The sequence below is a fragment of the Teredinibacter sp. KSP-S5-2 genome, assembly GCF_032773895.1.
Classification (GTDB): Bacteria; Pseudomonadota; Gammaproteobacteria; order Pseudomonadales; family Cellvibrionaceae.
This window is the reverse complement of record NZ_CP120416.1, coordinates 4,180,074-4,295,416: the sequence shown is the minus strand read 5'-3', so window position 1 is coordinate 4,295,416 and position 115,343 is coordinate 4,180,074. Positions and strand designations below refer to the sequence as shown.

Sequence of the window (115,343 nt, the reverse complement as noted above, 5' to 3'; positions counted from 1 at the left end):
GGTTACACAATCAGGCTTGATTAGTGAAAAATCCGTTTTTTCTGCATTAATTATCTTTACTTTAATGGCCTTTTTCAGTGGCGTGTATCTTTCGTTTCTCAGTGGTTGGGAAATATTTGCATTGGGTATGTTGTCCATTGCGGGCGTATACGCCTACAGTGGCGGCCCCTGGCCGTTGGCCTCTCACGGTTTGGGTGAAGTGACAGTGTTAATCTTCTTCGGTTGGGTTGCCGTAGGTGGGTGCTATTACGTTCACACGGGAGAGCTTACAGTGCTTGTGATGTCCTACGGGACTATCGCTGGCTTGTTAAGCGCCCTTATTATGTTGGTCAATAATTTGCGCGATATAGAAACAGACCAGAGAGCCAATAAGTGCACGCTTGCCGTCAGATTCGGTGATAAAAATACACGAATTTTATTTAAGTTGATATTGATTGTAGTTGTGATATGGCATGCTTGGCTTACACATAATGATATCTATGCCCTGGTTATTCCTCTGGCTTTGTCATCTTGGTTTGTAGCCATTTTGTGGCGAGATATCGCAGTTTTGCATGGAAAAGAACTCAATCAGCTAATTCCAAAAACCGCTTTGCTACTAACAGTATATTGTTTTAGTCTGAGTGGTGTTTTGTTTTTTCTGGCTTCGGGAATTGTTTTTTAGTCAGTTTTTGTTCGTGTTTTTTATGACATAACGCCATTGTTTCAATACAAATAGCGTTATGCCATAGCCTAGATTGGTCTATTTTCTATATAGGGTAGTATTGCTCTACGTTTTTATGGCCTTTTTTAGACTTCTTTGCTACTGACGATGAATATTTTCGAAGCTTTTTGTTAGTGCTTTTCAGTACGCTCATTCGTTTCATTAGCTTGTAATATCGAGGGTTTTTCTCTCTCTTTAATATCACGCAAAAATGTGCAAGGGCATCAGCCATGTATCCAGGAGCTTTTCGTCCGACCCATACGCGATAAGCAAGAGCATCCAGCATGTCTTGATCTAGATCCTTTCTTGATAAATTACGATAGCTATTCTTGATTCCTATGTAATCCCAGTTCCAAATACTTTGTATATCTGCAATATACTCTATGTGTTTTGGTGCAATCCCTTCTAAGTGTATATCCTGATATTTCTTGGGGTAGAGAAGAATTTCATTGGCATTCCAGCGGTTGGCATTGGGGTCATAAGTGATTTGGACCTTTCCTGCTCCTTCGTAGTCGAATATTAGGTGTGTGACAGTAAGTGTTCCGACGTATATATCGGTATATCCCGTTTGTGTATAAATTTTATCGGGCAAGCCAATTTCTTTTATTAATTCCTCATCAGATACTGTGGCAGGTAATGATGACATTTTTTTTATTTTATTCTTTAAGTCTAACTTGTTTGCGTATGTGTTCTTATTTTCTGCTATATGTTTTTTTGACTGCTCTAAACTCGCCTCGTATTGACTTTGGCTTTGAGTGTTTAATTTTTTTTCCGTCGATTTTAGGGTAGATAAAAGTCTGCTTTTTTCCGTTTTGTAGTATTTTTCAGCTTTTGCGTTGTCACGAATAAATTGCAGTACTGATTTGTAGTATTCATCTTTCGAATTAGATAGTGCTTTTAATAACCACGAAATTGTGTCGGCGGGACAGCCATTGTCGGTTGTTAGAACTAATGCATCCGCAACAGCATCGTAAACTGATCTGCTGCTGGTTTTCTTCGTGTTAGTATATTTTCCCGCCATTTTAAGGCTGTCGCAGTCTGGGGCGAGTAGCATTCTTATGCTTAACTTATCTCCATAACTGTCTGCTTGTACAAATGAAGAAAAGATGAAAAAAAATGTTCCAAAAAAAATTGCTTTCATCAAAAATGACTCCTTTTTTTATATTTTACGTCTGAAATTGATACTAAAGAAAAACCTCAATTATTGAAAGTGTTAATGATTAGAAAAAATTATTGCTGATACGAAATGCTTGTTCCCGCATATTGGCAATACGCGATACCCAATTTTTTGGCCACTTTACAGTCTTTTGGGATTTTGGTGCGATAGGTAGGAATCATTGTATCTTGAGTCTTTCCCAATTAGCCGGAATCTAATGCGGTGACGCTGATCTGTTTGATGTTTACGCGTAGTGTATACTTGTTGGAACTAATGGGGGTCTCGGAAGGTTTAATCATAGAATAAATTTTGTCTATGGATCGATAAACAATTAACTGGAGTGCATTATCATGATCACATCCCGCGCCGCTGTGGCTTTTGAAGCAGGAAAGCCGCTACAAATAGAAAATGTTCAGGTTGCTCCGCCAAAAGCCGGCGAAGTGTTGGTTAAGATTGTTGCCACCGGTGTGTGTCATACCGATGCCTATACCCTTTCCGGTGCGGATTCTGAAGGCGTGTTCCCCAGTATTTTGGGCCATGAAGGTGGCGGTATTGTGGTCGAAGTTGGTGAAGGGGTGACTAGTGTAAAAGAAGGTGATCATGTGATCCCGCTATATACGCCTGAGTGTGGTGAGTGTAAGTTTTGCAAAAGTGGGAAAACCAATTTGTGCCAGGCTATACGTGCGACTCAGGGCCAGGGGTTAATGCCGGATGGGTCATCACGATTTTCGTTAAATGGCCAAACTATTTATCACTATATGGGCACTTCCACGTTCTCTGAATATACTGTTCTGCCAGAAATTGCCGTGGCAAAAATTAATAAAGATGCGCCGTTAGACAAGGTGTGCCTGCTTGGCTGCGGTGTTACCACGGGTATTGGTGCGGTAAGAAATACGGCAAAGGTAGAGCCGGGGTCGACCGTGGCTATTTTTGGCTTGGGTGGGATTGGATTATCTGCGGTAATTGGTGCGGTACAAGCTAAGGCTGAGCGAATTATTGGCGTCGATTTGAATGAAAGTAAATTCGAGATGGCCAAAAAACTTGGCGCGACTGAATGCATTAATCCTGCAAATTATGATCGCCCCATTCAGGAAGTGCTGATTGATTTAACCGATGGTGGGGTAGATTACTCCTTTGAGTGCATTGGTAATGTTAAGGTCATGCGGTCTGCATTGGAGTGTTGTCATAAGGGCTGGGGAGAATCCATCATTATTGGTGTTGCTGGTGCCGGCGAAGAAATATCTACCCGTCCGTTTCAATTGGTGACTGGGCGAGTATGGCGTGGTTCGGCATTTGGTGGTGTGAAAGGGCGTTCCGAGTTACCCGGTTATGTGGACGATTATATGAAAGGGCAAATTCCATTGGATGATTTTGTTACCCATACCATGACGTTAGAAGAAATTAATCACGCCTTTGATCTTATGCACGAAGGTAAAAGCATTCGCTCTGTTGTGTTGTTTTGACTATGACTAAAGAAATAAAACTGATTGCAGAAAACAAGGTTTTTGATGGTTGGCATAAACGTTATCAGCACATATCCGAGGTAAATCACTGTGAGATGACGTTTGCGATTTATCTTCCTCCAAATGCATCGGAGGATAATCCGGTTCCTGTTGTCTATTGGCTATCCGGGTTAACCTGCACCGATGAAAACTTTATGCAAAAAGCCGGGGCACAGCGCTATGCTACCGAGTTGGGTGTGGCGATTGTCGCCCCGGATACGTCACCTCGGGGGGAAGGTGTTCCTGATGATCCAGAAGGCCATTGGGATTTTGGTTTAGGTGCGGGTTTTTATGTGGATGCGACTCAGCCTCCCTGGTCGGAAAATTACAATATGTACTCCTATGTTACCCGCGAATTGCCTGAACTGGTTGAATCGACATTCCCGGTTACGGGTAAAAAGTCCATTATGGGGCACTCAATGGGCGGGCATGGTGCGTTAATCAGTGCGTTAAAAAACCAAGCTGGTTATGCCTCAATTTCGGCGTTTGCGCCTATCGCGAACCCGGTTAACTGTCCTTGGGGTAAGAAGGCTTTTACCCATTATCTTGGTTCACAGGAAAGCACCTGGCGGGAATACGATGCTTGCGAATTGATCTCGTCAGGAGCCGCCGAGTTACCTATTTTGATTGATCAGGGCGGTGCCGATAACTTCCTTGATGAGCAGCTCAGCTTTGATCGTCTACAAGAAGTTGTTGCGGAAAAAAACTGGCAGGCAAGACTGAATTTGCGAGCCGGCTACGATCACAGTTACTTCTTTATTGCTTCGTTTATTGAGGAGCATCTTCGTTTTCATGTCAGTTACTTAAAGTAAAGCGTTGTTCTAACGCTTTACATGTTTGTATTCTCTTTGAACAAAATTTAACACCAGCTGGCTTCGTTATGTGGCTGGCGTAATAGTTCTTCAACATTTGCGCGTAAAACGCGATAACCAACATTACCGTAAAGTGTTTGCCTGCCATCATTTAAAATATAGGAAGGGCTACCTTTAATATTCTGTAATTGGGCCTGATTGTAATCAGCCATCAATTCGGCCAGGGCGCTGGTGTTTTTTATATGGACCAGAGCATCGTTTAATTTTTCTTCTTCAAGTATATTATTCAATACATCGAAACTGCTGATGTCTAATGCCTCAAGGAAAAACGCTCTACGTAACCGGTATGCAAAATTAAATGCCCTTTCCGAATCATAAGCCAGTTCAACCGCTTTAATATATTGATGCGCTCCGGCTGATGTGGCTGGAGGGTTTTTTAACCACAAGTCCGGGTGGATGGGGGAGTCCTCGTAATCGGCTGCGGATGCCTGAACATGTTTGGCGAAGGCTTGAATTCCTCCTTTAGAGTCCCATTGGCGTTGCATCTTTTTCTCTGTATTGCCGAATATATTCAGGTAGTGATGCTGAATAACGATACGGTTGCCGTATTCCTGTTCAAGTTCGTTAATCCGCGGCTGAGATATCCATGCCCATATGCACAGTAAATCTGTGTAGTAATCAATATGTAACGGTGCGTCTGCCATATATGCCTCTGTCAAATTACCTATGTGCGTTTACTCGCCGGGGTGGGTTCATCTAGATATTGATATTGTGCGAAGTGCATTGAGCGTCATCCTGCACTATCCGTATATTAACTTCTTGTTATATATCAATCCACATACACCCCGGAAGAATTTGGGATGTAGATTGTTGCCGGATTGGTTTTGTCGTTTCGCTACTTATGATCGCTTTTTTCCTCAGAGAGTATTTTGGATGTCACAAAAAATGAGAATAAGCGTTGGTGACATGATGTTTTTAGAACCGTATCAAGCCTATTATTTGCAAAAGCATATTACACTAGCCGTAGGTCAAGGCGTTTTTTGAAGCGCAACACACTTTGTATGAGAAATAGTTCCATGATGAGACAGTTCCTAACCAGAATGCTGCTGCTAAGCAGTTTATCCCTGATATCCACGGTCAGCCTTGCGGGCGATGCGTATTCCACAACGTTGAGTTCGTTCAGGCAATCCAATTATACGGCGGACTTTTTCGCCAAAAGTTATGGTTATGCTGTTTTCCCTACAATAGGTAAAGGTGGTCTGGGTGTCGGCGCTGCACACGGGAAAGGGAAAGTGTATGTTAAAGGCCAGTTCACGGGTTATACCAATATGACCCAACTAACCGTTGGCTTTCAAATTGGTGGGCAGGCATTCAGTCAAATAATTTTTTTCCAGGATAAGCGTTCTTATGATGAGTTCACTTCTGGAAATTTTGAGTTTGGGGCGCAAGTTTCTGCTGTTGCCATAACTGTTGGCGCGCAAGCTCAAGCTGGTACAACAGGAAGTACTTTGGGGGCGAACAAGGATAATGACGGCAAGGGGGTTTATAAAGCTAAATACCATAAAGGCATGGCGGTATTTACTTATACCAAGGGTGGATTTATGTATGAGGCAAGTGTAGGGGGGCAAAAGTTTAATTTTACCCCTAAAGGACAAGCCAAGAAAAAAGCCAAACCAAAATCCGCGCCTGCACCTTCGCCTGTTGAAGAAGGTCAGCCAATCTAGTTGATGATGTGTTAAATAAACGGGTTTGCGATTAATGTAATTGTAAGCCTGTTGTTGTAATTCTATTATTTACATACCGTAGCTTTTCTGACTAAAGACCAAATGCTGTATATTACCTGGTCTGAAATCTTCTCGGCGTCCATGTTTTTTTGCTTCGTCGTATTTAGATTTGATACTCAACGCTCTAAACTGAGTTCATAACGGATTGATTATTGGAATAGGTGTGCAATGAATACAAAAATGGTAAAAAAGATTTTTATTGGTTGTGTGTTCCTGGCTTCATCAGCGGCTTTCTTGTCTGTTGAAGCGTCAAATGTTGGATTCTTAAGAGACTCTTTTTTTACTGAACTGAATAAGGCTGATGCTGAATCCTTGAAGAACGCAGCAAAATTAACTTTTGATAAACAAGGAGATAAACAGACTGTTTATTGGGAAGGTGAAAGCGGTTTGAAAGGTAAGATTGAACCACTGCTAAGTTATCAATTGGATGGTAACGAATGTCGGCGAGTGAGGTTTGCGGCAAAAAAACAGAATAATAAGGTTGAGCAGTATAAGTTTGATGTATGTAAATATGGTGAACAATGGAAGGTTGAATCAACACCTGTTTCCAGTTTTACCAAGAAAGACTGGCAAACTCTTTCTGAAGAACTATTTTACGCTTTAGATAATTCTGTGAATCAACACCCGGTTTCCTGGGTTCAGCAAGAAACGGGTATGTCTGGAGTGATTGTGCCACTAAGTTCATTTAAGGAAAAAGGAAAGCCCTGTCGTAAAACAACAATTAGCGTGATTGACCGAAAAGGTCGTACGTCGGATGGTGTATACACCTTTTGTAAAAACGACAAAGATGATTGGTCACGTAAATACTAATTTTTCGTGTTGGCTATTTCAGGCTAATTAGCATCTCTTGCAGTGGCGTGTAATATCTAGTCTATCAGGTTGTGTTACCCGCCGCCCTTTGCCTGAAATAAGCGTTTTCTCTACTTTTTATTCTTATTAGCCAACCATTCTGCCACGGAAAAATTTTTTCATGTGGCAAAACGTGCCAAAATAAAATCTATGCCTATCTTGATCTAAAGCAAAAAGCTGCTCAGACCGAAAAATACTAAATAATTCCCTTTTATAAGAAATAGGATGGCTATAATCAGATTGTGGACCTTTATTATTGATATTGTCGTTGTATACGCTGTTGCATATTGTGTGACAAGTTGAAAATAAGAAGGAGTGAATATGAACGTTGCAGGCTCAATTTTGGACCTAACGATTCCAGTTGAATTTGAATTTCGTAAAAGGGATGGTAGTACCGTAACGGAAATTTGCAGTTCCTATGAAACGGTCGCTAAATTTAAAAAATACCATAATGCATTTTATGCGCGACCCAAGAAAAATGGTGGGTCATACGACGCTTCGGTCACCTATTCTGCCTAATTTCTTTTCAGATCAAAAACTGTGTTGCAGTTTGGGTGCTGAATGATATTTTTGCTTAGTGATGTATTAGTTGGCTAGCTTTGGGGAAGTGTCGCCAACTAATAATTGTTTCATATTGAAGCGATTTGATGCAGCCGGGGGCTGGCTGCATCAAGCTAAGTATGTTGCTTAAGCGGTTAAGGTAAAACCAATCTTGTGAACCCTTCCTCTCCTGCTTGATAAATCTCTCCGTTATGAATAGTTATATTCCAGGGGGCTGAAACTCTGCCAAATATTGTCGTAACCGCCGTATTTACATTTACTTTAAGTAGCGTGCTTGATGCACTGATATAGACCGAATCCTGATTGTCGTATGTCATTATGTAATGCTTGGTTCGAAGTAATGAGCTGGTGAAATTGGGTGCTCGCGGGATTTTAAACTGCCAGATAATTTCGTGTGTTAGCGGATTCATCCTGTAAATAATTGGGCCCGCTTCAGTACTAATGCCGTAACCGATAATGTGATTTCCAATACCTACAATATAGCCGGGGTTTAGACCTGGTACTGAGTTCATAGTCAGTTCTGATTTTTCAACATCAAAAATTGCAAGCTTGCCTCCGTCCTCCAGGCAGGTCATTACCATAAAACGACCATCCAGAATCGATACCATTGAGATAGGTTTATATTTATCTATAGGCAACCCGCTAACAAAATTGTTCTCAGGTTCATACCAGGCGATGCCGCCGCCATCCCGCGTTCTATAGTATTGCCCTGCGTAATAAATTTTGTTGTCTATTCCTTTTTCTATTCCCGCAAGTGGCCAGTGGGTTTTAACATCCTGATTAGAGCCTGAATCTTTGTAAGTCATTGTTGGAATGTCATATTCCCTGATGACAAAATTGGGATATCCAGCGATATAAACTTTGTTGTCGATGCTATTCATCGAATACACGCTAAGGTGTCGGGCACTAAAAGTGTGTGTTTCACCAGATGTTGGGTTATAGAAAATATGATCGCCATACTGAGCCGCTGCACCGTATAAATAATTTCCTGTTGTGCCAACGATTCGGTAAGTTGCTTTGAATGGTTGCATGTTGGCTATAACCGTTTCATCTTTTCCTTTGTAGTTATATTGGTAGCGTATTTTGCCGTCGTGGTCAGGATATATTGAATTTTCATCCAGCAAAGGTAAAGCGTTGGCCCCCTCCTTTACATCGGGATGAATGTAGAGAGTGTTAATGATGCTGCCGAAGAAATAGTATTTTTCCTGAAGCGGATGCTCGTCCAAATTGGCTGCCTGGTCTCCTTCACGAAGGTTAGTTGGAATCAAATCGCCGTCATCTGTTGGAATAAACTGCCAGTATTTCATTGAATCAGGTTGATCAAATACTTCTTCAGAAAAAATTAAAATGGACTGATCCTTTTGTTTGTACATCTGAAAGGTTTTATAACTGCCTTTGCCGGGAACTTCTAGAAATGTTTTCCATAGGCCAGTTTTAAAGTTGTACCCGACCAGTCGCCACGGGTATCCTCCCCAGCCGGCAATTAACCAGTCACCGACGGCGCGGGTCATATTAAATGAGTACTCTGAAAGACCATCGTGCTCAATCGGGAATTTACTGGACATGGTCAGTTCTTGAGTGAATGGATTGTACTGGTAAAACAGTAAATGCTTTTCATCTTTTGTTCTGCCGCTTGCCCGAATAATACCGTCTTTGTTTGCGTCTGAAGTCAGCATCATGAAGTCGGCTTCAGGTATTTCGAATGGTGTGTTGAAACTGTTTGAAGCAATATCGTAGGTTAGAATGATTTCGTTTTGGTCTTTGGTCTGCAAAGGCATAACGACTTTGTCTGTATAGATAAATCGCTTGGTTCCCAGGCGTGGTGAATAGTTGATATCGTAAACGGGATCATCCTGTGTACGGTTTTCCGGGCGGATGTAGCCCGCTGTCACAGTTGAAGCTTGCTTGTTATCCAGATTAAAACTCACTATGGCTCCGGAGCCAACGTAATCCTGTGAGTAAGGGATCAATATGTTCCAGCTGTCTCCGTTGGGGATATAAGTTATATGTCTGTGCTTGGTTGCAGATGGTGCTGGTCCAATAACTTCTGTTGGTATCGCCTTTGGAAAAATGAGTTCTTCTTCTGCGATATCCTTGGGTGTAGGTGTAGGTGTAGGTGTAGGTGAGGACTGATCGGTAGCATTTTGCTGAGTAGAGCTATTGGAAGAGCCTCCACATGCACTGAGTAATATCATTATGAAAGTTAAAATGAATATCTGGGTGAAGGCTTTCATTGTTTTGCCTGTTGCTCGCAGTTGTACATATGATGAGTATTGCCTTACTGAATTACAGCGATATGGTATGGGTTCACAAAATGCTTGTGTCGAATAAAACTTTACGGAAAATGTCCATTTCGGTTTTTTTGCGTTATACGTAATTCGCAGCGGAGAAGAATTGTGTGCCGTATGGGTGGTTAATACGAATAAAAATAAAATCGTTTAGTCGTATTGGCAAAAAACTCAAGAGATAAGAGGATAAACTTTGTTATTTTTTGTAAAACATTTTTTAATAAAATGCAGATTGATTTTCGATGAAAGAGAATTGAGCGGAAAGGATGTTTTCTTTCCGCTTGCTATAGTATGAGGTGAAGTATCTATGCCGGATCTGGTTCGGTTTCTGATTCCGTTTCAATTTCCGCATCAGGTAAATACTGTTGGAGTATGCTTTGTAAGCCTTTTGCGCTAAGTGGTTTTGAAAGGTAATCGTTCATGCCAGCAGCCAGGCATTTCTCTCTATCTCCTTTCATGGTGCAGGCGGTCATTGCGATAACCGGTGTACCGGATTTGTCGCACTCCATTGAGCGGATTTTTCGAGTTGCAGCGAAACCATCCATAATCGGCATTTGGCAGTCCATAAATACTAAATCATAATTTGCATCGTTTATCGACTGCAATGCTTCCTCGCCATTTTCTGCAATGTCTACCGAGCTATAACCAAAACGTTTTAAGAAACCAAGAGCAACAATCTGGTTGACAGGGTTATCTTCAACCAACAGAAGTTTTTTCTCCTGCCTTTGTGGTTTTTCCGTTTCATACTTTCTGGCAAGTAACGTTGGAATATCAAGGTTTGCCGTTTTGTTGGCGTAATTCAAATCATGAAATAGGTTGGATTGATCCGGGTTGAGGATTATTTCTCCGGTTTTTGCTGCAAGTAATGGAATGGATAACCAAAATAGCGAGCCCTTACCCACACTACTTTCCAGTCCGACTTCGCCGCCCATAATTTCTACCAGACGCTTGGTGATGGTTGTGCCCAAACCTGTGCCGCCGTAGATGCGCGTAGTGGAGCCATCCGCCTGATAAAATTTGTGGAAGATTTTTTGTTGCTGATCTTCGGCGATGCCTATTCCGGTATCCCTTACGCTAATTTTTAAATGAGTCTTTCCTTTCTTATTTATTGTCTTACAGGCTTCGATATCTATCGAACCGCGTTCGGTAAACTTAAGTGCATTACTAATTAAATTATTAACGCATTGGCCCAGGCGCACAGGGTCGGAAATTAAATATCGGGGAAGGTCTTCGGCTACCGTTAGAGAAAAATTTAACCCTTTGTGTTTGGTGTTGATCCGAGTTGCATCACCAATTTCGTTGATCCAGGCAGTAAAATCAAAAGGTTGTTGTTCCAGGTGTAGTTTGCCCGCTTCGACTTTTGATAGGTCGAGAATATCGTTGATTAAGATTAGGAGTGAGCGACCACTGTGGCCTATAACATCAACCAGTTCTTTCTGTTCTCCATTGAGTTTGGTTGCCTGTAAGAACTCGGTCATACCCATAATTGCATTCATGGGGGTGCGAATTTCGTGGGACATGTTGGCTAAAAACTCTGATTTGAGGGCGTTGCCTTGTGCCAACTGTTGGTTTTTCCGGTTGATATCCGAGATGGCTTTGCGTAACGAATCACTCATAGACTGGAATGATTCGCTTAACTTGCCGATCTCGTCATTACTGGTTACCGGAACTCGGCCGCTAAAATCGCCGTCGGCTATGCGTTTGGCCTGTTCGGTTAAAGTGACGATTGGCGCTGCAACACGGCGGGCAATAAGAACAGATATTAAATATACGCACGCTATTGTTAGTGCCGCTACCAATAGCGCCAGATTCCTATCCGAACTGACGATAGCGTAAACTTCATTGGTATCAATTTTTACCAGCATGGCTAAACCGAGGCTGTCGATGTGACGCCAGGCCGCCAGTACTTTTTTTCCTCGATAATCGATTTCGACACCGTCACCATTTTTGGGAACGTTTGGTGTCAGTAATTTTTGGCCAATACTGTTGTCGACGGGTAATAACACTTTCTCCATGTGGCGAGGAGAGCCCACAGAGTAGTTGTTTTCGCCATCACGATACCAAAGCATCAACTCTCCTGTGTCGTGCAAACCGAGAAAGCGTTCGGTAAATGGTTTGAATTTATCTGCTCCAATTCTAAATGCCATAACACCTGGGATTTTGGCACTATTGTTAAAACGAATAGCAACGTAAATAGATGCCTGGCCATTAACCCGGGACACTTTTGATGTGGCTACTTCACCTGTTTCCCAGGTTTTGTTGACCGCGTCCAGCAGTGTTGCGTTGATAAACGGAGCGGTTCCTTTGCCAAGCTCATTATCCACGCCTGCCAGGCTACCGTTGCCATCAGCGGTATACACTAATTCCCTATCACCATTGAATAAATAGATGGGTACTTGACCGAACGCTCCCAGGTGATAACTGACGATGCGTTTGTTAATGGTGTATTGAGGTATGTCCTCTTGGGGTAAACCGCGTTCAGCCATAGCGGCGAACTCTTGCATGACCCAGGCGGCTTTGGGATTGGTGGACAGGCTTTGCAGTGCCCGGTAGGTACTGTTTAGATAGCGAGATATGGAATCCATTCGGTCGTCGGCAATCAGGTTGATGCTATCCAGCGTCTGTTGCTTAAGTGATGCCTTGGAGCGGTTATAGCTAATCAGTGCGGAAACCAATAGGGGTATCAGTGAGACCAGCAGAAAACAGATTACCAGTTTCTTGTATATTGATCCTTGAAAGGGCTTCATAGTCTATCTAAATCCAGTCATTAAAATTGAAAACTAACGCCGGCGTAAATAACCGTATCGTTAGTGATTTCGTAATAGCGTTCTCCGCGAGAATAGAGGACATCGTCTTCCAGCGTGTCCGTCAAATTCAGGCCGTGGAGCCACAGACTAATATTGCCCATATCGTAGCTGGCGCGTACATGAAGTATCCCGTCACGCTCAAATGCTCCGGCAGGGTCGGCATCGTTATCGTCAGATGTGTAATATTCGCTGATGGCGTCCCATTCGAATTCCACTTTCAACCCCTCGATGGGGGTAACTGCCAAGCGCAGGTTTAAATGATGGTCTGGCGAGCGACTTAGTGTGTTTCCACTTAAGTCTTGACGAGTATAGGCGTTGATATATTGACCGTAGCGGTTATCGCTGTGGGTATAAGCCGCGGCCGCCGCTAACCAAGGCGTAATTTGATAGCTAAAATCCAGCTCGATGCCTGATGTTTCCACAAGGCCTGCGTTGCTATATCGACGATAGGGCTGACGATCTTCGTCAACAAAGTTCTCTACCACAATGAAGTCTTCAATATCGGACTCGTAATATGACAATGAATAGTGTAGTTGTTGTTCCCAGTGACCGCTAAAGCCAAATTCGTGACTTGTTAAACGTTCTGGCTTTAAATCGGGGTTTGCGGTTATATCAGAATATAGCTGACGAGTGTTTGGGGCGAAAAACCCTTCGCTGTAGCTAAGCCAAATACGATGCTGGTCCGATATGCTCCATACCGCACCTAAACGAGGGTCTGTGCTGGCGAAATTTGCTTCAAATTCTTCGTTGTTCAATTTGTTATATGTGTCCAGAACAACGTTTTCACGCCTTACTCCGAACCTTAATTCCAGAGGGGATACGGGTGTAAGCGAATATTCCGCGAAGAGTGCTTCGATATTGGTATGGCTGATGCTGTCGGACATGGGGTCTTGCCAATTGATCTGTCCATTACGTGCAATGTAGCGAGTAAAATCGCTGCGACCATATATATAAGACGCGCCCATTAACAGCTGCCCCTGCAGGGGAGCAAACTGATGGCGATATGTCAGCTTGCTTTCGCTGTCGTCACGGACAGAGTCTGTGGGGCCTGTGTTGTAATTTATGCCTTCCGCTTTCTCCCGGAGGTAAACACTGCTGAACTGCAATTGGCTTTGTTCATTAAACTGGTGTGTGTCGGACAGAATGATCATCCGGCTCTCGACTTCCTCATTTGAACCCAGGCTATCACCCACTTGCTTTGTGTCTTGTTGATACTCCTCTTCCGTGAGTTCTCCAGGGAAGCGTTCGCTACGGTTAATCATTTCCGCCCCGAGCGTCAAATGGTTGCTGCCTGAAAGCTGGAAAAAGCCTTTACCGCTAACCTGGTCTGCTTCGTCGCGGTATTCGTCACGGTAGCCTTTCATGCGCTGTCGACTGGCATCAAAGAAATAACCATGCTGGCCAAACTGGCCTGAGGCCTGAAAACCAAGGCGAGTGCGGTCGTAGTTCCCCTGTTCAATATCGAGGTAGCGTTCGTGCTCCTCAGAGGGTTGTTTGGTAATTACGTTAATGGTGCCACCAAAAGCATTGCTTGAGTGAATCGCTGAGCCTAATCCTTTTACAACCTCAATCCGTTCGATATTGCGAGGGTTAATGTCACGAATGTCGGACATGGAGCTGCTGTAAGGGCTACCAAGAGCCAGGCCGTCCACCTGGGCTACGGTATAGCTTTTGTCGCTAATGGGGATACGTATATTACGCGCCATACTGATGCCACTGATGCGTTGCAGAAGCTCAATGGGTTGCTGTAATTTGATATCTTTCAGTTGGGTTTGGTCAATAACGCTGGTTGCAAGGGGCAAACTGGTAAAGCTCGTCTCCTGCTTGGTTTCTCTGCCTATTACGGGAACAGTCTCGACTCTTAACTCGTTCTGATCTCCGGTAGCTTCTTGTGCCTCGACACCAATACATACTAGCGAGGGCAACACCAGCATCGTCAACGATTTCTTCATTCCGTACATCCAATTTATTATTGTCATATTCTGAGCTAGAGATGCGCATAAAATGCGACAAAACTATAGAAAAACTGCGACTAGATCATTCTTTTTTTAATAAGTGACATCGAAATCAACTAGTGGGTTATTTTTATAAATGTATATCGTTATGTCTACATCCGATTCCGATTCATCTTAATATTTTAGTTGCTCATGACGTCTCTTTTTGCCGCTTTTTTCCTTATTATTTTGCCGTCCAGTGCCACTTGTCTATTTTCCCTGTCGCGGCCAGTTATAACTTTTTTACAGTGCATTCGATGAACTTGTGCTGGAATTTCATATAAGCTTAGTGTTTGGGTATCTGATTGGTCAGCATGTGTCTTATGTTTTTGGCGCTAGGTAATCAGTTATAAATATATGCCCAAATTCCGATTTTGTATTCGCATGAAAGTGAAATATCAAAAAGCATAAAAATGCACCTATTTGGGGATGTTAATCTCATCCCGTTTCACTAGGGCAGAGTTTGTGTAAAAGATGCCGAATTCTACATTAGGTACAGGGTAAAGTTCATTCGGTTTTTTACGCCAGAGTTTCAATAATGTGTGCTGTTCGCCAAGGTTATAAGTGGGTAAAACGAAGCTTGGCGTGAATACTAAGCGTTATCATTTGATATGCAAAACCCAGTGATTTGGTGAGGCTTTACCCGTCCTGCAAGGATTCCCTGACAGAAGATACAGAATCTATAGAAATGGTGTAAAAAACATCGGTATAAAAAAGCAATATGGCCGAATAGTGTGCTTAGAATGAGTGAATTATATAGGCGTGCACTCTATGCGACTTTTGGTAATATCAGCTATTCTTATAATTTATTCCTAAAAGAAAAGAATAACGATGGAAAGGCCTTTTGATTTACCGGATTTTGAGAACCCTCCACTCAGCGAAGTCGCGTTAGGTGTTCAATTTGTTCCGCCGGAAAAGTATTCTCAAATATACGCAAAGGATGTTTGGGATCTATATCGACGTGAATACCCGATATTGAATCAAGTGGAGCCAATTCCTCCAACATTTGAAACTTTTGGCTCGCGTTCCATGGCTGAACGAGACATTTCTCTTCAGGGGGACGTCACTCACGATCGCTATTGGTTTATCTCAGAAGACTCAAAAGACCTGATTCAATTTCAGTCCGATCGGTTATTGCATAACTGGAGAAAAGTGCCGTCAAAAGAAGGACGGTACCCAAGATTTGAGTCCATTATTGAAAAGTATGAGCGTGAGTTAAGATTACTGGAAGACTTGTATTGCTCATCCTTTGGTGAAGGTAGCCTGCATTTGACCCAATGTGAAGCAACCTATATCAATCTGATTCCTTTGGGACGTAATGCACCTGAATTGCCCGAGGAATGGATTAAGCTAATCTCCCTTAATGGGGCTGATTTTGAAAACTTTTCTTTTTCATCTGCCAGAGTGATTCGTCGAGAAGATGGAGCACCAAGTGGTCGATGTATCGTTGAATGCAGGAATGTAATCTCTCCTTCCGATTCCCAAACAAGTATTGAGTTGAAAATTACCGTAAGAGGCGCGCCGGAAACGGAAAAGATGGAGTCGGCAATCTGGTTTTTATATAACGCGAGAAACGAAATAGTTCGAACTTTTGCCTCGGTCACAACAGAGGTTGCACATAAACGATGGGAAAGAAAATAATCATGTCCTTCCCTAGTGCTATTACTTACGCAGAACACGCGTCTTTTCCAGAGCATTATCAATTCCCGCAGGATGATAGAAAACCTCCAAAAATTAAACCAAGAGCGGATCAGTTTGCCAAAACCGTTAAGACATTAGAGCGCATCATTAGTGTCAAACCCGATAATAGGATGTCTGGTACTAAACCTGTACCACCTGTAACAGCGAGTTTTGCATTGAATGTTCTGCATCGAGTTGCAGACACGGATACGCCTGAGCCTGAAGTTAGCGTAGGCGAGTTTGGTGATGTTTGTTTTCAATGGGGGTGTGACAGGGTAATTCTGAAATTACAAATCGTTCGACCAAATGATGTGAATTTTAGTTACGTTGATCTCGCTTCTGATGAAGAAAAGAAAACACACTTAAGCAATGATTTTTCCTCGGTTGAGGAATGTATTCGTCAGTTGTGTTAATTATTTTAGCTGGCGAGCAACTTTGATTTTCTATAGTTTAGGCGTGTTGGCGAATAGCTCATTTTTCATTTTATAGATATGCTAGAAGTGCTTCGGCTTATAGATTTTAATTGCTGTCTAAGTTCATTTAAGCTGGCAGCACTTTCTATTCTCTAATGGTTTGTCGTTTAGCGTTTGCTTTTGTACCATGAGTTAAAGGTTTCGCTTTTGGCAAAATCTTCGTACTCTGCTTGTCCTAAAAATATATCTCGAGTAAATTCATAGCCGTGAGCTTTTTCTAGTATATCCATGGACATAGTTGCTTCTTTGTATAATTTTTCGTTTATAAAAAAGTCCATTAACATGAGGTAGGCGTCCTCATATGTCTCTCCTTCATCTATGGTCTCTGCCATTTTTGAAAGGAATTGTTTCTTATTGCCGGTGTTTAAGTAGGCGCTTGCTCTCATTAGCTCAAAAAGTGCGTCGTTAGATGTCTTCCTTTCTATGTTGGATACGACATTGAGAGCACCATTTAAGTCATTTTTGGATAAATAATAATCGTAGAATATAAGGCCGCGATCCTCCTTTGATACAAGCTTTTCATAAGTCTTCATGACTTCCTGGTAAATGGGATGGTTCTCATTAATAAGAGTTAAAATTCGATAAGTGTAGGTTCTATTATTTCTTATTTCTTCCGGCATTGATTTAATTATTCGCCATGCAGTTGCCGGATTGTTTTGGTTGATCGCTGTAGAAAAACTATTGAACTTGGAAACTTCTCCATACGTTTTTTCATAATGTGTAACGTCCTTGATGACGGATCTTATTGAATCAGATGCCTTTATGCTGGATGAGTAGTCTTCCCAATCAATTATTTCAACAGTGTTATTTGTGTTGGATAGCCGAAATCCAATGATATATAAACCTCGCTCCGTTAGACTGCTATGCATATAACAGTTTTTCTCGTTTTGCGCTGTAAGGGTATACCAGTATCCCATGCCTTTTATGCTGTTTTCTAACTCTAAGGCAATCTCTGGAATTTTTGATTTGAAAGCAGAAGAGTATTCAGATTTGTATTCCTGAGGAATATCTATACCTAATAATGAATTTCTTATTATTATTCGGTTATTTAAATTTTTGCTTATGATGCTGGTTTCATTGTTCGACAGGCTATTAGCTAGGGAGTCGCAAAAAGTCAGGTAAGGAGAGATGCTAAGGTCTCGGCTTTCTGACGGGGTAATAGGTTTGTTTTCACTGCATGCAGAAATGATTAGGGTAGTTGCTATTAGATACAAAGAGATTCTAATCATTATAAAACCCTTTTAGTTCATTTAGTCTGTTTTTAAGTTTAATTATTTCTCTATAGCCCATATATGCGGAAGGGTTTTTGAAGTTTATTGTAAAATACCAATTATCTACTAACCTTTCTCTATTCTTAATGTATTGATCTAATTCGTTGGGCGTAATTTGATTGGATTTTATATCCAGTTTTGCTGTGTGAACGTATTTTTTGCTTTGATATTTGTCGGTGTATGAGTATTCATAGCCGTTGCTATTTATCGAATGCGTGGATGTGTCGAGGTTTAAATATATTTCCTCCGGAAATATAATGGTGAAACTGTTTTCAATAGATACATTGGGTCCAAGACGTTGCGGTAGCGATCTTTTGTTTGATTTTGGTTTTACTAAATAATCTTCAAAGAATGTTATGTTGATGGGTATCTTGTAGTAATCTCCTTCCTTGCTTAGTAAAGATTTAATTTTATACTTCTCTATCGTTGTGAATGTGTTTTTTCTTATATCATCGTAAACTTCTATGTTTCTTGTTTGTTGTATATCCTTGTAATAATTGTTGTAGAAGTTTAGATAGTCGCTTGCAATTTTTTCCAAAGATTTGTTTGAAAATCTGTATCTTTGATGTTCTGCGTCTGAGCCAGAATATTCGGTTTTTACCTCATACACTATGGGTTTGGAAAAACTTTCAATGTTGAAGCTTTCCATTATTTTAATGTGTGATATTACTGGGGGGGAGGTGTACATCTGAACGAGGTTGTTAATGTGGCTGCGTATCAGTAGACTATAACCATAGTCGGTTTTGCCTCTTTTGTCTAAAGAGTGTCCCTGATAAGTTCTAGTTCCGTCAACCCAATATTCCTTGTCCTGAAAAATAATTTTATTTATCACGTGATCAAATGCGCCGGGACTTGGAAGATAATCTTTGATGGTTGACCTGGCTTGAGTGTTAACTAATGCGGGATAGGATTCGATATTCTTTTCTTTGAGTAGTAGATATATTAATGAGGCTTTATCCTTACAGTCCCCATAGCGAGTTTGAATTATATCGTCAGAGTTGCGAGGGAGATGGGTATTCTCGTTAAGTTCTAAGCCTAGATAGCGAATCTCTTCTTGTACGAAAGAAATTGAGTTGAGTATATAGTCCTCGGTCGACTTGCTTGTCTGGCTTAGCTGTTTGGATATTTGCTTTACTGCTATCGTGGTATTTATGTCTGAGTACACCTCGTTAGCCCAGCTACTGACTTCTGCCCAATTTCTATAGCCTGAGTACTGAAGTTTGCCATATGGGCTTACCCCGTGGGGATAGTCACCTTGGTGTTGGACTGGAGTGGTATCCTTATCCGTATATATATGCTCAACGGTAGACTTATTGTTAATTGTTTTAAGCTGTATCGAAGTGTTGAATAGTTTTGTTTTTAGAGCGCTATCACTGATTAATCGAATGGATAAATTATCAACGGAAACGTCCCACGATAATTGAATTGTGCCGAAGGGTTTAGATCCCAGTACGGGGTTGAAACCTTGAAAAGTATAGGAAACATCAATGATATCTCCTTTTCTAACGTCTGGAATATTGAATAATACGGTGGTTAATCCAGTATGAATTAAGTTGTCACTTTCTGGTTCCTGTTGAAGAAATCTCGGTGATGCTTTATTTAAGATGTCTCGCTCTTTATTGTTTCGAATAAGCACTATTTTGTGGAAAGTAACGGTTTCATAATTTTCATTGTATACAACTTTGATCTGAGATGCGTCTGTCAGTCCATCAGTTGTTAAAGGCTTTGATACCGACCTATAGTAGCGTTTCTGTGTGCTATTCGTTAGGTTGAATTGACGATCTATTAACAGATATTGTTCTGACTGTGTAGGTGAGTTTGCTCTTGTTTGCGGCAGTGCTTGTTCTTTAACCCAGTTTTCAGGAGGAGAAATACTATATCCGGGGTGCTCTGATTCCGCATGGAGGCTTTCACAGATGAATAACGTTATGGTTATGATTATTGCTCTTACACTCAAACAATATATGTTTTGACTGTGGTACATTTGAAACTCCTGTATTGATGTTTTTATAACCTCCCTTCAATCGGCGTTGTAGTGGTCTTCTCAGGAGGCAACCTGGTCGTTTAGGTATTATGCCAGTTGCTGATTGGAAATAGAAAAGGTTTTGGGGTGGCTGTTGAAGAGGATTCTGGTTTATGGGATTAGATTTCGTGTTCCGATGGGGCGGGGGCTGAATCTTGTGTTGAACAAGTTCGGTGAATTAATGGCCCCAAACTCTTGCTTACTGACAAATGACTCAGGATATTCTGGCACCTGAGCAATGAATCATTGTCCCGAAAAATGTTTTATTTGGCTGATTTGTAGAGGCTGGCTATTAAAAACAATAATAATCCTGGGTTAATAACTGCTTTTCTATCTACCTCCTTTTTGGCGAGCTAAAATAGCAAAATAATTCTTACGTTGAGTCCTGTTTTTTAATACTTCGATACACTTGTCGCTGTAAATAATGATTGCACCCGCCATGGCGCCAGCCAAGTGTGACTCGGGGTAGGCGTACCAATCGCTGTGAACAAACATGGTGTTTTGAGAAATCAAATCAACCATTAATTTTGTCGAAATAACTATAAACGGCGCTATTCCTGTAAAGCCTTTGTGGTGTTTAAGGTGAATGTAGGCTGCGACAATTAATGGCGAAAATAGTATTCCAGATAAACCACAGTAATACTCAAGTGGTGATACCTTGGAAAGCAGTAAGAAACTGACAGCAACGATACCTGATACTACAGCGGGGATGATCATTCTTGGTGAGTATCGCGCTAGCCACACTATACTTCCTGCAAGTGCCAGTACGTCCCAGAATCCATGGCTAAATGAACTATGGGTGAAGTGGCATGTCACCAGTCGCCAATATTCTCCATCCGTAATTGCAGTTCTATCAAAAACAAAACCTTCGAAATTGAGTTGGCATAGGGCGACTAAAAATGTAATTACCGTTGTAACTTTTAAAAATGCAACTAACTCCCTACCGAAAAGGTAGGAAGTTTTGTGGTGAAGGTTAAGGAGGCTGTTAATAGTATTCATGGGGCTACCTTTGAAAGCGTTTTCGCAAAATAGGTAACATCATCATAGTGAAAATAATGAATACCCATGCCGGATTTACTGCGCCGGAACCACCCATAGACGGTCGAGGTTTATTAAACATGGGTTGCTGTTCGTCAGCACGGTTACTTTTAACGGGTTGTACTTTTCGATCTTCGCGAGCCTTTTGCTCTGCCTCTACGCGACGTTTGTTGTTTCTATCAATATTCAGAGCCTGAAATACTTCCTCTTCTACAACGATCATGGATGTGTAATCCGTTACCAAGCCGTATTCCACTGCGATATCAGTAATGGCTTGTTCAACATCTTTATCCGCACCGAAATAATCCAGTTTTGATTGTAGGTTCTCAATGGAGGCAAATGCCCATAAGCGCTCAATCTCTGGGTTACGCTGAGATACCTCGGGAAAATCGACAGTTGTGCGATAGGTTTTTTCCTGGCCGCCCACTTTTGCTTTTAATACGATATTGGCCTTACCTGGTTTCCAATAGTGACCAAAGACAGTGAGCTGTTCTCCCCGATAAATACTGCCAATTTTTTCGGGTGTAAGGTTTTTAACTCTTACGCCGTCGATATCCAACTCAACATCTCTGAAGGCTTGGTGGGTTAATTTGCTGGTGGCCAAAATAATTTGACCGACAATATCATCGGAGTTAGAAACGGAAATGGCGAAACCGCTAGAAACTTCAGTCATTTCAGTTAGCAGAGGGCGGTTGGCACTATTACCCATAATAAAGGTAAATAAACGAACATCGTAGTTTTGCAATAATTTTAAGAAAACGGTCTTCTCTGTATTGCCGACATTCGCCACGCCATCGGTGACTAACACAATGCCTGCGGGACGGTCGGCATCAATGCCTTTCAGGCCCATTTCCAAACTGGAATACAGGTTGGTACCACCGCCAATGTTGTAATTTTCAAGCTGATGTAAAACAGCACCGACATTGGCTTGGGAGACGCTTAAGAACCCTGCTGTAAGATCGATTGAGTGATCATTAAATAAAACAACTTTAAACCGATCTTCTGGTCGTAATTTCCCTAATCCCTGTCGAACGCCCTCCACTAATGTGGCGTACTTACCTTGCATGGAGCCGGAAATGTCCAAAACAAATACCCAATCGCTGCCCTGGGTAATTTTTCCTAAATCATCACCGGGTGTTAGCGTTAGCATAAATGTACCGCGTTCATTTTCATCGGATTTGTAAGTAACTAAGTCCAGGCTTGCCGACAGGCCTTCTTGGTGACGCCAGTAAACAACAATATCCTGAGAAAGCGTAATCACATTTGGTGTATTGCCACCTTCTTCCTGATTATTTGAATTTACTAACTTAACAGCCCATTCGTCTTGCGATAATTGCTGAATGCTTGCATTTGGATGTTTGGGTAGGCGCAGTGCGTCAATAGGGTAGCTGGATCGAAAACGCAAATTAAAACTAAATTTTTCCGTCACCACCTCATTGCGTGACCAAAATGCGATCTTTTCTTCATCCACTCCGCCTTCTTCCAGAGGGTACACATAGCGACCAATACCGGTATCAACGTAAGATGGTTGAATATAAACCAGTCGAATTTTGACATCCGATTGGGCTTTAACCGGATAAACACTTATATCAAAGGTTTTATACTTATCTTTTTCCGCTAGTGCTGTATTTCGACCAGCGGCTTTTTCTTGTTCATAAATTTTCCTGGCTTTTTCCTTTTCAACTACTTCACCAATTACTGGTTGGTCGTTAATCCAGTAAATAAATTCTCCTACCGCGGCGGATTCCGGTACGGGGAAAGAATAAATGGCTTCAAGGTCTGAATTATTGGGGTTATGAAATACTTGCTCGACAGATGTGGTGGCATACCCGTCTTCAATTACCACATCAACATGATGTTCACGGATTTCCAAATCGGGCAAACCGCTGTTTGCTGGCTTCATTAGTCCTGCTGCGCTGACGATAGGGCTGACCACAATGGGAACTGCGATGCAGAGTAACTTGAATAGATTAATGCCTCTCATGATAACTTCCTTTTGGGTTGGAAATAGAAACTCACAAAGTTGTTATGAGGCAGTGTGGTTGTGGTGGGGGAGGTTGAAAAGCGGTATCAAAGGAGTTGCATATAACGCTACTTGCTGGTTTGGGATGTGATACTTCCATGTGTTGGGAGGTTCTCCACGAAGTACGGCTTCCGAGAGATATGCATCTTACCGAAGATAGGGGGCTGGGTCCTTAATCACTCATTCAGTGTGTTGTGGAGCAAGCGCTTTGTCAAAATATGACTTGCCATTAAATCGATGCATGTCATGAGAGGATTTGATCAAACGTGGGCAGCCTATTAAACAGATACACTTAAATAAAAGGGAAAGATCGTAGAATTTTGTACATATTAATAGAGTAAAAGGCAATCTTTACGCTAAATAAGTTAAGGGATTTGCGATAAGTTTGCGGTAGGGCTTTTCTTGTTTGAACTTCTTAGTGTTGAAGCTCGTCGAGCTTCTCTTCAGTCTGAATCGCGAAAGAGATTAAACGACAATACTCATTTGTGAGTGAATTTTTGTGTTCTGCCCACCCAATAGATGTCTATATCATGCGAGCAAAAATACATGAAACCTCAAATAAAAAAACCCATCAGAAGCTGATGGGTTTTGATTCTAAATTAACGCTGGCTTTGAACTATATAGCGCTTAGCCAGAGTTGATTGATTATGGCGTTACATTAAGACCTAACTTCTGCAACACTAGGAAGAAGTTGTCAGAACGGTCTTTGATACCATCAACAGCGCCACTGATTGGACACGTTGAGTCTGGACAGCCACGGTTCACGATACCAGAGATGTCATCGATGAAGCCTGTGCCTACCATGCCACCGTCAACATACGCTTTAAGCTCTGTTACGTAATCCCAGCTTGCGTATGGACCGCTGTCCATGTTGTAGCCCTGTACATCGTTAACCCAGTAGAACAGACCTGCAATCCACTTAAGTTCTGGGTGTTCCTCTGAAGTACAAACAAACTGAGGGTTAGAACAGAAGTCAAGGTCAGCGTACAACGGATCTGCTGGCGCAGCCGCAACGTTAATACCTTCAACTACAGTGCCAACAGTTGCAGGGTCAACATGGCTTCGACCGATGAAGTGGTTCAACGTACCGAAGTTTTGACGACCAGTCGTTTGAATTACACCACGACCCCACCAGCCACAGCCTTCTACAGACTTACCGGCAGCACCGTTGTGAACAAACTGACCAGATTTTTGACCAACGTAAACCTGACACTCGTTACGCTCCCAAGGTTGCTTGGAAGTGTCGATACGCTCAGGTGGGTTAGCGCAGTGTCCGCCACCATAGTTCCAGTAACCTACGGAACCATTTACCAAGATACCAGCTTCTTGAAGTACTGAGTCTGGAGCAGCGAATAGTGGAGCCGGAGCACCATACCAACCTGCGTGTGTAGTTGCCATTACTTCCATCTTCGGCGCGCGAGGACAAGAGTAAGGATGGTCTGCACCTGTTACAGGGTTTACACCATAGCTAGCGTAGTCTTGTTGCAACTGACCACAAGATGAGCTTAATGGGTAGTTCACTGGGTCACCAGTATTGATGGACCAGTTGTTTTCATCACAAGCATTGTAACGAATGGTCTCTTTCATACTTTGTGCCAAGAACGCGGCGATAGCGACTTTGGCATACTTGGCCTTGGTAGCATCGTCTACGCTTGGATCATCGTCGAACAACCACAGTTTTTTGCCTGCAATACCCACATTGTGCATTGAGCTTAGGCCTTGCAAGTAGTCGGCCCACTTATACACAGTAGAAGGTGCGTATTGGTTACCCGCTGGTAATTCATACAAGAAGGCTTCGTTGTTCATTGCTGTTTCTGCGCCGAGAAGGTCAGAGTTCAATGAAGCAACTGAAGTCAACGCACTAGTACCAATACCGTTACCTTCGTAGTAAAGAGGAATAGTGGCAGTGGCATAATCAGCAATCTTGCTGTTTAGATCAGTGCTTTCACTATCAAACAATACTGCGAATACGTTGTGGTAAGCCGCATGACGCATTTTACGCTCAGCAGAAGTTGCACCTAAGAAGTAAGTACCGGCTTGTGCAGTAGGTACCGACAACAAGGCTGGCTTTTCAACAAAGTCAGAAACTTGCTTAACGAAGCGTAAACCGTTGTCCCACTGATCAGCTGTTAGAGCAGCAGTAGCGGTTGTCTTGGCGAAGGCCACGATGTCGGCAGCGTTGTTACCACGGTAAAGTTCGAACTTATACAAAGCGTCTGAAGCCGCTTTAGAAGCTGCGTTCCATACACTACGGTAGCCAGTGTGGGATTGGTTAGCGAAGCTGCCAATAGTTAATTCCCAACCGAATACAGCGTTTGGTGCTAATTGATTGAAGATTAAGTTGTACGCTTGTACTACACCTTTTGCATCGTTAGAAAGAGCATTAATGTCAGCAGCGTTAATTTGAGCTGTTGCTGAAGCCAAAGCTGTTTGAACGTCAATAGTGCCTAAAGATGCGCCTTTGTCAGCAACGATTGAGTCTAGCAAGTCACCGCCGATAACCACTGTTTTAGTGCCAGCTGTTTGAGCTGCTGCGATAGCTGCTTCAAATGCGCCGGTCAATGCTGTAACGCTAGAAGTGCTTGATACAGAAGCTGTGACATCAACAACTTGAGTTGCAGAAGCTGCTGTTGCTGCAACAACGTAGTTGGGCCAACCAGGTACTTTCAAGCTAACCGGGTCTTTAGGGTTACGCATAGACAGAAGCGGCGCTGCACCTGGTAATGTACCATCACAGTTCAGGTGATGGTTCCAAGAATCATCACTGCCAGGAATCGTCGCAGTGTAGTACTTAGCTGAATAAGCTATGTTGTCATACACCATGATGTCGCCTGCGTTGGCGAACGTGCCTTGAGTCCAATTTGGGTAAACATTAAAGTCTTTACATAGTTCATCTACGCTACCGCCGCTAGAAGAAGACGAGCTGCTGGAGCTTGAAGATGAGCTGGAACTGCTAGATGAACTTGAAGAGCTGCTGCTTGAAGACGAGCTAGAGCTACTTGAAGAGCTGGAGCTTGAAGATGAGCTTGAGCTGCTTGAAGAGCTGGAAGATGAACTGCTTGAGGAACTGCCACAATCAGTGGTGGTTTTCCAAGCGTATTCCCATGCCCAGCCTTCGCCAGGAGCGTATGCTCCACCGGTTTCACACCATCCAGCTACGATACACTCGTAAGCGCCACCGGCATTAGTTACTTTATCACCCGCTTGATAAGCCGTTCCCTCAACGTATGTAGGACAACTACCGCCGCCAGACGAACTGCTTGAAGAGCTTGAGCTGCTGGAAGAGCTGGATGACGAGCTAGAGCTACTTGATGAGCTGGATGAAGAGCTCGAGCTGCTGGATGAGCTGGAAGATGAACTGCTTGAAGATGAGGAGTTACAATCTTCCAAAAATGTCCAGGAACCATCGCTACCTGGAACAGATTGGGTCCACCAATTCGCCTTGTACGCTGCACTGTTATGAACCATAACATCGCCTCCAGAGGCGTGGCTAGGGTCACCTTTCCAGTCTAGCTGGGGCCAATCAGGATAAACATTTGCTTGACAGTTCGCTGTCTGCGCTTGAGCACTGACTGCGAACAGACTGCCTAGCGTCAGGGGTACTGCCAACAGTAGCTTGGACTGCTTTGAAATAGACATAGCTATTCTCCGTAAGAAGACTCCAAGAACAATATGAGAAAGATTTGGGTGATTACCCGCGGCTATTGCTTATGGAGATCAAATTATTATTAGAGTTATTGTGCCCTCGGCATAGCCGAAGGGAGGCAATTAAAACATGCGTTAGAATACTAAGACAACTTGCGCGCTGCCTACAAGCCACCAAACTTCACTATCATGTGACCGTGTTTGCAATGCGGCCATGGTTAATTAGCCCAGCGAATAGGTTACTTTGTTTTGTATCATTTTTGAATAGCAACCCTGCAGGGTTTTATTAATAGCTATCCTGAAAATATTAAGTCCATAGAAATCAATTACTTAACGTTAAATAATAACCGTGCTTTTTTATCAAATACCTATTCGCAATACCGATATTTAGGTCTAAAAACGCCAGACAGTCTCAAAAATGCGGATTTATTCTCCTTTGGGTATCTCCGGGGAGTGTTGAGTTTTAAACTATTTATTAAAAATTTTTCGTTGTTTTATGAAAAAGACACAATAATTCTTCTAAAAATTTTGATAATTTTTTGAATGAAACCCACACTTTTCTCCTGCGTAAATATCGTGAAAATTAGAAAAGCTATTGTGATTAGGAATAAAAAGGTATGAAAAAATAAAGTGTCCATTAAATCATTAGTTGGTCAGGTGTTGGTACTATAGTTTGAAATGAAGTTGTAGAGTGGTATTAGGTGGCTGCTTGAATTATGCGAAATAAATATAAGGTTTCTATATGATATCTGGAGGTTCTCCCCATGTTGGGGAGAACGTTATTTGTTGGAACTTGATGGCATCAGGCTAACCAAGTTATTCATAACACCATCTAAACCACCGTAAACTGTAATCTTATCGATTTTAGTGGTGATTCTTTCAAGAGCTTCCAGCTCTTTCAAACGCAATAGTACTGGGTTGTTTTCCATCACCTTTGCTGTGTTATGCAGTGATCGCATCGCTTGAGTTTCCTCTCGGCGTTTGATCAAGTTGGCTTCAGCTTCCTTTTGAGCTTCAACCACCTGGTTAAGGATTTGCTTCATGTCACCAGGTAAGATGATGTCTTTCACACCAACGCTTAGTAACTGAATACCATACTCGTTCAGCTTATCTTTCACTCCATTTGCGATTACTGAGTTTAGGGCATCCTTATCTTCTAATAATTCATCGAGTAGTTTTGTGCCCACTGCTTCTCGTAATCGAAGTTGAAGTTCAAGATACAAAAAGTTCGCATAGTCCTTTAGTTTGCGAGCTACGGTTTCGGCATCTGTCAGCTTGTAGCTTGCGGATAAGTTAATACGCAAACTCACACGGTCTTTGGTAAGAATTTCCTGCCCACTTACATCAATGGTTTGCAAGCGTAAATCCAACAGTTTTACAGAAACAGAACGGTTGTATTTCCAAAAACCGTAAGAACCGGACTCCAATACCTTTTCCAATTTACCGTTAACCTGTAGTAAACCCACATGTTCGTCTGGTACTTCAGCATAGCTCACTGCGTTGTCCACGTTGCGACTTGTACCAATTTTCAGCCCTCGACCTAAAAGAGCAACCAAATCCGGATTGATTTCATAATTAACAGAAATGTCTGTTATTTCAACACGTACTTCTTCGGTACTCTTCCAAGCAACTAAAAGATTACCGGGAGGCAGAATATCCGAAACTTTGTTGTCTCGATAAATTACACCGACTTCTTGGTCACCCAGTTCATATACGTCAATATAATCTTTTAAGACATCTTCGTACTGTCGGATTAAGAACTTCAGCCGAGGGTGATCAAAAAATACCTTTGTAATATCGTACTTCTCAACGGTGTATTTCTTACCGAATGTAAATAATGTGTGTCGACCAGGACTAAGTACTTTTTGCAACCTGTCTCGATCGAACAGTAATACCCGCTCATTGTCGGCAATATCAATTTCTTTCCAAAAGAACATACTTCCTCCTTTTGCCTATTATGGTTAATTGGTGAGGCTCACCCTTGGCATCAGGGGAGTCAGGCTTGGGGTAGTTAGGAATCCAGATCAGAGGAGGACTTATGTCATTCGCTGAAAGTCTTATTTCCCTATAAAACCTAAAGCAAACACCAATAAGTACCCTTGATGTGTTTATCGTAAATATCCGACCCACCTGAATCGGCTGATGCCTCGGCGCTTTGATTTTTCCGTTGAGATAAATCTCCATGCCTAAATCAAAACCATGAGCCTCTAGTAGATTTTTATACAAGAACCTGAATCTTGAGAGGATTCGAACCTCAGGTCTCTCGACCGTTACCTTAAGAGTCGTTTTCAGCGACTTGGTGTTTTTGACGGGATTTGAACCCGCTACCGATAGATTATGAGTCTATTGCTCTACCCACATGAGCTACAAAAACCGTGGTAGTTTAATCTTGCTTTTGAATTGGTACGCAGTACGTCAGCAACGCTGCGCCAGCCTGGTGTACAGAACCAGTACCGCTAACTCTCAACATAGATATAAACTTCTGTATGGAAAGCGCCGTAATCTCTTACGCCGGCCCCCAAATTCTTTTTCCGGAAAATTGCTTTTCCAAATAATTCATTTGATCCTTCAGTACTACGTGCTGTGATAAGTACATCCGCTCGTAAATGTTGGGAACAAATGGAACTGCTAAAAGCGCCATACCCGCTTGCTCCGGAGTCCTGTTACCTTTACTGTGGTTGCAGCGTTTGCATGCGGTAACAACATTCTCCCAAGTATCTTTCCCGCCTTGCCCCCGTGGAGTAACGTGATCGCGGGTTAAATACGCGGTGTCAAATGGATGACCACAGTACAAGCAGTGGTGGTTATCACGACGAAACAACAACCTATTTGAAATTGATCGAAGTTGACCGCGTAAAAACATTTCTCCTCGCGTAGCAATAACCGGCGACATTTCAAATGAAGACTGAACACCTTGGCGATTCACGCCACCGTGAATTATCAAAGCTCTGTCGCCAATCCCCCAAACTACGAGATTTTTAGCGTACAACATCGCGGCTTGTTCTCGACTCAACCAATGAGTCGGAACGCCTGATAAATCTAATCTAAGAATACGTGCCATCACCTTTCTCCCCCAAAAAACAAATTGGTCGCTCCATATGTATGGCTCCTCCATTAAGCTACGAAGACACTAGTGTTTGATAAATGTTGTGTTGTCAGCAGAGCGATACCCGCCACTGCATAACGTGTTTGCTAATTGAATGCGTTTATTACGATCACGCTCAGTAATAACAACAAAACTTGGTAATAAGTTCTTGGTTAATCCCCAGCGTAAAAAATCGCATCCTGTGTCGCGACCAACTAGATAAAAATCAATTGCTACAATCGACACTTGTCGTTCATTCAATATTTTCTTTGCTGATCGACTATCGGAACAATAGAAATCAGCTTGATAAAAACCTGCTTTAGACACTGCTAAACGCATTGTTCCTCTCCTTGTTTAGTTACAAAGCCCTTTGGGGTGTCCTTCGGGACTCGAACCCGTACTGATTTGGCTCACAACCAAAGGCACTGCCATTATGCTAAGGACACCCCAAAAGGCTCTGTGGTTAATGGAACTCCCGGTCGGATTGGTTTGTACTTCCATGTACAAAGTCGCTGCGCGACCTGCGCTACGCGCATCCCAAATTTGTTCCAGACAAATTTGTCAAACCAATCACCGTTCGGTTTCGACTAATTTTCCGGGAGAAAATTAAGACGCCGTTAGGCGTTCACGTAGTGATGATTTACATGGATGTAAATCACAAACCCGGCGCTCCGTTCATTAAGCTACGGGAGCAATGAAAATTGTCCGCCCGGCAGGATTCGAACCTACACCTATCGACTTAAAAGGCCGATGTGCTGCCGTTACGCCACGAGCGGAATAGAAATAAATTTGGCACTCGATGGAGGACTCAAACCTCCAGCTCCGGTTTCGTAGACCAGCGTTTTCTTCGGTTAAACTAATCGAGTAAAAGTTGGAGCCCATGGTCAGGAATGGTGTTTTACATCCCTGTAATACAGTTACTTCGTAACCGCCCTAAAGGGCGCCTTAATTTGTTCCTGACAAATTAATCGAACCGAACAGGTTCAGCTGCTTTGACCGCCATGGATGGCGGAAATGCAGATATTGCAGGAGCAAATATCTGCCGCCATTTAAGCTACATGGGCAAAATTTGGTTGACGTTGTCGGTTTCGAACCAACTACCCCCGGTGTGTAAAACCGGTGCTCTCCCGATTGAGCTAAACGCCATTTTTTTGGTCGGAGGTATGGGAGTCGAACCCATCTATGCCGGATTAAAAGTCCGGTGCTCAGCCGCTAAGCCAACCTCCAATTAATTGGAGCGGTGTAAGGGAGTTGCGATATGCGTCCATGCATATCGTCTCTTCGAGATTGCCTTGCGGCAACCAAATTTGATCCTTCAAATTTGTCGAACCCTACATTCGGTTAGACACATGGATGTGTGGTATGCAGATTTTGCAGGAGCAAAAATCTGTCAACACCGCGCTAAATTGGTCGGAATAGTAGGATTCGAACCTACGACCCCTTGGTCCCAAACCAAGTGCTCTCCGCAAACTGAGCTATATTCCGAAAAAATAAAATCTTTGGCGGCTCATACCGGATTCGAACCGGTGATCTCTCGGCTGACAACCGAGCGCATTCGGCCTGACTATGCTAATGAGCCATTTAAAAAGAAACGCTTGAGATTACAGCGTTGGTATCGAACCTTTCGGAACCGTACCGATTGCTTTGCCGGCAATCGTTAATTCCTTGCCCACTTAAGCTTCCCGAGGAACACCCAAGTAATTCGACATGGCTGCCTTTTTTTAGGTGTGGCGTTACACCTGTCGCGTTTTGCTATTCTGCCCTTCGGTTACCGCGAGCCTTGCGAGCTCTGAAGGTTTGCCAACCAACGTGCACCTTGTGACAGATGATCTTCCAGCTTGCGACCAGTTGATCAGCCTTGTTCTACTTACGTAGCAAGGCCTTAAGTCATTTTCACAAAACACCGGACGTGTCTTTGCATTTTTCATATTTGAAATACCGGAGTTGAACCGATTACCTATTGATTAAAAGTTAATCGCTCTAACCAAATGAGCTAATTTCTCAACCTACTGCGGCGAGCACGTCCTGTGGTTTCGCCTGCTTTTGACAGACCAAATGCCACTCGCCACATGTCTTTCAGCTACCGCTTACTCGACGGTTTTCAAAGTGTCGGTGATTTCTCCCGAAACTTTTCAACTGCACAAACGCACTTTCTTGTGAATCGTACCTTTGCACTACCCTTCGCCTATTCCAGGTAAATGTACTGGTATGAGCGTGATCCAACACCACTTGCTGATTTATCAGCCTGCATTCCCCGAAGGTGCATAAACTGATTCAAACGCTCTACATCATTCCTGGTATCTCCAACCTTGAGTTGAAGACCCGTAGGCTCGGCTTGCATGGATTGACCAGATTGCTCTGGCGGGGTTACGTAGGCGTCCCCCCTTTAAACAACTTACATTGCGCTATCTAGGCCATACCCTAAAAGCGAAAATTGGTGGACCTGGACGAGAATCGAACTCGCAACCTTCTGTTTGCAAAACAGATGCTCTCCCAATTTAGCTACCGGCCCATAATATTTGGAGCACGAGGCCGGATTTAAACCGGCGTAAAACGGGGTTTGCAATCCCGCGCATCGTCTCTCTGCCACTCGTGCATTTTAAATTGGCAGCAGTGCCAGGATTCGAACCTGAAATACGTGAGTCAAAGTCACGTGTGTTGCCAGTTACACCACACTGCTTTTTTATCTGGTCGTGGAGGGTGGACTTGAACCACCAACATCGAATTTATGAAATTCGTATTTTTCCGTTTAAACTACTCCAAGTTGTTTGGTGCAGGAGGTGAGAGTCGAACTCACAACATCTGGGATTTGAATCCAGCGCGTCTGCCAATTGCGCCACACCTGCTTTTTTAAATTGGTAGCCAGCCCGAGACTCGAACTCGGAAAATCATGTTTCTAAAACATGCATGTATGCCAATTCCATCAGCTGGCCATTAAATGGTTACTTTTACAATTTGGTGCGTTGGGAGGGAGTCGAACCCTCAAAGTAACAGGGCTTAAACCTGCTGTGTATGCCAATTCCACCACCAACGCTTTGTTCAATAATTGGAGGAAGGTAGAGGAGTCGAACCCCAGCCATATCTCTACAGCTCGCCGGTTTTCAAGACCGGTTGCCCGCCATTGGACCGTACCTTCCAATATGTTTGGCAGAAGCGAAGAGATTCGAACTCTTGAAGCAATTGTTATTACTTGCCGGTTTAGCAAACCGGTGCCTTCACCGCTCGGCCACGCTTCTATTTAATTTGGTGAGGATGGGTGGAGTCGAACCACCAAAGCTTTCGCCACGAATTTACAGTCCGCTAGAGTCGCCGCATCTCTTCTGTGCATCCCCATATTTGGCTACTACGCTTGGCTTCGAACCTAGATCTTCCCGGTTAACAGCCGGGCGCTTTACCAGTTAAGCTACGTAGCAATCAAAATTGGTGTAGAGAACTGGAATTGAACCGGGATCTCCTGGGCTTCAACCAGGCGCTCTCGCCATTTGAGCTATCTCTACGAAAAATGGTTGCGGAGGCCCCATCTGTTTTAATCAAAAGGGCACAGACGTTCTTGGACTTATGACTATTTTGTGTGGAACAAAATTAGGCATCGCCTAGAAGTTTGCGAAGCAAATTACCTACATGGATGTAGGTAACCCATCCCGCGTGATGACTGCTTCACTACTTCGCCTTAAATTTTTTGGCACGCCAGGTAGGATTCGAGCCTACGTAAACTGGTTTTGGAGACCAGTGCATTACCTCTCTGCCACTGACGTATCAAATTGGTGGACATGACGGGATAAGCAAAAGTACGTCCTGTACTTTTCCCTTCGGGTGAAGTTCAGCTCAAAACGCTCCAAGCGTTTTTTCGAACCCGCGAAAGGAAACAACTGAAGCATTACTTTCAGCAAAGCGAATTACTTGGATAACGCGCGCCAGCTGACACCCGCCGTAGAGCATCGAGCCTGCATCCTCAACCATGCGTAATTGCTTATTTCAGTAACCTCCGGTTTTACCCGGCTACCCTTAACCTAACGTTTTTGGTAGTGGTTCTCCATTCTCGCCTGCATGCCCAATTAAAATGGTGTTCCCGAGCGGAATCGAACCGCCGTTTCCTGGTTGAAAGCCAGGTGTCTTCACCGTTAGACCACGGGAACTTGGTCGGCACAGTTGGATTCAAACCAACATCTGCACCCGCTTTCCATAAATAAAAAGGGGAGTGAGCTTTGTCGTTAAGTCCAGTGCCGAAATTAAAGCGACCAAATTGTTAAATAACTGATACCGTGTCGGTGGGTATCGCACCTAAAATTTTTGTTTCCGTGCGTCCTCTGCACGCTTGGCAATTCCTATTGCAGGAAACAAAGCTTTTATCGAGGTAATTGCTGTTTTCAGACGTTCTGCCCTTCATGGCATACAGTTCGTCCAGAAACTAAAAAACCCCGATTGTTGCCAACCGGGGTTTTCGTGTTCACCGGAAGGCACAGCCTTCCGTTAAAGAAAAACTGTTTACATTAAGTTGTCACTATCATTCATCACGCAGGTGTTCTCTATCCCACTACGGAGCCCGCTTGTACTTTTGGATGGCGTATACCAGGCCGATAAATAAAAATGCTTGTTATGTTGTTGATAGTTAAAGTTCATAATTTTTTACTTAATGTTTTTTGTTCGTGTTGCGAATCTGTTTTAAACGATACGCGTTGGTTTTTTTCTTTGCAAACTTAATTTATGGTCAATTTTTCGCTGTATTTCAGAAAGTTATATGGCTTATATTTTCTTTAGGGTGAGATATTCCCTATCGCTTAAAATCGCAATATTTTGGGAAGGGGTTATCGGAGAAAAATTGATAACAACTCAAAATTTCCCTACCGGTTAGATCACACTATTCATCTATAAAAAAACGTTCTAAGCCTCATATAAAATAAATTTGTTTTTCCTCTTGTATTAATAAAATTGGTGGGCCGTGAGAGAGTCGAACTCTCGTAACTGGCCTATGAAGCCAGCGTTCTAACCGTTTATCTCCATGGATGGAGTGTATGCCGAGGCTAGTATGGAGCAAGCTCGGTGAACTAACGGCCCTTAAACTCTTACTTACAATTGACTCACTCCATCCTGGTGTTCGGGCTGTGCTCGCCGTCACTGCGTTCCTGCGCCAAACCATTTTGTCTGGAACAAAATTGAATAGCGAATGCTACCCAAAGGGTGAATGCCAAGGAGAGCATTCATTAATTTGTTCCATACAAATTTTTTTCAGGCGAAAAAAAACCCGAAAAGCGTTTTTCGCCTTCCGGGTTTTCTGTTTGATTTACTTAAACTGAAGCTGGAAGGCAAATCGCCTACCAGAATCTTTGTCTAGCAGGCAACGTATGGACGTGGCAGATCTCCATGAGCATTACATATCGCTCTGGATTCCCGCGTAATAAAACTACTCTGCTTCGAATATAAGTGAATCATTGTTCTACCAAATATGTTAGTTGCGCGAATTATAAGCGTCTTAATGTGAAAATCAATTGATTTCTCATGAAATTTTGTTTCTTAGATCAATGTGCCCAAAAACAAAAGTAAAAAAACCTGTTTTAAATCGTGGTTTGGGTGTTCTCATTGTTGGTAGCTTATATCGTATGAGATATTGAATTAGTAGGAATCAATTTTTCTATCATTCAATTAATTATGTATCCAGGTGTTAGCAATCATCTTGCCCTTGTCTGGTATCAAAGATCTCTAATTTACTCCTGTGAGGCATGAGTCATTACTACTGCCAGATTCCACAACCTTAAGGTTTTTAGAGGGCATAGGGGAATACACTTTCCTGTCAGCGCGTAGCCAATGACCAATTCCTAAAGCATGCTATGAGGAGCACGAAAAATCGAATAGCTAAATTCAGATGTCGATGAGCTAACGCGGGATCAACTTTTTGGTTTTGATTGTGAATATAAGCATATCTGCTATCTAAAAAGCGATTGGGTGCCACGAAGTGTAACGATTGGTCATGTTGAAACCTTGACCAAATTGGATAAAGGAAAGTGCTGTTCCGCGCAGAAGTATTTAAGAAATCGTTTCACACGATTTTGTTATCTGGGGAGAGCACAAACAAAAAGAGCTGGTCGTTTTTACATATTCACTCAATAATTGTCTTTAGGTTTCGCTCATCTCTTGTCGAATACTGTGTACGGGGTTCGTTTTTATGCGTGAAAAACGAACCCCAAATTAGTCTTTACCCATAAAAATGTCTTGGGTGTGTTTCTTTTCATCCGGTATTTAACGAGATTTCAGATGTATACATGCATAGGCGTAATTTGTTTCGCATACCTTATTTAGTTATTTTTTATCGCTGCAACGATATCTTCAAACGTCTTTTTTCCATTTTTGGATTTCAAGTAATTATTGGTAGTTGCAATTAATGCGTTAATATTTTCTGGTGAAATATTGTCCATTTGATCCTGTTTGATGGTTAACTTGGGCTCCAGCCTGTAATACTGTAAACCAGCCTTCTCTAGCGCTTTGAGTTGATTATCGGAGACCATTTGCACTGCACTTAGTACAACACTTAGCAAAGCTCCCCTGGTATGGGCCTCACCTTCCAAATCATAAAGCTTTTCCACGACCCAGGGTACAGTACTCCAGTTACCATCTTTGGGGGTATCATCTGTTGCGTTGTTATGAATACCCACACCCGCACTTCCAGGGTATATCCCGGTACCTAGGGAGATAACAATAATATCTTTGAGATCCTTGGCCAGGCCTGTGCGCAGCGCTTCTGCCACTCCCCATACGGCCGGATCGTTAGACATCGTTCCTCCATCAATAACCCATTTTTCCGGCATAGGTGAACGCAAACCTTTTCCACCACCTACGTGGGCCACAGGGAAAAAAGTGGGCGCAGCACTGGTGCCTCGTGCAGCTTCCCATACCATGTAGTTGTGCTTGGTTTTGTCTTGAGCTGCGTCGAACCAATTGAATAAGTAAGGGCCGTAGTCTTCTCCTTTAACCGGTGATGCCACTATATCGCCCTTGCTGTTTACAATATAAGCTGTGGTGAACATTTGGCGAACACGTGAATCTGGCAAAAGACGAATATGAGCATTGCTTTCTGAAAGTGAGGTTGTTTTTCCGAAGGTTTTTTGGAGAAAAACTTCAATGCCTTTTCCGCTGCCATTGTCTACACTGTATGTAGCGCACATTTCCACTAGGCACTCTTCAGGAGTAAAAATATCACTGCCATTATTTTTGTAAATTTGCACAATCTGTTCAGCAGTGCGAGGTAGCTTGTCCTTTTGTTTTATGCTGGTCAGCGCGGCAGAAATAATCCCCCCGGTGGACGTGCCCCCAATGACATCAAAAAGCTGATAAGACTGTTTTCCAAGAGAAGTCTCTATATGCTGCAAAAACGTTGCGGGAATGACTCCTTTTATACCGCCGCCATCCAACGCCAGTACAATCACTTTTTTTGTTGGTGTATTTTTTTTAACGGAGTGTGGTTCTTTGGCGAAGGTGAATCCAGATACTAAAATCACATTGATAATCAGGAATGCAGCCATTTTCTTGCTTATCATACGTCTCCCCCTTGGTTTTTTTTATGAGACGTTGCAACACTAACGCTCAGAAATTTGGATGGCAACCAGTATGTATTCTATCGAACTTGTTTGGCGTCTATTTTTTTAAACGGTATTTGTGCCGAATTGTGGATCGCACTAGAGGTAAACAATAGTCAGGGTGTGTAGCCTGCTCTGGAAAGATAAGCAATTTGCTGACTGAGTAAAATGGTGGTTTATACTTCTTATACTAGATTGCCGTAAGCTTGATTAATGGCGTTTGCTTATAGCCGCAAAGGGGATTGTCTGAGTACAAAGCGGCAAGGCGTCTAATATGAAACATGCAAAGTCACAGCGTAATACCTGTTTTTTTGAATGAGAAGTGAATAAAACAATAAGATGTTGAAAATATGAGTACGTTAACCTCATCGCTGCAAAGAGATTTTCAGCTTAAATCGATGTTCCGGCTTTCTATCACAGCGGGGAGTGTGTTATTTCCTATCGCTATTTATCACTTGTTCTATAATGACGTTCAAATAGGCTGTGGTGCTTTAGTTATATCGCTGAGTTTATTTTTTGGTAGCTGGAGTTGCTATAAAAAAACCTATAGATCTATCTACACGTTTTTTCTACTTATTCCGTTTTCGACTTTCTATGTAGCTTATCAAATGACCACTGTGGGAATAAGTTTTAGCTACTGGAGTTATCCCACTATCTTGTTGTTTTATTTTATGTTGACGGAACGCCAGGCGTGGTTATCCAACATTCTGTTTGTACTTGTTACAGTTCCACTCGCTTGGCACCTTTTTGAAGTGCGAGAAGCAGCGAGGTTTGCGGTTACTCTCCTTGCAGTCAGCGCGTATGCGGCGGTTTTCCTTCGTGTTATATCCAAACAAAATGGCGAATTAAGCCAGCTTGCGATTACAGACCCTTTAACTGGTGTGTACAACAGGTCGCTACTGGAGGATTCTTTGGATAAAGCGCTACATCAATCTGGCCGAACAGGTACTGCATTCACACTCATTGGAATAGATATCGATAATTTTAAACAGGTAAATGATGAGCTGGGCCACGATACCGGTGATTACATTCTTATGCGGTTGGGCACATTCTTAAAGAGCTTCTTCCGAGAGAGCGATAGAGTGTTTAGGACGGGCGGAGAAGAGTTTATCGTACTCGTCCATAATTCTGATGAGGTCTGTTGTATTGATCTTGCTGAAAAAGTAAGGAAAGAGATTGAAATTCTCTCATTAATACCCGGTCGTAAAATAACGGTCAGCATTGGTGTGGCTGGATCAGGCTCTGAAAAGGATTGGAAGGTGTGGATGAAAAGGTGCGATGAGAACTTATACGAAGCCAAAAATAGTGGCCGTAATAAGGTGGTTGCGGTTTAACCTCGTTGGGTTTTCATCTTTCTAGGTTTTATAAATTTCAGCGTTTTCATATCTCAAAAGTTATCCTTTCGTTACAGAAGAGTTACACCGGCTCAAAGCTTTTCAACGAGGTATGCCTTAAACTTCTCACCGGTGCCCATTACGGTTATTCCTTGTCTAGCAGGCCGTGCAAGCTTGTGCCTTTTAGCAGGTGAGATAATAAGTGTTCACCTGGAATGCTGCCGCCGTGCAGGGTTTCACTTGCTTTTAAGATTACGCGAATATCGTCTTTGGATGGAAACACTTCAGGAGGTTGCTTGTCGGCAATGCCGAGTAATTTGTAGACCGCCATTATTGCCGAACGAACCGAATACTCAACAGTAAATACGCAATCTTCTGGTATCTCGGTGAACTGCCCGAGAAATGCAAGGTTTTTACTTCCCTCGGGAACGACTTCGGGGCGGTCGCCTTTGACGCGGGGTAAAAACTGGCTGGTGATATAGGGCATCATGCAGGGAATGACCTTGGTCGTTTTCAATATTTCCGGAATCTGGTCTTCGGCACCCCAATGGTAAAGTAACTCTTTAAGTAGCTCTTCACCGGTGCAATCACACATTTTCTTTTTCACGTAATCACCGACGTTATCTGGAAATAATCCATAAGCCCAGATCGCGAGTACATTCTTATCCGGTTGACCATCGTACTCTTTTGGTTGGTGGTCACCCACTGGCTGGCTTCTGTATTGAGGCTGGCGGTTGCAGGTCACACTCATTAGCCAGCTGGAATCTTTGATAGTCATGATGCCGCCTGTGACGGCTTTATGGGAGTATGGGTCTACACCGGTGAACTTCTCTAATAAATTCGCTATGGGGGAGTCGGTAGCAGTAATGGTAAAAGAAACAAACTTGCTTTTATCTATGTTCGTACAGAAAACATCGGGCTTGCCAAAAGCGGGGTCTTTGGCTGCAATTTTTCTCCACAGGCTCCAACAGGCCCCGGTTTCGGTGTTAAGAATGGCTGGTGCATTATTATTGCCGGTGGATGAATTCTCGGTCATTGAACCGTTGGTAACCAACACCAAATCATCTTCAGTTGTGTCGATGGTTTCTTCTTTTGCCTCGGTACTGGAATCGGAAGTACGAAGAAGATGGATCGCAGTGACAACCTTTTCGTTGTTTTCAATTTTAATATCCAGATCTGTCACCTGAGTGTTTAAATCAAAATTAACTCCTTGATCTTTCAGCCATGTTTGCAAGGGCAATACCATAGATTCGTATTGGTTGTAGGTAGTAAACAAGATATTTTCCAGCCTGCTCATAGTGGGCATCAGGTGCATAAAGCGCTGCATATAGCGCCGCATCTCAACCACGGAATGCCATGTTTCCATGGCAAACATGGACGTCCAAAAAAACCACATATTGGTTTCAAAGAATGAGCTTGAAAAGAACTCTTTTACTGTCGTTGCACCTAACTCTTCTTCGGTTTTTATGGTTAGCTTAGTGAGCTCCAGAACATGTTTTAATGAAAGCCCTAATGAAGAATCTCGATCTGGTTCACCGCAGTTGCTCATGAGGCGGCACTTGGAAGAATTTGGGTCCCATTGGTTTACATCACGAATCGTTTTTAGAACGGTATTGTTCGGGTCTGGAACAAGTTCAGACGTCCCGTCATCATTTCTTTTAGTCATTAGGTCTGGAATGAACGAATAAAGATCCCAGGTGCACTCATAATGCGCTTCCATTTCACGACCACCGCGCATAATGTATCCATCATTGGCATTGCCACTTCCATCCAGACAACCACCGTTGATATCCAGTTGTTCCAAAATGGTGATTTTATCCCCGGCCATATGACCGTCCCTAATCATGTATGCAGCAGCAGCTAACGAAGCAATACCTCCGCCAACAAGGAAAGCGCGTTTTTTTTCTATACCCTGCTTTCGGGACGCAATCACTTTGGTGTAGTTCCCAATCATAATTCGTTCACTCCTATTAAAGTGCCATGTTTTTTTTCTTGCCGATAAATACCCGTGGTAAATCAGATTTGAAAAGCAATAGATACCTATAGCAAAAGGTTACAAAACCCTTTTCGAATTTATAGGTGTAGCGTATATAGAAAACGGCGTAGATTTTTTTATCCTTTGTATTAACGCTACTTAGAATTATTGCTGTCCGTGCGCCTCAATGGACGTATATTTGAGGGTGTGTACTATTTATAGTACAAAATTTGAGGGTACTTGCAGAAAATTGCTTTTTGGCTCCTTATTTCTTTAATACACAGATTGATGTTGGATAAATATGTGCGGATAAGTTAGCTTTTTCTGGGAGTAAGCGAGCAATAAATATATGCAAATTACTAAGCCGAGATTTCTTATCAAACTTAAAAATGAAGAATACGGTATAGCAAGGCACTGCTAAGTAGGGTTGAATTGTATACCCCGCTGGAATTCAGCGGGGTATTTTGATATTACTTGCTAAAGAACTTTCTTCTTGAGGCGAAAACTGCAATCGCGCCGATAAATAGTAGTGCTATCGATCCAGGCTCAGGAACTTTCACTAAAGACGTAAGTTGACCAAAGACTGATCCAGCTACATGCTCTCTCCCGTTTTGCCAGTCGGGGTGGTTAGGGTCAGTAAATCTAAAATCAATTATTGTGGCCGGTACCTGATTGAATAATTCTTCCAGATCAAAATTCGCTAGACTTGCACTCATCTCGTCGAGAAGATCCATCCCGGATGCTCTGGAACTAAAAGTCAAAGAATGTGGGTAATATCCATTTACATAATAATCATCAGGAATCTCACCTGAAGGTCCAAATTCTCCAGAATTTCCTGTTGAACTGGGGTAGTTGTTTTGTCTAAACTCAAATCCCTCATTGCCTTCAGCCCATAAGGCAGAATAGCTGCCTGCCCAGGAACCCGGTATCGATTCGAGGTAGGGCTGGTAATCATATGTACCGCCTTGGTAGTCGAACGATAACGAAAAGTCTGTAACAAGCCCTGAGAACCGGGTGGATGACAAATATGAGCCTGCATTTACGGCTGCTTCGGAGTCGATGGTAATGCCACCAGTAAAACTGGCTCCGGAAAAAGGCGAATTTCCGTTGGAATTATCAAAATAGGATTGGAATACCTCTCCGGAAAATTGGTAGGAAATAGGCGCTGCTGTTGCAGCCGAGCTGAATAAAATTAGACATGAAATCCAAATATTTCTAAACATAGTATAACTCCCTAAAAAACTGTAGCACTACAATATACTACAGCCCATTTATGTCAATATTCTTGATGGCAAAGGAGTAGACAATCAACTCCCAAGTTTAGTTTCCTTGTTAAACTTTGGTTAAAGTTCAGTTTTTTATCTGGTGTTCTCCCGTACTTTTTTATTATTTTAACGAGCATTCAAATACTGTTGTGTTTCCGTTTGGTGATTCCTGAGAGTTTCTGTTTCATGTTTAATAAAGGTGCTTCTTGCGTTAATAGTATATTCAAAAAAATAAAAGTTGTACTTGATGCCTGATAGTTCGATCAGCGGAAGATAAGTTCTTGGTCACACATGTGACAGCAGAGCTTGCAGTCCGGCTTCTGCTGCAAGCTCTTTTATGAATCGGCGAGCATATTGATGAGTATTTTAAACTGAGTGGGTTTGATGGCGCTTCAGGTGCGTAGTCTATAATGACAATATTTCATTGGCATTCAAATCGACCCTCATCTGAGAGGTATTTTGAGATTCTGTTCTAAAAATTTACGAACATACTCACGTAAATATGAATCAACTTCGTACAGAAGCAATCTAAATAACGCAAGGAACAAGCAATGGGACAAATAATTGAAGAGTTGTATTTCGATGAGATGCCAACGAATCTCTATCGTCACGGGAGTGCAACAAGTGCTCAAATGCATAAACCTCGTACAATGCCTCCTCGTGACGCCGCTCAGGTTCACGATTTAAAGATATTTGAGAAAAATGGTGAGTCGTGGGTTGATCATGAGTCCGGTGGGATATCACTATTTAATAAGCCTAACCCTCGTTTTGGGAATCGCTGGTGGAAATTGCCTAAAGGGACTAAGATCCCACCTGCATTTCGTGTAAGTAGAGATAAAGGTATTAATAAAATTACAGGTCAAATTCACTATACAATTCGCCCAATGTACGATATGCCATTGGCGACCTTTGTGCAGCATTTGAAAGAGTTTTCAAAGTTTGCTGTTCCTGATTTTGACGTTCCAAAGCAAGGAGTAAAGTAAGTTGGAATTTGGTGAAAAAGAAAAAGTTGTCATTTTGGCGGCATTAAATCAATACATGGCTTCTATTGAAAAATCACTAAATGATGGTGAATTGGACGAGGAAGAGAGCGCAGATTTAGTTAATGATGCCAGCCTGCTTGAAATAATTATTTCTCGATTTGAAGATGAAGCATAATCTTGAGTGTGGCTAGGTTGAAAAATGGGTTTTCTGACGAACTAGAAGAAGCTAAAAGCTCCTTGAGAGAAAATTTGGGGGTGTCTCCGACCCCTTTTTTGGTTTGAGGCAAGGAAAAGAGTTGGTTTTGATAGATGCTAGGGCGGAAGGTAAACCATATTGATCAAATGCCTAGTTGGCAATGGTAATGCTTTCAGGAGCTGGTATGGAAGAGAAAGAAAACAATGGAAAATTAAAAGGCGATGTTCAAAAAATTAACGTGCTGAGCATTTTGAGGAAGGTCGCCCTGTATTTATCGCCTGTTTTTGTGTACTGGGTATATGCATCGGGGAAAAGCTTCTCAAGCGGATATTATTCCGGGTATGGAATTAGTAGCAATTATTTTCCGGGTGATTCTTATAATTATTTGTACAATGCATTTGTAGGATCAAGTTTTCTATTTTTTGATGTTTTGAACGCTTTTGGCGAGATTGCTTCGTATTTTGTTCCAGGTATTTTATTCTTCATTATGATCATCAGTATTTTGACTAGCTATGATGATAGCCGGGAGAGAAAAAATAAAGACGGGGAAGAAAAAAAGAAATCCCATTTTGTTATTGAGGGTCTTGCAACCGCTTTTTTTGCTTGGATATTTGTGTTCGTAATAATTCTAGGAGCGTTCTTCGTATTCTCTATCATATATCAGTTTCCCATATCCTTTTATAAGTATGGAGAAGACTACGCGATTAAAGAGAAGGATGGTTATATATCGTGTTTCTCTAAGCCTGTTAAAGAACGCGAGCACGAGTGTACATGTGTATATGAGAATGATAAATTGATCTCAGCAGGTAATTTGGTAGATGTCTCTAAAGACTGGATTGCGATTTATCATGCTGATTCGGTTAGAGGAGAGTCCCCAAATGGTAAAGTCATTCTCACTGTTGGTAAAAGTGACTTTTGCGAGTCTAGCATTTATTTAGATAAGAAGTAAAAAACTGGGGTCTGTCCCAAATACCGCTAGTCCGAATAACTACGTTTATATGATATTTTAATAGAGAAGCAGTGCATGCAGCAAGGAGTGATTCAGTGGATCACCATAATGTGAACTATGGTCCAGATCATATTTACAATGATCTAATTAATGACAAAAAAGGGGTTGAATCAAGTTTTACTTTGGAGAGTCCTTTGGTTGGTTTGCCAAAAATTATCGAGATAATCCAGAAACTGGAGGTTGAAGACTCTGAATAATAGGAAATCCAAATATCCATATAATGAGTTTTCTGAACAAGAGTTTAATAGGTCAGAAGCTCCCATAGCTCACGCACCCGTTTTTCTTCCAAAATTACTTCCCTGCTCAAAATGTGGAAAATCGATACCAGTTAATTGGTTGGAGAAAAGATGGCTGCAAACCAATATCGGTACCTTTGAGGGAATTAAGTATGCGAAAAGACTCAGTTTTTTATTCGATTGTGACAGGTGTGATGGCTCATGTGAGTGGAAGATTAAGCACGTAGAGCCAATTTCGAGATACAGTTTTTTTGGTGATGAGGCTTTCAGGCATGTAAACGGATATACGATATGCACTTTTGGATTGGTTGGTACTAATAATAATTATTTGGATGAGTTAAGAAGCTGTTTGAGAAGTATTAAGAAGGAGCTTCTTCCTAGTGTATCTCCAGATCACTAGCCTTTGCATATAAAAGACTTTTACCAAGAGGGAAATAGAAAAAGAAGTAGATACTTTAAAACGTGGAATGATGAAGATGCTAGAGACGCACTGAAATTTGCACAGGGTAAGATTGCAGATTTATCAGATAAAATCTATCTGGGCTGTAGTGTTGGTATTGCGAAGAAACCTGGCCTTCTAAAAGTTGAGAAATTTGAAAAATATTTAAAGCATACCTGCTTTTGGTATTCATACGTGCATCTTCTTGATATGTCATGCAAAGTTGGGGTGATACCAGACTACTTTATAGAGTCTGATGGGAAGGATGGCTGGGGAAGGCAACAGTTCATAGGAATAAAATACACACCACTATTTGTTGAGCTTTCGAGATGCAATAATATTGCACCACCCCGTTTCCTTCGTAAGAAACCATCAATACTATTTGAACTGTCCGATGTGATTGCCTTTTCGGCTGCGCGAGAGGCATTCAAACGTATCGATAATAAGGAGCCAGATGTATCCACTAGTGGACTAGGTAAAATAAACTGGTATGGTTTTGATTCAGAAGGAAACCCATTGATTTCAGAGTCTGCTGGTTACCCTTGGAAGGAGTTTCATGAAATTCCAGACAGGTACTAGAAGCTATTAGAGAAATCAAGCCTAAGGTTGTTCTGTGCGCCCTGTTGTTTAAAGTAAGCTTTACCTAGGCTATCAAAAGCAATCCTTCCTTTCTCGATAACCCCAATTGAAGGTTCCCAGATAGAAAACACCAGAGGTGTTCTTGGTATATCAGTAATACCTATATTCAGCTTTTTGGTCATATACTTCGCATCATCTTCCGTATTGTGCAGGCTGATCCACAAAAAACTCGAAGTATTCATTACTGATTTATCCACTTCCTGTCCTCGTTGAACTGTTGCTAGAAGCGTAGCCCCCAGCCTTAAAGATTGATTAATCAGTACCCCCCAATAACCCTAAGCTTTTGTGCAGTTGGTTACCGCTGCTAATTCCTCCACAATAATGGTGGCAGGCTTTTCGCGGTTCTAAGTATGATCAAACCTACAAATTGGTCAAATTTCTATTTATTGAAATCGGAGGGTACTTCGGTATTTTTGCGTTACCCGATACACATGGAATATGTGTTTACAAAACATGCTTTGAACTAGACTTCCTCAAATTCTTCTGGATCGGAATTTGAAGGTTGTGGCGCTGGTTTTGGCCATTGAATACGAAGTTGGTTGGTAAAACTTTCTATATCTATAAAAGCCACTACTTCTCCACCATTTGTTAACTCCCACTTACAGTTTCTCCACTCGATGAATTCTAGGAAGCCTGCACCTTCGCCGTGCTTTACCGCGGCATAATAAAGCCCCTCAAGCGTAGGTGTTCCATAATCCCAATCTAAAATAATTTCTGCTTTCATGATATTTCCTTAATATTCTGTTCTAAATCTTTCTGCTATTTCGGCCAGTTGGGGTAAATATTGGTTTTCAAGGTTGTAAGGCCCTTGAGTCTTCGCAAAAAGCAGAAGTTGGTGTTTATTCTTGTCGATAAAGTCATGGCAGTTAATTGTTTGTGCTAAACAAGGTAGATAGATAATGTGGGGGGAAAGGGATCCTTTCGCAAATTAGCACTTGCGTTGCCGAAGTTGTGGCTGTGAGGCGGAATTGCTCGGCCCATCCATGGGTCTCGGCCTTCGGCTTGCCTTACGGCAACCAAAAATGCTCCCGGCATTTTTGTCGAATCACCGACACGGGGATTTTCAAGCCTCGCCAGAGCACCCCTATACCGCTCTATGCCCCGTGGTTACTGGGTTTGTAACTCTACGTTTCCCTATTTTTCACTAAAAAGTGGCCCAAATGTGGTACCCAAAACTGGTCTTCAAAAATGCCTTTTCTACTGTTGACCTGAGAAGACTATGTTTTGTACTATTCAATCTAGGCTTGAAAACCAGCGCCAGCCATCGGCGTAAAGACTTCTTTTCTAATTTAGTAATATCTTCTTATACGCGAGAAGAAATAGGTGGCTTATCTCGCTTGGAGCTATTGCTATGTCTGAATTTAATCGACTTAAGTTACTTGCAAAATTAACTAACACTAAGCAGTTTGGTATAGGCCATTGCCAAAAGCTTGAACTATTAGTTGACCTGCTTTCTGACGCGGAAAGCGTAAATCATTTCTCCTCTGAAAATACTGAACTGAAGCTGCCGACTTGCCCATTGTCTTTTTTGGCTCAGATTCATTCTGCCTCTGATTATTTGAATAATTTTGAACTTGACGGGTATGACGACTACCAAAGAGTTTGGATTGCTGTATCAATTGTAAACAACCTTGTTGAGGGAGAAGATGATTGCGATACAGCTTATACAAGCTTTATGGATGGTGAATACCTTCATTTGACCTCTACAGGGGTCAATCATCCATATGTTGGGCTAGGGCGGTGGTTCGTGAAAGAGTACCCTGTCATTTATGGAACTCAAATATGGTGTTATCACGCAGAGGCTGCAAAAAAAGCGGGATTCAATACGGCAACTACGCAGGCAATTGAGGATGCGATTCGAATAATTGTCACTAAATCTCTAGATCTAGAACAGTACATATTTTTTGGGATAGGTTATCCTGACTTACCATTTTGGTACCGTTGCCTTTCCCAAAGCTTTGCAAACAGCGCTGAAGTCAGTGACTACTATAGCGGGTATGTAAAAAAAGTCTTAAGGCAACTACGAAGGGAGTTTGTTTAACAGGTTCTAGGCCTCCCCTTTGGGGCTGAGATAAATGGAGGAAGTGCTGCTAGCGCTTCTTTCTAGCCTTCCTAATCCTCGCCCCTTTCTTACAAGGCTGGTAGAAACCTTTCTTAAACCGGCCTTTTGCGTCTCTGCCTTTTCTGACGGTTTTCTTGGTTCTTCGAGTGGTACGCTTTCTTGCGGACATAACGTCTCCCTATACTAGGCTAATGCAGTTCTCAATAGTGGAATCAAAATAGTGGTTTGCAAAGCTTGCGCCTTGCTCATATGTGGTGATTGCTTTTATCAGCGTGAACATTTGTGCTTCAAGTTCCAGAGGCTTGTCTGGTGATGTGTTTAATTGCTTACTGACATAGCGAATGTATTCTTCTGTTTTGTTTTCAAAGGCTGGGGGTAGGTAGAAACAATTCCTCGAACGGTATTTATTTCCCTGCGGTTGTGGCATCTGAAAATTCGGGTCATTGCACGAATGCCATATTCTGGACTGCACAAACTTTGCAAAGGTTGGGTTACTTTGAAATTCGGCCATGCCTTTTCAGTCGTTGTGATTATCGTGTTTGATATTACCGGGGTTATTTAAGAGAATGCTCAAAGGCTGTGAGCTTCGTCTGAGCGTTCCTAGCATGAGTAGCAATAATCCTAATAACACTAACTTGGTGTTCATCGAAAAAGCGAAGTTAAATACTGTCTAATGACATTGCCTGCGAGTGATGCAAGCACCGCAGTTAATACAAAAATAAAAACCTGCATATTTAGACCCTCACATTTTCCGCGAGGAATACTTGATCGTTGGTTTCGCCTTCAAAGGCTAGTTCTAGACCGCAAGCCAAGGCAGTTCGGCTTTTAGAGGTGTGTTGGAAAAATAAAAATCGAACTACCAGTAGGACAGACTACCCGCGTTTTACGACATACTTTTGCAAGCCACTACAGATGAATAGTGGGGGCTTTTTAAAGCTTCAAAAGCTATTAGGGCATTCCTCCACTATTTTAATGATAATGCGGTACGTGCATATGGCACCAGATGCTTAAAAGGATGTACTAGGGAAGCATGCACTGTGCTAGATTTTGAATAGCAAACAGCGAGCGGGCTTTAATGGCCCTTTTTCTATTGTTAATGATCTGGCTGTCACTTATCCTACCTCTCACAAGTTAATTGAGATAAACACATGGGATTCTTTGAAACTGTATTAATAGGATTGCAATTTAAGCGCCTTCAAAAACCAGTGGTGTTTTTCATGATGCTTATTAACTTTGTGTTCTTTTTCTTATTCGGTAGCGCAATAGTGTTTGCGAGCCTCGAGGGAATTTTTACTGGAAAATCGATAACAGCTTCCGGAGCTTTATTAGCGACTAGCATTATTCCATTTGGTATTTGTCTTGTTTGCGCGAATCTCCTAAAAAAGTGTGTGCAATAGCGGTGCGTAGCGACGTTAAAGGATGCCCTGCCAGTCATGAATAAAATTGAAGCAAGAGAAATTGTAAGTCAGCAGGTAATTGAAAAGTATGAAGGCTTCTCTTTAATGGATGAGTCAACCCAAGAATTCGCCACATGCTTTGCTTTTTATTATCAGAATGACCAGTACATAAAATCTCGCAACATATTAGAAATGAGCGTAGGTGCTGGGCCAATCCTTGTTTGTAAGAAATCCGGAGCTGTCTTTGAGACAGGTTCAGCCCATTCTGCAGAGCACTATGTGAAAGCGTTTGAGTCTTGTGGTGACCCTTTCGGTGAATTGACTGAGCATATCTTGGTATTTGGCTGGAAAGAAGGTGCTGACAAAGTGGCAGCAACAAAGCTTATCAAAGCTAAGTCTGGTTTAAATTTACGGGACTCCAAAATAATCATTGATAAAGCACTTAAATATGAAGAGTCTCGTTTCTCCACGGAAAATAGTGAGGAGTCAGCTTTCGTCAGTGAAGAGCTGAGCAGGCTTGGCTTTGAGTGTAAGCAGCTGTGGAGCAATCAGTGCTGATTAGTAACGGCGTGGTATGGATTAATTTGTGAAGGAAGAATCGCTTTAAATAAAAGTGGCTCAAATGTGGCCCTTTAACGAAAAAACTGCCATAACTGGAAAGTGCTAGGGGCTTCTAAGTCTTTGTTTCCAAAGAAAAATTATTGTTACCCGGAGGCCTGAAGTTGAAATGGCGGTGAATCACAGGGAGGGGTTTTAAATTTGGTTGGGTGGGGCATCACGAGGCGGAATTGCTCGGCCCATCCATGGGCCTCGGCCTTCGGCTTGCCTTACGGCAACCAAAAATGCTCCCGGCATTTTTGTCGAACCAAGCGGTGGTTCTTAACCACCTCTGGGCTTTGGGATTCAGGAATCGCAGATACAAAAAAGCCCGACTCGGGAGTCAGGCTTTGATGTTTTGAATAGTGGTGCCCAGAGGCGGAATCGAACCACCGACACGGGGATTTTCAATCCCCTGCTCTACCGACTGAGCTATCTGGGCACTTCGGTACACGCTTGAGGTTGTCCTCTATCAGCGCGAGGCGCGTATTAAACAGGTTCAGGATGCAATCGTCAAGGGTTTGTTACGCTTGTATTGCTTGTTGGTTATTCTTTAGGCGGAACGTAGCCTTCGGCTTTTTCGTAGTCGTCGCCGCTAAGGAATTTTTCCCGTTGTTCGGTGAGGTAAGCGCGGGCGGTAAGGTCCATCATGTTGAGTTGTTTTTCGTTGATGAGCATGGTTTGGTGGCTGAGCCATTCTTTCCAGGCTTGGGTGGATACGTTTTCGAAGATGTTTTGTCCCGCTGCGCCGGGGAGTGGTGGTAGGTCGAGGCCGGGCAGTTCTTTTTGGTATTTGCGACAGAATACGGTGCGTGTCATGTCTTGTGTTACTCCAGGGTAAATTCTTCGCTCAGGGTTTTAATTTGGTCGATCAGTTTTTTCACCGGTGCGGCGAGGCCGATGGATTTTGGTTTGTGTGGGTTATACCAGAGTTGTCGGTTATCGTCCCGCACTTCGTCCGGGGTTTTGTTGATGCGCACTAGTATGGGGTGGATAACCAGAGTGTAATGGCTGAATACGTGGTTGAAGCTCGGCCATCGTTGTATGTCTATCTTGTTGTGATATCGAGTAAGTAGGTGTTCACTTGCATCGGTTTCCATGTCCAGTTCTTCAAAGCTCCAGAGTCCGCCCCATATGCCTTGGGCTGGCCGTTGATGCAGTAGTAGTTTGCCTTCAGGGGATTGCAGCATCAGCATTTGTGTTTGTTTTACGGGTTTTTCTTTTTTGGGTTTTTTACCTGGGTAGGCTGTGGGTTTGCCTTGTGCGTAGGCTTGGCAGTCCTGTTGCATTGGGCATTCTTCGCAGCGGGGTTTGCTGCGCGTGCAGAGGGTTGCACCGAGGTCCATGATGGCTTGGGTGTAGTCATGGGTGCGCTTGCAGGGGGTATTGAGTTCGGCTTTTTCCCATAGCGCGTTTTCGATTTTCTTTTCTCCAGGCCAGCCTTCGACTGCATAGAAGCGAGTGAGTACTCGCTTTACGTTACCGTCCAGAATGGGAGCCACTTGTTTAAAGGCGATGCTGGCAATGGCGCCCGCGGTCGAACGGCCTATGCCGGGCAAGGTTACCAGTTGTTCAACGTCTGCTGGCATATTGCCTTGGTATTCTTCGGCCACAATTTGGGCACACTTGTGTAGGTTTCTGGCGCGGGCGTAGTAACCCAGGCCTGTCCACAGGTGCAGAACGTCATCTTGCTTTGCTTGGGCAAGGCTTTCGAAGTCCGGGTATTTCTGGGTAAAGCGCTCAAAGTAGGGGATGACGGTTTCTACTTGGGTTTGTTGCAGCATTATTTCTGATAGCCACACCCGGTAGGGGGTGATGTCTTTTTGCCACGGCAGGTCTTTGCGGCCGTGTTGGTCAAACCAGCGTAATAGACGTTGGGCAAATTGCGTGTCTGGCATAGTGGTTCTTTGGGTTATTTCAGGGGGCGCTTAGGGTACAATGTGCGCTCTTTTTTTACGACTCCCTTCAAACTCATAGATGTCTCGGAATAGTTATGTTGAAAGAAACGGTTTTGGTTGCAGCGCATAAAGCGATGGGCGGCAAGTTGGTGGATTTTGGTGGTTGGAATATGCCCGTCAATTATGGTTCGCAGATAGATGAACATAATGCTGTGCGTACTGACGCTGGAATGTTTGACGTGTCTCACATGACGATTGTTGACCTGAAGGGAGAGCAGGCCAAGGAGTATTTGCAGTTTCTTTTGGCAAACGATGTGGACCGGTTAACCCTTCCCGGTAAGGCGCTGTACTCCGGCATGATTAATGGTTTGGGTGGTGTTGTTGATGATTTGATTGTTTACCTGATGGAAGAGGGGTACAGGTTGGTGGTGAACTGTGCAACCCGGGGCAAAGACCTGATGTGGATGAACGCGCAGTCTGAGGGTTTTGATATTGAGCTTGTGGAGCGTGATGATTTGGCGATGATTGCGGTTCAGGGGCCGAATGCCAGAGCTAAGGTGGATGGCATTCTTAACGATGCTTCTTTGGCGGATTTGAAGGTGTTTCAAGGGGTAGGCCTCAAGGGTGGTACGGATTGGTTTGTTGCCCGTACCGGTTACACCGGGGAAGATGGGTATGAAATTATGTTGCCAAATGCGGAAGCAGAAGGTTTTTGGCAGCAATTGGCAGAAGCGGGTGTTGCCCCGTGTGGCCTGGGTGCTAGGGATACGCTACGCTTGGAAGCTGGAATGAATTTGTATGGTCATGAAATGGATGACGACACGTCGCCATTGGTGGCAAATATGGGCTGGACTATTGCCTGGGAGCCTCAAGACCGGGATTTTATAGGTCGTAAAGAGCTTGAGGCGGAAAAAGCGGCAGGGGTGAAATACAAACTTGTTGGTTTGTTGCTTAAGGAGCGCGGTGTGTTACGTTCTGGCCAGGAAGTGGTCGTGGAAGGGGTTGAGGACAAAGGTGTCATTACTAGCGGAACCTTTTCTCCTACCCTCGGTTATTCCATTGCTTTGGCTCGTGTCCCCAATGTTGATATTGCTGGTCAAAAAGTCGAAGTATTGGTGCGCAACAAACGTTTACCTGTAGAGGTGACTAAACCTTGTTTCGTGCGAAATGGCAGCAAACTGGTATAGAATTGCGGCCAATTGAAATAAAAGTTTTTAATTAATCGTCCTTTAAGGAATCGAAAAATGAGTGAAATACGCGCAGAGTTGAAGTACTTAAGTAGTCATGAGTGGGCGCGCGTGGAAGATGACGGCACAGTTACTGTTGGCATTACTGACCACGCACAAGAAGAGCTGGGGGATGTGGTTTACGTTGAAACACCTGAGGTCGGCTCTGAGGTTAATGCCGGAGCGGAAGCGGGTGTGGTGGAATCTGTTAAAGCGGCTTCGGATATCTATTCGCCAATATCGGGTGAAGTGATTGCCATTAATGAAGCGTTGGAAGATGCGCCAGAAACAGTGAACAGCTCTCCATATGATGATGGTTGGTTTTATAAAGTTAAGCCCAGCGATGTATCGGAATTGGATGCGCATATGTCTGCAGACGAGTATAAAGCTCAAATCGAAGAGTAACTGTATTAACTCTTTATATAGCCTCGGTATTTTTTGTGAGAAAAGCATTCCGGGGCTTTTTTATGTCTGGTGATTTAAGAGGGTGAAAAGTGGCTAGAATTGTTGTGGCGATACTGTTTGCTGTTTGGGCATCTTTCTCATTTGCAGAAAAAAGCGTTTCTCTGCGAGGTGTTGAGTATTTGGGGGTCGGTGACGAAACCTATTTTGATACCAAGGGAGAGGTTTTGTCTGTTGGCGAAATCATAACAATAACCGATGAACGCGGTTCGGCAGTCACTCGGTTTGCCAAGGTTAAATCTATCTTATCTGGCGGTAGCAAAGCGATTGTGCAGGTTGTTGATGCGCCAGTTAAGCAGCTTGGTGAGCAGCATCAGGTAGATACCAGTCGATACGATAAAGCGTCAAAAGATTTGTGTGAAAAAATGAAATCTTGTTCAATGGCCGAAATGGAAAATGTGCCAGCGGCAATGCAGCAGTTACTGCAGCAGACATTAAGTAATGTGTGTGACACAATTTCTGCGAATTATCAATTGGAGGTGGCCTATCAGGATCTATATGACCAGGCTGCAAATTGTATGGAGTCACTTACTCAGTTGCCGTGTGAGCAAGCGGTAGAGGCTGAGGGAAATGAAACCAAACAATGTCAGGAGTTTCAAAAACAACTTGAAAAGTATGAAAGCTAATTGAGGAGATGAAAATGCTATCGGCAAGTGATGCGTTGGAACGTTTAAAAGAAGGGAATAAGCGTTTTGTTAATGAGATGAGTAACAGTGAGTCGTTGAACAATATGTCTCGTCGTTGTCGTCTTGAGGAGAAGCAGGAACCCTTTGCCATTATTTTGGGGTGTTCGGATTCTCGCGTTCCGGCGGAAATTGTGTTTGATCAGGGGCTGGGTGACTTATTTGTGATTCGTGTAGCGGGCAATATTGTTGCGCCTTCACAGGTGGGGAGTGTTGAGTTTGCAGTAGAGCAGTTTGGTACCAAGTTGGTTGTGGTTTTGGGGCATTCACGTTGTGGTGCGGTAAAAGCCTGTATCGACGCTGTGCATGCTTCTGCCGATATGCCATCAAAAAATGTGGGTTCTATTGTGAATCGTATTCGACCTATTGTGGAAACTTTGGCCGAAACCGAACTTGGTAATGATGACGAAAAATTAATGGCGCATGCGGTTAAGGCAAATATTCGTTCTTCGGTTGACCATTTAAGCCACGGCTCAAAAATAATCGAACAAAAAGTGGGTGCGGGTGAGCTAACTATTGTTGGCGCAGAGTATTCGCTTGATAGCGGTGTGGTAAATTTCTTCTAAATAATAAAAAGAAAAAAAGAGCTGTGTTTGAGGGGATGCCGCTCTGTTTAAGTAGATAAATAAAAATGTAATATAGCGGTGTTTTTTAGCTGTAGTACTCAGTGCTGCCTAAACCCAGTTCGTTGACGTGTTCTGCCAGGTTCGCAAAATCATAATCTCCCAGCCCGGTATAAACTAGTACCACTTCCTTTATTCTATTCCATTCGTGGTCTTCATCTTGCTGGCCTAGAATTTTATGTGTGCCGCAAACGTGTTCCGCCATTTTTAATATTGCAAGCAAGGTTTTTTTTCTGCTGTCGCTGCTTTCTTTTTCAAAAGTTTTTACGACATTATGGTGTTCGTGGATCGCCTGACATAAAAAAGCGGGCAGGTTCCAGGATTTGCCAACGTAATATCCCACTACGGCGTGATTGGTATTTATCAGCTCATTTTCTATGGCTGTTACGCGTTTTCCTGGGGTGGAGTATGCTTCGGAAAGCACTTGTTGGTAGTTTTCAAAGCGAGCCATGAGCAATGGAATCCCCGCGTCGCGGAATAACCCCAGTGTGTAGGCTTCATCGGAGTTGGGGTAGCCGATTTGTTTGGCAATTGCCGCTGCAGCCATGGCGACATCCATTGAACTATCCCAAAAGCGCCCCATTGCAATAATGTCATCGTCGGATAATGCCCCTTTAATGGATAGGGCGTTGACCAAATTGACTACGCTGTTTACGCCTAAGAGATTTACCGCTTGAACAATAGAGGTGATGGTATTGGCGTGTTTAAAAAACGGAGAGTTGACGGTTTTTAGAATGCTGCCGGACAGGCCAACATCCTGACTGATTAGCCGGGCTATTTCGCTGATGCTGCAATCCGGGTTGAGCTGTTCCATTTGCAGATCCACCATGACTTGTGGCTGTGGTGGTATCGCAATGCCTTGCATGATTTTCTGAATTTGTTCCGAAGTGAGATCAGTAGCCATGAGCTAAGCACTCCATAAACCCGTAAAGTCTGCTTTAAGTCGTTGGTTTCGTCAGCTTTGGGGGTGCAGGTGTTGCTATGTGTGATCCCGTATCGTTGGGTGGGGTGGCTCTGCACAGGCTGGCGGTAATTACTATCTAGTTTAGACCAGCCTTTAGCAGGAGCAATGGGTTATTGGTCGAGTTGGTGAAAGCTATCGACAGCGCCTTTGATTGAGTTATAAAGATCATCCCATTTTATTTCTGTGGTTTGGTTGCAGGATTCAATCGCTTTATTTAGAGAAGGCTCGACGAGCGATTTCTGTTCTTTGGGTAAAAAGCTGAGTGCGGGAAGCAGGGAGCTTATTTTATTCAACATGCGTGGTGCCCAGGTTGAGTTTTCTTCCCCTTGGTCGGCACGTTGCTTTTGTTCGGAAATATCCAAGATCAGGTTGGTTAAGCTTTTCTCTAAAGTCTGGCTAACCCAGGCCTGTTTTTCCGTGTTGTCGAGAAGATAGTATTTCCGGTTAAGGTCATCTTTTTTCTGGGAATTCCACTGCTCTGCGAGCTGATTAAAATCCATTACCAGCAGCTGGCTCTGTAACTCCAGGAGTTGTCGCCTTCGGTTATTGGGGGTTTCGGCGAGGAGTTTGTAGCCCTTTTCTATTTCATCTGGCGTTAATTTGAGGGACTCAACATAGTCTGAGTATTGGCGTTGTCCGTCATCACCAAACAGCATGAACTCGATTGCGTATAAGCCAAGCGTTGCTGATTCCTCATCGGCAAAGCCGTGCTGGTTGCCTAGGGTTTCCGGGGTAATTGGTAAGCCAATATCGTGCACAAGGCCGGAATAGAGGTACTCGCCAAAACTATCGAGGTAGCCGGGCTGGATCGGTGCTGCAAATAAGCGATAGTTCAGGCTTTTAAAGCTGGTTAATGCCGGCGGAGCATTTTCTGCCAGCTGAGAGATAAGATAAAAATCACTGTTTACCTGATCGAGTTCGCGCCATTGTTTTTTGGCGGTCTGGTGAGTTTCTTCTGATGGCGTGGCAATAAACTGTTTGATTGCGCTATCGAGTAGCTCGACCATCTCGATATGTTTTTCGATAACGAGGCCGCTCTGGTTCCATAGTTGAGTGCCAGCTTCGGTTAGCGTTTCCTCGGATATGCTGGGTGCCTCTATTTCGGGTACGCTGATTTCCTCATTTTGACGGCTGCACGAAGCAATTAGGCCGAGCATTAAAATGAAGGTTCCTGTGAGTAATTGTTTATACATTGCGTACCTGTTCCGTTGGGGTCCTTGAGTGTATTTACCTTAAGCTGATGACAGGCCAGCCCTGTTCTTCTGCGTGTTGTTGTAAGCGAGGGTCTGGATCCACTGCCGTTGGATAGGATACTTGTTGCAGTAACGGAAGGTCGTTCATGGAATCGCTATAGAAGTAGCTTCCTTCCAGAGATTCTGGGCGTCCTTCTAGCCATTCGGTTAGGCGAGTAATTTTGCCACCCTGAAAGCAGGGGGTGCCGCTTACTTTCCCGGTAAATCGACCTTCATTGTCAGTGGCCAGCTGGCTGGCGAGAAGATGCTCTATCCCGAGTTTCTGTGCAATGGGCTGAGTCACAAATTGATTGGTTGCGGTAATAATTAGAAGAGTGTCGCCGGCTGTACGGTGTTTTTCGATCAGTTCCCGTGCCTTTGGCAGCAGTATGGGGTCAACCTTGGTGGCGATGAATTCGTTGCGCATGGTATCCAGTTCGCCGGGAGAGAAGCGGGTGAGTGGTGTGGCAACAAATTCAAGGTACTCGTGTATATCGAGAGTGCCGTCGACATAGTCGCGGTAAAACTGGTCATTGGCTTTGGCGTAGTGAGTATCATCTACTATCTTTTGTTCTACGAGGTATTCTCCCCAGGCGTGGTCGCTATCGCCACGAATTAAGGTGTTGTCTAAATCAAAAATTGCTAAAGCCAAGGAAGTTCTCTCCGGTTGTAGAAAAATGAACATCAATTAGATGGTGTTTGGTATTTGCTGCGCCTAAGGGTCTTGTGGAACAATAGCTTGAAATTATAACAACATTCGCTAGATGAGGTTTGTGTGATAGATGATGACGGCTTCCGCTTGAATGTCGGTATTGTAATCGCCAATGAGCAAGGTGGCTTGCTTTGGGCGCGTCGCGTTGGCGGGCAGAACGCCTGGCAGTTCCCCCAGGGTGGTATTAAAGAAGATGAGTCTGCAGAAGAGGCGTTATACCGGGAGTTAAATGAGGAGGTCGGTTTAAGTCGGGAGGATGTGGAAGTGGTTGCGGTTACTAAAGGCTGGCTCCGCTATCGATTGCCTAAGCGACTGGTTCGTCAGAAAGAGCCTCTATGTATAGGCCAAAAGCAGAAGTGGTTTTTGCTAAAGTTAAAGTCAGGTGAACAAAGTATTCGTCTTGATGCCAGCCAGCCAGCGGAATTTGATGACTGGGCTTGGGTAAATTACTGGTATCCATTGTCGAAAGTGGTGTCATTTAAGCGTGAAGTGTATCGAAAAGCGCTGAAAGAGTTGGTATCTCCCTATAATCGAGTATTTGGTGGCGCAGTGACTGATTCAATTGAAGATAGTAGTCCCGGTGAGGGTAGCGCATGCTGCACTGGCTAAGGAGTATTGTTCAGGAGGTTAACGCTGCGGGTGATTTACCCGATGCGCTGAATATTATTGTTGCCAGAGTTCGGGCGGCAATGAATACGGATGTCTGTTCCGTCTACTTGCGAGACCCCAATGGCCGCTACGTACTGCGCGCAACCGAAGGCCTGAACCCAGGGGCGGTGGGCAGTGTTTCGTTGGGTAAGAAGGAAGGTTTGGTGGGATTAGTGGCTTCTCGCGAGGAGCCAATTAACCTCGATGCTGCTGACTCGCACCCCAAATATCAATATTTCTCCCAGACTGGAGAAGAGCGTTACTCAGCGTTCCTTGGTGTGCCTATTATTCATCAGCGGCAAGTGCTGGGTGTGCTGGTTGTGCAGCAGGGTAACAAGCGTCGCTACGATGAAGGGGAAGAGGCGTTTCTGGTGACCATGTCTGCGCAGCTGGCGGCGGTCATTGCCCATGCTGAAGCTACTGGCGCCTTACAGGATTTAGGTAAGAAGGAAGAGGCCAAATTCACTGGGGTTGCCGGTGCGGTTGGTGTTGCAATTGGCCGTTGTATTGTTGCCTCTCCTGTGGCCGATCTAAATTCTGTGCCTTATCAGCGGTGTGACGACATTGATGAAGAAATTCGTTTCTTTCAGGCGGCTGTTAAGCGTGTTCGCGAGGATGTACGTGAACTGGGGCAGCAGCTGGAAAACCGGTTAAGCAAAGAAGAGCGGCTATTATTTGATGCCTATATAGGCATGTTGGATGATGCTTCTCTGGGTGGGGAAGTCGCTCAGAAAATTCGTAAGGGCCATGCCGCTCCTTATGCTTGGAGTGAGGTGATTCTGGAGCATGTTCGAACATTCTCCAGTATGTCTGATACCTATCTAAGTGAGCGTGCGGCGGATGTGCGTGATTTAGGCAGCCGGGTTCTGGCTTACCTGCAGGAGTCTGCCAAAAAAGATCGAAAACAGGAATATCCTGACAATACCATTCTGGTTGGCGAAGAGCTGACCGCCTCCATTTTGGCTGAGGTTCCTCAGGGTAAGTTGGTGGGGATTGTCTCTGTTCGAGGTTCCAGCAACTCTCATATTGCTATTTTGGCGAGATCAATGGGAATTCCCACGGTGGTGGGGGCGGTGGATTTGCCTTTTACCCGTCTGGATGGTCGGGAGTTGATTGTCGATGGCTATCACGGCGCGGTCTACAGCGACCCTTCCGACAGTCTGCTGGAATACTTCCAAACCATTGTTGAAGAAGATAAAGAGCTGGTTGCAGGCTTAGAAAGCCTGAAAGATCTGCCGTGTGAAACTCAGGATAAGCATCGTGTTGCACTCTGGGTAAATACCGGTTTAATGGCGGATACCATGTTGTCGTTGGAGCGCGGCGCGGAAGGTGTGGGCCTGTATCGAACGGAAGTACCGTTCATGCTGCGCGACCGTTTTCCCAGTGAAGAAGAGCAACGTATTACCTACAGAGAGCAGCTGGAGGCTTTTGCACCCTATACCGTTACAGTGCGTACGCTGGATATAGGGGGGGATAAGTCTTTACCATATTTTCCAATTTCTGAAGATAACCCCTTCCTTGGCTGGAGAGGGATTCGGGTGACGCTGGATCACCCTGAGATATTCCTTGTTCAGGCCAGGGCAATGCTAAAGGCCAGTGAAGGCTTAGATAATCTGCGTATTATGCTACCAATGATCACCAACGTGGCTGAATTGGAGATTGCGCAGATGCTTATCCATCGAGCTTATGATGAGCTTGTGGAAGAGGGCTATAAAGTTAAAATGCCGCCAGTGGGGGTGATGATTGAAGTGCCTGCTGCGGTATATCAGGCCAGAGAGCTGGCTTCTCGTGTTGACTTCCTCTCGGTGGGGAGTAACGACCTCACTCAGTATCTTCTAGCGGTCGATAGAAATAACCCACGCGTAGCAGACCTTTATCATTCTCTGCATCCGGCGGTATTGCGAGCTTTGCGCATCATCGTGCAGGAATCCCACAGTGCGGGTATTCCTGTGAGTATCTGCGGTGAGTTGGCTGGTGATCCAGCTGCGGCACTATTGCTCGTGGCGATGGGGTATGATGTGCTTTCCATGAGCGCAACCAACCTGCTTAAGGTAAAATCCGTCATCCGGTCGGTTTCTATGTTGCAGGCAGAGAATTTATTGGACGAAGTGATGTCTCTACCGGATGTGGAGTCGATAAATATGTGCTTAGAGGCAACCTTGAAGCGGGTAGGTATTACTCGTTTGTTGCGACCAAGTGCAGACAATACATTTGGCAGTTAGGCATTAGACAATTCATTGTTTCGTCAAATTGTGTCATTAATGTTGCCCTTCCTTTACTTTGTTAACGTGATAGCGCCACAAACAGGTGCATTGGGGATCCGTTTTATATGTTGAAATATCCTGAAATTGACCCGGTAGCCATTTCCATTGGCCCGTTTGATGTGTTGGGGAACACGTTAGGGCCGCTGAATGTGCATTGGTACGGGTTGATGTATTTATTTGGTTTTGCTTTCGCATGGGCTTTGGGGTTATATCGTGCGCGAAAGAGCTATTCCCCTGTAAAGCCGGCTCAGGTGGAAGACCTTATTTTTTACGGCGCTGTTGGTTTGGTGGTTGGTGCGCGTGTTGGCTATGTATTCTTTTATAACTTTGGCGCTTTTCTTGAAAATCCTGCCTGGCTTTTCAAAGTGTGGGAAGGGGGGATGTCCTTTCATGGTGGATTGCTGGGCGTGCTCATCGCAATGGGGCTCTACTGCAAAAAGATAAATCAGCACTTTATTGATGTAACTGATTTCCTTGCGCCTTTGGTTCCAATAGGTTTGGCGCTAGGTCGGATCGGTAATTTTATAGGTCAGGAGTTGTGGGGTAGAGAAACAACGGTTCCTTGGGGAATGGTTTTTCCAAATGATCCAGACCAGTTGGTTCGCCACCCATCGCAATTGTATCAAGCAGGCTTGGAGGGCTTGGCGCTCTTCGTGGTATTGTTTTGGTTTTCGCGCAATCCCAAACCGCGTGGTGCAGTATCCGCGATGTTGTTAGTCTGCTATGGTATTTTCCGGTTCTCGGTTGAATTTGTCAGACAACCTGATGCACATATTCAATTTGATTTATTTGGCTGGATGACTCGTGGCCAGATTCTCTGTGTGCCTATGGTTTTGGTGGGGCTTTATGTTTTGTATTGGGCATATAGACCTAAAAAAGATGTGGGCTTGCAGTCGAAAAATGCGTAACGGTTGAAACAAAGAGGTTATAACATTTGAAGCAGTATCTCGATTTGATGCGTCATGTGCGTGATAACGGAACAAAAAAAGAGGACCGAACAGGCACTGGCACCATAAGTATTTTCGGTTATCAAATGCGTTTTGATCTCTCGCAAGGCTTTCCTTTGGTAACTACGAAAAAATGTCACCTCAGATCCATTATCCACGAACTACTCTGGTTTCTGAAGGGTGAAACCAATATTAAATACTTAAAGGATAATGGAGTAAAAATTTGGAATGAGTGGGCGACAGACGAGGGGGAATTGGGGCCCGTATACGGGGCTCAGTGGCGTTCGTGGCCAATGCCGAATGGCGAAACGCTTGATCAAATTACTGCGTTAATAGATCAAATAAAAACGAAACCCGACTCGCGTCGATTAATTGTTTCCGCGTGGAATCCCGCGCTACTTCCCAATGAGGGAGTATCTCCGCAAGAAAATGTCCAAGCGGGGAGGATGGCATTACCTCCGTGTCACACATTGTTTCAGTTTTACGTTATAAACGGGAAAATATCCTGCCAGTTATATCAAAGAAGTGCGGATATATTTTTGGGAGTCCCGTTTAATATCGCTTCTTATGCGCTTTTGTTAATGATGATTGCGCAAGTGACGAATTTGGAAGTGGGTGAGTTTATTCATACATTTGGTGATGCTCACTTATATCTGAATCATTTGGAACAGGTAAATGAACAGCTGAGTCGCGAGCCTTTACCCTTGCCTCAGATGAAAATAAATCCAGATGTGAAAGATATCTTTGGTTTTAAGTATGACGATTTCGAGCTACAAAATTATGAAGCTCATCCTCATATTGCTGCGCCGATATCAATATAGGATAGAGGTTTAATATGAGTGAGTTAGCTTTAGTTGTAGCGGTCGCCGAGAACGGAGTAATTGGTCGAGACAACCAACTTCCTTGGCGATTAAGTAGAGATTTACAGTATTTTAAACGTGTAACAATGGGTGCTCCAATGATTATGGGGCGAAAGACCTTTGAGTCTATAGGGAAGCCTTTACCAGGTAGGCTCAGTATTGTGGTTACGCGACAGCAGGACTGGGCTTTTGAAGGTGTTAAGGTGGCTCACAGTCTGGAAAACGCCATAGCAATTGCAGAACAGGCTATTGCTGCAGGTGAGTATGAAACGGATCAGGTGTTTGTGGTGGGCGGTGCTCAGTTATATGGGCATGCCATCCAAATGTCGGCTAAGCTGTATCTTACCGAGGTACACGCTGAAGTGGAGGGAGATACATTTTTCCCTCGTTTTGATCGTAACGAATGGCGGGAAGTTTCTCGCGAAAAACCTGAAAAGGTTGACGGTGACTCTCACCCCTATTCGTTTGTTATTTTGGAAAGAATCAGCGCTACCTCCTAAAAGATGTATGCGTTTGTGAGTTGATTGTTGCTGGGGCTTAACGGCTCAAATAATCAAGACGCTTAAAATCTGAACTTGTGTTACTCAAGTGTTACCTTGTTGTTACCTTGCAAGTGGGTATTTAAGCATTGTTGTTACCTTTAGTAATGATGGTTTGGCGTGAAAAACGTCTCAAGACATTGTATTTGAATGTTGTCGAAGCCTCTTATTACAATGCGACACACTTGGTTATATCCAGTCAAAAAACTCTTTTTTAATACGTTGGGTAGAAGGGTTACATTCTGCTCAATAGCACATTCTGTTAATGCAAGCACCCAGGTTGGGGGAGATATGAAGAAGCAGCGACTCAAAGCTGTGGCATTGTCCACAGTCCTTTCTGCCGGCGCACTAATAGCTACTAGTGGCGCATACGCAGACAAAACTTTAGATGCCATCATGCAGGTTGGTCAGGCCAAGACTACTGCTGGTCAAGCATCGCAAAAAAAGATCGATAAACTCGCATCTGACACGACTGACCTGTTGCAAAAGTTTAAAACTACCAACAAGCAGATTGATGGTTTGCGTGTTTATAACACTCAGCTTGAAAAGCAATTGGCTAACCAGCTAAAAGTGATCGAAGACCTTGAAGGCTCTATCGATAATGTAACCGTTATCGAGCGTCAAATTCAGCCTTTGATTCTTCGTATGCTTGACGGTCTTGAGCAATTTGTCGAGCTGGATATCCCTCTTCACAGAGAAGAGCGTTTGAACCGGGTTTCGGATCTTCGTGACAACCAGGATCGCGCAGACATTTCTGTTGCTGAGAAATTCCGTCAGGTTCTTGAAGCTTACAGCATTGAGTCTGAATACGGCCGTAAAGTAGATACTTATGTTGATACTTTGGAAGTGGGCGGTGTTGAGCGTCAAGTGAACATTCTTTCTGTTGGTCGTATCGCGTTGATGTACCAAACAACTGATACAAAACTTTCTGGCGCTTGGGATCAAAACCAGGGTGCGTGGGTAGAGTTGGATGCTGGTGAATATCGCGCAGCAATTCTTAAAGGCATTCGTATCGCTAAGAAGCAAGCCTCGATCGATGTAATGCAGTTACCAGTCTTGGCTCCGGAGGCAGCACAATGAAATTGACTATAAAGAAAAAACTTCTGGCATTTGCCGCAGTCGGTGTTATGTCATTTTCTGGTGTGGCGTTAGCCCAGAGTAACGACAAAGCAGCTTCGCTTGAAGAACTATTACAAATGGTTAAAGAAGCGAAGATTTCTGAAAGTAAAGAACATCAAAAACGTGAAGCGGAGTTCCGTCGTCAAAAAGCCAATCAGGCTAACTTGCTCAATCAAGCAGAAGCGACTAAAGCTGCGGAAGAAGCTCGCTCAGCGCGTTTAGAACAAAAATACAAAGAACAAGAAGTACTCGTTAAAGCTAAGCGTCAACAGCTTGATGAGCGTATGGGTTCTTTGAAAGAGCTATTTGGTCACTTGACTTCAACATCTGGCGACCTTCGTTCAAATATCGATACTTCAATTGTTAGTGCGCAAATCCCTAATCGTACGGATTTCCTTGCTGACCTTATTGAAAAAATGAACAGTGAAACCAAACTGCCTTCAATTGATGAAATTGAGCGTCTTTGGTATGAACTACAACGTGAAACAGTGGAATCTTCCAAAGTTGTTTCATTCACAACAACTGTTTCAGACCCTGCTGGTAATAAGTCTGAGCGTACCGTGGTTCGTGTTGGTAACTACAACTTGTTGTCTGATGGTAAGTACCTTACCTTCGATGCCAAAAGCGGTACTTTGAGCGAACTTGCTCGTCAACCTAGCCCAGCTCTTCAAAAAGCAGCTGTTGACCTGCAAAATGCCACTTCCGGCTTTACTAAGGCTGGTATTGACCCAACTGGTCCTTCAGGTGGTAACTTGTTGAAAGCCTTGATTAACAGTCCTTCTATTAAAGAGCGCTGGCACCAAGGTCGTCTAGTAGGTTACATCATTTCCGGTGTAGGTATCTTTGCTCTGCTAATTGCTTTCTGGCGCTTTATTATCCTTGCTGGTATCAGCTCAAAAGTAAGCTCTCAGTTGCGTGCTAGCTCAGCCAATCCAAACAACCCACTGGGTCGTGTATTGAAGGTTGCTGAAGATAACCCGACTATTGATACAGAATCTCTGGAATTGAAACTTGAGGAAGCTGTTCTTAAAGAGCGTCCAAACATTGAGGCTTACCTAAACCTATTGAAGATTATTTCAATGGTTGCACCTCTATTGGGTCTATTGGGTACGGTTACCGGTATGATCGTGACCTTCCAGGCAATCACTATTTACGGTGCGGGTGATCCTAAAGCAATGGCTGGTGGTATTTCCGGTGCACTTGTGACAACAGTACTTGGTCTTGTTGTCGCTATCCCAACAGTACTTCTTCACACTTTCTTGAACGGTAAAGCCAAGCGAATTCTTCATGTACTTGAAGAGCAAAGCGCCGGCATTATCGCTGAAAAATCTGAGAAGTAGAGGAGATTACCCATGCTGGCATTGATGGAAGCATTAGCTGACATTCAAGCCTTTGTGGAGTCGGGCGGCCCGATTCTCTATGTGATCGCCGCCTTGGCTTTCGTCATGTGGACCTTAGCTTTTGAACGCTTTTGGTTCTACAAGACCTCTTTGGGCAAAGTTATTAATTCGACATTAGATGTATGGGAAGCAAGAGCTGAACGTAAGTCTTGGAACTCCAAGCAGATTCGTGTGGCACTGATCTCCCGTGTGTCTCAACAGATAAACCAGAACCTCGATGTACTGGGTGTTATGGTGACCTTATGTCCGCTTCTAGGACTGTTGGGTACCGTAACGGGTATGATCGAAGTGTTTAACGTTTTGGCTGTTACCGGTGGTGGTGATGCTAAATCTATGGCTTCTGGTGTATCGAGAGCAACGATTCCAACAATGGCGGGGATGGTTGCAGCGTTGTCGGGTGTATTCGTCACTACGGTTATTGGCCGTATTGCCGAACGCGAGAATCAATTGCTCGAAGACCATTTGACGATGGATCACTAATAAAGTGATCCAACAACTTGGCCTGAATTAAGAGAAAAGACATGAGCAAAAAGAATACTGAAGAAGAAGCAGGCGCGATTGACTTAACGCCAATGCTTGACGTGGTTTTTATCATGTTGATCTTCTTCATCGTTACCGCGTCTTTTGTAAAAGAGCCTGGGGTGGAAATTAACCGCCCCGATGCAACTACGGCAGAAAACGTGAAAACACCAATATTGGTGGCGGTGAATTCTGAAAATGAGATCTGGGTAAACAAAATAGAAGTGGACCCCAGACAAGTTAAAACGCAGATTCAACTTCTATTAGCCGAATCACCTAAGGGTAAAGTGGTTATCCAGGCAGACAAAAAGTCTAACATCAAGACTCTGACTGAAGTAGCTAACGCAGCCCGTGATGCTGGTGTAAGTGAAGTTACCATATCTGCTGAAAACTAGTGGGAATCCTATGAACATTGCAAGATTGTTTTCGTCGATCATTCCTGCGGCAATTGTGACGTCGGGCTTGTTACTGCTTATGCATGTTCTAATCCTGCGTAACATGACTGAGCCGGAAGATGGTCCTGAGTTCAAGATTCCAGAAATCGTGATGCCTGAGAGGGAGATTTCTACGGAATATGATACCAGCAAACCGGAAAAACCTGATGAGCCGGAGGAGCCACCACCTGAGTTACCTGAGCCTGAGTTTGAAAGCCCTAATGTTGATACAGCGTTAGTTGTTGCACCTAAGGTTTCTACAGACATTAAAATTGGTGGTATCGGTGGTTTTTCCAGTGATGGTGAATACCTTCCTATTGTTAAAGTAGCACCAAAATACCCAGCGCGAGCTGCGGCCAAAGGCTTGGAAGGCTACTGTACAGTTGAGTACACCGTGACCAAAACAGGTGAAACTAAAGACATTGAAGTGGTTGATTGTCCGCAGTCTGTATTTGCTAGTGCATCTATTAAAGCTGCACAGAAGTTTAAATATAAGCCTCGGGTTATCGATGGTGAGCCAATTGAAGTGCCTGGTGTTCGCAACCGATTCACTTACGAAATGGCGAAATAAACGGTGGTAAAGCATATGAGATTAGCTTCTAAGATAAAAAAAGGTGCCTATAGCACTTTGGTCGCTGGCTTGCTTTTCACTGGTGCGACAGCGCTGGATCAGTTATTAACTGATGCTGGTTATGAACCTGCTTTTGTGGCTTCTGCTGAAGCTCAGGGAGCCCAAGAGCGGCGCCGTACTCCGGCGATGAGCGAAAAGCTATTTAAACAATTGGCTAAAGTGGCTGAATATGCTTCGCCTCCAGAAGATTCTGGTAAGCAACCTGATTTTCAGTCAGCGTTAAAAGAAGCACGTAAAGTTGAGAAAAACTGTTCCAAGTGTAACGAATATGAGATGGCTCAGATCTACAACTACTATGGTTGGATCTACTACTCTTTGGATGATATGCCCAATGCGATTAAGTACTACAAGAAAGTTGTTGCTCAGTCGCCAAATATATCCATTGGTCTGGAAGTCGCTACACTGGACACAATTGCCAAGTTGAGTTTTTCATTAGATCAGTATCAGGATGCTCTTGATTACCACGATAAGTGGATGAAGCTGGCAACCTTGGTTACTGCAGATGCTTTCGCTTTCCGAGCGCAAGTGTACTACCAAATGAAGAAAAGAAAGGATGCTCTGAACAATATTAATCGCGCTATTAAAATGGTTGAGGACAAAGGTGATATAGCCAAAGAGCCTTACTATAGTTTGCAGCGTGCATTATATATTGAGAAGGAAGACTACAAGCTGGCAACGGCTAACTTGGAAAAAGTAATTCGTCATTACCCTAAAAAGTCTTATTGGATTCAGTTATCTGGTTTGTATGGCTTACTGGAAAAATCTGACCGTCAATTGCATTCCCTGGATACTGCATACCTGATAGGTGCCGTGGACAAAGAGCAGCAGATTATTAATCTTGCATACTTGTTCTTGGGGCAAGAGTATCCTTATCGAGCCGCTAAGGTTCTTGAAAAAGGAATCAAAGACAAGAGAATTAAAGAGACCGAAAAGAACTTGGATCTTCTTGCCCGCTCCTGGAGCCAGGCGAAGGAAACCAAGAAAGCTATTCCTGTCATGTCCAAGGCGGCAGCGATGTCCGAGTCGGGTGATATGTATAGCCAGTTAGCATCTCTTTACCTTGATGACGACGATAGTAAAAATGCTATTGCTGCTGGTAAAAAAGCGCTTGATAAAGGTAAGTTAAAGCGTGAGGGTGAGGTTCATGTAAATATGGGTATTGCCTATATGGACCTTAAAAACTACGGTGCTGCTGTTAAATCCTTTAAGGAAGCAATGAAGGACAAGCGTACTCGTCGTTTCGCAACCAACTGGTTGAGATATGCTGAAAACGAATACACTCGTGACCAGCAACTCAAAAGGGCAAATGGTTAGCAGAAGTTTTTAGCCAACGTATCGTTATAAGGCGGACCTTTTCAGGTCCGTTTTTTGTTTTTAGCTTAAAATCTATTTCTTGTAAGGAATTAGATATTCTATGTTTCGTTACTGAGTGAAGCTTCTTGAGGAAGTCTTCCTGCTTGAAGTAATTATCTAATGGTCTGGTAGGTCCTGCCCTAATACTCTTCCTGTTTTCAGATCTATTGAGTTCCGAGGGAAATAACTCTCTTTGTTGGGCTAATTAAATTTCCTGGTGCTTTTTATTTGAACTTTCTCTTTGTCTTAATTTTGAAGGTTTAGCAGAATACATTTTTTGGTCTGCCTGATGTAAAAGCTCATCTACGGTTTGATTTCGTGTAACACTGGTGTACCCAGCGGTTAACCCAAATTGGTAACGTGATAATTCCGGCTTCAATGTGTTTTCGAGTTGATTTATGCGAAGCTCTGGGTTGGGGTCGTCTAATATAAAAACAAACTCATCTCCACCAAGTCGATACGCTTTTTCCTCGTCAGATAGGAGAGAGCAGACGGCCTTGGATACGCGTACTAAAACATAATCGCCAGCTTCATGGCCGTAGTTATCGTTTACTTGCTTAAAATTATCCAGATCAAGGAAAACCAGCTTTGGATTTTGCATTGAGTACACATCAGGAAAGTCTTCAAAAAAAGCGCGTCTATTTGCAAGTCTAGTGAGTTCATCTGTACGCGAGGCATGTTTAAGCACGTCTATGAGGGTACGTTTCTGACGAACCATATCCATGAATGCCAGGCAAATAAGGAGCACTCCAGCGGTGAGTAGCGCCTCATCCAAATCCATTTGATCGAGCTTTTTGGCCCATGGTGAGGTGTGGATGGAATCAATGATGTCTACAGCAGAGCCGATGCAAAAGAGTACCCACCCTAAAACCGCCAGTTTCCTGTAGGCCCTAAGCCATAGTTCGACAGCCATGCTTAGGGCCATCAATACCCCAAGCATTTCAGTTGCAATATCTATAAATGATGTGAAATAAAAGTGTAAAAAAGTCCAAATTACGAACCCATTTAGCCATATGAAACCGTGGATATATCTTCGTTTGATACTACGTATACTCATTTGTTTTCACGCTACCAGCAACCACACGTCGTTAAGCAAATAAGGGAATGGAATTGTGGTTTGTACTTCTATTTCAGTATCTCTTTTAATGTTAGTTTAATCTGCGACTATTTATAGAGAGGGTCAAGTGTTATCGGAGGTGCTTTTACAAAAGCTTGATTAATTTCCATTTCAAAAATTGATGTATCTTATTTTGAATTTGATTGAATTTTCCTCGTTGGTAGGATGGGGGTGTTGAGGTAAAGACAGCAATACTAGATGCAAAGACTGGGTGATTTTTTTGGGGCCCACTCCCTCAAAGGAGGGGGTGGGCTATATTTACATACTAACCTAGTGGTTCCAGTTTACTCAGATCTCGTACTGCGCCCTTGTCCGCACTGGTTGCCAGACTTGCGTAAGCGCGTAATGCTGCACTTACTTTACGTGGTCTTTCTTTCGCAGGCTTCCAGCCAAGTTGATTCTGTTCGGCCCTTCGTCGAGTCAGCTCTTCTTCGGAGAGCAATACATCAATTGTTCGGTTGGGGATATCGATACGAATCTTATCGCCGTTACGTACTAAGCCGATTGCGCCACCCGATGCTGCTTCCGGTGAAACGTGACCAATGGAAAGCCCGGATGTACCACCGGAAAATCTGCCGTCCGTTAATAGAGCGCAGCTTTTTCCGAGCCCTTTAGATTTGATATAGGAGGTGGGATATAGCATTTCCTGCATGCCTGGGCCACCCTTAGGGCCTTCATAACGAACAATAACGACTGAGCCGGCTTGAACTTTATCAGCCAGGATATCTTGTACCGCTTCATCCTGACTTTCCGTAACGTATGCAGTGCCTTCAAAAACGAGAATAGAATCGTCTACCCCGGCAGTTTTAACAACACAACCGTCTTCGGCGATATTGCCTTTCAGCACGGCTAGCCCACCTTCTTTACTAAACGCATATTCCAGAGAGCGGATACAGCCGTTTTCTCTGTCTCCATCAAGGGTTGGCCAGCGAGTGTCTTGGCTAAAGGCTTCCTGAGTAGGAATCCCTGCCGGACCTGCGCGATAAAACTTATTTACTGCTTCATCGTTGTTTTGCTGAATGTCCCATTTGGCAAGTGCTTCAGCCATGGTACTCGAATGTACCGTCGGAGAATCTGCATGCAATACGCCTGCACGGTTAAGTTCGCCTAGAATGGCCATTATGCCGCCGGCGCGATGTACATCTTCGATGTGATATTTCTGGGTATTTGGTGCGACCTTACAGAGCTGGGGAATTGTACGGCTCATTCTGTCGATGTCTTCCATCGTGAAGTCCACTTCGGCTTCCTGAGCTATCGCGAGCAAATGCAGAATGGTATTGGTTGAGCCGCCCATCGCAATATCAAGTGCCATGGCATTTTCAAAAGCGTGCTTATTTCCTATTGTGCGAGGTAAAGCCGTATCGTCTTCTTGTTCATAGTAACGTTTAGCGAGCTCTACAATCAGGCTCCCCGCGCGTTCGAACAGTTGTCTGCGATCCGCATGTGTAGCCAGGGTAGTGCCGTTGCCAGGTAAACTGAGTCCGAGCGCCTCTGTTAAGCAGTTCATTGAGTTAGCGGTAAACATCCCGGAGCAGGAGCCACAAGTTGGACAGGCGCTACGTTCGATTTCTGCAACGTATTCGTCGGAAGCTTTGTCATCAGCAGCTATCACCATGGCATCGACAAGATCCAGACCGTGGTCCGCCAGTTTGGTTTTACCTGCTTCCATCGGGCCACCAGAAACAAATACGACTGGAATATTGAGTCGCATCGCAGCCATGAGCATTCCCGGGGTAATCTTGTCGCAGTTGGATATACATACCAGAGCATCGGCACAGTGTGCATTGACCATGTATTCCACTGAGTCGGCAATCAGGTCTCGACTGGGGAGGCTGTAGAGCATGCCGTCGTGTCCCATTGCAATACCATCGTCGACGGCGATGGTATTGAACTCTTTTGCGACACCACCGGCTTTTTCTATTTCCCGAGCAACAAGTTGTCCCATGTCTTTCAGATGGACGTGGCCGGGCACAAACTGGGTAAAGGAGTTGGCGACAGCAATAATAGGTTTTTGAAAGTCTTCATCTTTCATTCCGGTAGCGCGCCAAAGTGCTCTTGCACCGGCCATATTTCTACCTGATGTAGTCGTTTTAGAACGATAGTTCGGCATTGCTTTGCTCCAGTTTTACGTAGTGGCGGAAGGATACCAGATTCAAGGAGAATGGTTTAGGGCTTGTCTACCGGAATGAAACCAACTCGCCAGGCTTTGAAAGTCTTACCAGCGTAGGAGCTGTTTAATTTAGCTTGCCGTTATATGAGGGCGGCAGGGTAATGTTTTTCCAGTTGTTTATACAGGAATGCGTAACGTTTGTGTTGTTTGTGGTCAGGGGGAATATTGCCCACTGCTCGCAGGCATTTTCTACACAGTTTTTCGTATTTGTCCTGACAACCGGTTGCTTCTGTGTCGGCCAATATGGCTTGAATAAGGTTTAGGTTAAGGCCAACGTGTTTGGGGTAGGTAAATAATGCTTCTTCAAACACTGAGATAGCCGTTTCGAAATTCTTCTGTTCGTAAGAACCAATACCCTGTTTGGTGAGCTTGGCTGCGACTTGTTTGCCGGTGTCGCTGATAGGTTCGCCAGTGATGCCATCGATAATTTGCATTACTTCTGCGTTGTTCTCGTGACGTGCTGCCAATTGGGCGAGTACTTCGCGAGCTTCATCTTCCTCATCGAGTGCGTGCAATGTACGGGCAAACTCAAGGCTGGTTTCCAAGTTAGGAGCGGAGAGGCCGTTATACAGTTGTTTTGCCTTTTGCGCGGACTCTGCGGCTTTATCCTCTTTGCCTTCACTTAATAACAGTTGGGTTTCAACCATTTGTGCCTGTGCTGTTACTTCAGGGCGGTCTGCATAGCGTTTTCTTGCTCGATCCAAAAACGTATTGGCCTGCTTCAAAATCATTTTTGCATCACTGGTTTGATCGCCTTTGGTGACATCTGCCGCTTTCCGAGCATAGTTAAAATAATCCTGTTCGGACTCATGGCAGGAGTTCAGTCCCCACTTTATGGAATGCTGGTACGACTTTAAGGCGATTTCATCGTCGTGATTTTGCTCTGCCAACTTGGCCAATCGTCTGTGGCGCAAAACCGATTTGGGCGATATCTGGGTCGCCTTTTCCGTTGATTTCTGTGCGAGCTGTGTTTCCTTTTTTTCTAGGTGAAGCTCGGTCAACATGTCGTGAGCCTCAATATAGCGATCATCCTCTGCGATGATTTCGCTCAGCATTTTTTCCGCTGCGTCATATTTCTTCTGTGCCAACAATGTTTTACTCATGCCTAATCTGGCCCACATTACTGGCTTCTTTCCGAGGACGCTTTCATATAGCGCCTGAGCTTCCTTAAGTTGTTTTAGTAGGAAGTGCAGTTGCCCTTTCATTTTCAGGCAGTCTGCGGAATATTTGCTTTGGTTAGCAATCATGTCGTTGCAAAGCTCTAACGCATTCCGATAGTCTCCGTCTGAGATTGCTTTTTTAATAGGAAGTAATGCTTCGTGTCGAACTATGGCTTTGTTGAGCCTGACTTTGAGAGAGGCTTGGGTGTATGGCTTGGTAATATAATCATCCGGCTGACATTCCAGTGCACCCAGTACCATTTCCCGAGATGACTCACCAGTAATCATGACAAAAAGGCTGGTCATGAGAAGCACGCGTAAATAACGAACTTCTTCCAGAATTTGTTGGCCGTCTTTACCTGCCCCCAGGTTGTAGTCACATAGAACTATGTCATAGCGTTTTTTAGAGCAGAGTTTAATTGCTTCCTCACCGTCAGCAGCGGTATCGCAGGACTGTGCGCCGAATGTTTTTAAGGTGCGTGTAAGTGAACCACGGATTTCAGGAAAGTCATCGATAACCAAGCATTTTTTATTGTTATAAATCTTAACAATGTCGATTTGCTTGAGGCCGTCTTCTGCTAAAAGTGGGTTCATTCGGTATGTTCCTGGAGCCAATTGGCTCTGTTTACCTTGATAACCAATGACTCGAATCTTATTACGCGTGCATCTATTGATAGAGTTTAGGCAATAATTACGATATTTGCCGAAATAGGCCAGGAAATAGCTGAACAAGTCTATAGTGAGTGCTTACTATAGACTTGTTTGAATTGGGTTTAGTTAAGGGGTTTGAGGAATACTTTGGATTTGCGTTGGAAGTTGTAAAGGGTTTTTCGCGACACGGGAAGCATGTCAACATGGCTCTCAGTGAACCCCTGCTCGATAAACCAGTGGGCTGTTTGCGTGGTTAATGCATAGAGCTTCTCAATGTGAAGTTTTTGCGCGAGCTTCTCCACGTGGTTGAGCAATTTTGCTGCTCGGCCACCTCGTTGATAATCTTTGTTTACCGCCATGCAGGCAAGCTCGCCTGATGTGCCGTCCTCCAGCGGATATAAAGCGGCGCAGCCGATAATCAAATTATCTTTTTCCATTACAATGAAATGATCAATTTCTGTTTCTAGCCTTTCTCGAGAACGTTTTACTAAAACGCCCTTTTCCTCTAGAGGTTGCATTAGGCTCAGTAAGCCACCCACGTCTTCGATACGTGCTCGCCTGACCGTTTCATAACTGTCCCGATAAACCATCGTGCCGGAACCGTCTAAGGTGAAAAGTTCTTTTATTAGCGCGCCATCTTCCTGTGCGGAGATCACGTGTGCGCGTGCAATACCACCTTCGCAAGCTTTGTGACAGGCGCGTAACGAAAAATAGGTATTGCTTTGATTGTACTGAGCCGTCCCCAAAAGAAATTTTTCACATTGGAGAAGAGTGAGTTCCCGGTATTGAGTGCCCTCTTCGTCAATAATTGGGCCGTCATCGTTATAGGCAATTAATTTATCCGCCTGGAGCGCAAGGGATATTTCGATGGCGACATCAGCAAACGAGAGGTTAAACAGCTCGCCAGTCAAGGAGTAACCAACTGGGGAAACCAGAACAATTTTATTTTGGTTTACGGCATCACGAATACCCTGTGAATCAATGCTTCTAACTTTGCCTGTTAGCTGAAAATCGATTCCATCGATAATGCCCCTTGGTTTAGCGCTGACAAAATTACCACTCAAGGTTCGAATTTTCGAACCGTGTGCGGGTGACCCCGGCAGGCCCGAGGAAAACCCTGCTTCCAACTGGAAACGAGCCTCACCAACGGCTTTGAGAACATCGGTGATATCTTCCCGCGGAGTAATTCGAATACCATTAAAAAATTCGGATTCTTTATTTGAAAGAGCAAGCTGTTTTTCAATTTGAGATCTGGCACCGTGAACGATAACCAACTTAGCGCCGAGACTTTCCATCAGAATCAGATCGCTGATAATGTTTGAAAAGTTTTCGTGCTCAAAACAATCTCCGGGCAACATAATGACAAAGGTCTTGCCTCTATGTCGATTGATATAGGGGGATGAGTGACGAAACCAGCTAACGTAATTTGCGTTTTGGCTATTTTGATTTTGTGACACGCTTAAAACCCGGTAAATATTATGTTGGCAAGAGTATAAGTTTATACCTTTCTAACGGCAAAGAGTGGTGATTAATTGAGAGATAATATTTACCGAAGTAGATATTTGATCCTGTTCGATAAACTCATTGGGTTGGTGAGCCTGATCAATTGATCCTGGCCCCATAACAATGGTCTGCATTCCGAGCTGCTGTAAAAATGGTGCTTCAGTGGCAAAAGCGACAGCATGCGAACTATAACCGGTAAGTTGTTCTGCTACTTTTACCAGTTCGCTGCTTGCCGGTTCCTCATAGGGCTCAACCCCTGGAAATAATTTACTTACGGTGACATTAGTCCCGTCTTGTAACCCGGCCTGGCTAAGTTTTTGATCGATTTCATGGTGTAAATCGTCGAGATTCATGCCGGGCAATGGTCGCAAATCAAATTGGAGTTCGCAGGCGTTACAGATTCGGTTTGGGTTATCTCCGCCATGTACACAGCCAAAATTCAGTGTTGGATAATCAATTTCAAAATGGCTGTTGGTGTACTCTGCACGCAGCTTTTGGCGATAAGCTTTTAGCTCACCTAACACTGTATGCATGGTATCCAGTGCATTGTGCCCCAGGTTTGGGTTGGATGAGTGCCCGGCGAGACCTTGCACACTGACTCTCTCCATCATTATCCCTTTGTGCATGCGCACCGGTTTCATGTTGGTGGGCTCGCCAATAACGGCGTATCGCGCTTGTGGCAAACTGGCTCGAGTTAATGCCCGCGCACCGGACATTGAGGACTCTTCATCAGCGGTGGCTAGGACAATGATTGGCTGTCTTAACTGATGTAATTGGTTTTTAATGGATTCGATTGCAGCGAGCACAACGGGGAAAAAACCTTTCATATCCGTTGTTCCCAAGCCGTAAAAACGGTTGTCCCGGTCACTGAGTTGAAATGGATCCTGTTGCCACTTATCTGGATTGCAGGGCACTGTATCAGTATGCCCTGCCAACACTAAACCACCGGGCCCTTTACCATATGTCGCAATTAAGTTTGCCTTGCCTGGTGCATCTGCGATGTGCTGAATAGTTGCTTTAAACCCCAGGTCGCTTAACCAGTTTCCGAGTAGTTCGATCACCGCTAAATTACTCATGTCTATGCGGTCGTCGGTGCAGCTTACCGATGGTGTAGCGATAAGCTGGTGTAAACGATCTTTAAAAAGCGTTGTGTTGAGCATGGAGCTTTTATTCCTGGGTTGCGTTTAAGTAGAACGTTGACTTCATGACGGTTATTGCATAACCGGAAATGTTAATCCGATTGTCATCCAAGTGTAGTTCCAGGTAGCCCCCACGTTTTGATAATTGCTTTGCAGAAAACGTTTGTTTTCCCATTAAATCGGCATAAAGAGGGGTAATTGCTGTGTATGCCGAGCCGGTAACCGGGTCTTCATTTATACCGTAAGCCGGCGCAAAAAAACGACAGACAAAATCCGTGTCGTCCAATGATGGCGACGGAGCGGTAACGCAAACGCCTCGATAAGGTAACTTGGCTATAGCGGCTAGGTCCGGTTCGAGAATTTCAACTTCGGTGGCATCGTCATAAAAGACAACTAAATCTTCCCAGGCATAGGTTGCTTTGGGGTTGCCGCCTAATATTGAGGGTAAATTGGCTGGTGGCTCTATGGGGTGCGGACGGTTCACCGGGAAATTCAACGTGATTTTGTCGCCATCGTAGGTTGTTGTCAGAATGCCACTTTTGGAGTGAAACTTTATCTGGCCTAGGGGCAAGCCATAGTGGGTGTGTAAAACATGTGCTGTAGCCAGCGTTGCGTGTCCGCACAAATTCACTTCTTTGGTTGGTGTAAACCAGCGAATTCGGTAATCGTCACCTTTTGCTACTATGAAGGTGGTCTCGGACAAATTAATTTCTCCCGCAATGGCTTGCATTACGAGTTCTGGCAACCAATCTTCTAAAAGGCAAACGGCTGCGGGGTTACCCGAAAACACCTGCTGTGAAAAAGCATCAACTTTGTAAATCGTGAGTTCCATATCTTTAATCCGAGCGAATTATTATTAATTGTTGAGTTTGGTTACTTGTTTGCGAGAGTGAAAGAGCTACAATCGGCTTCATGAGTGGTGTGTAAACATCTTACCACCAATAGAAAGAGAGTCACTATGGTAGCGGCAATGGCAGCACAGCGTTCTTTAGATCTCCGTTCTATCATCACGGAGTTACAATCTGATGGTTTTATTTCCCAGGAAGAAGCCAACAGGCTGATGGGAGCGAACCGAACTCCTGAAGAAGCCGCTTTGCACCCTATCACATATGTGGCCAGGCAAAATATCGAAAATCCTAATAACCCCGGCCATCATCTCGACGAAATGATCTTAACGGACTGGATGTCAAATAAGAGTGGTTTACCGCTATATCATATCGACCCCATGAAAGTGCCTGTGGCAAAAGCATCGGAAATAATGTCCTATGCGTTTGCCAAGCGTCATGGGTTGCTATGTGTCAATGTCACAGGTGACGTGGTCACTATTGCAGTTACTCAACCTTTTATGACGGATTGGGAATCACAGCTTGGTCAAACTGTTCGCCAGGAAATCCGAAAAGTTATTGCGCCGCCTTCCGATATTGACCGTTACCGTGTTGAGTTTTATTCATTAGCTAATTCCGTTTCCGGTGCTGTGAGTGGCGGGGGCAATCGACGTTCCGGCGTGACTAATTTTGAGCAGTTGCTTGAGCTGGGGAGTTTAAAAGACCCGGAAGCCAATGATCAGCATATTGTGAATATTGTTGACTGGTTATTACAGTATGCGTTTGATCAGCGCGCCAGTGATATTCATATTGAGCCGCGTCGTGAGTATACGCGCATGCGTTTTCGGATCGATGGTGTTCTGCATAACATTTACGAATTTCCGCCATCGGTGGCAACAGCGATTGTCAGCCGTTTAAAAATTCTTGGTCGAATGAACGTGGCAGAAAAAAGAAAACCGCAGGATGGCCGATTAAAAACGGTGCGTGAAAGTGGCGCGGAAGCGGAATTGCGCTTGTCTACTTTGCCAACGGCATTCGGCGAAAAAATGGTCATGCGAATTTTTGATCCGGATGTTTTATTAAAATCCTTTGAGGATCTTGGCTTAACCGGGGATGATTATTCCCGTTGGCAGACCATGCTGAAAAAACCACATGGAATTGTATTGGTAACCGGCCCGACGGGGTCGGGTAAAACCACAACCTTGTATTCCTCGCTAAAAACGTTAGCAACCGACGAGGTGAATGTCTCCACCATTGAAGACCCAATTGAAATGGTGGAAGACAGCTTTAATCAGACTCAGGTACAACATAATATCGACCTGGATTTTGCTGCCGGTATTCGCACGTTAATGCGGCAGGACCCGGATATTATTATGGTGGGAGAGATTCGTGACCTGGAAACCGCACGTATGGCCGTGCAGGCTGCATTGACCGGACATTTAGTGCTTTCCACTTTACATACCAACGATGCACCTTCTGCTATCAGTCGTCTATTGGATCTTGGCATTCCCAGTTATCTCATTCGTTCGACGGTGATTGGTGTTATGGCCCAGCGACTGCTTCGAACTTTATGCCCATCCTGTAAACAGGAGTCAACGGTGAAAACAGCGGACTGGGATGGACTGGTCAAACCCTGGAAAGTGGCGAAGCCGCAAAAGGTGTTCGAGCCAGTTGGTTGCCTCGAATGCCGCAATACCGGTTATCTTGGTCGACAGGGTATATATGAAATCCTGCCGTTGAGTGAGAGTGTGCAAGGGCTGATGACCGATGATGCGGATTTAATAAAAATTCGCCAACAGGCAATGCGTGAGGGAATGAGAACTTTGCGTTTGAGTGGTGCGCAAAAAGTAGCTGCAGGAAAAACAACGGTATCGGAGGTGATGCGCGTTGCACCACCCCCGGAAGCCAGTTAAAGCTTAAGGCGAATGCCTGAGTTACTCAGCACGCTGCCTATCAACATAATGACAATGGTGAACGCTATCGACCAGGCAGCGCCTAACCATCCTCCGCTGAAAAATTCTGGCCTAACCGGAATATTTATCAGGTTTAAAAAAGCAATCACAATAAAGGGAATGATATAAATTAACAGGGAGTTATTCGCTGCAGGGTCGAACAAAAACGTCCAGCCTTTTATCTGCTTCACTTCAATGAGCCATTGCAAGAACAAGAAGCTGATGATGCAGAAAAACAGACTGAACAAGCCCCATGAGGGGGTTCCCCATATTTTTGATATGGGTGAGACTTGCCAGAATATGCATGCAAAGACAAACGTAACCGCGGCAAATATCAGCGTGTTGGTTAAGTAATTCTGTCTCAACTCTTTATGATAAATAAGTTGAGACATCATTGCGCCCATTAGCACCATGCCTGCGTGGGTAGTATTTCGACGGTTTTCATATAGCCAGTCCAGCATGACATTGCTATTTCCCGCTCCAATCGAATCCAGAAGCACAAATAAGGCAAAATAAACCAGCGCCGCTATGGCAAGAAACCTTAAGCGTTGGGTAACCAGATAGACTGGGAGGGCTAAAACATACGCCCAACCTATTTGCCCAATAATGCCCCACCATTGGGTTGTCATACCCTGACCATCCACGCCCTCGTAAATCCACCAAAGAGCTATGAGCCCTGCAATTCCCAAGCCTTGCAACGCAAGCTTTATATTGGGTTGCATGGTTTTAGGGTAGTGGCACCAGACAAGGAAAAAGCACAGGTACATGAGCAACGACCAAGCGGAGATAGGAAGCAGCATTTTTTCTGCATCCCAGCCCCAATAGGTGTTCACCATGAAAAAGCCAATAAGCATTAAACTGGCTCCCCGAATTAGGCTGTGTACCAGCACACCCGAGGTGCTTGCTCCCCGGGAAAACCGGATTTGCGTTGCAAACGGAATAGCCATACCTACGATAAATAGAAATGCCGGATAAACAACATCAGTGAAGGTCATGGTATCTGCGTCTGCCGCCGCGTGTCTTATCCAGGCGGGCATGCCTTTGGCGCTACTGACATTGTTGACGAAGATCATAACGAAGATTGTTATTCCTCGAAAAATATCAATAGGCAGTATTCTTTGATTAGGAAAAGCGTCCGTATTCATAACGTGTACATTACTATGATTCTTGAAAAATTATCTGCGAGTAAATATCGCTTAATTATAGAGGTTAATCTTCTCAGTATATTGCAGTATTAGCACCTGCTAAGTGTTTTATCTGATAGTTTAGTATGCGCATTGGGTGGCGAATGCAACAAATGATCAAATCTAAAATAGATTCATATGTTTAGCATGAAAAATATGTGGTTTTTGTTAAAAGGTTTTGTTGTTTGCTTTGTTTTTCTTATGCTGTTTTCTTGTTCGACTTTGCCGCCGAGACATAGCCTTAAAGAACATATGGATTATGTTGCTTTGCATCGGGAATTAGTTGAGTTTTGTCGTGAGCAAGAAGCGTTTATTCTCCAAAACGGTAGGCCGTTAACTTCGTTTGAGAGAAAAGTTGCAGAAAAAATAGGCGTACAACATCCTGAGAAGGTGCGAATTGTTCGTTCCAGAGTACTACCGAAGTTTACCGGTGAGTACCTCTCTGTCTGGGCGGAAAAACACCACTTTCATGCTCAATCAACTGCAGCTTTTACATTTGGTTACGGCATTATTATTCGAAAGAAATACTCGGCAAGTAAACCGTTACTGGCTCATGAACTCACCCACATTCGTCAGGCAGAAGGGCTTGGGCTAGAAGTGTATCTGAGTCAATACATACAGCAGTTGAAAGACATCGGGTACTTTAAAGCGCCTTTTGAGCAGGAAGCGAGAGTTGTTAGCGAAAACTATTATCGGTTGATGTTCCACGATATTTAACATTTCACTGTTTGCCGGGAATCTGGGATTAAGGGAAAGAACTTTCAGGTTGATAGAGGGAAATGCCGATGGTTGCCAGAAGCTGATTAAAAAATGCCGTTTCGCGCAAAGCCTGATAACGGGGATCCACGTTTATCCAGAGTACTTCAAAATGACGCTGCTCGACCGCGAGCTTGAGCTGATCCATAGCTGCCTGTTCTTCACCTATAGCAAGTGCGTAACGGGCAAGAGACAGGGGAGGTTCATACTGCCCAATGTTTAGGTGAAGAGTGTCGTCGAATGCCAGCCATTGATAAATAGCTGTGATACCTGAGTTACCCGCTTGGTTTTTTAGTTCTGCCAATATTTCTTTAGGGTAACCTGCATGTTCCATAATCCACAGAAGTTCGCTGATCGCCGCATCTTCCTGATTGGTGAGTTCATAAAGTGATTGTAAGGAAACATGGTAATAAAAATCGTCAGGTGTAATTTCCTCTAGTATTTTCAATGCCTGAAAAGCTTTGTTATAAGCTCCACTCATCGTATAAATCCAGGCCGATGAAGTTTCGTGAAACGCTTTTGGTTCGCGGTCAATATAGGCTTGAGTATATTTTTCTGCCTCTTCAAACATACCAAATGCCAGCAGAAACTGAGCATAGGTACTTTCTGCGTGACTGTATCCAAGAGCCTGTTGGTAGTGTTGTTCCGCCTTCTGGAAATTCCAGTCCCAAAGGAAATAAATACCGGCGATTGTTAAATGTGCGGATTTATTTCGAGAGTCCAGTGAGAGTGCTTTTTGGGATAACTCTCGAATCTGCTTTATCTGGGCCGCATCTTTGCTACGAAGTGCCGGGTAGAGTTTTTGCTCTGCAATCAGCGCGTATGCTGGTGCGTAGTCCGGCTGCTGCTGAATAATATCTTGTAATATCTGAAATGCCTGCTGTGTATCTCCGTTTTCGCTAGCCAGCAAATATCTGGCATGTTGAAAACGTTGGGTGATAGTTGATGTGACTTCCTGTGTGGTTGGTTGATCGAACCAACTAAGCATCACTATTAAGGCAAGTGTGCAGGTGGTAGCGAATAAAGCGATCAGGGCTTTAATATTTAGGTTTATTTTTTGTTGATTGGGTTCTGTAGAAGAATTTGGTATGGATGTCTCATTGGCAATGAATCGATAACCAACACCGGGAAGGGTTTTTATGTACCTAGGGTTGCGGTAGTTGTCGTTTAACGCTTTTCGTAGATGTGTGATACACACATAGAGAGCATCTTCACTTGCCAGTCGGTCCTTCCAAATCGATGACAGTAGTTCATCTTTGGGAATGTCCTCTCCTGCGTGAAGAATAAAATAGTGCAAAACCTGGCATTGACGATTCTCCAGCTGAATAGCTTTTTCCGAGCTGGATAGGGTATTGGTGTTTAAGTCGAGCACCCATTCGTCGAAATAAAGCCTACTGTCTTTTTGCATATAATTTTTTTACATGGGGCTATGAGTTAAAGTTGCTCGATAGTAAAAAAGTCTGTACCTATTAGATAATGACCACCTCTATCCGAGGTGGTTTTGAAATGGCAAATAAAAGTTAAATTAAAATAATACCCGACAGCGAATCGTTCCCGGAATCGATTTTAGATGCTTAAGTGCAACATCACTGTACTCGGAGTTGATGTCCACCACAACGTAGCCGACCTTGTTATTTGTTTGTAAATACTGGCCGGTGATGTTGATGTTGCTTTCAGACAAAACCTGGTTTATTGCCGTTAGAATTCCGGGTTGGTTAGTGTGCACGTGCAATAAACGATGTGAGCCTTTGTGAGAAGGTAACGCAACCTCCGGAAAATTAACGGAAGAGGTGGTTGTCCCGTTATCTGAATATTTAATTAACTTCTCGGTAACCTCGAGACCGATATTTTCCTGCGCCTCAACCGTTGAGCCACCGATATGTGGGGTAAGTATTGCGTTGTCAAAGCCGCGCAAAGGGCTGACAAATTCATCGTTATTACCTTTCGGTTCTACGGGGAAGACGTCAATTGCCGTTCCAGAAAGGTGACCGCTTTTCAATGCTGAGGCTAATGGATCAATATCAATGACAGTGCCTCGAGACGCGTTAATTAAAATCGCCCCTTTTTTCATTTTTGCAATTTCTTCTGCGCCGATTAAATTTTGAGTATCATCTGTCTCGGGCACGTGTAAGCTTACAATATCGGATTTGGCGAGAAGTTCGTCCAGAGTATTACACTGACTGGCATTGCCGAGGGGTAACTTGGTAATAATGTCATAAAAGATAACATTCATTCCCAATGCTTCAGCCATAACACTGACTTGACTACCAATCGAACCGTAACCAATTAAGCCGATTGTTTTGCCTCGTATTTCGTATGAGCCATCAGCAGATTTATTCCATTCACCCCGGTGACAGCCTGCATTTCTTTCTGGTATGCCTCTGAGAAGTAGAATGGTTTCGGCAATAACCAGCTCGGCGACGCTGCGGGTATTGGAGTAGGGGGCATTAAATACTGCAACACCGTATTCCTGTGCTGCCTCCAGGTCGACTTGGTTGGTACCAATGCAGAAACAACCAACGGCAATCAGTTTTGGGGCATTTTCAAATATTTTGCGGGTGAGTTGTGTTCGAGATCGAAGTCCCACAAAGTGAGCGTCTTTAATTTTTTCGATCAGCGCATCGTCGGTTAACGCTGTTTTAAGATAATCAATGTTGGTGTAACCCGCATTTTTTAAGCTTTCTACAGCGGATTGGTGTACCCCTTCCAGTAGGACAAATTTGATTTTACTTTTTTCAAGGGAAGTAGTAACAGCTTCAGACATAGATACAACCTGATTGGTAATTTAACGTGTGTAAGTTACGACGCCAGTAGACGTGCCCAGCAATAGAACATCTGCGGGTCTTTGGGCAAAGATGCCGTTGGTGACAACCCCTACGATATGATTAGTGTGTTGCTCGATGGCAACGGGGTCTGTAATAGTTAAACCGTGTACATCAAGGATGATGTTGCCGTTGTCGGTAACAAAGCCTTCTCGGTGTTTCGGCGTGCCGCCGAGCCTCTCCAGCTGTTCTGCAACATAAGTTTTGGCCATCGGGATGACCTCCACTGGTAGAGGGAAGTTTCCTAATGTGTTCACCCATTTGCTTTCGTCGGCAATGCAGATGAATTTTTCGGCGCAGGCCGCAACAATTTTTTCACGGGTAAGGGCACCACCGCCGCCTTTGATCAGGGCCAGTTCTGGAGTGGTTTCATCTGCTCCGTCAATGTAAAAACCGAGATGGGAATACTGGTTTAAGTCGAACACTTTGATGCCGTGTTTGGTCAGCCTGTCTGCTGAAGCCTTTGAGCTGGAAACGGTTCCGTAGAACTTATCCTGGTGTTCTGCCAGTAGGTCTATGAATAAGTCAGCGGTTGAGCCGGTGCCGATGCCGAGAACGGTGTCTGGTGTCAGGTCTGGAACAATTAAATCTATCGCAGCCTGTGCGGAAGCCCGCTTCTGATCGTCTTGGTTCATTGGATGTACCACATCTTGGTTTTACTGGTGAGAAGGTCGCTATTCTACGTGAGTTGGCCCGATAAAGGGATAGTCAGGGCGTCCTCCTTTGGTAGTAAAGCCTATTTATAGATAATTGTTATAGTTTGACAGAGTTATTGGGGAAACTTGTGTAAAATTGGGGCGTCCTTAAATTCACAACTATTTTTAGAAGCTCATGCCCCAGTCCTACGTTAAGCGCATCTTAAATGCACGCATCTATGATCTTGCGGTAGAAACACCGTTAGAAGACATGCCTCTTATCTCCGATCGAACCAAGAATAACGTGATTATTAAGCGTGAAGACTTGCAGCCGGTGTTTTCATTTAAAGTTCGGGGCGCGTACAACTGTTTATTGCAGCTTACCGACGAGCAGAGGAAAGGCGGGGTGATTGCTGCATCAGCGGGGAATCATGCGCAAGGTTTGGCCTTATCGGCTAAACATCTTGGGGTGAATGCCACCATCGTGATGCCCCGAACCACGCCAATGATTAAAGTTGAAGCAGTTAAGCGCAGGGGAGCGAAAGTGGTGCTTCATGGTGATACTTATGATGAGGCCTCTGAGCACGCGCATAGTTTGGTTGAAGAAAAGGGAATGACGTATATCCCTCCTTACGACCACCCTGATGTCATCGCCGGGCAGGGAACCGTTGCTATGGAGTTACTCCGCCAGCATTCTGGGCCAATTGATGCCGTGTTTATTCCTGTTGGCGGGGGCGGTCTCTGCGCGGGTATGGCGGCGTACATCAAATATGTGAGGCCGGAAGTCAAGGTCTATGCGGTTGAGCCTGAAGATGCGGCGTGCCTTAAACTGGCGATGGACAGAAAGCGTCGAGCGGTGTTACCTCAGGTGGGTATTTTTGCTGATGGAGTTGCTGTTGCGCAGATTGGTAAAGAAACATATCGCGTTTTGAAAGACACAATTGATGGCGTGATTACCTGTAGTGCGGATGAGATGTGTGCTGCCATTAAAGACATTTTCGAAGATACCCGCTCTATCGCGGAGCCGGCTGGCGCGCTGTCGCTGGCAGGCTTGAAAAAATATGTTGCGGAAAACGGCGTTGAAGGGCAAACGCTGGTGACCATTAACAGTGGTGCAAACACGAATTTTGATCGTCTACGTTACATCTCGGAACAGACAGAAATCGGTGAGCAGAGAGAAGCCATTTTTGCTGTCACTATTCCTGAAGAACCTGGCAGTTACAAAAAATTCTGCAGTTTGCTTGGTAAGCGTTCTATTACTGAGTTTAACTACCGTTACGCTGATAATCGGGATGCGCATATTTTTGTTGGTATGCAGATTTTGCCGGGTGGTAATGATCGACAGGAGATTGTTGAGAAGTTGCAAAAGCACGGTTATGACGTGGTGGATATGACGGACAACGACATCGCCAAACTGCATATACGCCATATGGTCGGCGGTCATGCACCACAAGTGGAAAATGAAATTGTTTATCGGTTTGAGTTCCCTGAGCGTCCAGGAGCTTTGTTGCAATTTCTCACGAAATTAGCCGGGCGTTGGAATATCTCTATGTTCCACTACCGTAATCACGGATCTGCTTATGGTCGCGTTCTGGTAGGTATGCAAGTGCCATCTAAGGAAAGGAAGCAGTTGGAAGCTTTGTTGAGCGAACTCAATTACGGCTACTCGGATGAAACGGATAATCCAGCTTATCAGTATTTCTTATCGTAGACTGAGCAAATTTTAGGCTGGGTATTTGTTGGAGGGCGGTTGGGTCATAAACCGCGCTCCAGGCTAACTTAAAGCTTTTGCGTTCATCAAGAATGCTCAGATCTTAAAATAACAATAAATAAAAGATTTATGACCTATTTTGCACTGTTGTTTGGTATCACCAAAAGCTTGTATATGTTGGGCACTGTGCAGTGCCTGATACTTGCCTTGTTTCTGTTCTTAAGCAAACGTAATACCTATGCCAATAGAATATTGGCGGCATGGGTTTTGTTGTTTGCATTTGAGTTAACACAAATTGTTGTGATGATGCTGGGAATGCGAGAGACCAATTTTTACGTGTCTTTTGATTCTTTGTACGGCGTATTATTTTTCTTTTATCTTCGTAGTTTTTCTTATGGTAAAGGGTTTGCAAAGACGGACTTGTTGCATTTCATTCTGCCATGTCTTTGTTTTATTTATTTGTTTATGACCAACGACAATGTTGGGGCGTACGTGGGTTTAGGCTACGCTATTTTTAATTTTCTGTATTTGAGACGCTATAGAAAAAGAATGAAAAGCCAGCTTTCGGATGTTGATCGAATCAATATTCGTTGGCTATATGGTATGACAGTTTATCAACTTGTTATGTGGTTGGGGGTGTTGGCCATTGTCAGTTTTATGTTTATCTTCTCTCCACCGTGGAATTGGTTTTTGCCCACCCTATCCTATATCCCCGCGACCATCTGGATCTTCTTATTGGCCTATTTGGGCTTGGCTCAACCTAAGGTATTTGTTGTTCATGAAGTGGAAATTAACCACACCCAGCCTGCTGAACATCATGATGTTGATGAGCGCTTAAAGCTGCGACTACTTTCAGTGATGGATGAAAAACAATTGTATCTCGATGGAAACTTGACCCTATCGGATTTAGCTCAACAACTGGGTTCCAGCGCGCACGAAGTTTCCCATGTTATCAATCAGGCGTTTGATAAAAACTTCTGTGACTTTATTAACGGCTACCGAGTTAAGGAAGCGGAACAGCGCTTGCGAAGGTCTTCCGATAAAATTATTTCTATTGCATATGATTCGGGCTTTAACAGTAAGTCCAGTTTTAACCATGTATTTAAACAAATGACTCAGCACACGCCGAGTGAATATCGGAAAAAATTTGCAGAGCTTGGGCAGAGAGTGGAAACTCTGCCCGCAGAATAACTTAGAGTTCGGCTAAGTCGCTTTCCTTTATAATAATTTCCAATCCGAAAAGGTTGTAGTAGAGCATATTTTCACCAGCAGCGTACCCGGGTTCACCGTTGATAATCGCAGTGAATAAGTTCGCCATACGTGTTAATGCTTGCCCATCGGCAAATGGGATAGAGTGATTAGGTAATATTCTGGCGACTTTATCCTGCAGTGCGGCAAGTTTTTGCGCTGATTGGTTATAGACTTTTAAATTTGATTCCGGCAAATGAGCAAATAGAACTGACTCATAAAACACGTCGCCGGTGTACATTAATTTTCTTTCTTCATCCAGTAACACGATGGAGTCGGGTGAATGGCCGGGTGCGGTAATCACTTCCAGTTCAACGCTGCCGAGATTAATTTTTGTTTTGTCTCTTAGGTAGATGTCAACGTGATAAGGTTTGATGTGGTAGTCGGGCCCAACATCTTTGTAGTACGGGCCGTATGCACGTTTAAGAAATTCGATCAGGTCTAGATTGTTTAAACCTTGTTGGCCAATTCGGGTGTATTCATCGTCTGCGGCCATAATAAAAGGAAAATCAGTGTTCGAGGCGACGTGATCGTAATGCCAGTGGGAGTTTACAAGTAGCAGTGGTTTGTCTGTCAATTGGTCAATGATTTGCCTAATGTTGCCCAGGCCCAAACCGGAATCGAATAACAACGCTTGTTTGGTACCCACTATTAAGTACGCGTTGACGTTTTCAAATTCAACTTCTGTGAATTTTTCATTAATGGTATAGATGCCTGGGAAATTACGATATACCTCAATATTCAGGTCGTTTTCCGGTACTTTGACAAAGGGGGTTAAGTCGGAGCCGGAGGTCAATGGTAGAGGAAGAGTTTTGTCTGATTCTATCAGGCAGGCTTCATTAACCAGTTTCCAGGGACCATACTCGTTATCGGCATTTGGTCGATGGTTTTTTATCCACCACTTGGCTTCGAACGACTTGCCTGCGTATTGAATAACATCGCCTTGGGTGTAGACCAGCTCTGAATCCCAGTAAGGGACGGTTTCGCAGGTGTCTTCGATAGCAGCATGGCCATAAAGCCCAAAACCGCTGAGTAGTGCGACGCCCATTGTCTTTATTAATATTGTTTTCATGTTCATCGATTCCTATTTGGAAAAAGGATAGGTGGATCGACAAACTAGGATTTTGGGTTGAAATAAGCGTCCAGATTTATGAATCAGGACTTCTTTGTCCGGAAAAAGTGGATTTCGGCACAATAATTAGCATAACAAATCTGTCGGATGCCTCTATTTTGAGTTGGGCACTAATACTGTGGCGAACGCATTGGTTAATGCCTGTCAGGAATATCTAAATAACTAATAATTATTAATGAGGAATGGGAAAGGGCTTCTATGAAAGTAGTTTGATGTGTGTGAAAAAGAGCCCCGAATTTCTTCCAGGACGCCCTATCTCGGATTTTCACACTTTTGTCGCCAAAAACTCATATTTTTCATGCGCCGGACTTCACACTTTGGTGTGAGTGTTTACTATATCTGTGATGGCCGTAGCACTTGCATTAAAAGGTGTCTGGAAATGAGACTGGGGTAGCATAAGCTAATAAGTATAGACACATTTTTGTGATGTGTATTTGAAATTTGGCATGTAAATAGGTATAAATTCAGCTCCGGTTATAACAATAAAAAATGTAAACGGGCGAAGAGGCATTAGCTATGAAAACTGATGTATTAACTCTAGCTGCTCTGGTGTTTGTTGTAGGGCTATTAGCGAGTGGGTTAGGGCTCACAGATGTCTTTGATAAAGACCCTGTTCCTCCTGCCGCGTTACAACAGGGTGTTGCTACACGCTAGAAACTGTTACTGCGGGGGCAGGATGCCTTCGCAAGTCGATACACCAATTAGAACCAAATCACTTCTCTCTCTGTTACCACTCCATCCAAACTGACATCCCACTCACTTGGTTGTAATTCGATTTCCTGAATGGCGTGAGCCAAGCCCACAAACTTTGTTTGGTATTTGTGTCGCATACGGTCAGATGCGAGAGTTCTATCGTAAAACCCTCCCCCCATACCCAGGCGGTTTCCTCTGCGGTCAAAAGCGACAAGAGGCATAAATATAATATCCAGTTGTTGTATTGCGCACTGTGGTTGGCTGATGTGTGGTTCAAGAATACCGAAGCGGTTTTTCTTTAACGTTTTGTGTTTGCCTAACTGGCGAAAAAGCAATGTTTTATCGGCCTGTATGCAAGGTAAAAAAACTTTAATTTTATTTTTATTACAAAGGGATATTATTTCGTCGGTGTTGATCTCTCCATCGGCTGCAAGATAAACAGCAACTTTCTTTGCGTGGCGTAATAATCCGCTACCGACTATTTTTTTTGTAATTTTTTTTGCATGAATTTGTTGCTTTAAAGGAGAAAGAGCATTTCGCTGTGCGCGAATCTTTTGCCTTAGATGGGATTTATTCATTAATGGAGGGATGTATAGTGTGAGAGAATATGCCCGGTAGTGCCGCTGTTGACTTTACCTTGAACCGGGAGGTCCAAGGGGGAGGGAACTGACATATATAAGGCTTCCCGTCGAGCGGACATGCACACCAATATGAACTAGTTGCCTCCGATAAACACTTTATCGGCTCAGGGATTCAGCCAAGCTGGCAAACACCCCAGGCATGTTTTAAGTATACGCATGCTTTTCTTTAATCACCAGTCTTGACTTTTAAATTTTTAAACTTCGTCAAATCTTAATTAAAAAAAGCAATCAAGTGAAATGAGTTGCTTTCCAGTGTGGTAAATTTGTTGAGCTTATATACGCCGATTTCAGGGGTGTTTATTGACGTTTGTGTATTTCGAAAACAACGAATATGTGTGTAAGTCAATAGCTTTTTAATTGAAAGTTTTAATCAAAAAAAACATAAGTTTTTTCTGTTGTTTTTTACTAGCGCCAGATTCTGTTTTTGTCAAAGAATGGATCTGAGCATTGCTATTTCTTAATCGTATAAAAACACGTCGTTAATTGTTTGCTTTTTGTAATTTTGGGGCGGTGTTGTATGCGGTAAGGTGAGGAGTGCAAGTAGGGCATGTGGGTAGTTGAGTGAGTACCCACATGAGCAGGGAAAGCTTAGTTGGTGGAGCCTAGGGCTTTTTCCAGTTTGTGCGCTATCCGTTCCAGAGAGCTAGTGTCCGCCGGTTTACTGCCTTTGCGCACCAGCTGCAGTTCGTGGCACAGATTGAGGGCGGCCATGACTGCCATACGTTCAAGGCCAATAATGGCCCCACTGGATTTGATGGCACGCATTCGTTCGTCTAGCTCGCTTGCTGCGCTGATCAGTTCATCGCGCTCCTCGGCTTTACATGCAACTTGATATTCCTTGTCAAGAATATTGACGAATACTCGCTGATTTTCTTTCACGGGTTGGATTTCCAAATACTTCGCTTAAGAATCTAATCTTCTTTTAGGTTTTTTAACCGGTTAATCATAGCTTCGACTCGAGTCCGAGCTATTTCATTTTTTTCCAGTAGCCGTTTTCGCTCTTGGTGCCAAGTCTCTTCCTTGGCCTTTAAGGTGGCGTTTTCCTTCTCCAATTTACCGCAGAGCTCAATTAGCTCGTCAAGCTTGGCTTCGACATTGCTGAGTAGTTGGTTTGACATAGTGTATCTACAGTCGCGCAAATGATCACGTTAAAGGATCTTTAGGGTAATTAATTCCTTCGCCGAATTCTACTAAGCTTTCGCTAAGTATAGTGTTTTCTTGAAAAATCATGAAAAAGTACAAGGTTTTGGGGCAAAAATGTTAGCATTGCCTCCTCTCTCAATCCAGGCCTTAGCCTTTTCCAAACAAACGTTAAATCCGAGTTATGAGCAATATTCTAGAGTTTTCGTACTTAAATGACTTCTTCCTCAATATTGGGGCAGTTCCCTCGCCTTCCAAGGTCCACGGCTTTCTCGTGGGGAAACTATGTGGTGAGCAGCAATACACTGCCGAAGCCTGGCAGCAAGACCTAATTAAATTCATGGAACTGGAGTACCTGCCTCCGGCAGAGGAAGAGATGGAACAGTTGATATCGCTTAAAGCCCTGGCAGAACAGGCACTTGGGGATGAGCAACTGTCTTTTACTCCCGTATGGCCTGACGATGAAGCCAGTCTGCATCGTCGCGCGGCGGAAACGTCCCTTTGGTGCGCAGGCTTTCTTGAGGGGCTAAGTGCTTCTGGTCTTGCTAACGATACATTAAAAAATACTGACGACGCAGAAGACACTCTGCGGAGCATCGCCCAAATCTCGCAAATGCAAACAGAGTTTGAGGACGAAGATTTGGAAGAGGCTGAAAAGTCGTTGGTGTCTTTGCAGGAATTTGTTCGGACGGCTGTTCTCAACGTATATTTAGGTAAGAGTGGAGCAAGTGCTCCAATCGCTGACGAAGACGGCAATCACACTATTCACTAAAGGTACTTTTTCCTTATGACTATAGGCAAGCAAGAATTCAGTCGACGCCGTAAAGCGTTGATGGAGATGATGGAGCCAAACAGCATCGCAATATTGCCTTCTGGTCGGGAGCGCACCCGGAGTCGTGATACGGATTATTTCTTTCGCCAGGACAGCGATTTCTATTATTTGACTGGTTTTACGGAGCCCGATGCGGTTTTGGTTCTGATCCCCGAGCGAGAGCACGGCGAGTTTGTTTTATTTTGTCGGGACAGAGACCCGGAAAAAGAAATATGGGACGGCTATAGGGCTGGGCCGGAAGGCGCCATTGTTAAGTACGGCGCAGATGATGCATTTCCTATTGATGACATTGATGAAATCTTGTCCGGTTTAATTGAAGGCCGGCAGCGGCTTTACTATGCGATGGGGCGCGACGCTGATTTCGATAAGCACGTAATGGATTGGGTGAATCGTATTCGTGCCAAGGTGCGCTCCGGGGCAACCCCGCCTGGGGAATTTCTCGATCTCGACCATATACTGCACGACATGCGGTTGTATAAAAGCGCCGCGGAGATACGCCTGATGGAAGAAGCGGGTCGTATTTCTGCCGAGGCTCACATACGTGCTATGAGAGCCTGTAAACCTGGGGTGTATGAATACCAGCTTGAAGCGGAGATTCGCCATGAGTGCGCTATGCAGGGAGCGAGAGAGCAGGCCTATAACCCGATTGTCGGCGGTGGCAAAAATGCCTGTATTCTGCATTACGTGGAAAACACCGATAAGCTGAAAAATGGTGATTTGGTGTTGATTGATGCGGGCGGAGAGTATCAGGGCTACGCGGCGGATATTACCCGCACTTTTCCGGTAAACGGTGTTTTTTCCAAAGAGCAGGCCGATATCTACCGGGTTGTATTGCGGGCTCAGGCGGCTGCGATGGAAAAAATTGTGCCGGGGAACCACTGGAATGAACCTCATGATGCTTCCGTAGCGGCAATCACCCAGGGGTTAATCGACTTGGGGCTGTTGCAGGGAGATCTCGGAGATAACATAGAACGGGAAACGTTTAAAACGTTTTATATGCATCGTATCGGTCATTGGTTAGGGCTCGATGTGCATGATGTCGGCGACTATAAAGTGGGCGATGAATGGCGTGTTCTGGAGCCGGGTATGGTGATGACGGTTGAACCCGGTATCTATATATCGCCAGACAATGAGCATGTCGCAAAAAAGTGGCGTGGTATCGGTATCCGAATTGAGGATGACGTGCTGATCACCAAAGACGGCTACCGGGTTCTAACCGACAATGCGCCGAGAACAATTGAAGAAATTGAAGCGCTGATGGCGCAGGCTTAACGGATGAAAAAACAGCAAGCTCCAGCGGAAAAACAGGATATTGTGATTGTTGGTGGTGGCATGGTCGGGCTGTCACTTGCCTTATTGTTGTGCCGGGAAATACCTCAGCTCTCTGTTACTGTAATTGAATCGCTTCCCTTTCCTTCTGACGCTGTGGCTCCGATTGTTCAACCAAGCTTTGATGAACGCTCAACCGCACTGTCTGCGAATACTGTTGAAGTGCTCCAGAATCTGGGTATCTGGTCTGCGCTTTTACCTGCTGCTTGCGAAATAGAACAGGTTCTGGTTTCTGATCGGGGGCATTTGGGTGGTGTGACTTACGCCAAGGAAGAAAATGGTCAGAAAGAACTTGGTTATGTTGTGGGTAACACGGGTTTTGGACGAGTGTTGTTTGAACAGGTTCAGGAGATTGAGCAAATAAACTTGATTGGTGAAGCCGTTGTGGAATCGATCATGCCAGTCAAAGGTGGTTCGCAGATTTTCTACACCGATGGTCAAGGGGGGCACGTTTTATTTTCCCGTTTGGCGATCATTGCTGACGGAGCAGATTCGCGATTAAGAGCTGGTCTTGGCATACAGGTAACAGAAAAAGCCTATGATCAGCATGCCTTAATCGCTAATGTGGAAACCGATCAGGCTCATAATGGTCGTGCATATGAGCGATTTACCGAGCAAGGTCCCTTAGCGCTGCTGCCGTTAAAAAGCGATTCCGGTGTAGGCAAATTTGCATTGGTTTGGACTCGGCCGAGTGAGCTGGTTGACCAGTTTCTCGATATGTCTGACGACGAATTTTTACAACAGTTGCACTGCTTCTTTGGCTACCGGCAGGGCAGGTTTCTGCGAGTCGGACAGAGAGTAAGCTATCCTCTCAAGCTGATGATGGCTCAGGAGCAAGTGCGAACAGGGATAGTGTTGATGGGGAATGCTGCGCACTTCTTACATCCTGTTGCTGGCCAGGGTTTTAATTTGGCTTTAAGGGATTGTGTACAGCTTACCGCTATTTTGGGGCAGTCCTTGCGCAACGGCGAAGAGATTGGTTCTTTGAGTGTGTTACAGCGTTATATCGCTGAGCAAGAGCAGGACCAATGGTTAACCACATTTATTAGCCATAGTTTTAACCAGTTGTTTTCCACTGATCGTTTTTCTTCACAAGTGGTACGCACCAGTGGGTTGCTATCTTTAGAGTTGTTGCCGGTTGCCAAGCAGATGTTTTTCAAGCAGATGATGGGACAGGGGTTTTCCAGAACCAATTTACAAGCGTTCAAATAGAAATATGCATTCAGATACCGTTAACCCAAAAGAGCAACAATTCGACGCAATTATTGTCGGCGGAGGAATGGTTGGCTGTTCGTTGGCGATTGCACTGGCAGAGATATCGGATCAGTTTTCCATTGCTTTGCTGGAGTCCGCGAATACGTTTGCCCAATACACAGCCGAGGCTTTCGACCCGAGAGTAGTGGCGTTATCTAAAAAATCCAGCCAGTTTTTGCAGGGTATTGGTGTGTGGCAGGATATATCCCTGCAGCGACTTTGCCCGTATTTTCATATGACAATCTGGGATTCTGAAGGAACAGGAAAGCTGGAATTTGATTGCGATGATCAACATGAAGATAACCTGGGTCATATTGTTGAAAACAGTGTGGTAGTTAAGGCGTTACAGCAGAAAATTGAAACCTTGAGAAATATTGTCTTCCTCCAGGGCGTGGGCTGTAAGGATGTAAATTTCTACCAAGACGACTGCGAGCGTAACACCATTGTAACGGACAGCGGGCATAAGCTTACCGCGCCCCTGCTTATTGCGGCAGATGGTGCAAAATCCAGTTTGCGCAGTAAAGCGTTATTGGAAACGCGGGAATGGGACTACGGACACACTGCGATCGTCACCACAGTAAAAACATCCCTGTCTCACCAGTTTACAGCTTGGCAGGTTTTTACCAGTGATGGTCCGCTTGCTTTTTTACCTTTGAGTGATAGACCGGTATCAGAGAAAGATGAAGCATCGCAGAATTATTGCTCAATTGTGTGGTCACTGAATTCTGAGCGGGCAAAAGAATATTTGTCCTTACCAGATAGCGAATTTATTCAAAGACTAGAATTGGTTTTTGAGAAAAAGCTCGGGTCTATTCTTGAAGTGGATAAGCGTTATGGCATCCCGCTTCGTCAGCGTCATGCGAAACATTATGTCCGGCCCGGATTCGCTTTGGTGGGCGATGCGGCCCACACCATACATCCCCTTGCAGGGCAGGGGGTGAATTTAGGTTTTTACGATGTTGAAGCGCTCGCGCTGGAGATAAATCGAGCTTGGCAACGGAAGGTTCCGCTACAGCATTATTCTATTTTGAATCGCTACCAGCGCAGCCGCATGGGGCATAACTTGGCTACTATGTCGGCAATGGAATTTTTTAAGCGTGTATACGGTGCCGAATCTCCGGCTATTCGTGTCCTGAGAAACGTTGGAATGACTTTTGTGGATCAGCACCCCTGGTTGAAAAGTCGGTTGTCGCAAATAGCGGGTGGTCTTTAACAACTACAGTAGGTTTGAAATTTCGTGCAACGCAAAAGTACATCAACTACGCCCAGTCCTAATGCGGTTGTTTTTGCGGATCCTGAAGCCGAAGTCTTCGCAGTTAATAAAAACTGGTTGTTGTGTCATTCGTGTGGCGAGTTGCAAAAGGTGGTCGCCATATCGGCTGAAAGTGAAATGATCTGTTGTAATTGCAACAGTGTTTTACATATCGGCCGTAGTAAATGGTTGGGGTGGGGATTATCGCTAGCCGTTACCTCCCTAGTGCTTTTTTTCCTCAGTAATGCTTTTCCTTTTATGACGTTGGAAGTTGGCTCACAGAGTCAAACCGCGACTATTCTGGATGGGTTTTGGGCATTGTTCGATCGAAATCAGTGGTTACTCGCCAGCTTGGTTTTGACTACAGTATTCCTTTTTCCTTTGTTTGAAATATTTTCTTTTCTCTATTTATTAATTCCGTACAACCTCAATAAAAAAGTACCCGGCCAGCGAATTATTTTACGTTGGTTAACCCAGGCACAGGACTGGAGTATGCTGGAAGTATTTTTATTGGGGATGCTGGTGGCTTCGGTAAAGCTGAACGATATGGCTATTTTGCACTTTGAAAAAGGTGCCTATGCGTTTTTTATTCTGGTTTCCGTTTTGATTCTTGCTTACCTCAAGTTGGACCGACGGAGATTGTGGTCCTGGATTGAAACAAATAACTACTTCTGTCGTGATGAGTTGGAGTGGGTATACGATTGCCAGGTTTGCCAGGCAATGGTGGGGAAATCGATCGTGGAATCAACAGGGCAATGCCCTCGTTGTCATGCTGAAGTGCATAAGCGAATCCCAAATAGTTTGCAAAAAACTACAGCGTTAATTATTGCCGCCACTATTTTGTATATCCCAGCAAACATTTTGCCCATCATGACATATTCGTCGCTGGGTGTAGTTGAAACGGATACGATTTTTTCCGGAGTGGTAGAACTCATTACCGCAGAACTGTATTGGATTGCGATTGTGGTGTTTGTGGCCAGTATCCTGGTGCCTATCGCCAAGTTAGTTGTGCTCTCTTATTTGGTATGGTCTGTTCATACCAAAATGAAGACCGGTGTTCGGCACCGCCAATTTTTGTATAAGTTAACCGAGTTTGTCGGACGCTGGTCCATGGTGGATGTGTTCGTCGTCACCATGCTCGTCGCGATTGTCCAATTTGGTTTTGTTTATACTGTTGAACCTGAACCTGCAATTATTGCTTTTGGTGCGGTAGTGGTGCTGACCATGGTTGCCGCCGAATCATTTGATCCTCGATTACTTTGGGATGCCCTAGAGAATGAAGATACTGAATAAAGCCGACGTAAAAAACATTCCTACCATCTCACCGGTGTGGATAGTGCCAATTGTTGCACTCATTATCGCGTTATCGTTGGTTATTCAGGCGCATTTGGAAAAGGGGGAGGAAATACAAATTAACTTTACCAAGGCGTCGGACATTATTGTTGGTCAGACGTTAATTAAATTAAAAAACGTCGAAGTCGGGGTGGTTAAGAAAGTGAAATTAAGTGGAGACTTGAAAACGGTTCAGGTGTTCGCTGAAATTGATCGTGATGTGGCAAATCACCTCAGTGAGAATACTCGATTCTGGGTGGCGGAACCCAAGATCAGTGCGACAGGGGTGTCTAACCTGGGGACGCTGATTTCCGGTGTGTATATTGTTATGGACCCTGGTGAAGATGGGCCATATGCCACGGAGTTTGATGGTTTGGATTCATCCCCGGTGTTTGTTTCCGATGATCCGGGCACACAGTATGTTTTAGAGTCGGCAGACTTGGGATCTTTGGATATTAGTTCACCAATTTATTTTCGTCAGATTCGTGTGGGTGAGGTGACAGGTTATCAGTTGGCTGAAGCTAACGATCGGGTAAATATTAATGTATTCATCAAGGCTCCCTATGACCAGTTAGTACAAACCAAAACACATTTCTGGAATGTGAGTGGGGTGGATGTGTCAGTTGGTGCGGAAGGCGTGACCGCAAATATGGGGTCGCTGGTTTCGCTATTGAGTGGTGGTATTGCGTTCGAAACCGCAGCTGGTTTTGAAGATGCGGAAGTTGCGGAGGAAGGTTATCGTTTTAGTTTGTATCCGGATAGGGAGTCGGTGAAAGACGGTAGTTACAACATTCGCTATTACTACCTATTAAAGTTTAGCGAATCTGTAAAAGGTTTGTCTGTCGGTGCGCCGGTAGAGTTTCGTGGATTAAAAATTGGCGAGGTGGTGGATATTGACTTGGTTTCCGCCGATAACAAGCCCAACAGCCTGCATGTCTATATCGCAATCGAACCACAACGTTTGGATTCTGAGGCCAGCCCAACTCGGGAAGAAGCGGATACCTTTATCGAAACATTGGTTAAGCATGGCTTGAGAGCACGAATGTCTTCTGGAAACCTTTTAACCGGCTCGAAGTTAATCGAACTGGTTTATACCGACAAACCGAATTCGGTGCCCCTGGTGCGCAGTTCGAATTACACCGAATTGCCGACACATTCTGACCCAAGTGAAGAAATGCTTACTCAGGTTTCTGTTATTTTGGAGAAAATAGAAGCGGTTCCCTTCGATGATATTGGAGAGGATTTGGCGGACAGTCTATCCAGTTTAAAAACAATACTGGGCGCGCTGGAAAGCAATAATACTGCGGGTAAGATTGATCATGCGGTTCAGGATTTGTCCCTCGCGCTGAACAAATTGTCGCAGGCAATGGAAAGTGTTGACCAGGTCATTGCCCCTGATTCTGAGTTACAGCATGAACTGAACGGTACGCTTAAATCCGTTGGCAGTGCTGCGGATTCCGTGCAGCGCTTTTTGGATGAGCTGAACCGTCATCCCAATGCGCTCATATATGGTACTGATAAAGAGAACTAAGCATTCACTAAGGCCCAGACCCGGTAGGGGTAACTTATGACAAACTTGAAAATATATACCTTGTTGGCAGTGCTGTGTCTATTGGGGTGCAGTTCCAGTGGGCCGAAAACGCAATACTATTCATTGTTTGCCGATCAGGCGTTGGCATCGGATACAGCAGTTCAGATCAGTCTTGGTGTGGGTCCGGTTATCTTGCCTGATTTTCTGAGCAGCGGTGCAATAGTCAGCAGGACTCCTTCTCAGCAGGTACGGGTGTCAGGCGTTCATGTGTGGGCCGGGCCGCTGGATGATGCCATCGTTCGTGTTCTGGTTGGTGACTTGTCTTCTGCTTTGGGTAGCCACAATATCCAGGGTTTTCCCTGGGATGCTCGTATCCGACCGGAAAAACAGCTCCGCATAGAAATAGAGGATTTCTCTGGTGTTCGTGGTGGTAAGGTGAACCTGACTGCTCGATGGAGCCTAGTGGATGCCAATCGAAGGGCTTTGATCAAGCATGAGCGCGTTTCGTTCTCCGCAGATACCAATGGGAGCGAACCTGAGGCTTATGTGGCAGGGCTGAATGATTTGCTTCATCAGTTTGCCAGACAGCTGACAAAAGAAATTACCCAGCAACGATAATGCTGGGCAGATATTGGATTACATACTGAACAGGCTAGATCTGCTACTGCATAATATCTGGCCTTAATAACCACAGAAAAGTGGTAATTGAGAAGAGAAAATAGGGCATGTTTGCCCTATTTTTCATGAATGCCTATAGGGCTACAATGTTTTCCGCTTGAGGGCCTTTTTGACCACTGGTGATTTCAAACTCAACCTTCTGACCTTCGGCAAGAGTTTTGAAGCCTGAGCCTTGAATTGCGCTGAAATGAGCGAAAACGTCTGGACCAGATTCCTGCTCGATGAAGCCGAACCCTTTGGATTCATTAAACCATTTAACGGTTCCAGTAACTTTGTTGGACATGATGTTAATTCCTGTACATTTACAAGTAATAATGTGTCTTGTTTAACAAGACGATTGCGATAGGAAGTCTGCTACTACTTATAAACAACAGTGCGAAGCGTCATGGACTGGCTTGCGACGAGGTCAATAATAAATAGGCTACACTTTCTAGCTGCTGCTGATTTTATACTCGCTATTATCAGAGTCAACAGTGTAAGTGGGTTTTCTGGCGTAATTGGGCAGAATCCGTCAGGTTATATCACCTGTTATTTGATTAGCCAGTGGTGGATAGGTAGAAAACGGTCATCAAGCATAGTTGATGGATGGAAAGTCCATTTGTATAGAGTAAGTTGTAGCATTAGAAGGATGTATACAAATGAGTGTAGAACTGGGTATTTGGAAGACTCTACCTAGAGGTGTAATTTGGGATGGTGTGTTAAAAGATGGCAAGACCGGGATTACCTGGGTTATGTCATTAATTGGTGCAGATGAATACTGGGTGCGAGGCTTTGTACAGCACGCTGATGGTTGGTTGCATGTTGGCGGAAGTGGTAACGCTGCGGCAGGTATAAAACTGAAAGTTACATCAATCAGCGGTGCATATGGAAAAATGGTTGTTGCGGGCTCATTTATCAGTCACCCCCAATGGAAAGGCAGAGGGGTGTACACCAGTTATCACGATGCAATTATCAAAACCTTTCACGTTAAAATCTGGCAAAACGGTGATCCAGGCTACGGTCACGGTAATACACGCCGGTCTGGGCCGTTAAGATTAAATGCTAAGCAGCAATATTTCTTCAATAGAGGATGGAAGTTACACAAACACAATCAGAAAGATACTTTTTATCGAGCAGAGGTACGTCCTGAGTGGAGTGCTGCAACAGGTTGGTAAGTCTTTTGATTCTTTGCTAGTTATATCAAATCGTTGGCCGGTAAACATTACTGGCTGACGTTTGTTATTGGTATTACCCCGGTTTTAGTAGAGCTTTTCTATAAATATTCTTTTCTCGCAATTTATCTCATCTCTAAATTCAGACAAAACGTAACAGTCCTCTCATTATTTTAGGAGTACATTAACGCTCAGTGATTCGGTCTTATTGGTTATACGAATCTGAGAGGTGATAGAAATGAAAACATGGGTAGTGCTACTGTGTTGTTTTCTTTTAGCAAGCTGTGCGCGTCAAACAATTCGGATACAAAACGAAGACGCTTCTTCCGTTGGTGTAACAAAAATGCATCATTTCTTCGTCGGTGGAATTGGACAAAGAACAAATGTAAACGCAGCAGAAGTTTGTGGTGGAGCAGAACATGTTGCGGTAGTTGAAACTCAACAGTCTTTTCTGGATAGCGTACTATTCCTGGTTTCCTATGGGGTGTACGCCCCCCGTACGTTAATTATTTATTGCAGAAAATAATACGTTTTTATGTGCGTCAGAGGTATGTGAGTTGGTATCATTCTATTTGGAATTATCATCAATCGTTGTATTGCACTCGGTATTATTACTGAGTATTTGTTATTTGTTGCGACGTTAACTCTAAATGTCATCATAGGGTGTTGGCCCTGGTGACCTTGCCTTATGAAGCTCTATGTCTATATCAAACATTCACAATTTTTTGCAAGCTCATTCCATTAAAGGGTTCCTCTGTCATGAAGAGGGTACCGCACTTTACCAATATGCAAAACTAGCGGCTTCGGTTGGGCCGGTTCTGGAAATCGGCAGTTATTGCGGAAAGTCGAGTGTCTATTTGGGTACTGCATGCAAAGAAGCGGACGGCGTGTTGTATTCGGTTGATCATCATCGTGGATCGGAAGAGCACCAGTATGGTGAGGAGTATCACGATGAAGCGCTTTATGATGCCGCCAATCAGTGCATGAATAGCTTTCCTGAGTTTCGTAAAACCCTGATGTTGGCAGGCTTGGAGCAAAGTGTTGTGCCAATGGTTACCGCATCGGAAACCTTGGTTAAACACTGGAGCGGTATTTTAGGAATGGTTTTTGTGGATGGTGGGCACAGTCCCGAGATGTCTATGGCCGATTGTGTTTCATGGGCAGAGCATATTGCCGTCGGTGGCTTCTTAGCGATTCACGATATTTTCGAATCGCCAGAGAACGGTGGTCAAGGGCCGTACCTTGGTATGAAGGCTGTGCTGGATTCAGGCCGTTATCAATTGCAGGACAGAGTAATGTCTTTGGCGATTTTAAAAAGAGTGAGCTAAGTTTCGTATTCTATTGTTAGCCCACATAGGCCGGTGTGGTGAAGAGAGTAGAAGCCGGGGAAATGTGAAACAGGGCATCGGCTGCTAAAATGCAGGCGGCGGCTGTCCAGCTGGTTTTTTCTTCTGGCCATATCGCATCGTCTTCATATACATACCCTGTCCAGTAACCTCCGTCGGTATCCTGCCATCTTGCCAAGTTGTTATACAGCTTGAAGGCAGTTTCTTTTTTCCCCGCAGCAATAAGTGCCATAGTAAGCTCGCAGGATTCCGCAATGGTGATCCACGGATGGTCATTCACACAGCGACAGCCGAGATCCGCTTTATAAAATTCATGCCAGCGAGATTCTATTTTGGTTCTTGCTTCGTTTTCGGAGTAGGCACCACTTAACACCGGGTAAAACCAATCCATGGAAAAACGTTGCTTGGACTCCCAGGTGCGATCAAAGCGCCAGGGTTTGTTCTTTAGTGTATACGCCAGCTGTTTATGTGTGGTTACCCAGTGAGCTTTTTCCGCATCTAAAAGGTTTGCCAGATTGATAGCGCACTCCAGGCTTCGTAAGGTGGATGCGCAGCCAGTGACAAGGGCATCTTTTGCTAGTTGCTCCTGTTCAGATTTTGCCCAGAGAATCTCGCCCTCTTCCGATTGCCAGCTCACAACCAGATCTATGGCTTTTTCAATATATGGAAAACTTTTCTTTGCTTGTTGTTTGTCTCCGGTGATGAGGTAATCGTGCCAAACACCGGTTGCCGGGTAAGCAATAAAATTGGATTCTTTTTTGAATTGATTGAGAGGCTGTTCCGGATCAGGGGTTAAATAGTTGGAAAACCAGCTTCCATCATCATTTTGTTGTTGAAAAAGCCAGAGCCAGGCCTGTCTCGCTTGAGTTGTGTGACCTGTGATATTGAGAGCCATGGCAGCCTCTACATGGTCCCAAGGGTCGAGCTTGCCATTTGGGAACCAGGGGATAGCGCCTGTATCCAGTTGGCAGAATAAAATGTAGCCGGCCGCTTCTTCTAATCGATGGGGAGTCTGCAGTGACTGAGTGTTAGACAGTTTTGTCATGTGCTTTTTTGAAATAGGCTACGTGGCTTTTTCCCAAAAACGGATTGAGAATCTGTTCCAGGGCTCGGGTAATCAATGGGCGCTTTAATAAATCCCAAACTAATAATTTATGGTAGCTGCGTAATAGAATATTTTCTTTTTTTGCATTCCAAAACATGCATTTTAGCCACCAGTAAGGCGTATGCAGAGCATGGCTTTTATGTTGGCGAATAAAATTAAAACGCAGTTGTACGATGTCTTCACTCAATTGACGAAGGTTAAAAATATGCACATGTCCGCCTTCGACTTGGGCATACTCTTCGGCCAGACTCCAGCATATTTTTTCTGGCCAACGGGTCGGTACTGAGATGGATAGGCTTCCACCGGGTTTTAGGATCCGCGTTATTTCTATGAGGAAAGCTTGATAATCCTGAATATGCTCGAGTACTTCAGAGCAGATAATATGATCGAAAGCTTCATTGCTGAAGGGGAGATGAAAGCCATTTGCTTGGATAAAAGTGCAGGTTTTTTTTCCAAAAAAATCTCTGCTTTTACTTTGCGCGTTTTGTAAGTCTTGAAAGCTGAGATCCAAGCCAATTACGGTGGATTCGGGAAAATAGTATGCAGTTCCGATAGCGTGTCGGCCTTCTCCACATCCTAAATCAAGAACGTAATCGTTAGCGCGTATGGGAATGTGTTTAAAGTTAACCGTGAGCATGATCGATGACTTGCGATTGGTAAAAGTCTGTCATTTGCTGTGCTACTCGAGACCAGCAGAATTGTTCTTCGATACGTTTGCGCCCCTTAATACTTAAATCTTTTCGCTGCTGTTCTGACGATAGTATTGTTAGAAGCTCGTTCGCAAGGGCGGGGGCATTTGCTGCGGGAACAATCACTCCAGCATCGCCCACGACTTCTGGCAATGCGCCACCGTCCGTACTGACAACGGGTAAACCACAAGCCATCGCCTCTGCAGCGGGTAAACCGAAACCTTCATAGAGGGAAGGGCAGACTGCGACAACAGCTTTGTTGTATTCCTCCACCAGCTCCGGGGTGGAGAGGCCGTGCTTAAATGTAATCGCATTCTGCAGCTGGTACTTTGAGATAAGCCTGGCTGCATCGCCGTTCTCTTTTAATTTGCCAATAATCACAAGGTGTGTTTCTTTGCATTGATTTTTTAGCTGGGCAAATGCTTCCAATAAATACTTCAGGCCTTTCAGTGGTTGGTCCGATGACGCGGTGGTAATAACTCGATATGGACGTTTTTCAATATGGCCTAAGGGCTTAAAGGTTTTAGTATCGATACCATTTGGAATGACAGATATGGATTGACTACAGCGGTTGAAGCACTCTGCGATATCTCTCTGTGATGTCTCTGAGACGGTAACAACATGTTGTATTTTGCTGACAACTTTTTCCTGCATGTTAATAAAACTGTACCAGCGTTTAGCTAAAGATTTATAGAGTTTATCTTTAGCTGCTTCAATTGCCAGATCTCTGTCTCTGTGGATTGGATGGTGAATGGTACACACCACATTTTTGTGTCGTTGGTGAAGCTTCAATATACCGAAGCTTAAGCTCTGGTTGTCATGGATGATATCGTAGTTTTGTTTCTTCAAAAGCTTATACACCCGGCGCCCAAATGTGTATGGTTCGCCAAAGCCGCCGGTTAGCATTTCCCACCATTCGTAAGTGTCGGTATAAGATTTCAAATGATGCCAGCGTAGTGCCCGGACATGATTTTCATGTTCGTATAAATTCAGGCTGGGGACTTTAATCAGGTTTACTGACGAGTCGAGTTCAGGGTAGGGCGGGCCGGAATAGACATCCACCTGATGTCCCATATCCGCCAGCGCCTGGCTTAGGTATTTTAAATAGATGCCTTGACCACCCACATACGGGTGGCTGCGATAACCCAGCAATGCAATTTTTAGCACGAAATATCACTTCAACTTGTTAGTGGGGCGGCAATTGTAAACCAGCCTACCCGCATACGTTGAATTTTATTGCCAGAGAAATACTGCTGCTTTGGGGTGTAGGTTGTTTAGCTAGGTTTTTTATAGATTAGAAAGAAAAGCTTTGGTGTCAAATGTAAGTGGTAATCTGCGTACCAATGTGCCTTTGGTATCGAGAACGAGCAATGTAGGGAAGCCGGATACTTGATATTTTTGACTGAAAGCTTTACCCGCTTCTGTTTCGTATTCAATGCGGGTAAAAATATATTTTTGATTGATGGCTTGCTGCACATCGTTATTGCTCAGCACATTTTTGTCTAGTTTTCGACAGGCTGGACACCAAATTGCTGACATGTCCGCGAGTACCAGTTTATTTTCCTTGCGGGCTTTCTCAAGGGCTTGTTCCAGGGGTATTTCTGCCAGACCAGTTGCGTCGAAAGCCTGACGTCCCAAATAGGATTGCAATTTCACATTGGCGAAATAGGCGAGAAGTAATAGCACTCCAAAGCCAATCAGGCTGCGCCAGGGGTTCTTTTTATCTTCTTCGGGGTGGGAAGTCAGTTCTGTCATTCTCTCTATCACTGTTGAACATTACTAATAAGGCGATGTTTGCCAGCTATTGGTTGTGAAAGGTATGACAGTTACAGAGGGGGGTGAGTTCACCCCTCCGTATATAGAAGGGGATGGAGTTTAGTGTTCTTCTCCATGATCAATATGGGAATCGAGAACTTTTAGTAATACACCCGCAAGCGCGGCCACCACGACAATTGCGCCCATACTGCTGAGTAAGGCGATTCCTCCAAAAAATACTGCATCGTTCATGTAGTTAGCTCCTTTGTTATATCGTTATTTGATGAATATCGGATTAGGCTACCCTGTTTGAATTTTAGTCGGTTTGACGAGCGTCAATCAGGTGATTTGTAGTCAGAGTAAACATCTTTCCTAGCCCTTAGCGGCCCCTGCCCGCTATAATTGCCGGCCTATTGCCAAATGTAAGATAAATGAAGAGTTATGGTCATGGCTGAACGCAAAGCATCGGTCAAGCGAGATACGCTTGAAACCAAGATTTCCGTGAGCTTGAACCTCGATGGAGAGGGGAAAGCCGTATTTGATACTGGGGTGCCGTTTTTGGAGCACATGATGGATCAAATCGCCCGTCACGGTTTGATTGATCTGGATGTAACCTGCGATGGTGATACCCACATCGATGACCATCACAGTGTCGAAGATATCGGCATTACACTCGGACAAGCGATGAAAGAAGCTGTCGGAGACAAACGAGGCATTCGCCGTTATGGCCATGCCTATGTTCCTCTGGACGAAGCCTTGTCCAGAGTGGTTATCGATTTTTCCGGCAGACCCGGCTTGGTAATGAATGTTCCCTTTACTCAAAAACGTATCGGATCATTTGATACTGAGTTGTTCTCTGAGTTTTTCCACGGTTTTGTCAACCATGCCCAGGTAACCTTGCATATCGATTGTTTACGCGGTGCGAATGCGCACCACCAGATTGAAACGGTATACAAGGCATTTGGCCGCGCCCTGAGAATGGCTTTGGAAGTTGACCCGAGACTGGGTGGTGCCATGCCATCAACCAAGGGAACGCTATAGTTAGTTAAGAGAGAGCCGCAGTGTTCTTTCCCTGTCGTGATTTTTTCATATGAGTAAAAAGAAATTAGCAGTGATTGACTACGGAATGGGTAACCTCCATTCCGTGGCCAGTGCCGTAGCCCATGTTGCGCCGGAATTAACCGTTACTGTGACCAGTGACCGGAAAGAAATTGCGGATGCTGATTCGGTTATTTTCCCTGGTGTCGGTGCCATTCGTGATTGCATGGCGGAGATTCGCCGTCTGGAATTCGATAAGGCCGTGAAAGAGTACATCGATTCCGGTAAACCCATTCTGGCAATCTGTGTGGGTATGCAGGCGCTGATGGAATTTTCTGAGGAGAATGACGGTGTTGAGTGCTTGGGTGTATTTAAAGGGCAAGTCAAAAACTTTGCCAATAACTCACAATTTCAGCAGTCCTCTGAACGGCTAAAAGTGCCCCATATGGGTTGGAATAACGTCGAGCATAGGCTTGATCACCCGTTGTGGGACGGTATCGAAAACAATGGTCGGTTTTACTTTGTACATAGCTATTATGTCGAGTTAGCAGATACTGCTTGTCAGGCGGGCACCAGCGATTATGGTCTGACGTTTACTACGAACATTGCCAGCGGCAACGTTTTTGCCGCGCAATTCCACCCTGAAAAAAGTCATACCAATGGCCTTAAGCTATTGGAAAACTTCGTCTCTTGGGATGGCAAATTTTAAAACGCTATTTGCAATGGTTTTGTCTTTCACGAATATGTTCGAAGCTATAAATACCATTGCTTGATAAAAACGGGAGTGCTTTGGGTGATTATTATCCCTGCAATTGATTTAAAAGACGGTGCTTGTGTCAGATTGAAGCAAGGCATTATGGAGGATTCGACGGTTTTCTCTGACGATCCTGTTTCCATGGCAAAACGATGGGTGGATGCGGGTTGTAGACGTTTGCACTTAGTTGACCTAAACGGCGCTTTTGCCGGTGAACCCGTAAACGGTGGTGTGGTAACGGCGATTGCGAAAGCCTATCCTGACCTTCCTATTCAAATTGGTGGTGGTATCCGTTCGGCAGAGACCATCGAGTACTATCTGAATGCTGGTGTGAGCTACGTCATTATCGGGACCAAAGCGGTCAAAGAACCAGAATTTGTGACAGAGATGTGTAAGCAATTTCCAGGTCACATCATTGTTGGTTTGGATGCGAAAAATGGTTTGGTCGCGACAGATGGTTGGGCGGAAGTTTCGACCACCAAAGCAACGGACCTGGCCAAGCGTTTTGCTGATGACGGCGTCAGTTCTATCGTTTACACGGATATTGCCAGAGATGGCATGATGCAGGGGGTGAACGTAGATGCCACAGTGGAAATGGCCGAGGCTTCGCCTATTCCGGTTATTGCATCGGGTGGTATCACCAATATGGATGATATTCGTGCGCTACAGGCAAAATCCTCTTCTGGAATCATGGGGGCAATTACTGGTCGTGCGATTTATGAAGGCACTCTGGATGTTGCTGAAGCACAAACCTACTGCGATTCTGAATCCTAGAAACCAAGAACAAACCCGCTTAGCGAAGTTATTTTGAGTAAAGTGTTATGGCATTAGCGAAACGTATTATTCCCTGTTTGGATGTTGATAAAGGGCGCGTGGTAAAAGGCGTGCAGTTTGTTGATATTCGGGATGCCGGTGACCCGGTAGAAGTGGCAAAACGCTACAACGAGCAAGGGGCTGATGAAATTACGTTTTTGGATATTACCGCCAGTCATGAAGACAGAGACACAACGGTACACATTGTCGAGCAGATAGCTGCCGAGGTTTTTATACCTTTGACAGTTGGTGGGGGTATTCGTGAGTTGTCTGATATTCGAAATATGTTGAACGCGGGTGCAGATAAAGTTTCGATTAACTCAGCGGCGGTGAAGAACCCTGAGTTCGTGAAAGCGGCTGCGGAACGCTTTGGCTCGCAATGCATTGTCGTCGCCATTGATGCAAAAAAAGTCAGCAAGGAAGGTGAGCCGGACAAGTGGGAGATCTTCACTCACGGGGGGAGGAAACCAACCGGCATTGACGCTGTTGAGTGGGCCAAAAAAATGGTGGATTACGGTGCAGGCGAAATACTGCTGACCAGTATGGATTGCGACGGCACTAAAAATGGATTTGATTTGGGTGTGACCAAAGCTATTAGTGATGCCGTATGTGTACCAGTGATTGCCTCTGGTGGCGTTGGTGACCTTAGCCATTTGGTTGATGGAGTCAAATTGGGCGGAGCAGACGCTGTGCTGGCGGCCAGTATTTTCCATTTTGGTGAGTACTCTGTACCCGAAGCAAAAAAATATATGCAAGAGCAGGGGATTGAAGTCCGCTTGTAATACGCGTGGTTTTGGCTTGGCTGGCAAGAATGAAATCGCTCGAACGATTGAGCAAATAATTTAGCCTGGGGATACTATTCAGATAGAATTAAGGCCAGACATCGTGTCTGGCCTTAAAGAATACTGGGTCGCGTTTGATTAAGCTGCTGCTCGACCGTAGCGCGTTAATGTTTGAACGATAGAGGGTTCTGCGTGAATAATAAAATCGATAAAGTCGCTGGCACCGGTTTCCGCTTCGCTTAGTGAGTCGAATGGGCCAATATCAACACCTTCTCGTGTACTGTAATACCAGTAATTACCTTTTTGAAAGTATCGACTGTTTCGATTTGGTAGTGCAACTCCGTCTTCACCGTTTCTGTTCATAACATCTTCTCTCATTACAACTTCCTTTAAGTGTTCTGCTAAAGCATCTAGGTTTCGAGCTTCGGCACCCCTATGTCAGTATTTTTGACACCAACAGCGCCTCGATAATTGGGTGTAAGTGTTAAGTCCTTGAAAACACTATACTTTTTAGAAAGAATTACTTTTTTTGAATTCTGTCACGTTTTCGTATAGCTATTTTTGTGCCAATACACACCCCGGTACCGAGACCGCTGATCAAATTATAGGCTTGTGATTCAATCCTGCAGTTGTTTTTGGTCTTAAATGTGATGCTTGTCACATAAAGAGTGTGAATTGCTCGATAGGTGGGGCGGAGTGGGGTTTGAACGGTCAGGATGCTGGAGGCGTATGAATATAATCGAGAAGTTCGGAAACTTTTAATAGTTCGAAGCCCTCATTTTTTAATTGGGGAATTTCCTGCTGTAGGATTTCCAGCGTCAGCTTGTGTGGGTGCCCTATGGCGATGGCGTGGCCGTGTTTACGTGCTTTATTTTTTAAGCGTGTTATTTGATGTCTAATGGATTCAGCATCCAGGGTATTGTCGAGGAATACGTCGCGAGAGGCGTAGTTTAAATCCAGATAGGCGGCAGCATGAGCAGCCTGGCTGTTGATCGAAGTACGGCTATCAATGAAATACAGCTGGTCGGCTTTAAGCCGCTCCATAACCCAGGTCATCGGTGCTAACCGCTCTGTAAGCTTGCTTCCTCCGTGATTGTTAACACCTGCTACGTTAGGAATATTCCTTAGCATGTCATCCAGTTTCTGTTGAATTTCCTGGCGAGACATATTTTCCTTTAACCCATTTTCCCAAGGTCTGTTTCCAGAAATTTCCATCGGTGCATGGAGCATGATTTCTATGTCCAGATCGTGTGCGTTTTGCGCCAGGTCCACACCGTAGGGAGTAAATGGAATGACAGATAAAGTGACTGGTTGCGGGAGTTTGAGGGTTTGTTGTCCTTCAGAAAGCAGGTAGCCTATGTCGTCAATGATGATCGCGATTTTAGGCGCTGTTACTTCTGGGGCTATGGGGCCAAGGTTCGTTGCTTTCGCCACCGTACACAAAAGTAGTGCGATGGCGAGCAAAAGTCGCGTCAATAAACGTTGCTGCATGGTTTACTTAAATAGCTATTGCGCGTCTTTATTGATGTCAACGTTGTTGTCGCCGTCAACCGCATCGCTGGTTTGTTCCTGCTCAGGGGTTGATGTTTGCTGGCTAAGCAAGTGAATACCTTTTAATATATTTAAGGCTTCGTATAGCTGGCTGTCCCGATTAAATAATTCCTGCGCAGATTCCTCTGCTTTTTTGTCTTTTGACTGAATATCTTTTCCGCCCTTGGCGTTTTTGATATGCCCAGACAGATCTGCTTCACTGACCCCGTTACGCTTTTGTACGGCGGTTACTCGAACCCGTTCAACCGTTATATCAGGAATGATACCCTGAGCCTGTATTGAGCGTCCCTTTGGTGTGAAGTAAAGCGCGGTTGTGATTTTTACGTTTTTGGTTTCAGTCACGGGAATAATCGTTTGTACTGAGCCCTTGCCGAAACTCTGGGTGCCTATTAATAGTGCTCTTCTGTGATCCTGTAGAGCGCCGGCAACAATTTCGGAAGCTGATGCGGAGCCACCATTAATGAGTACAACGATCGGTAAACCCTGACTGATATCTCCAGGAGATGCCGTGTATTCCGTGTTGGAGTTGGCTATACGTCCTTCGGTGTAAACAATTTTTCCTGATTGCAAAAACAGGTCAGATACTTCCACCGCTGCTTGTAATAGTCCACCGGGATTATTGCGCAGGTCTAACACCAAGCCTTTTATATCGGCATTTTTTTCCTGTAGTTTGGCCAGACCATTTTTGACATCATCCGCTGTTCGAAGCTGGAACTGAGCGATACGAATATAGGCGAAATCATCTTCGATGAGTTTTGAATTAACACTTCGGACTTTTATTGTGTCGCGAGTGATTTTTATATCGAATGGCTTATCAACCCCTTCTCTGACAATGGTTAGAATAATGTCTGAGCCTTTGGGGCCTCGCATTTTCTTAACCGCTTCGTTTAGGGTGAGTCCTTTTACGGTGATGCCGTCGAGTTTAATAATTAAGTCTCCGGCTTCTACGCCAGCGCGCGCTGCAGGGGTGTCGTCGATTGGGGATACGACGCGAACAAAGCCTTCATCCATGCCTACTTCAATTCCGAGGCCTCCGAATTGGCCTGTAGTATGTTCCTGGAGTTCCTTTGAGGATTCCTCATCCAGGTAGGCTGAATGGGGATCCAGTTGTTGAAGCATTCCACGAATAGCATATTCAAGTAATGTTTTATCGTCGATTTCCTCAACGTAGGCGTTACGAATATGGTCGTATGCTTTGGTAAAGACTCGTAGATCTTCGAGGGGCAATACGCTGACTTTTTCAGTTTGAGCGGGTGGTGTTGGTTCCCCTGCTTCATCATCTTGTGCGACGTCTGACTGTGAACAAACACTTAGTCCCATCAATAGGCCGACCATTACAATGAAAAAAGCCGGTGTTTGTTTTGTTGTAAACCAAGCCATGATTGTTATAACCCCAATTGTGCCACTTAGCTGTGTTTATCTAAGTGTATAAGAATAATCGCTTTATCGTTTAACTCTTATGCTGATTTAATCCAATATTTTGGATTTGTTGGTTTGCCGTTGCGTCTTAGTTGGAAATATAACGCGGCCTGGTCGAGGCCTCCACTGTTTCCAACCGATGCAATGGTTTCGTTGGCTTCCACCCATTCCCCGATTTCTTTATACAGAGTCTGGTTGTGTGCATAGAGCGACATAAAACCTGAACCGTGATCAATAATAATCAAGAGTCCGTGACCACGAAGGTAATCTGAAAAAACAATGCGTCCGTGATGGATGGCTTTGACCGGTGCGCCGGCTTTGGCATCGATCATCAACCCTTCCCAGAGAAGTTGGCCATCTGCTCTGCGGGAACCATACTGGTGCTTGATTCGACCTTGGGTTGGCCATGGAAGTTTCCCTTTCAAGCTGACAAAACTGGATTTCGCGCCTGGTACATCGATATCTTCTATTAATGATGTAACTTGATTTAGGAGCCGTTCCAGGCGATCCCTGTCTTTATGTAAAGCCTCGAGTTTTTGCCCTTTGCTGCTGATATTCTGGGTTAGTTTGGCAATAGTTGCCTGTCGCTGGTTTTGAGCACTGGCGAGTTGGTCTCGCTTTTTCTTAAGATCGTTGTAGTTTTGTTGTAGCTTTTGTGCCTCGTAGGCAATCTCGGGTTCGATTGTATTGATACGCTCAATCGTATCGGTGTAGTCAGAGATAATTTGTGCTCTGGCTTTAACCAGATAATCGTAATATTTCAGGTTGCGGGCGACAGTTGTCGGGTCCTTTTGGTTGAGCAGTAATCGAATATTGGACTGGGTTCCCAAACGGTATGCGGCATTAATATGCTGAGATACCTGGTTTTTCTGAGATGTTTTTTTTTGATTCAGCTGGCTTCGTTCATCGCGCAGTGAGTCCAGGTTAGATTGGCTATCCTTCACCTTTTGTTGAAGCTTTTCTGCCTTTTGGTTTAGCTGGCCAATTTCCTTTTCGGTTTTTTCCAGGCTTTTTAGTACCTCATCGCGACTGGATTTGGTTTTTTCCAGCTCTGCTTTTAGCTCGTTAATTGAGCGTTTTAATCTTTCGAGACGAACTTTATCCTGCTGCTCGTCCGCATGACACGGCGATATCCCCGCGATGAATAGCGCGAGTATTATCAGTAGTGGACGGAATATGTGTGTGTTGATCGAATGCATGGCCACAAGTGTAACCTGACATTGTGAAATTGTAAGCTCCCTCCTTGGAGCTAGAGGAATTTATTTCCGGGAGATTAAGCTTTTTCCTGTCATTTCAGCAGGTTGCTCAACATTCAGTAGGTCCAGAATAGACGGTGAAATGTCGGCCAAACCACCTTCCAGTAAACTGATATCTTTATTGCCTACATAGGCGAGAGGAACTGGTAGGGTTGTATGTTGAGTATGTTTTTGGCCTGAAACATCGTCAAACATTTCTTCGACGTTACCGTGGTCAGCAGTGATTAACGCTTCCCCACCGACTTTTTCCAATGCCGCAAACACTTTTGCCAAACATGCATCAACCGCTTCAACCGCTTTAACTGCTGCATCAAAGTCACCGGTATGGCCAACCATATCGCAGTTTGCGTAGTTACAGATAATCGCGTCATATTTGCCTGACTCGATAGCCTCAACCAGCTTGTCTGTTACTTCCGGTGCACTCATTTCTGGCTGGAGATCATAAGTTGCAACCTGAGGTGAAGGAACCAGAATGCGATCTTCGCCTTCATATAGTGATTCCTGACCACCACTAAAGAAAAAGGTAACGTGGGCATATTTTTCGGTTTCTGCGATACGAAGTTGTTTTTTGCCTGCTTTTGAAACCACTTCACCAAATGAGTTAACAATATCTTCTGGTGGAAATGCGCAAGGGGTCTTGATATCGGCGGAGTATTCAGTGGTCATCACAAAGTCAGCCAGCTTGGGTCTGAAACTGTGGACGAATCCGTCAAAGTTCTCGTCGACAAATGCATTGGTGATTTGACGTGAGCGGTCAGGGCGGAAGTTCATGAAAATAACAGAGTCACCATCTTCCATTGGTGCGCCCTTACCATTTTCGTCAGTGATTACCGTGGCTTTTACGAATTCATCGTTTTCATCTCGCTCATACGCAGCTTCCAGCGCATCTACTGCTGAAGATGATGCAAACTCAGCTTTGGCGGAGGCCAGCAAATCGTATGCCGAGTGGACTCGATCCCAGCGGGAGTCACGATCCATTGCGAAATAACGTCCGCAAATACTAGCGGTTCTGCCTACGCCTAACTCGCGGAATAGAGTTTCAGCTTTCTCCAGAGATTCTTTCGCGCTGCGTGGTGGCACATCACGGCCATCAAGAAGTGCATGGAGGTAAATCTTTTTCACACCGCGCTGTGCGGCCATTTTCACCATGGCAAACATGTGTTCTTCATGACTGTGAACGCCGCCGGGAGATAGTAGCCCTAGAATATGGACGGCTTTTCCTGCGTCTTTGGCTTTGTCTATCGCGTCAACGTAAACTTTGTTGGTGAAAAAGTCGCCGTCTTCTATGGCCTTATTGATGCGAGTGTAGTTCTGATATACCACCCGGCCAGCACCTAGAGTCATGTGGCCAACTTCAGAGTTACCCATTTGACCTTCCGGTAAACCAACAGCAAGGCCAGAAGTGCCGATTAGCGTTTTTGGTGCGGAGGCCCACACTTTGTCCCATGTTGGCGTTTTTGCTGCACGGATAGCATTGTATTTATCGGTTTCCGAATAGCCAAAACCATCCAAAATAATGAGAGCGACGGGTTTACTTACATCAGTCATAGCGTTTCCTGTGTGTTAACGGAGGGCCGAATAAGGTACGGCAAATTCGAATGGCCGGTATTTTACGCGCTTTGCAGTCGCTACTCCAATGGCATATCGATGACATTCCATTGATATCAAATATTTTTTTGACATAGCTTGGATAAACCTTAGAACAGATCTTAGTCAATTGGAGGGGACAAATTCACGTCGTGATCGTGTATACTCGCCGCTCTCAAAATATGTATGTTATGTAAGGGTATCCGCCTGTGGATTGGACATTATTTATTGCTGAACAATGGGTATTGTTGAGTATTCTGGCTGTTTTGGTTGCGGCTCTGGTTTTTGTTGAGGGCAAACGTGGTGGTGAGACCTTGTCTTACCACGAGATGACCCGGTTATTTAACGATGACCAGGCATTACTTCTGGATGTGAGAGAATCAAGCGAGTTTTCCGGTGGTCATATTGCTCATGCCATTAATATCCCGCATACGAAACTGGCAAACCAGCTAAGCCAGTTGGAAAAGCACAAAAGTAAAACCGTTGTAGTGATCGATAAAATGGGTCAACACTCCGGGGTGGCTGCTAAAACCCTAAAAGAGAATGGCTATCAGGCAGCGAGATTGCAAGGCGGTATGACCGAATGGCAATCACAAAATCTTCCGGTAGTGAAAGCGTAGGGGCTTGATAAACCGGTGTTGACCCCCAACTTGATGGGTAAACGCATTATTAGATTATTTATATTCAAGAATACAAAGGCCAAGTCATGTCTGAAGAAAATACTCCTGTAGAAGAAAACCAAGCCGCCGGTGGCAATGCTAATGTGCCTCAATTTGCGCTCCAGAAAATTTATGTAAAAGACATGTCTTTCGAGGCGCCGGGAGTTCTGGAGTCCTACCCTGAGTGGAAGCCAAAAGTCGAACAGGATCTAAATACAGAAGTCGGCAAAATCAAGGAAAACCTGTTCGAGGTTATCTTGAAATTGACTGTAACTGTGAAGCCTGCAGAAGATAAAACCGCTTTCCTGTGTGAAGTGCATCAGGCCGGTATTTTCTTTGTTGATGGGGTTGAAGGAGTTCAGTTACAGCACCTGTTAACATCCGCTGCTCCACAAATTCTTTTCCCTTATGCTCGCGAAGCAATTGACAACATGACTGTCCGTGGAGGTTTCCCTCCGTTGGCTTTGCCTCCGATTAACTTTGATGCAATCTTTGCCAAAGCCATGCAAGAAGCTCAAGCTAAGGCAGAAGCTGAGCAGCAGGGCGAAAAAGCCCATTGATTCCCCTCATTGGAATTCAAAAGACCGGCTTAGGCCGGTTTTTTTATGCATGGAAAATGGTTGTAATGCAATCTCTGTACGTGAGCGCTTTTTATTTTCTGTTTTGAAATAAAAATGCAATCGTGGGGTGGTGTTCAGTTTGCTATATAAATGATAAATAATTGAATATGCAGGAAATTGGCTGCAAGGAATTATTAAAAGAAAAATAACTCGCCAACTAAAAAATATTCAGCTGATGTTGAGCGATATTGAAGGCGAGAAAAATCAAGAGTATCGATTCTAGGCTA

At 44.3% G+C, this 115,343-nt stretch carries 101 protein-coding genes, 25 tRNA genes and 1 other RNA gene (1 of these 127 only partly in view); 52 read left to right on the top strand and 75 right to left on the bottom strand.

What is annotated here, in order from left to right; translation table 11 throughout:
• Positions 1 to 661, top strand: the 3' portion of a protein-coding gene (locus tag P5V12_RS18350) for a 1,4-dihydroxy-2-naphthoate polyprenyltransferase (RefSeq protein WP_316954529.1). Its footprint begins 224 nt before the window's first position; only the last 661 of its 885 coding nucleotides appear in the window; its start codon lies off the left edge, out of view; it ends in the stop codon at positions 659 to 661.
• Positions 662 to 746: 85 nt separating this feature from the next.
• On the opposite strand, the gene P5V12_RS18345 is transcribed toward P5V12_RS18350, so the two are convergent.
• Entirely contained in the window at positions 747 to 1,844 is a 1,098-nt protein-coding gene (locus P5V12_RS18345; RefSeq protein WP_316954528.1) for a hypothetical protein, read from the bottom strand.
• A 362-nt stretch (positions 1,845 to 2,206) separates the two neighbouring features.
• Here P5V12_RS18345 and P5V12_RS18340 point away from each other — a divergent pair, with 362 nt between their 5' ends.
• Both P5V12_RS18340 and fghA read left to right on the top strand, forming a co-directional pair.
• Positions 2,207 to 3,319: an S-(hydroxymethyl)glutathione dehydrogenase/class III alcohol dehydrogenase gene (locus tag P5V12_RS18340; protein ID WP_316954527.1), complete on the top strand. Its 1,113-nt coding sequence runs from the start codon at positions 2,207 to 2,209 to the stop codon at positions 3,317 to 3,319.
• Positions 3,320 to 3,321: 2 nt separating this feature from the next.
• Positions 3,322 to 4,170, top strand: coding sequence for an S-formylglutathione hydrolase (gene fghA / locus P5V12_RS18335; protein WP_316954526.1), 849 nt, complete (start codon positions 3,322 to 3,324; stop codon positions 4,168 to 4,170).
• Positions 4,171 to 4,217: 47 nt separating this feature from the next.
• On the opposite strand, the gene P5V12_RS18330 is transcribed toward fghA, so the two are convergent.
• Positions 4,218 to 4,874, bottom strand: a complete 657-nt coding sequence (locus tag P5V12_RS18330; protein WP_316954525.1) for a DsbA family protein — start codon at positions 4,872 to 4,874, stop codon at positions 4,218 to 4,220.
• Positions 4,875 to 5,249: 375 nt separating this feature from the next.
• Here P5V12_RS18330 and P5V12_RS18325 point away from each other — a divergent pair, with 375 nt between their 5' ends.
• The 3 genes from P5V12_RS18325 to P5V12_RS18315 all read left to right on the top strand — a co-directional run bounded on the left by P5V12_RS18325 (position 5,250) and on the right by P5V12_RS18315 (position 7,322).
• Positions 5,250 to 5,894: a lipid-binding SYLF domain-containing protein gene (locus P5V12_RS18325; protein ID WP_316957447.1), complete on the top strand. Its 645-nt coding sequence runs from the start codon at positions 5,250 to 5,252 to the stop codon at positions 5,892 to 5,894.
• 228 nt (positions 5,895 to 6,122) lie between these two features.
• Positions 6,123 to 6,764 (top strand): hypothetical protein, encoded by a 642-nt coding sequence (locus tag P5V12_RS18320; RefSeq protein ID WP_316954524.1) that lies wholly within the window; start codon positions 6,123 to 6,125, stop codon positions 6,762 to 6,764.
• A gap of 360 nt (positions 6,765 to 7,124) precedes the next feature.
• On the top strand, positions 7,125 to 7,322 hold the full coding sequence (locus P5V12_RS18315; protein WP_316954523.1) for a hypothetical protein: 198 nt from the start codon (positions 7,125 to 7,127) through the stop codon (positions 7,320 to 7,322).
• A gap of 176 nt (positions 7,323 to 7,498) precedes the next feature.
• Here P5V12_RS18315 and P5V12_RS18310 read toward each other — a convergent pair whose 3' ends face one another.
• The 3 genes from P5V12_RS18310 to P5V12_RS18300 all read right to left on the bottom strand — a co-directional run bounded on the left by P5V12_RS18310 (position 7,499) and on the right by P5V12_RS18300 (position 14,411).
• Complete coding sequence (locus P5V12_RS18310; protein WP_316954522.1) at positions 7,499 to 9,598, bottom strand: hypothetical protein; 2,100 nt, start codon at positions 9,596 to 9,598, stop codon at positions 7,499 to 7,501.
• A gap of 359 nt (positions 9,599 to 9,957) precedes the next feature.
• The gene (locus tag P5V12_RS18305) at positions 9,958 to 12,399 is read right to left on the bottom strand and encodes an ATP-binding protein (protein WP_316954521.1); all 2,442 of its coding nucleotides are present in this window, start codon (positions 12,397 to 12,399) and stop codon (positions 9,958 to 9,960) included.
• A gap of 20 nt (positions 12,400 to 12,419) precedes the next feature.
• Positions 12,420 to 14,411, bottom strand: a complete 1,992-nt coding sequence (locus P5V12_RS18300) for a TonB-dependent receptor (protein WP_316954520.1) — start codon at positions 14,409 to 14,411, stop codon at positions 12,420 to 12,422.
• A gap of 873 nt (positions 14,412 to 15,284) precedes the next feature.
• Here P5V12_RS18300 and P5V12_RS18295 point away from each other — a divergent pair.
• On the top strand, positions 15,285 to 16,094 hold the full coding sequence (locus P5V12_RS18295; protein WP_316954519.1) for a TIGR04255 family protein: 810 nt from the start codon (positions 15,285 to 15,287) through the stop codon (positions 16,092 to 16,094).
• Between the two features lie 2 nt (positions 16,095 to 16,096).
• Complete coding sequence (locus P5V12_RS18290) at positions 16,097 to 16,546, top strand: hypothetical protein (protein ID WP_316954518.1); 450 nt, start codon at positions 16,097 to 16,099, stop codon at positions 16,544 to 16,546.
• 167 nt (positions 16,547 to 16,713) lie between these two features.
• Here the strand turns inward: P5V12_RS18290 and P5V12_RS18285 are convergent, their stop codons facing one another.
• The 33 genes from P5V12_RS18285 to P5V12_RS18125 form a co-directional block, all read right to left on the bottom strand.
• Positions 16,714 to 17,835, bottom strand: coding sequence for a hypothetical protein (locus tag P5V12_RS18285; RefSeq protein WP_316954517.1), 1,122 nt, complete (start codon positions 17,833 to 17,835; stop codon positions 16,714 to 16,716).
• A complete protein-coding gene (locus P5V12_RS18280) occupies positions 17,828 to 19,861 on the bottom strand; it encodes a DUF3857 domain-containing protein (RefSeq protein WP_316954516.1) in 2,034 nt (677 codons plus the stop codon). Before P5V12_RS18280 ends, P5V12_RS18285 begins: the two co-directional genes overlap by 8 nt.
• Before the next feature lie 369 nt (positions 19,862 to 20,230).
• Positions 20,231 to 20,899, bottom strand: a complete 669-nt coding sequence (gene rrtA / locus P5V12_RS18275; RefSeq protein ID WP_316954515.1) for a rhombosortase — start codon at positions 20,897 to 20,899, stop codon at positions 20,231 to 20,233.
• A gap of 4 nt (positions 20,900 to 20,903) precedes the next feature.
• Positions 20,904 to 22,922 (bottom strand): VIT and VWA domain-containing protein, encoded by a 2,019-nt coding sequence (locus tag P5V12_RS18270; protein WP_316954514.1) that lies wholly within the window; start codon positions 22,920 to 22,922, stop codon positions 20,904 to 20,906.
• A gap of 684 nt (positions 22,923 to 23,606) precedes the next feature.
• The gene (locus P5V12_RS18265; protein ID WP_316954513.1) at positions 23,607 to 26,600 is read right to left on the bottom strand and encodes a cellulose-binding domain-containing protein; all 2,994 of its coding nucleotides are present in this window, start codon (positions 26,598 to 26,600) and stop codon (positions 23,607 to 23,609) included.
• 785 nt (positions 26,601 to 27,385) lie between these two features.
• Entirely contained in the window at positions 27,386 to 28,543 is a 1,158-nt protein-coding gene (locus P5V12_RS18260; RefSeq protein ID WP_316954512.1) for a slipin family protein, read from the bottom strand.
• A gap of 360 nt (positions 28,544 to 28,903) precedes the next feature.
• Positions 28,904 to 28,980: transfer RNA gene (locus P5V12_RS18255), tRNA-Ile, on the bottom strand.
• Positions 28,981 to 29,112: 132 nt separating this feature from the next.
• The gene (locus P5V12_RS18250) at positions 29,113 to 29,667 is read right to left on the bottom strand and encodes an HNH endonuclease (protein ID WP_316954511.1); all 555 of its coding nucleotides are present in this window, start codon (positions 29,665 to 29,667) and stop codon (positions 29,113 to 29,115) included.
• 69 nt (positions 29,668 to 29,736) lie between these two features.
• Positions 29,737 to 30,030, bottom strand: coding sequence for a hypothetical protein (locus tag P5V12_RS18245; RefSeq protein WP_316954510.1), 294 nt, complete (start codon positions 30,028 to 30,030; stop codon positions 29,737 to 29,739).
• 32 nt (positions 30,031 to 30,062) lie between these two features.
• Positions 30,063 to 30,137 (bottom strand) — tRNA-His (locus tag P5V12_RS18240).
• 258 nt (positions 30,138 to 30,395) lie between these two features.
• Positions 30,396 to 30,467: transfer RNA gene (locus P5V12_RS18235), tRNA-Lys, on the bottom strand.
• Between the two features lie 14 nt (positions 30,468 to 30,481).
• A tRNA-Arg gene (locus P5V12_RS18230) sits at positions 30,482 to 30,557 on the bottom strand.
• Positions 30,558 to 30,761: 204 nt separating this feature from the next.
• Positions 30,762 to 30,837 (bottom strand) — tRNA-Val (locus tag P5V12_RS18225).
• 6 nt (positions 30,838 to 30,843) lie between these two features.
• A tRNA-Lys gene (locus tag P5V12_RS18220) sits at positions 30,844 to 30,918 on the bottom strand.
• Between the two features lie 180 nt (positions 30,919 to 31,098).
• A tRNA-Pro gene (locus P5V12_RS18215) sits at positions 31,099 to 31,176 on the bottom strand.
• A gap of 15 nt (positions 31,177 to 31,191) precedes the next feature.
• Positions 31,192 to 31,270: transfer RNA gene (locus P5V12_RS18210), tRNA-Asp, on the bottom strand.
• An 856-nt stretch (positions 31,271 to 32,126) separates the two neighbouring features.
• Positions 32,127 to 32,203 (bottom strand) — tRNA-Ala (locus P5V12_RS18205).
• Between the two features lie 8 nt (positions 32,204 to 32,211).
• A tRNA-Cys gene (locus tag P5V12_RS18200) sits at positions 32,212 to 32,287 on the bottom strand.
• A 9-nt stretch (positions 32,288 to 32,296) separates the two neighbouring features.
• A tRNA-Gln gene (locus tag P5V12_RS18195) sits at positions 32,297 to 32,371 on the bottom strand.
• Positions 32,372 to 32,379: 8 nt separating this feature from the next.
• Positions 32,380 to 32,455 (bottom strand) — tRNA-Met (locus P5V12_RS18190).
• 5 nt (positions 32,456 to 32,460) lie between these two features.
• Positions 32,461 to 32,537, bottom strand: a tRNA-Leu gene (locus tag P5V12_RS18185).
• 10 nt (positions 32,538 to 32,547) lie between these two features.
• Positions 32,548 to 32,624 (bottom strand) — tRNA-Leu (locus tag P5V12_RS18180).
• Positions 32,625 to 32,647: 23 nt separating this feature from the next.
• Positions 32,648 to 32,725, bottom strand: a tRNA-Leu gene (locus tag P5V12_RS18175).
• 13 nt (positions 32,726 to 32,738) lie between these two features.
• A tRNA-Ser gene (locus P5V12_RS18170) sits at positions 32,739 to 32,828 on the bottom strand.
• A gap of 8 nt (positions 32,829 to 32,836) precedes the next feature.
• Positions 32,837 to 32,927 (bottom strand) — tRNA-Ser (locus P5V12_RS18165).
• A gap of 8 nt (positions 32,928 to 32,935) precedes the next feature.
• Positions 32,936 to 33,023 (bottom strand) — tRNA-Tyr (locus P5V12_RS18160).
• 5 nt (positions 33,024 to 33,028) lie between these two features.
• Positions 33,029 to 33,104, bottom strand: a tRNA-Asn gene (locus tag P5V12_RS18155).
• Between the two features lie 8 nt (positions 33,105 to 33,112).
• A tRNA-Phe gene (locus tag P5V12_RS18150) sits at positions 33,113 to 33,188 on the bottom strand.
• A gap of 183 nt (positions 33,189 to 33,371) precedes the next feature.
• A tRNA-Trp gene (locus tag P5V12_RS18145) sits at positions 33,372 to 33,446 on the bottom strand.
• A 306-nt stretch (positions 33,447 to 33,752) separates the two neighbouring features.
• Positions 33,753 to 33,827 (bottom strand) — tRNA-Glu (locus P5V12_RS18140).
• 1 nt (position 33,828) lies between these two features.
• Positions 33,829 to 33,917 (bottom strand) — tRNA-OTHER (locus tag P5V12_RS18135).
• A 704-nt stretch (positions 33,918 to 34,621) separates the two neighbouring features.
• Positions 34,622 to 34,746: transfer RNA gene (locus tag P5V12_RS18130), tRNA-Met, on the bottom strand.
• Between the two features lie 1,235 nt (positions 34,747 to 35,981).
• The gene (locus tag P5V12_RS18125; protein WP_316954509.1) at positions 35,982 to 37,220 is read right to left on the bottom strand and encodes a patatin-like phospholipase family protein; all 1,239 of its coding nucleotides are present in this window, start codon (positions 37,218 to 37,220) and stop codon (positions 35,982 to 35,984) included.
• A 389-nt stretch (positions 37,221 to 37,609) separates the two neighbouring features.
• On the opposite strand from P5V12_RS18125, the gene P5V12_RS18120 reads away from it, so the two are divergent.
• Positions 37,610 to 38,593 carry a GGDEF domain-containing protein gene (locus P5V12_RS18120; protein WP_316954508.1) on the top strand — a complete coding sequence of 328 codons (984 nt, stop codon included), beginning with the start codon at positions 37,610 to 37,612 and terminating at the stop codon, positions 38,591 to 38,593.
• A 145-nt stretch (positions 38,594 to 38,738) separates the two neighbouring features.
• On the opposite strand, the gene P5V12_RS18115 is transcribed toward P5V12_RS18120, so the two are convergent.
• Both P5V12_RS18115 and P5V12_RS18110 read right to left on the bottom strand, forming a co-directional pair.
• On the bottom strand, positions 38,739 to 40,547 hold the full coding sequence (locus P5V12_RS18115; protein ID WP_316954507.1) for an oleate hydratase: 1,809 nt from the start codon (positions 40,545 to 40,547) through the stop codon (positions 38,739 to 38,741).
• A 491-nt stretch (positions 40,548 to 41,038) separates the two neighbouring features.
• Positions 41,039 to 41,791, bottom strand: a complete 753-nt coding sequence (locus P5V12_RS18110; protein ID WP_316954506.1) for a PEP-CTERM sorting domain-containing protein — start codon at positions 41,789 to 41,791, stop codon at positions 41,039 to 41,041.
• A 593-nt stretch (positions 41,792 to 42,384) separates the two neighbouring features.
• Between P5V12_RS18110 and P5V12_RS18105 the strand changes: the two genes are divergently transcribed.
• From P5V12_RS18105 to P5V12_RS18085, 5 genes are all read left to right on the top strand, one after another.
• A complete protein-coding gene (locus tag P5V12_RS18105) occupies positions 42,385 to 42,816 on the top strand; it encodes a hypothetical protein (RefSeq protein WP_316954505.1) in 432 nt (143 codons plus the stop codon).
• 1 nt (position 42,817) lies between these two features.
• Positions 42,818 to 42,991 (top strand): hypothetical protein, encoded by a 174-nt coding sequence (locus tag P5V12_RS18100; RefSeq protein WP_316954504.1) that lies wholly within the window; start codon positions 42,818 to 42,820, stop codon positions 42,989 to 42,991.
• Positions 42,992 to 43,196: 205 nt separating this feature from the next.
• Positions 43,197 to 43,961: a hypothetical protein gene (locus tag P5V12_RS18095; RefSeq protein ID WP_316954503.1), complete on the top strand. Its 765-nt coding sequence runs from the start codon at positions 43,197 to 43,199 to the stop codon at positions 43,959 to 43,961.
• Between the two features lie 95 nt (positions 43,962 to 44,056).
• The gene (locus P5V12_RS18090; RefSeq protein WP_316954502.1) at positions 44,057 to 44,218 is read left to right on the top strand and encodes a hypothetical protein; all 162 of its coding nucleotides are present in this window, start codon (positions 44,057 to 44,059) and stop codon (positions 44,216 to 44,218) included.
• Positions 44,219 to 44,660: 442 nt separating this feature from the next.
• The gene (locus tag P5V12_RS18085) at positions 44,661 to 45,275 is read left to right on the top strand and encodes a hypothetical protein (RefSeq protein WP_316954501.1); all 615 of its coding nucleotides are present in this window, start codon (positions 44,661 to 44,663) and stop codon (positions 45,273 to 45,275) included.
• On the opposite strand, the gene P5V12_RS18080 is transcribed toward P5V12_RS18085, so the two are convergent.
• Positions 45,272 to 45,532 carry a hypothetical protein gene (locus P5V12_RS18080; protein WP_316954500.1) on the bottom strand — a complete coding sequence of 87 codons (261 nt, stop codon included), beginning with the start codon at positions 45,530 to 45,532 and terminating at the stop codon, positions 45,272 to 45,274. The two genes, P5V12_RS18085 and P5V12_RS18080, sit on opposite strands and share 4 nt — an antisense overlap.
• Positions 45,533 to 45,798: 266 nt before the next feature.
• Positions 45,799 to 46,059 (bottom strand): hypothetical protein, encoded by a 261-nt coding sequence (locus P5V12_RS18075; protein WP_316954499.1) that lies wholly within the window; start codon positions 46,057 to 46,059, stop codon positions 45,799 to 45,801.
• 627 nt (positions 46,060 to 46,686) lie between these two features.
• On the opposite strand from P5V12_RS18075, the gene P5V12_RS18070 reads away from it, so the two are divergent.
• Positions 46,687 to 47,376 (top strand): hypothetical protein, encoded by a 690-nt coding sequence (locus tag P5V12_RS18070; protein ID WP_316954498.1) that lies wholly within the window; start codon positions 46,687 to 46,689, stop codon positions 47,374 to 47,376.
• A 199-nt stretch (positions 47,377 to 47,575) separates the two neighbouring features.
• Here the strand turns inward: P5V12_RS18070 and P5V12_RS18065 are convergent, their stop codons facing one another.
• Positions 47,576 to 47,908: a hypothetical protein gene (locus P5V12_RS18065; RefSeq protein ID WP_316954497.1), complete on the bottom strand. Its 333-nt coding sequence runs from the start codon at positions 47,906 to 47,908 to the stop codon at positions 47,576 to 47,578.
• Positions 47,909 to 48,830: 922 nt separating this feature from the next.
• Here P5V12_RS18065 and P5V12_RS18060 point away from each other — a divergent pair.
• Positions 48,831 to 49,352 carry a hypothetical protein gene (locus P5V12_RS18060; protein WP_316954496.1) on the top strand — a complete coding sequence of 174 codons (522 nt, stop codon included), beginning with the start codon at positions 48,831 to 48,833 and terminating at the stop codon, positions 49,350 to 49,352.
• A 405-nt stretch (positions 49,353 to 49,757) separates the two neighbouring features.
• Here the strand turns inward: P5V12_RS18060 and P5V12_RS18055 are convergent.
• The 3 genes from P5V12_RS18055 to mutY all read right to left on the bottom strand — a co-directional run bounded on the left by P5V12_RS18055 (position 49,758) and on the right by mutY (position 51,289).
• A tRNA-Phe gene (locus tag P5V12_RS18055) sits at positions 49,758 to 49,833 on the bottom strand.
• Between the two features lie 104 nt (positions 49,834 to 49,937).
• Positions 49,938 to 50,210 carry an oxidative damage protection protein gene (locus tag P5V12_RS18050; RefSeq protein WP_316954495.1) on the bottom strand — a complete coding sequence of 91 codons (273 nt, stop codon included), beginning with the start codon at positions 50,208 to 50,210 and terminating at the stop codon, positions 49,938 to 49,940.
• A gap of 8 nt (positions 50,211 to 50,218) precedes the next feature.
• A complete protein-coding gene (mutY, locus tag P5V12_RS18045) occupies positions 50,219 to 51,289 on the bottom strand; it encodes an A/G-specific adenine glycosylase (protein ID WP_316954494.1) in 1,071 nt (356 codons plus the stop codon).
• Between the two features lie 95 nt (positions 51,290 to 51,384).
• On the opposite strand from mutY, the gene gcvT reads away from it, so the two are divergent.
• The 4 genes from gcvT to P5V12_RS18025 all read left to right on the top strand — a co-directional run bounded on the left by gcvT (position 51,385) and on the right by P5V12_RS18025 (position 54,226).
• Positions 51,385 to 52,476 (top strand): glycine cleavage system aminomethyltransferase GcvT, encoded by a 1,092-nt coding sequence (gene gcvT, locus P5V12_RS18040; RefSeq protein WP_316954493.1) that lies wholly within the window; start codon positions 51,385 to 51,387, stop codon positions 52,474 to 52,476.
• Between the two features lie 57 nt (positions 52,477 to 52,533).
• Positions 52,534 to 52,920, top strand: coding sequence for a glycine cleavage system protein GcvH (gene gcvH, locus P5V12_RS18035; RefSeq protein WP_316954492.1), 387 nt, complete (start codon positions 52,534 to 52,536; stop codon positions 52,918 to 52,920).
• A gap of 89 nt (positions 52,921 to 53,009) precedes the next feature.
• Positions 53,010 to 53,603: a hypothetical protein gene (locus P5V12_RS18030; RefSeq protein WP_316954491.1), complete on the top strand. Its 594-nt coding sequence runs from the start codon at positions 53,010 to 53,012 to the stop codon at positions 53,601 to 53,603.
• 14 nt (positions 53,604 to 53,617) lie between these two features.
• Positions 53,618 to 54,226 (top strand): carbonic anhydrase, encoded by a 609-nt coding sequence (locus tag P5V12_RS18025; protein WP_316954490.1) that lies wholly within the window; start codon positions 53,618 to 53,620, stop codon positions 54,224 to 54,226.
• Positions 54,227 to 54,311: 85 nt separating this feature from the next.
• On the opposite strand, the gene P5V12_RS18020 is transcribed toward P5V12_RS18025, so the two are convergent.
• The 3 genes from P5V12_RS18020 to P5V12_RS18010 all read right to left on the bottom strand — a co-directional run bounded on the left by P5V12_RS18020 (position 54,312) and on the right by P5V12_RS18010 (position 57,131).
• The gene (locus P5V12_RS18020; RefSeq protein ID WP_316954489.1) at positions 54,312 to 55,187 is read right to left on the bottom strand and encodes an HDOD domain-containing protein; all 876 of its coding nucleotides are present in this window, start codon (positions 55,185 to 55,187) and stop codon (positions 54,312 to 54,314) included.
• Between the two features lie 170 nt (positions 55,188 to 55,357).
• Positions 55,358 to 56,440 carry an imelysin family protein gene (locus tag P5V12_RS18015; protein ID WP_316954488.1) on the bottom strand — a complete coding sequence of 361 codons (1,083 nt, stop codon included), beginning with the start codon at positions 56,438 to 56,440 and terminating at the stop codon, positions 55,358 to 55,360.
• Positions 56,441 to 56,474: 34 nt separating this feature from the next.
• On the bottom strand, positions 56,475 to 57,131 hold the full coding sequence (locus P5V12_RS18010; protein WP_316954487.1) for an HAD family hydrolase: 657 nt from the start codon (positions 57,129 to 57,131) through the stop codon (positions 56,475 to 56,477).
• A 123-nt stretch (positions 57,132 to 57,254) separates the two neighbouring features.
• On the opposite strand from P5V12_RS18010, the gene P5V12_RS18005 reads away from it, so the two are divergent.
• The 11 genes from P5V12_RS18005 (at position 57,255) to P5V12_RS17955 (ending at position 67,866) form a co-directional block, all read left to right on the top strand.
• Positions 57,255 to 57,800, top strand: coding sequence for an RNA pyrophosphohydrolase (locus tag P5V12_RS18005; RefSeq protein WP_316954486.1), 546 nt, complete (start codon positions 57,255 to 57,257; stop codon positions 57,798 to 57,800).
• Positions 57,785 to 60,061: a phosphoenolpyruvate--protein phosphotransferase gene (gene ptsP, locus P5V12_RS18000; RefSeq protein WP_316954485.1), complete on the top strand. Its 2,277-nt coding sequence runs from the start codon at positions 57,785 to 57,787 to the stop codon at positions 60,059 to 60,061. The genes P5V12_RS18005 and ptsP overlap by 16 nt, the downstream gene beginning before the upstream one ends.
• A gap of 107 nt (positions 60,062 to 60,168) precedes the next feature.
• The gene (lgt, locus tag P5V12_RS17995) at positions 60,169 to 61,011 is read left to right on the top strand and encodes a prolipoprotein diacylglyceryl transferase (protein ID WP_316954484.1); all 843 of its coding nucleotides are present in this window, start codon (positions 60,169 to 60,171) and stop codon (positions 61,009 to 61,011) included.
• 26 nt (positions 61,012 to 61,037) lie between these two features.
• A complete protein-coding gene (locus P5V12_RS17990; RefSeq protein ID WP_316954483.1) occupies positions 61,038 to 61,871 on the top strand; it encodes a thymidylate synthase in 834 nt (277 codons plus the stop codon).
• Positions 61,872 to 61,885: 14 nt separating this feature from the next.
• Positions 61,886 to 62,410 carry a dihydrofolate reductase gene (locus P5V12_RS17985; RefSeq protein WP_316954482.1) on the top strand — a complete coding sequence of 175 codons (525 nt, stop codon included), beginning with the start codon at positions 61,886 to 61,888 and terminating at the stop codon, positions 62,408 to 62,410.
• Positions 62,411 to 62,740: 330 nt separating this feature from the next.
• Positions 62,741 to 63,529: a DUF3450 domain-containing protein gene (locus P5V12_RS17980; RefSeq protein WP_316954481.1), complete on the top strand. Its 789-nt coding sequence runs from the start codon at positions 62,741 to 62,743 to the stop codon at positions 63,527 to 63,529.
• Positions 63,526 to 64,908, top strand: a complete 1,383-nt coding sequence (locus tag P5V12_RS17975; protein ID WP_316954480.1) for a MotA/TolQ/ExbB proton channel family protein — start codon at positions 63,526 to 63,528, stop codon at positions 64,906 to 64,908. Before P5V12_RS17980 ends, P5V12_RS17975 begins: the two co-directional genes overlap by 4 nt.
• 12 nt (positions 64,909 to 64,920) lie before the next feature.
• The gene (locus tag P5V12_RS17970; RefSeq protein ID WP_316954479.1) at positions 64,921 to 65,448 is read left to right on the top strand and encodes a MotA/TolQ/ExbB proton channel family protein; all 528 of its coding nucleotides are present in this window, start codon (positions 64,921 to 64,923) and stop codon (positions 65,446 to 65,448) included.
• A 41-nt stretch (positions 65,449 to 65,489) separates the two neighbouring features.
• Positions 65,490 to 65,882: a biopolymer transporter ExbD gene (locus P5V12_RS17965; protein WP_316954478.1), complete on the top strand. Its 393-nt coding sequence runs from the start codon at positions 65,490 to 65,492 to the stop codon at positions 65,880 to 65,882.
• Between the two features lie 10 nt (positions 65,883 to 65,892).
• Positions 65,893 to 66,492, top strand: coding sequence for an energy transducer TonB (locus P5V12_RS17960; RefSeq protein ID WP_316954477.1), 600 nt, complete (start codon positions 65,893 to 65,895; stop codon positions 66,490 to 66,492).
• A gap of 15 nt (positions 66,493 to 66,507) precedes the next feature.
• Positions 66,508 to 67,866: a tetratricopeptide repeat protein gene (locus P5V12_RS17955; RefSeq protein ID WP_316954476.1), complete on the top strand. Its 1,359-nt coding sequence runs from the start codon at positions 66,508 to 66,510 to the stop codon at positions 67,864 to 67,866.
• A 244-nt stretch (positions 67,867 to 68,110) separates the two neighbouring features.
• On the opposite strand, the gene P5V12_RS17950 is transcribed toward P5V12_RS17955, so the two are convergent.
• From P5V12_RS17950 to P5V12_RS17925, 6 genes are all read right to left on the bottom strand, one after another.
• The gene (locus P5V12_RS17950; RefSeq protein ID WP_316954475.1) at positions 68,111 to 68,830 is read right to left on the bottom strand and encodes a GGDEF domain-containing protein; all 720 of its coding nucleotides are present in this window, start codon (positions 68,828 to 68,830) and stop codon (positions 68,111 to 68,113) included.
• A 457-nt stretch (positions 68,831 to 69,287) separates the two neighbouring features.
• Positions 69,288 to 71,132: a dihydroxy-acid dehydratase gene (gene ilvD, locus P5V12_RS17945; RefSeq protein WP_316954474.1), complete on the bottom strand. Its 1,845-nt coding sequence runs from the start codon at positions 71,130 to 71,132 to the stop codon at positions 69,288 to 69,290.
• Positions 71,133 to 71,272: 140 nt separating this feature from the next.
• Positions 71,273 to 72,946 carry a tetratricopeptide repeat protein gene (locus tag P5V12_RS17940; RefSeq protein ID WP_316954473.1) on the bottom strand — a complete coding sequence of 558 codons (1,674 nt, stop codon included), beginning with the start codon at positions 72,944 to 72,946 and terminating at the stop codon, positions 71,273 to 71,275.
• Between the two features lie 179 nt (positions 72,947 to 73,125).
• Positions 73,126 to 74,460: an amino-acid N-acetyltransferase gene (gene argA / locus P5V12_RS17935; protein WP_316954472.1), complete on the bottom strand. Its 1,335-nt coding sequence runs from the start codon at positions 74,458 to 74,460 to the stop codon at positions 73,126 to 73,128.
• Positions 74,461 to 74,511: 51 nt separating this feature from the next.
• Entirely contained in the window at positions 74,512 to 75,666 is a 1,155-nt protein-coding gene (gene argE, locus P5V12_RS17930; RefSeq protein ID WP_316954471.1) for an acetylornithine deacetylase, read from the bottom strand.
• Positions 75,667 to 75,673: 7 nt separating this feature from the next.
• Entirely contained in the window at positions 75,674 to 76,477 is an 804-nt protein-coding gene (locus P5V12_RS17925) for a PhzF family phenazine biosynthesis protein (RefSeq protein ID WP_316954470.1), read from the bottom strand.
• 126 nt (positions 76,478 to 76,603) lie between these two features.
• Between P5V12_RS17925 and P5V12_RS17920 the strand changes: the two genes are divergently transcribed.
• Complete coding sequence (locus tag P5V12_RS17920) at positions 76,604 to 78,382, top strand: GspE/PulE family protein (RefSeq protein ID WP_316954469.1); 1,779 nt, start codon at positions 76,604 to 76,606, stop codon at positions 78,380 to 78,382.
• Here P5V12_RS17920 and P5V12_RS17915 read toward each other — a convergent pair.
• Positions 78,379 to 79,566, bottom strand: a complete 1,188-nt coding sequence (locus P5V12_RS17915) for a DUF5009 domain-containing protein (RefSeq protein WP_316954468.1) — start codon at positions 79,564 to 79,566, stop codon at positions 78,379 to 78,381. The two genes, P5V12_RS17920 and P5V12_RS17915, sit on opposite strands and share 4 nt — an antisense overlap.
• A gap of 291 nt (positions 79,567 to 79,857) precedes the next feature.
• On the opposite strand from P5V12_RS17915, the gene P5V12_RS17910 reads away from it, so the two are divergent.
• Positions 79,858 to 80,322 carry a DUF4157 domain-containing protein gene (locus P5V12_RS17910; RefSeq protein ID WP_316954467.1) on the top strand — a complete coding sequence of 155 codons (465 nt, stop codon included), beginning with the start codon at positions 79,858 to 79,860 and terminating at the stop codon, positions 80,320 to 80,322.
• A 28-nt stretch (positions 80,323 to 80,350) separates the two neighbouring features.
• Here the strand turns inward: P5V12_RS17910 and P5V12_RS17905 are convergent, their stop codons facing one another.
• The 3 genes from P5V12_RS17905 to rpiA all read right to left on the bottom strand — a co-directional run bounded on the left by P5V12_RS17905 (position 80,351) and on the right by rpiA (position 83,818).
• On the bottom strand, positions 80,351 to 81,769 hold the full coding sequence (locus tag P5V12_RS17905) for a winged helix-turn-helix domain-containing protein (protein ID WP_316954466.1): 1,419 nt from the start codon (positions 81,767 to 81,769) through the stop codon (positions 80,351 to 80,353).
• A gap of 117 nt (positions 81,770 to 81,886) precedes the next feature.
• Complete coding sequence (gene serA, locus P5V12_RS17900; protein WP_316954465.1) at positions 81,887 to 83,125, bottom strand: phosphoglycerate dehydrogenase; 1,239 nt, start codon at positions 83,123 to 83,125, stop codon at positions 81,887 to 81,889.
• Between the two features lie 21 nt (positions 83,126 to 83,146).
• Positions 83,147 to 83,818 (bottom strand): ribose-5-phosphate isomerase RpiA, encoded by a 672-nt coding sequence (gene rpiA / locus P5V12_RS17895; RefSeq protein ID WP_316954464.1) that lies wholly within the window; start codon positions 83,816 to 83,818, stop codon positions 83,147 to 83,149.
• Between the two features lie 196 nt (positions 83,819 to 84,014).
• Here rpiA and ilvA point away from each other — a divergent pair, with 196 nt between their 5' ends.
• Complete coding sequence (ilvA, locus tag P5V12_RS17890; RefSeq protein ID WP_316954463.1) at positions 84,015 to 85,529, top strand: threonine ammonia-lyase, biosynthetic; 1,515 nt, start codon at positions 84,015 to 84,017, stop codon at positions 85,527 to 85,529.
• Between the two features lie 129 nt (positions 85,530 to 85,658).
• Positions 85,659 to 86,720, top strand: a complete 1,062-nt coding sequence (locus P5V12_RS17885) for an AraC family transcriptional regulator (protein ID WP_316954462.1) — start codon at positions 85,659 to 85,661, stop codon at positions 86,718 to 86,720.
• Between the two features lies 1 nt (position 86,721).
• On the opposite strand, the gene P5V12_RS17880 is transcribed toward P5V12_RS17885, so the two are convergent.
• Positions 86,722 to 87,849, bottom strand: a complete 1,128-nt coding sequence (locus P5V12_RS17880; RefSeq protein WP_316954461.1) for an MBL fold metallo-hydrolase — start codon at positions 87,847 to 87,849, stop codon at positions 86,722 to 86,724.
• Between the two features lie 576 nt (positions 87,850 to 88,425).
• On the opposite strand from P5V12_RS17880, the gene P5V12_RS17875 reads away from it, so the two are divergent.
• The gene (locus P5V12_RS17875) at positions 88,426 to 88,563 is read left to right on the top strand and encodes a hypothetical protein (protein WP_316954460.1); all 138 of its coding nucleotides are present in this window, start codon (positions 88,426 to 88,428) and stop codon (positions 88,561 to 88,563) included.
• A 47-nt stretch (positions 88,564 to 88,610) separates the two neighbouring features.
• Here the strand turns inward: P5V12_RS17875 and P5V12_RS17870 are convergent, their stop codons facing one another.
• The 4 genes from P5V12_RS17870 to P5V12_RS17855 form a co-directional block, all read right to left on the bottom strand.
• The gene (locus P5V12_RS17870) at positions 88,611 to 89,180 is read right to left on the bottom strand and encodes a 5-formyltetrahydrofolate cyclo-ligase (RefSeq protein WP_316954459.1); all 570 of its coding nucleotides are present in this window, start codon (positions 89,178 to 89,180) and stop codon (positions 88,611 to 88,613) included.
• 26 nt (positions 89,181 to 89,206) lie between these two features.
• Positions 89,207 to 89,386: non-coding RNA, 6S RNA (gene ssrS / locus P5V12_RS17865), on the bottom strand.
• Positions 89,387 to 89,831: 445 nt separating this feature from the next.
• Entirely contained in the window at positions 89,832 to 90,122 is a 291-nt protein-coding gene (locus tag P5V12_RS17860) for a cell division protein ZapA (RefSeq protein ID WP_316954458.1), read from the bottom strand.
• 32 nt (positions 90,123 to 90,154) lie between these two features.
• Complete coding sequence (locus P5V12_RS17855) at positions 90,155 to 90,361, bottom strand: TIGR02449 family protein (protein ID WP_316954457.1); 207 nt, start codon at positions 90,359 to 90,361, stop codon at positions 90,155 to 90,157.
• A 206-nt stretch (positions 90,362 to 90,567) separates the two neighbouring features.
• On the opposite strand from P5V12_RS17855, the gene P5V12_RS17850 reads away from it, so the two are divergent.
• Genes P5V12_RS17850 through P5V12_RS17820 form a run of 7 tightly spaced genes read left to right on the top strand, consistent with a single transcriptional unit; the run spans position 90,568 to position 98,531 of the window.
• Positions 90,568 to 91,155: a UPF0149 family protein gene (locus tag P5V12_RS17850; RefSeq protein WP_316954456.1), complete on the top strand. Its 588-nt coding sequence runs from the start codon at positions 90,568 to 90,570 to the stop codon at positions 91,153 to 91,155.
• Positions 91,156 to 91,170: 15 nt separating this feature from the next.
• Positions 91,171 to 92,487 (top strand): Xaa-Pro aminopeptidase, encoded by a 1,317-nt coding sequence (pepP, locus tag P5V12_RS17845; RefSeq protein ID WP_316954455.1) that lies wholly within the window; start codon positions 91,171 to 91,173, stop codon positions 92,485 to 92,487.
• Positions 92,488 to 92,490: 3 nt separating this feature from the next.
• Entirely contained in the window at positions 92,491 to 93,756 is a 1,266-nt protein-coding gene (gene ubiH / locus P5V12_RS17840; RefSeq protein ID WP_316954454.1) for a 2-octaprenyl-6-methoxyphenyl hydroxylase, read from the top strand.
• Positions 93,757 to 93,760: 4 nt separating this feature from the next.
• Positions 93,761 to 95,011 (top strand): UbiH/UbiF/VisC/COQ6 family ubiquinone biosynthesis hydroxylase, encoded by a 1,251-nt coding sequence (locus tag P5V12_RS17835; protein ID WP_316954453.1) that lies wholly within the window; start codon positions 93,761 to 93,763, stop codon positions 95,009 to 95,011.
• 24 nt (positions 95,012 to 95,035) lie between these two features.
• Positions 95,036 to 96,343: a paraquat-inducible protein A gene (locus tag P5V12_RS17830; protein WP_316954452.1), complete on the top strand. Its 1,308-nt coding sequence runs from the start codon at positions 95,036 to 95,038 to the stop codon at positions 96,341 to 96,343.
• A complete protein-coding gene (locus P5V12_RS17825; RefSeq protein WP_316954451.1) occupies positions 96,327 to 97,913 on the top strand; it encodes an intermembrane transport protein PqiB in 1,587 nt (528 codons plus the stop codon). Before P5V12_RS17830 ends, P5V12_RS17825 begins: the two co-directional genes overlap by 17 nt.
• 36 nt (positions 97,914 to 97,949) lie before the next feature.
• A complete protein-coding gene (locus P5V12_RS17820) occupies positions 97,950 to 98,531 on the top strand; it encodes a PqiC family protein (protein ID WP_316954450.1) in 582 nt (193 codons plus the stop codon).
• Positions 98,532 to 98,664: 133 nt separating this feature from the next.
• On the opposite strand, the gene P5V12_RS17815 is transcribed toward P5V12_RS17820, so the two are convergent.
• On the bottom strand, positions 98,665 to 98,874 hold the full coding sequence (locus P5V12_RS17815) for a cold-shock protein (RefSeq protein ID WP_316954449.1): 210 nt from the start codon (positions 98,872 to 98,874) through the stop codon (positions 98,665 to 98,667).
• Between the two features lie 355 nt (positions 98,875 to 99,229).
• On the opposite strand from P5V12_RS17815, the gene P5V12_RS17810 reads away from it, so the two are divergent.
• From P5V12_RS17810 to P5V12_RS17800, 3 genes are all read left to right on the top strand, one after another.
• Entirely contained in the window at positions 99,230 to 99,745 is a 516-nt protein-coding gene (locus tag P5V12_RS17810; protein ID WP_316954448.1) for a hypothetical protein, read from the top strand.
• 235 nt (positions 99,746 to 99,980) lie between these two features.
• Entirely contained in the window at positions 99,981 to 100,268 is a 288-nt protein-coding gene (locus tag P5V12_RS17805) for a Bor family protein (RefSeq protein WP_316954447.1), read from the top strand.
• 178 nt (positions 100,269 to 100,446) lie between these two features.
• Positions 100,447 to 101,070 (top strand): class I SAM-dependent methyltransferase, encoded by a 624-nt coding sequence (locus P5V12_RS17800; protein WP_316957446.1) that lies wholly within the window; start codon positions 100,447 to 100,449, stop codon positions 101,068 to 101,070.
• A 16-nt stretch (positions 101,071 to 101,086) separates the two neighbouring features.
• Here P5V12_RS17800 and P5V12_RS17795 read toward each other — a convergent pair whose 3' ends face one another.
• The 5 genes from P5V12_RS17795 to P5V12_RS17775 form a co-directional block, all read right to left on the bottom strand.
• On the bottom strand, positions 101,087 to 102,133 hold the full coding sequence (locus P5V12_RS17795) for a prenyltransferase (protein WP_316954446.1): 1,047 nt from the start codon (positions 102,131 to 102,133) through the stop codon (positions 101,087 to 101,089).
• Entirely contained in the window at positions 102,117 to 102,830 is a 714-nt protein-coding gene (locus tag P5V12_RS17790) for a class I SAM-dependent methyltransferase (protein ID WP_316954445.1), read from the bottom strand. Before P5V12_RS17790 ends, P5V12_RS17795 begins: the two co-directional genes overlap by 17 nt.
• Complete coding sequence (locus tag P5V12_RS17785; protein WP_316954444.1) at positions 102,817 to 104,049, bottom strand: glycosyltransferase family 4 protein; 1,233 nt, start codon at positions 104,047 to 104,049, stop codon at positions 102,817 to 102,819. Before P5V12_RS17785 ends, P5V12_RS17790 begins: the two co-directional genes overlap by 14 nt.
• Before the next feature lie 120 nt (positions 104,050 to 104,169).
• Complete coding sequence (locus P5V12_RS17780) at positions 104,170 to 104,637, bottom strand: thioredoxin family protein (RefSeq protein WP_316954443.1); 468 nt, start codon at positions 104,635 to 104,637, stop codon at positions 104,170 to 104,172.
• A gap of 120 nt (positions 104,638 to 104,757) precedes the next feature.
• On the bottom strand, positions 104,758 to 104,889 hold the full coding sequence (locus P5V12_RS17775) for a hypothetical protein (RefSeq protein ID WP_316954442.1): 132 nt from the start codon (positions 104,887 to 104,889) through the stop codon (positions 104,758 to 104,760).
• Between the two features lie 195 nt (positions 104,890 to 105,084).
• Here P5V12_RS17775 and hisB point away from each other — a divergent pair, with 195 nt between their 5' ends.
• The 4 genes from hisB to hisF all read left to right on the top strand — a co-directional run bounded on the left by hisB (position 105,085) and on the right by hisF (position 108,024).
• A complete protein-coding gene (gene hisB / locus P5V12_RS17770; protein WP_316954441.1) occupies positions 105,085 to 105,678 on the top strand; it encodes an imidazoleglycerol-phosphate dehydratase HisB in 594 nt (197 codons plus the stop codon).
• A gap of 49 nt (positions 105,679 to 105,727) precedes the next feature.
• On the top strand, positions 105,728 to 106,384 hold the full coding sequence (gene hisH / locus P5V12_RS17765) for an imidazole glycerol phosphate synthase subunit HisH (protein ID WP_316954440.1): 657 nt from the start codon (positions 105,728 to 105,730) through the stop codon (positions 106,382 to 106,384).
• Between the two features lie 84 nt (positions 106,385 to 106,468).
• A complete protein-coding gene (gene hisA, locus P5V12_RS17760) occupies positions 106,469 to 107,203 on the top strand; it encodes a 1-(5-phosphoribosyl)-5-[(5-phosphoribosylamino)methylideneamino]imidazole-4-carboxamide isomerase (RefSeq protein WP_316954439.1) in 735 nt (244 codons plus the stop codon).
• A gap of 47 nt (positions 107,204 to 107,250) precedes the next feature.
• On the top strand, positions 107,251 to 108,024 hold the full coding sequence (gene hisF / locus P5V12_RS17755; RefSeq protein ID WP_316954438.1) for an imidazole glycerol phosphate synthase subunit HisF: 774 nt from the start codon (positions 107,251 to 107,253) through the stop codon (positions 108,022 to 108,024).
• A 138-nt stretch (positions 108,025 to 108,162) separates the two neighbouring features.
• Here hisF and P5V12_RS17750 read toward each other — a convergent pair whose 3' ends face one another.
• From P5V12_RS17750 to gpmI, 5 genes are all read right to left on the bottom strand, one after another.
• The gene (locus tag P5V12_RS17750; protein WP_316954437.1) at positions 108,163 to 108,402 is read right to left on the bottom strand and encodes a DUF6316 family protein; all 240 of its coding nucleotides are present in this window, start codon (positions 108,400 to 108,402) and stop codon (positions 108,163 to 108,165) included.
• Positions 108,403 to 108,735: 333 nt separating this feature from the next.
• Positions 108,736 to 109,515, bottom strand: coding sequence for a divergent polysaccharide deacetylase family protein (locus P5V12_RS17745; RefSeq protein WP_316954436.1), 780 nt, complete (start codon positions 109,513 to 109,515; stop codon positions 108,736 to 108,738).
• A gap of 15 nt (positions 109,516 to 109,530) precedes the next feature.
• Positions 109,531 to 110,895, bottom strand: coding sequence for a S41 family peptidase (locus P5V12_RS17740; protein WP_410483344.1), 1,365 nt, complete (start codon positions 110,893 to 110,895; stop codon positions 109,531 to 109,533).
• 137 nt (positions 110,896 to 111,032) lie between these two features.
• Positions 111,033 to 112,193, bottom strand: a complete 1,161-nt coding sequence (locus P5V12_RS17735; RefSeq protein WP_316954434.1) for a murein hydrolase activator EnvC family protein — start codon at positions 112,191 to 112,193, stop codon at positions 111,033 to 111,035.
• Positions 112,194 to 112,253: 60 nt separating this feature from the next.
• The gene (gpmI, locus tag P5V12_RS17730) at positions 112,254 to 113,798 is read right to left on the bottom strand and encodes a 2,3-bisphosphoglycerate-independent phosphoglycerate mutase (protein ID WP_316954433.1); all 1,545 of its coding nucleotides are present in this window, start codon (positions 113,796 to 113,798) and stop codon (positions 112,254 to 112,256) included.
• A 248-nt stretch (positions 113,799 to 114,046) separates the two neighbouring features.
• On the opposite strand from gpmI, the gene P5V12_RS17725 reads away from it, so the two are divergent.
• Complete coding sequence (locus P5V12_RS17725) at positions 114,047 to 114,457, top strand: rhodanese-like domain-containing protein (RefSeq protein WP_316954432.1); 411 nt, start codon at positions 114,047 to 114,049, stop codon at positions 114,455 to 114,457.
• Positions 114,458 to 114,543: 86 nt separating this feature from the next.
• Positions 114,544 to 115,056 (top strand): protein-export chaperone SecB, encoded by a 513-nt coding sequence (gene secB, locus P5V12_RS17720; RefSeq protein ID WP_316954431.1) that lies wholly within the window; start codon positions 114,544 to 114,546, stop codon positions 115,054 to 115,056.
• Positions 115,057 to 115,343 lie beyond the last annotated feature (287 nt).

Coding starts and splice junctions, on each gene's coding strand:
- P5V12_RS18340 (WP_316954527.1), top strand. CDS start 2,207: ATGATCACATCCCGCGCCGCTGTGGCTTTTGAAGCAGGAAAGCCGCTA.
- fghA (WP_316954526.1), top strand. CDS start 3,322: ATGACTAAAGAAATAAAACTGATTGCAGAAAACAAGGTTTTTGATGGT.
- P5V12_RS18330 (WP_316954525.1), bottom strand. CDS start 4,874: ATGGCAGACGCACCGTTACATATTGATTACTACACAGATTTACTGTGC.
- P5V12_RS18325 (WP_316957447.1), top strand. CDS start 5,250: ATGAGACAGTTCCTAACCAGAATGCTGCTGCTAAGCAGTTTATCCCTG.
- P5V12_RS18320 (WP_316954524.1), top strand. CDS start 6,123: ATGAATACAAAAATGGTAAAAAAGATTTTTATTGGTTGTGTGTTCCTG.
- P5V12_RS18315 (WP_316954523.1), top strand. CDS start 7,125: ATGAACGTTGCAGGCTCAATTTTGGACCTAACGATTCCAGTTGAATTT.
- P5V12_RS18310 (WP_316954522.1), bottom strand. CDS start 9,598: ATGAAAGCCTTCACCCAGATATTCATTTTAACTTTCATAATGATATTA.
- P5V12_RS18305 (WP_316954521.1), bottom strand. CDS start 12,399: ATGAAGCCCTTTCAAGGATCAATATACAAGAAACTGGTAATCTGTTTT.
- P5V12_RS18300 (WP_316954520.1), bottom strand. CDS start 14,411: ATGAAGAAATCGTTGACGATGCTGGTGTTGCCCTCGCTAGTATGTATT.
- P5V12_RS18295 (WP_316954519.1), top strand. CDS start 15,285: ATGGAAAGGCCTTTTGATTTACCGGATTTTGAGAACCCTCCACTCAGC.
- P5V12_RS18290 (WP_316954518.1), top strand. CDS start 16,097: ATGTCCTTCCCTAGTGCTATTACTTACGCAGAACACGCGTCTTTTCCA.
- P5V12_RS18285 (WP_316954517.1), bottom strand. CDS start 17,835: ATGATTAGAATCTCTTTGTATCTAATAGCAACTACCCTAATCATTTCT.
- P5V12_RS18280 (WP_316954516.1), bottom strand. CDS start 19,861: ATGTACCACAGTCAAAACATATATTGTTTGAGTGTAAGAGCAATAATC.
- rrtA (WP_316954515.1), bottom strand. CDS start 20,899: ATGAATACTATTAACAGCCTCCTTAACCTTCACCACAAAACTTCCTAC.
- P5V12_RS18270 (WP_316954514.1), bottom strand. CDS start 22,922: ATGAGAGGCATTAATCTATTCAAGTTACTCTGCATCGCAGTTCCCATT.
- P5V12_RS18265 (WP_316954513.1), bottom strand. CDS start 26,600: ATGTCTATTTCAAAGCAGTCCAAGCTACTGTTGGCAGTACCCCTGACG.
- P5V12_RS18260 (WP_316954512.1), bottom strand. CDS start 28,543: ATGTTCTTTTGGAAAGAAATTGATATTGCCGACAATGAGCGGGTATTA.
- P5V12_RS18250 (WP_316954511.1), bottom strand. CDS start 29,667: ATGGCACGTATTCTTAGATTAGATTTATCAGGCGTTCCGACTCATTGG.
- P5V12_RS18245 (WP_316954510.1), bottom strand. CDS start 30,030: ATGCGTTTAGCAGTGTCTAAAGCAGGTTTTTATCAAGCTGATTTCTAT.
- P5V12_RS18125 (WP_316954509.1), bottom strand. CDS start 37,220: ATGATAAGCAAGAAAATGGCTGCATTCCTGATTATCAATGTGATTTTA.
- P5V12_RS18120 (WP_316954508.1), top strand. CDS start 37,610: ATGAGTACGTTAACCTCATCGCTGCAAAGAGATTTTCAGCTTAAATCG.
- P5V12_RS18115 (WP_316954507.1), bottom strand. CDS start 40,547: ATGATTGGGAACTACACCAAAGTGATTGCGTCCCGAAAGCAGGGTATA.
- P5V12_RS18110 (WP_316954506.1), bottom strand. CDS start 41,791: ATGTTTAGAAATATTTGGATTTCATGTCTAATTTTATTCAGCTCGGCT.
- P5V12_RS18105 (WP_316954505.1), top strand. CDS start 42,385: ATGGGACAAATAATTGAAGAGTTGTATTTCGATGAGATGCCAACGAAT.
- P5V12_RS18095 (WP_316954503.1), top strand. CDS start 43,197: ATGGAAGAGAAAGAAAACAATGGAAAATTAAAAGGCGATGTTCAAAAA.
- P5V12_RS18075 (WP_316954499.1), bottom strand. CDS start 46,059: ATGAAAGCAGAAATTATTTTAGATTGGGATTATGGAACACCTACGCTT.
- P5V12_RS18070 (WP_316954498.1), top strand. CDS start 46,687: ATGTCTGAATTTAATCGACTTAAGTTACTTGCAAAATTAACTAACACT.
- P5V12_RS18065 (WP_316954497.1), bottom strand. CDS start 47,908: ATGGCCGAATTTCAAAGTAACCCAACCTTTGCAAAGTTTGTGCAGTCC.
- P5V12_RS18060 (WP_316954496.1), top strand. CDS start 48,831: ATGAATAAAATTGAAGCAAGAGAAATTGTAAGTCAGCAGGTAATTGAA.
- P5V12_RS18050 (WP_316954495.1), bottom strand. CDS start 50,210: ATGACACGCACCGTATTCTGTCGCAAATACCAAAAAGAACTGCCCGGC.
- mutY (WP_316954494.1), bottom strand. CDS start 51,289: ATGCCAGACACGCAATTTGCCCAACGTCTATTACGCTGGTTTGACCAA.
- gcvT (WP_316954493.1), top strand. CDS start 51,385: ATGTTGAAAGAAACGGTTTTGGTTGCAGCGCATAAAGCGATGGGCGGC.
- gcvH (WP_316954492.1), top strand. CDS start 52,534: ATGAGTGAAATACGCGCAGAGTTGAAGTACTTAAGTAGTCATGAGTGG.
- P5V12_RS18025 (WP_316954490.1), top strand. CDS start 53,618: ATGCTATCGGCAAGTGATGCGTTGGAACGTTTAAAAGAAGGGAATAAG.
- P5V12_RS18020 (WP_316954489.1), bottom strand. CDS start 55,187: ATGGCTACTGATCTCACTTCGGAACAAATTCAGAAAATCATGCAAGGC.
- P5V12_RS18015 (WP_316954488.1), bottom strand. CDS start 56,440: ATGTATAAACAATTACTCACAGGAACCTTCATTTTAATGCTCGGCCTA.
- ptsP (WP_316954485.1), top strand. CDS start 57,785: ATGCTGCACTGGCTAAGGAGTATTGTTCAGGAGGTTAACGCTGCGGGT.
- lgt (WP_316954484.1), top strand. CDS start 60,169: ATGTTGAAATATCCTGAAATTGACCCGGTAGCCATTTCCATTGGCCCG.
- P5V12_RS17985 (WP_316954482.1), top strand. CDS start 61,886: ATGAGTGAGTTAGCTTTAGTTGTAGCGGTCGCCGAGAACGGAGTAATT.
- P5V12_RS17980 (WP_316954481.1), top strand. CDS start 62,741: ATGAAGAAGCAGCGACTCAAAGCTGTGGCATTGTCCACAGTCCTTTCT.
- P5V12_RS17975 (WP_316954480.1), top strand. CDS start 63,526: ATGAAATTGACTATAAAGAAAAAACTTCTGGCATTTGCCGCAGTCGGT.
- P5V12_RS17970 (WP_316954479.1), top strand. CDS start 64,921: ATGCTGGCATTGATGGAAGCATTAGCTGACATTCAAGCCTTTGTGGAG.
- P5V12_RS17965 (WP_316954478.1), top strand. CDS start 65,490: ATGAGCAAAAAGAATACTGAAGAAGAAGCAGGCGCGATTGACTTAACG.
- P5V12_RS17960 (WP_316954477.1), top strand. CDS start 65,893: ATGAACATTGCAAGATTGTTTTCGTCGATCATTCCTGCGGCAATTGTG.
- P5V12_RS17955 (WP_316954476.1), top strand. CDS start 66,508: ATGAGATTAGCTTCTAAGATAAAAAAAGGTGCCTATAGCACTTTGGTC.
- P5V12_RS17950 (WP_316954475.1), bottom strand. CDS start 68,830: ATGGCCCTAAGCATGGCTGTCGAACTATGGCTTAGGGCCTACAGGAAA.
- ilvD (WP_316954474.1), bottom strand. CDS start 71,132: ATGCCGAACTATCGTTCTAAAACGACTACATCAGGTAGAAATATGGCC.
- P5V12_RS17940 (WP_316954473.1), bottom strand. CDS start 72,946: ATGAACCCACTTTTAGCAGAAGACGGCCTCAAGCAAATCGACATTGTT.
- argE (WP_316954471.1), bottom strand. CDS start 75,666: ATGCTCAACACAACGCTTTTTAAAGATCGTTTACACCAGCTTATCGCT.
- P5V12_RS17925 (WP_316954470.1), bottom strand. CDS start 76,477: ATGGAACTCACGATTTACAAAGTTGATGCTTTTTCACAGCAGGTGTTT.
- P5V12_RS17920 (WP_316954469.1), top strand. CDS start 76,604: ATGGTAGCGGCAATGGCAGCACAGCGTTCTTTAGATCTCCGTTCTATC.
- P5V12_RS17915 (WP_316954468.1), bottom strand. CDS start 79,566: ATGAATACGGACGCTTTTCCTAATCAAAGAATACTGCCTATTGATATT.
- P5V12_RS17910 (WP_316954467.1), top strand. CDS start 79,858: ATGGATTATGTTGCTTTGCATCGGGAATTAGTTGAGTTTTGTCGTGAG.
- P5V12_RS17905 (WP_316954466.1), bottom strand. CDS start 81,769: ATGCAAAAAGACAGTAGGCTTTATTTCGACGAATGGGTGCTCGACTTA.
- serA (WP_316954465.1), bottom strand. CDS start 83,125: ATGTCTGAAGCTGTTACTACTTCCCTTGAAAAAAGTAAAATCAAATTT.
- rpiA (WP_316954464.1), bottom strand. CDS start 83,818: ATGAACCAAGACGATCAGAAGCGGGCTTCCGCACAGGCTGCGATAGAT.
- ilvA (WP_316954463.1), top strand. CDS start 84,015: ATGCCCCAGTCCTACGTTAAGCGCATCTTAAATGCACGCATCTATGAT.
- P5V12_RS17885 (WP_316954462.1), top strand. CDS start 85,659: ATGACCTATTTTGCACTGTTGTTTGGTATCACCAAAAGCTTGTATATG.
- P5V12_RS17880 (WP_316954461.1), bottom strand. CDS start 87,849: ATGAAAACAATATTAATAAAGACAATGGGCGTCGCACTACTCAGCGGT.
- P5V12_RS17875 (WP_316954460.1), top strand. CDS start 88,426: ATGAAAACTGATGTATTAACTCTAGCTGCTCTGGTGTTTGTTGTAGGG.
- P5V12_RS17870 (WP_316954459.1), bottom strand. CDS start 89,180: ATGAATAAATCCCATCTAAGGCAAAAGATTCGCGCACAGCGAAATGCT.
- P5V12_RS17855 (WP_316954457.1), bottom strand. CDS start 90,361: ATGTCAAACCAACTACTCAGCAATGTCGAAGCCAAGCTTGACGAGCTA.
- P5V12_RS17850 (WP_316954456.1), top strand. CDS start 90,568: ATGAGCAATATTCTAGAGTTTTCGTACTTAAATGACTTCTTCCTCAAT.
- pepP (WP_316954455.1), top strand. CDS start 91,171: ATGACTATAGGCAAGCAAGAATTCAGTCGACGCCGTAAAGCGTTGATG.
- ubiH (WP_316954454.1), top strand. CDS start 92,491: ATGAAAAAACAGCAAGCTCCAGCGGAAAAACAGGATATTGTGATTGTT.
- P5V12_RS17835 (WP_316954453.1), top strand. CDS start 93,761: ATGCATTCAGATACCGTTAACCCAAAAGAGCAACAATTCGACGCAATT.
- P5V12_RS17825 (WP_316954451.1), top strand. CDS start 96,327: ATGAAGATACTGAATAAAGCCGACGTAAAAAACATTCCTACCATCTCA.
- P5V12_RS17820 (WP_316954450.1), top strand. CDS start 97,950: ATGACAAACTTGAAAATATATACCTTGTTGGCAGTGCTGTGTCTATTG.
- P5V12_RS17815 (WP_316954449.1), bottom strand. CDS start 98,874: ATGTCCAACAAAGTTACTGGAACCGTTAAATGGTTTAATGAATCCAAA.
- P5V12_RS17810 (WP_316954448.1), top strand. CDS start 99,230: ATGAGTGTAGAACTGGGTATTTGGAAGACTCTACCTAGAGGTGTAATT.
- P5V12_RS17805 (WP_316954447.1), top strand. CDS start 99,981: ATGAAAACATGGGTAGTGCTACTGTGTTGTTTTCTTTTAGCAAGCTGT.
- P5V12_RS17795 (WP_316954446.1), bottom strand. CDS start 102,133: ATGACAAAACTGTCTAACACTCAGTCACTGCAGACTCCCCATCGATTA.
- P5V12_RS17790 (WP_316954445.1), bottom strand. CDS start 102,830: ATGCTCACGGTTAACTTTAAACACATTCCCATACGCGCTAACGATTAC.
- P5V12_RS17780 (WP_316954443.1), bottom strand. CDS start 104,637: ATGACAGAACTGACTTCCCACCCCGAAGAAGATAAAAAGAACCCCTGG.
- P5V12_RS17775 (WP_316954442.1), bottom strand. CDS start 104,889: ATGAACGATGCAGTATTTTTTGGAGGAATCGCCTTACTCAGCAGTATG.
- hisB (WP_316954441.1), top strand. CDS start 105,085: ATGGCTGAACGCAAAGCATCGGTCAAGCGAGATACGCTTGAAACCAAG.
- hisH (WP_316954440.1), top strand. CDS start 105,728: ATGAGTAAAAAGAAATTAGCAGTGATTGACTACGGAATGGGTAACCTC.
- hisF (WP_316954438.1), top strand. CDS start 107,251: ATGGCATTAGCGAAACGTATTATTCCCTGTTTGGATGTTGATAAAGGG.
- P5V12_RS17750 (WP_316954437.1), bottom strand. CDS start 108,402: ATGAGAGAAGATGTTATGAACAGAAACGGTGAAGACGGAGTTGCACTA.
- P5V12_RS17745 (WP_316954436.1), bottom strand. CDS start 109,515: ATGCAGCAACGTTTATTGACGCGACTTTTGCTCGCCATCGCACTACTT.
- P5V12_RS17740 (WP_410483344.1), bottom strand. CDS start 110,895: ATGGGACTAAGTGTTTGTTCACAGTCAGACGTCGCACAAGATGATGAA.
- P5V12_RS17735 (WP_316954434.1), bottom strand. CDS start 112,193: ATGCATTCGATCAACACACACATATTCCGTCCACTACTGATAATACTC.
- gpmI (WP_316954433.1), bottom strand. CDS start 113,798: ATGACTGATGTAAGTAAACCCGTCGCTCTCATTATTTTGGATGGTTTT.
- secB (WP_316954431.1), top strand. CDS start 114,544: ATGTCTGAAGAAAATACTCCTGTAGAAGAAAACCAAGCCGCCGGTGGC.